The 100,024-nt window shown below is 69.5% G+C and carries 88 protein-coding genes, 10 pseudogenes and 1 CRISPR repeat array; of the genes and pseudogenes, 43 read left to right on the forward strand and 55 right to left on the reverse strand.

Annotated features, from left to right (window positions below):
- Window positions 1-274 precede the first annotated feature (274 nt).
- From AC07C1_RS32145 to AC07C1_RS32170, 6 genes and pseudogenes are all read right to left on the reverse strand, one after another.
- Window positions 275-676 (reverse strand): DUF6009 family protein, encoded by a 402-nt coding sequence (locus tag AC07C1_RS32145; RefSeq protein ID WP_478944747.1) that lies wholly within the window; start codon window positions 674-676, stop codon window positions 275-277.
- A pseudogene (locus AC07C1_RS32150) lies at window positions 673-2,087 on the reverse strand (DNA primase family protein). Before AC07C1_RS32150 ends, AC07C1_RS32145 begins: the two are co-directional and overlap by 4 nt.
- A gap of 138 nt (window positions 2,088-2,225) precedes the next feature.
- Window positions 2,226-3,281 carry an alpha/beta hydrolase gene (locus AC07C1_RS32155; RefSeq protein ID WP_478944749.1) on the reverse strand — a complete coding sequence of 352 codons (1,056 nt, stop codon included), beginning with the start codon at window positions 3,279-3,281 and terminating at the stop codon, window positions 2,226-2,228.
- 928 nt (window positions 3,282-4,209) lie between these two features.
- The gene (locus tag AC07C1_RS32160; protein ID WP_478944751.1) at window positions 4,210-4,413 is read right to left on the reverse strand and encodes a hypothetical protein; all 204 of its coding nucleotides are present in this window, start codon (window positions 4,411-4,413) and stop codon (window positions 4,210-4,212) included.
- 261 nt (window positions 4,414-4,674) lie between these two features.
- Complete coding sequence (locus AC07C1_RS32165) at window positions 4,675-5,043, reverse strand: PIN domain-containing protein (protein ID WP_478944912.1); 369 nt, start codon at window positions 5,041-5,043, stop codon at window positions 4,675-4,677.
- Window positions 5,044-5,051: 8 nt separating this feature from the next.
- The gene (locus tag AC07C1_RS32170; RefSeq protein WP_478944753.1) at window positions 5,052-5,309 is read right to left on the reverse strand and encodes a hypothetical protein; all 258 of its coding nucleotides are present in this window, start codon (window positions 5,307-5,309) and stop codon (window positions 5,052-5,054) included.
- A gap of 360 nt (window positions 5,310-5,669) precedes the next feature.
- On the opposite strand from AC07C1_RS32170, the pseudogene AC07C1_RS32175 reads away from it, so the two are divergent.
- A pseudogene (locus tag AC07C1_RS32175) lies at window positions 5,670-6,042 on the forward strand (VOC family protein).
- Window positions 6,043-6,512: 470 nt separating this feature from the next.
- On the opposite strand, the gene AC07C1_RS32180 reads toward AC07C1_RS32175, so the two are convergent.
- The 4 genes from AC07C1_RS32180 to AC07C1_RS32195 form a co-directional block, all read right to left on the reverse strand.
- A complete protein-coding gene (locus AC07C1_RS32180) occupies window positions 6,513-6,827 on the reverse strand; it encodes a hypothetical protein (protein WP_478944755.1) in 315 nt (104 codons plus the stop codon).
- Window positions 6,828-6,989: 162 nt separating this feature from the next.
- Window positions 6,990-7,301, reverse strand: a complete 312-nt coding sequence (locus AC07C1_RS32185) for a replication initiation protein, RepL2 (protein ID WP_478944756.1) — start codon at window positions 7,299-7,301, stop codon at window positions 6,990-6,992.
- Window positions 7,298-7,735, reverse strand: a complete 438-nt coding sequence (locus tag AC07C1_RS32190; RefSeq protein WP_478944758.1) for a hypothetical protein — start codon at window positions 7,733-7,735, stop codon at window positions 7,298-7,300. Before AC07C1_RS32190 ends, AC07C1_RS32185 begins: the two co-directional genes overlap by 4 nt.
- Window positions 7,736-8,116: 381 nt before the next feature.
- Window positions 8,117-8,569, reverse strand: coding sequence for a hypothetical protein (locus tag AC07C1_RS32195; RefSeq protein WP_478944760.1), 453 nt, complete (start codon window positions 8,567-8,569; stop codon window positions 8,117-8,119).
- Window positions 8,570-8,911: 342 nt separating this feature from the next.
- On the opposite strand from AC07C1_RS32195, the gene AC07C1_RS32200 reads away from it, so the two are divergent.
- Together AC07C1_RS32200 and AC07C1_RS32205 are read left to right on the forward strand one after the other, a co-directional pair.
- The gene (locus tag AC07C1_RS32200; RefSeq protein ID WP_478944761.1) at window positions 8,912-9,346 is read left to right on the forward strand and encodes a PH domain-containing protein; all 435 of its coding nucleotides are present in this window, start codon (window positions 8,912-8,914) and stop codon (window positions 9,344-9,346) included.
- Window positions 9,347-9,798: 452 nt separating this feature from the next.
- On the forward strand, window positions 9,799-10,194 hold the full coding sequence (locus tag AC07C1_RS32205; RefSeq protein WP_478944763.1) for a DUF3307 domain-containing protein: 396 nt from the start codon (window positions 9,799-9,801) through the stop codon (window positions 10,192-10,194).
- Window positions 10,195-10,344: 150 nt separating this feature from the next.
- Here the strand turns inward: AC07C1_RS32205 and AC07C1_RS32210 are convergent.
- A pseudogene (locus tag AC07C1_RS32210) lies at window positions 10,345-11,021 on the reverse strand (dienelactone hydrolase family protein).
- A gap of 516 nt (window positions 11,022-11,537) precedes the next feature.
- Between AC07C1_RS32210 and AC07C1_RS32215 the strand changes: the two are divergent.
- The 10 genes from AC07C1_RS32215 (at window position 11,538) to AC07C1_RS32260 (ending at window position 25,055) form a co-directional block, all read left to right on the forward strand.
- On the forward strand, window positions 11,538-13,124 hold the full coding sequence (locus AC07C1_RS32215; protein WP_478944914.1) for an ISL3 family transposase: 1,587 nt from the start codon (window positions 11,538-11,540) through the stop codon (window positions 13,122-13,124).
- A gap of 585 nt (window positions 13,125-13,709) precedes the next feature.
- On the forward strand, window positions 13,710-13,991 hold the full coding sequence (locus AC07C1_RS32220) for a hypothetical protein (protein WP_478944765.1): 282 nt from the start codon (window positions 13,710-13,712) through the stop codon (window positions 13,989-13,991).
- 4 nt (window positions 13,992-13,995) lie between these two features.
- Window positions 13,996-15,072: a nucleotidyltransferase family protein gene (locus AC07C1_RS32225; RefSeq protein ID WP_478944766.1), complete on the forward strand. Its 1,077-nt coding sequence runs from the start codon at window positions 13,996-13,998 to the stop codon at window positions 15,070-15,072.
- 596 nt (window positions 15,073-15,668) lie between these two features.
- On the forward strand, window positions 15,669-17,213 hold the full coding sequence (locus AC07C1_RS32230) for an isocitrate lyase/phosphoenolpyruvate mutase family protein (protein ID WP_478944768.1): 1,545 nt from the start codon (window positions 15,669-15,671) through the stop codon (window positions 17,211-17,213).
- Window positions 17,210-18,334 (forward strand): phosphonopyruvate decarboxylase, encoded by a 1,125-nt coding sequence (gene aepY, locus AC07C1_RS32235; RefSeq protein WP_478944769.1) that lies wholly within the window; start codon window positions 17,210-17,212, stop codon window positions 18,332-18,334. The genes AC07C1_RS32230 and aepY overlap by 4 nt, the downstream gene beginning before the upstream one ends.
- Window positions 18,331-19,494 carry a pyridoxal-phosphate-dependent aminotransferase family protein gene (locus AC07C1_RS32240; RefSeq protein ID WP_478944771.1) on the forward strand — a complete coding sequence of 388 codons (1,164 nt, stop codon included), beginning with the start codon at window positions 18,331-18,333 and terminating at the stop codon, window positions 19,492-19,494. The genes aepY and AC07C1_RS32240 overlap by 4 nt, the downstream gene beginning before the upstream one ends.
- The gene (locus tag AC07C1_RS32245; protein WP_478944773.1) at window positions 19,491-21,170 is read left to right on the forward strand and encodes an Sden_1168 family B12-binding radical SAM P-methyltransferase; all 1,680 of its coding nucleotides are present in this window, start codon (window positions 19,491-19,493) and stop codon (window positions 21,168-21,170) included. Before AC07C1_RS32240 ends, AC07C1_RS32245 begins: the two co-directional genes overlap by 4 nt.
- Before the next feature lie 95 nt (window positions 21,171-21,265).
- Window positions 21,266-23,545 (forward strand): FAD/NAD(P)-binding protein, encoded by a 2,280-nt coding sequence (locus AC07C1_RS32250; RefSeq protein ID WP_478944775.1) that lies wholly within the window; start codon window positions 21,266-21,268, stop codon window positions 23,543-23,545.
- On the forward strand, window positions 23,545-24,366 hold the full coding sequence (locus AC07C1_RS32255; protein ID WP_478944777.1) for an Sden_1164 family protein: 822 nt from the start codon (window positions 23,545-23,547) through the stop codon (window positions 24,364-24,366). The genes AC07C1_RS32250 and AC07C1_RS32255 overlap by 1 nt, the downstream gene beginning before the upstream one ends.
- 59 nt (window positions 24,367-24,425) lie before the next feature.
- Window positions 24,426-25,055 carry a nucleoside/nucleotide kinase family protein gene (locus AC07C1_RS32260; protein ID WP_478944779.1) on the forward strand — a complete coding sequence of 210 codons (630 nt, stop codon included), beginning with the start codon at window positions 24,426-24,428 and terminating at the stop codon, window positions 25,053-25,055.
- 66 nt (window positions 25,056-25,121) lie between these two features.
- Here AC07C1_RS32260 and AC07C1_RS32265 read toward each other — a convergent pair whose 3' ends face one another.
- The 5 genes and pseudogenes from AC07C1_RS32265 to AC07C1_RS32285 form a co-directional block, all read right to left on the reverse strand.
- Window positions 25,122-26,033 (reverse strand): amino acid kinase family protein, encoded by a 912-nt coding sequence (locus AC07C1_RS32265; protein WP_478944781.1) that lies wholly within the window; start codon window positions 26,031-26,033, stop codon window positions 25,122-25,124.
- Complete coding sequence (locus AC07C1_RS32270; protein WP_478944783.1) at window positions 26,030-27,562, reverse strand: sulfatase-like hydrolase/transferase; 1,533 nt, start codon at window positions 27,560-27,562, stop codon at window positions 26,030-26,032. The genes AC07C1_RS32265 and AC07C1_RS32270 overlap by 4 nt, the downstream gene beginning before the upstream one ends.
- Window positions 27,559-28,254, reverse strand: coding sequence for a pyridoxine/pyridoxamine 5'-phosphate oxidase (locus AC07C1_RS32275; RefSeq protein ID WP_478944785.1), 696 nt, complete (start codon window positions 28,252-28,254; stop codon window positions 27,559-27,561). Before AC07C1_RS32275 ends, AC07C1_RS32270 begins: the two co-directional genes overlap by 4 nt.
- A gap of 251 nt (window positions 28,255-28,505) precedes the next feature.
- A complete protein-coding gene (locus AC07C1_RS32280) occupies window positions 28,506-28,694 on the reverse strand; it encodes a transposase (RefSeq protein WP_478944787.1) in 189 nt (62 codons plus the stop codon).
- Between the two features lie 25 nt (window positions 28,695-28,719).
- Window positions 28,720-29,125, reverse strand: a pseudogene (locus tag AC07C1_RS32285) (transposase); the annotation flags it as partial.
- Window positions 29,126-29,340: 215 nt separating this feature from the next.
- On the opposite strand from AC07C1_RS32285, the gene AC07C1_RS32290 reads away from it, so the two are divergent.
- Window positions 29,341-31,026: an ISAzo13 family transposase gene (locus AC07C1_RS32290; RefSeq protein WP_478944789.1), complete on the forward strand. Its 1,686-nt coding sequence runs from the start codon at window positions 29,341-29,343 to the stop codon at window positions 31,024-31,026.
- 72 nt (window positions 31,027-31,098) lie between these two features.
- Here the strand turns inward: AC07C1_RS32290 and AC07C1_RS32295 are convergent, their stop codons facing one another.
- Complete coding sequence (locus tag AC07C1_RS32295; RefSeq protein ID WP_478944791.1) at window positions 31,099-31,356, reverse strand: transposase; 258 nt, start codon at window positions 31,354-31,356, stop codon at window positions 31,099-31,101.
- Between the two features lie 162 nt (window positions 31,357-31,518).
- Between AC07C1_RS32295 and istA the strand changes: the two genes are divergently transcribed.
- Together istA and istB are read left to right on the forward strand one after the other, a co-directional pair.
- Window positions 31,519-32,871: an IS21 family transposase gene (gene istA, locus AC07C1_RS32300; protein ID WP_478944793.1), complete on the forward strand. Its 1,353-nt coding sequence runs from the start codon at window positions 31,519-31,521 to the stop codon at window positions 32,869-32,871.
- Window positions 32,868-33,552: pseudogene (gene istB, locus AC07C1_RS32305) on the forward strand (IS21-like element helper ATPase IstB); the annotation flags it as partial. The gene istA and the pseudogene istB, both read left to right, overlap by 4 nt.
- A gap of 149 nt (window positions 33,553-33,701) precedes the next feature.
- On the opposite strand, the gene AC07C1_RS32310 reads toward istB, so the two are convergent.
- The 4 genes and pseudogenes from AC07C1_RS32310 to AC07C1_RS32325 form a co-directional block, all read right to left on the reverse strand.
- On the reverse strand, window positions 33,702-34,217 hold the full coding sequence (locus tag AC07C1_RS32310) for an RICIN domain-containing protein (RefSeq protein ID WP_478944795.1): 516 nt from the start codon (window positions 34,215-34,217) through the stop codon (window positions 33,702-33,704).
- Window positions 34,218-34,515: 298 nt separating this feature from the next.
- Complete coding sequence (locus AC07C1_RS32315; protein ID WP_478944916.1) at window positions 34,516-35,430, reverse strand: recombinase family protein; 915 nt, start codon at window positions 35,428-35,430, stop codon at window positions 34,516-34,518.
- A pseudogene (locus tag AC07C1_RS32320) lies at window positions 35,394-35,690 on the reverse strand (zinc finger domain-containing protein); the annotation flags it as partial. The gene AC07C1_RS32315 and the pseudogene AC07C1_RS32320, both read right to left, overlap by 37 nt.
- 40 nt (window positions 35,691-35,730) lie before the next feature.
- On the reverse strand, window positions 35,731-36,612 hold the full coding sequence (locus tag AC07C1_RS32325; protein ID WP_478944797.1) for an AraC family transcriptional regulator: 882 nt from the start codon (window positions 36,610-36,612) through the stop codon (window positions 35,731-35,733).
- Window positions 36,613-36,910: 298 nt separating this feature from the next.
- Here AC07C1_RS32325 and AC07C1_RS32330 point away from each other — a divergent pair, with 298 nt between their 5' ends.
- Window positions 36,911-38,026, forward strand: coding sequence for a serine hydrolase domain-containing protein (locus AC07C1_RS32330; RefSeq protein ID WP_478944799.1), 1,116 nt, complete (start codon window positions 36,911-36,913; stop codon window positions 38,024-38,026).
- Between the two features lie 224 nt (window positions 38,027-38,250).
- On the opposite strand, the gene AC07C1_RS32335 is transcribed toward AC07C1_RS32330, so the two are convergent.
- The 3 genes and pseudogenes from AC07C1_RS32335 to AC07C1_RS32345 form a co-directional block, all read right to left on the reverse strand.
- Window positions 38,251-38,472: a hypothetical protein gene (locus tag AC07C1_RS32335; protein ID WP_478944801.1), complete on the reverse strand. Its 222-nt coding sequence runs from the start codon at window positions 38,470-38,472 to the stop codon at window positions 38,251-38,253.
- A 92-nt stretch (window positions 38,473-38,564) separates the two neighbouring features.
- Entirely contained in the window at window positions 38,565-38,780 is a 216-nt protein-coding gene (locus tag AC07C1_RS32340) for a hypothetical protein (RefSeq protein WP_478944803.1), read from the reverse strand.
- 92 nt (window positions 38,781-38,872) lie between these two features.
- A pseudogene (locus AC07C1_RS32345) lies at window positions 38,873-39,861 on the reverse strand (IS630 family transposase); the annotation flags it as partial.
- Window positions 39,862-39,996: 135 nt separating this feature from the next.
- Here AC07C1_RS32345 and AC07C1_RS32350 point away from each other — a divergent pair.
- Both AC07C1_RS32350 and AC07C1_RS32355 read left to right on the forward strand, forming a co-directional pair.
- Complete coding sequence (locus AC07C1_RS32350) at window positions 39,997-40,971, forward strand: L-threonylcarbamoyladenylate synthase (protein WP_478944805.1); 975 nt, start codon at window positions 39,997-39,999, stop codon at window positions 40,969-40,971.
- Between the two features lie 71 nt (window positions 40,972-41,042).
- Entirely contained in the window at window positions 41,043-41,438 is a 396-nt protein-coding gene (locus tag AC07C1_RS32355) for a hypothetical protein (RefSeq protein WP_478944807.1), read from the forward strand.
- 44 nt (window positions 41,439-41,482) lie between these two features.
- On the opposite strand, the gene AC07C1_RS32360 is transcribed toward AC07C1_RS32355, so the two are convergent.
- From AC07C1_RS32360 to cas2e, 6 genes and pseudogenes are all read right to left on the reverse strand, one after another.
- Window positions 41,483-42,124 carry a carbonic anhydrase gene (locus AC07C1_RS32360; RefSeq protein WP_478944809.1) on the reverse strand — a complete coding sequence of 214 codons (642 nt, stop codon included), beginning with the start codon at window positions 42,122-42,124 and terminating at the stop codon, window positions 41,483-41,485.
- A 645-nt stretch (window positions 42,125-42,769) separates the two neighbouring features.
- Window positions 42,770-43,144, reverse strand: coding sequence for a PIN domain-containing protein (locus AC07C1_RS32365; protein WP_478944812.1), 375 nt, complete (start codon window positions 43,142-43,144; stop codon window positions 42,770-42,772).
- The gene (locus AC07C1_RS32370; RefSeq protein WP_478944814.1) at window positions 43,141-43,395 is read right to left on the reverse strand and encodes a hypothetical protein; all 255 of its coding nucleotides are present in this window, start codon (window positions 43,393-43,395) and stop codon (window positions 43,141-43,143) included. Before AC07C1_RS32370 ends, AC07C1_RS32365 begins: the two co-directional genes overlap by 4 nt.
- Window positions 43,396-43,765: 370 nt before the next feature.
- Window positions 43,766-43,897 (reverse strand): hypothetical protein, encoded by a 132-nt coding sequence (locus AC07C1_RS32375; protein WP_478944816.1) that lies wholly within the window; start codon window positions 43,895-43,897, stop codon window positions 43,766-43,768.
- Between the two features lie 155 nt (window positions 43,898-44,052).
- A pseudogene (locus AC07C1_RS32380) lies at window positions 44,053-44,900 on the reverse strand (IS5 family transposase).
- Window positions 44,901-44,951: 51 nt separating this feature from the next.
- A CRISPR array of direct repeats spans window positions 44,952-45,650; the repeat unit is 27 nt; unit sequence GAGCTACCCCCGCGGGCGCGGGGACGA.
- 22 nt (window positions 45,651-45,672) lie between these two features.
- On the reverse strand, window positions 45,673-45,999 hold the full coding sequence (gene cas2e, locus AC07C1_RS32385) for a type I-E CRISPR-associated endoribonuclease Cas2e (RefSeq protein WP_478944818.1): 327 nt from the start codon (window positions 45,997-45,999) through the stop codon (window positions 45,673-45,675).
- On the opposite strand from cas2e, the gene AC07C1_RS32390 reads away from it, so the two are divergent.
- Window positions 45,986-46,258: a hypothetical protein gene (locus tag AC07C1_RS32390; RefSeq protein ID WP_478944820.1), complete on the forward strand. Its 273-nt coding sequence runs from the start codon at window positions 45,986-45,988 to the stop codon at window positions 46,256-46,258. The genes cas2e and AC07C1_RS32390 overlap by 14 nt on opposite strands.
- On the opposite strand, the gene AC07C1_RS32395 is transcribed toward AC07C1_RS32390, so the two are convergent.
- The 7 genes from AC07C1_RS32395 to AC07C1_RS32425 form a co-directional block, all read right to left on the reverse strand.
- Window positions 46,248-47,528 (reverse strand): MFS transporter, encoded by a 1,281-nt coding sequence (locus tag AC07C1_RS32395; protein ID WP_478944822.1) that lies wholly within the window; start codon window positions 47,526-47,528, stop codon window positions 46,248-46,250. The two genes, AC07C1_RS32390 and AC07C1_RS32395, sit on opposite strands and share 11 nt — an antisense overlap.
- Window positions 47,525-48,064 carry an ArsR/SmtB family transcription factor gene (locus AC07C1_RS32400; protein ID WP_478944824.1) on the reverse strand — a complete coding sequence of 180 codons (540 nt, stop codon included), beginning with the start codon at window positions 48,062-48,064 and terminating at the stop codon, window positions 47,525-47,527. The genes AC07C1_RS32395 and AC07C1_RS32400 overlap by 4 nt, the downstream gene beginning before the upstream one ends.
- Before the next feature lie 500 nt (window positions 48,065-48,564).
- Window positions 48,565-49,734, reverse strand: coding sequence for a hypothetical protein (locus AC07C1_RS32405; protein ID WP_478944826.1), 1,170 nt, complete (start codon window positions 49,732-49,734; stop codon window positions 48,565-48,567).
- The gene (locus tag AC07C1_RS32410; protein WP_478944828.1) at window positions 49,731-50,876 is read right to left on the reverse strand and encodes a hypothetical protein; all 1,146 of its coding nucleotides are present in this window, start codon (window positions 50,874-50,876) and stop codon (window positions 49,731-49,733) included. Before AC07C1_RS32410 ends, AC07C1_RS32405 begins: the two co-directional genes overlap by 4 nt.
- Entirely contained in the window at window positions 50,873-51,418 is a 546-nt protein-coding gene (locus AC07C1_RS32415; protein WP_478944830.1) for an alpha/beta hydrolase, read from the reverse strand. The genes AC07C1_RS32410 and AC07C1_RS32415 overlap by 4 nt, the downstream gene beginning before the upstream one ends.
- 385 nt (window positions 51,419-51,803) lie before the next feature.
- Entirely contained in the window at window positions 51,804-51,983 is a 180-nt protein-coding gene (locus tag AC07C1_RS32420; protein ID WP_478944832.1) for a hypothetical protein, read from the reverse strand.
- Window positions 51,984-52,452: 469 nt separating this feature from the next.
- On the reverse strand, window positions 52,453-53,022 hold the full coding sequence (locus AC07C1_RS32425) for a DUF4232 domain-containing protein (RefSeq protein WP_478944834.1): 570 nt from the start codon (window positions 53,020-53,022) through the stop codon (window positions 52,453-52,455).
- An 808-nt stretch (window positions 53,023-53,830) separates the two neighbouring features.
- On the opposite strand from AC07C1_RS32425, the gene AC07C1_RS32430 reads away from it, so the two are divergent.
- Window positions 53,831-54,055, forward strand: coding sequence for a hypothetical protein (locus AC07C1_RS32430; RefSeq protein ID WP_478944836.1), 225 nt, complete (start codon window positions 53,831-53,833; stop codon window positions 54,053-54,055).
- Window positions 54,056-54,197: 142 nt separating this feature from the next.
- On the opposite strand, the gene trxA is transcribed toward AC07C1_RS32430, so the two are convergent.
- On the reverse strand, window positions 54,198-54,524 hold the full coding sequence (trxA, locus tag AC07C1_RS32435; RefSeq protein ID WP_478944838.1) for a thioredoxin TrxA: 327 nt from the start codon (window positions 54,522-54,524) through the stop codon (window positions 54,198-54,200).
- A 191-nt stretch (window positions 54,525-54,715) separates the two neighbouring features.
- On the reverse strand, window positions 54,716-55,765 hold the full coding sequence (locus tag AC07C1_RS32440) for a hypothetical protein (RefSeq protein WP_478944840.1): 1,050 nt from the start codon (window positions 55,763-55,765) through the stop codon (window positions 54,716-54,718).
- Window positions 55,766-55,904: 139 nt separating this feature from the next.
- On the opposite strand from AC07C1_RS32440, the gene AC07C1_RS32445 reads away from it, so the two are divergent.
- The 4 genes from AC07C1_RS32445 (at window position 55,905) to AC07C1_RS32460 (ending at window position 59,332) form a co-directional block, all read left to right on the forward strand.
- The gene (locus AC07C1_RS32445) at window positions 55,905-56,390 is read left to right on the forward strand and encodes a hypothetical protein (protein WP_478944842.1); all 486 of its coding nucleotides are present in this window, start codon (window positions 55,905-55,907) and stop codon (window positions 56,388-56,390) included.
- Between the two features lie 56 nt (window positions 56,391-56,446).
- Window positions 56,447-56,959 (forward strand): hypothetical protein, encoded by a 513-nt coding sequence (locus AC07C1_RS32450; protein WP_478944844.1) that lies wholly within the window; start codon window positions 56,447-56,449, stop codon window positions 56,957-56,959.
- 222 nt (window positions 56,960-57,181) lie between these two features.
- A complete protein-coding gene (locus AC07C1_RS32455; protein WP_478944846.1) occupies window positions 57,182-57,781 on the forward strand; it encodes a hypothetical protein in 600 nt (199 codons plus the stop codon).
- A 1,083-nt stretch (window positions 57,782-58,864) separates the two neighbouring features.
- Window positions 58,865-59,332 carry a hypothetical protein gene (locus AC07C1_RS32460; RefSeq protein WP_478944848.1) on the forward strand — a complete coding sequence of 156 codons (468 nt, stop codon included), beginning with the start codon at window positions 58,865-58,867 and terminating at the stop codon, window positions 59,330-59,332.
- A 66-nt stretch (window positions 59,333-59,398) separates the two neighbouring features.
- On the opposite strand, the gene AC07C1_RS32465 is transcribed toward AC07C1_RS32460, so the two are convergent.
- The gene (locus tag AC07C1_RS32465) at window positions 59,399-60,448 is read right to left on the reverse strand and encodes a NucA/NucB deoxyribonuclease domain-containing protein (RefSeq protein WP_478944850.1); all 1,050 of its coding nucleotides are present in this window, start codon (window positions 60,446-60,448) and stop codon (window positions 59,399-59,401) included.
- A 768-nt stretch (window positions 60,449-61,216) separates the two neighbouring features.
- A complete protein-coding gene (locus AC07C1_RS32470; RefSeq protein WP_478944852.1) occupies window positions 61,217-61,675 on the reverse strand; it encodes an Lrp/AsnC family transcriptional regulator in 459 nt (152 codons plus the stop codon).
- Window positions 61,676-61,719: 44 nt separating this feature from the next.
- On the opposite strand from AC07C1_RS32470, the gene AC07C1_RS32475 reads away from it, so the two are divergent.
- Complete coding sequence (locus tag AC07C1_RS32475; protein ID WP_478944854.1) at window positions 61,720-62,211, forward strand: Glu/Leu/Phe/Val dehydrogenase dimerization domain-containing protein; 492 nt, start codon at window positions 61,720-61,722, stop codon at window positions 62,209-62,211.
- Here AC07C1_RS32475 and AC07C1_RS32480 read toward each other — a convergent pair.
- Window positions 62,180-62,575 carry a hypothetical protein gene (locus AC07C1_RS32480; RefSeq protein WP_478944856.1) on the reverse strand — a complete coding sequence of 132 codons (396 nt, stop codon included), beginning with the start codon at window positions 62,573-62,575 and terminating at the stop codon, window positions 62,180-62,182. The two genes, AC07C1_RS32475 and AC07C1_RS32480, sit on opposite strands and share 32 nt — an antisense overlap.
- A 520-nt stretch (window positions 62,576-63,095) precedes the next feature.
- Here AC07C1_RS32480 and AC07C1_RS32485 point away from each other — a divergent pair.
- On the forward strand, window positions 63,096-64,217 hold the full coding sequence (locus tag AC07C1_RS32485) for a phosphotransferase enzyme family protein (protein ID WP_478944858.1): 1,122 nt from the start codon (window positions 63,096-63,098) through the stop codon (window positions 64,215-64,217).
- Window positions 64,218-64,331: 114 nt separating this feature from the next.
- On the opposite strand, the gene AC07C1_RS32490 is transcribed toward AC07C1_RS32485, so the two are convergent.
- Window positions 64,332-65,234 carry an SDR family NAD(P)-dependent oxidoreductase gene (locus AC07C1_RS32490; RefSeq protein WP_478944860.1) on the reverse strand — a complete coding sequence of 301 codons (903 nt, stop codon included), beginning with the start codon at window positions 65,232-65,234 and terminating at the stop codon, window positions 64,332-64,334.
- Between the two features lie 679 nt (window positions 65,235-65,913).
- Here AC07C1_RS32490 and AC07C1_RS32495 point away from each other — a divergent pair.
- Both AC07C1_RS32495 and AC07C1_RS32500 read left to right on the forward strand, forming a co-directional pair.
- Window positions 65,914-67,161: a choice-of-anchor Q domain-containing protein gene (locus AC07C1_RS32495; RefSeq protein WP_478944862.1), complete on the forward strand. Its 1,248-nt coding sequence runs from the start codon at window positions 65,914-65,916 to the stop codon at window positions 67,159-67,161.
- 32 nt (window positions 67,162-67,193) lie between these two features.
- On the forward strand, window positions 67,194-68,855 hold the full coding sequence (locus AC07C1_RS32500) for a carboxylesterase/lipase family protein (RefSeq protein WP_478944865.1): 1,662 nt from the start codon (window positions 67,194-67,196) through the stop codon (window positions 68,853-68,855).
- A 154-nt stretch (window positions 68,856-69,009) separates the two neighbouring features.
- Here the strand turns inward: AC07C1_RS32500 and AC07C1_RS32505 are convergent, their stop codons facing one another.
- The gene (locus tag AC07C1_RS32505) at window positions 69,010-69,669 is read right to left on the reverse strand and encodes a TetR/AcrR family transcriptional regulator (protein WP_478944867.1); all 660 of its coding nucleotides are present in this window, start codon (window positions 69,667-69,669) and stop codon (window positions 69,010-69,012) included.
- 248 nt (window positions 69,670-69,917) lie between these two features.
- Between AC07C1_RS32505 and AC07C1_RS32510 the strand changes: the two genes are divergently transcribed.
- From AC07C1_RS32510 to AC07C1_RS32525, 4 genes are all read left to right on the forward strand, one after another.
- Entirely contained in the window at window positions 69,918-72,800 is a 2,883-nt protein-coding gene (locus tag AC07C1_RS32510; protein WP_478944869.1) for a helix-turn-helix transcriptional regulator, read from the forward strand.
- Between the two features lie 803 nt (window positions 72,801-73,603).
- Window positions 73,604-74,383 carry a hypothetical protein gene (locus AC07C1_RS32515; protein ID WP_478944871.1) on the forward strand — a complete coding sequence of 260 codons (780 nt, stop codon included), beginning with the start codon at window positions 73,604-73,606 and terminating at the stop codon, window positions 74,381-74,383.
- A complete protein-coding gene (locus AC07C1_RS32520) occupies window positions 74,383-76,635 on the forward strand; it encodes a bifunctional serine/threonine-protein kinase/ABC transporter substrate-binding protein (protein ID WP_478944873.1) in 2,253 nt (750 codons plus the stop codon). Before AC07C1_RS32515 ends, AC07C1_RS32520 begins: the two co-directional genes overlap by 1 nt.
- On the forward strand, window positions 76,635-78,803 hold the full coding sequence (locus tag AC07C1_RS32525; protein ID WP_478944875.1) for a bifunctional serine/threonine-protein kinase/ABC transporter substrate-binding protein: 2,169 nt from the start codon (window positions 76,635-76,637) through the stop codon (window positions 78,801-78,803). The genes AC07C1_RS32520 and AC07C1_RS32525 overlap by 1 nt, the downstream gene beginning before the upstream one ends.
- A gap of 41 nt (window positions 78,804-78,844) precedes the next feature.
- On the opposite strand, the gene AC07C1_RS32530 is transcribed toward AC07C1_RS32525, so the two are convergent.
- From AC07C1_RS32530 to AC07C1_RS32540, 3 genes are all read right to left on the reverse strand, one after another.
- Window positions 78,845-79,345 (reverse strand): hypothetical protein, encoded by a 501-nt coding sequence (locus AC07C1_RS32530; RefSeq protein ID WP_478944877.1) that lies wholly within the window; start codon window positions 79,343-79,345, stop codon window positions 78,845-78,847.
- 135 nt (window positions 79,346-79,480) lie between these two features.
- The gene (locus tag AC07C1_RS32535; RefSeq protein ID WP_478944879.1) at window positions 79,481-80,077 is read right to left on the reverse strand and encodes a type 1 glutamine amidotransferase domain-containing protein; all 597 of its coding nucleotides are present in this window, start codon (window positions 80,075-80,077) and stop codon (window positions 79,481-79,483) included.
- Window positions 80,078-80,349: 272 nt separating this feature from the next.
- On the reverse strand, window positions 80,350-80,790 hold the full coding sequence (locus tag AC07C1_RS32540; protein ID WP_478944881.1) for a DUF1931 family protein: 441 nt from the start codon (window positions 80,788-80,790) through the stop codon (window positions 80,350-80,352).
- Between the two features lie 295 nt (window positions 80,791-81,085).
- Between AC07C1_RS32540 and AC07C1_RS32545 the strand changes: the two genes are divergently transcribed.
- Window positions 81,086-81,355, forward strand: coding sequence for a hypothetical protein (locus AC07C1_RS32545; RefSeq protein ID WP_478944883.1), 270 nt, complete (start codon window positions 81,086-81,088; stop codon window positions 81,353-81,355).
- A 126-nt stretch (window positions 81,356-81,481) separates the two neighbouring features.
- Here AC07C1_RS32545 and AC07C1_RS32550 read toward each other — a convergent pair whose 3' ends face one another.
- The 3 genes and pseudogenes from AC07C1_RS32550 to AC07C1_RS32560 all read right to left on the reverse strand — a co-directional run.
- Window positions 81,482-82,006 carry a hypothetical protein gene (locus AC07C1_RS32550; RefSeq protein ID WP_478944885.1) on the reverse strand — a complete coding sequence of 175 codons (525 nt, stop codon included), beginning with the start codon at window positions 82,004-82,006 and terminating at the stop codon, window positions 81,482-81,484.
- A gap of 930 nt (window positions 82,007-82,936) precedes the next feature.
- Entirely contained in the window at window positions 82,937-83,218 is a 282-nt protein-coding gene (locus tag AC07C1_RS32555; RefSeq protein WP_478944918.1) for a hypothetical protein, read from the reverse strand.
- A gap of 86 nt (window positions 83,219-83,304) precedes the next feature.
- Window positions 83,305-83,616: pseudogene (locus AC07C1_RS32560) on the reverse strand (AlbA family DNA-binding domain-containing protein); the annotation flags it as partial.
- Between the two features lie 457 nt (window positions 83,617-84,073).
- On the opposite strand from AC07C1_RS32560, the gene AC07C1_RS32565 reads away from it, so the two are divergent.
- Both AC07C1_RS32565 and AC07C1_RS32570 read left to right on the forward strand, forming a co-directional pair.
- On the forward strand, window positions 84,074-84,346 hold the full coding sequence (locus AC07C1_RS32565; RefSeq protein WP_478944887.1) for a hypothetical protein: 273 nt from the start codon (window positions 84,074-84,076) through the stop codon (window positions 84,344-84,346).
- Between the two features lies 1 nt (window position 84,347).
- The gene (locus AC07C1_RS32570) at window positions 84,348-84,683 is read left to right on the forward strand and encodes a helix-turn-helix domain-containing protein (protein WP_478944889.1); all 336 of its coding nucleotides are present in this window, start codon (window positions 84,348-84,350) and stop codon (window positions 84,681-84,683) included.
- 217 nt (window positions 84,684-84,900) lie between these two features.
- Here AC07C1_RS32570 and AC07C1_RS32575 read toward each other — a convergent pair whose 3' ends face one another.
- From AC07C1_RS32575 to AC07C1_RS32590, 4 genes are all read right to left on the reverse strand, one after another.
- Complete coding sequence (locus tag AC07C1_RS32575; RefSeq protein WP_478944891.1) at window positions 84,901-86,106, reverse strand: alpha/beta hydrolase family protein; 1,206 nt, start codon at window positions 86,104-86,106, stop codon at window positions 84,901-84,903.
- A gap of 103 nt (window positions 86,107-86,209) precedes the next feature.
- Window positions 86,210-86,548, reverse strand: coding sequence for a winged helix-turn-helix domain-containing protein (locus tag AC07C1_RS32580; protein WP_478944893.1), 339 nt, complete (start codon window positions 86,546-86,548; stop codon window positions 86,210-86,212).
- Complete coding sequence (locus tag AC07C1_RS32585; protein ID WP_478944895.1) at window positions 86,545-87,228, reverse strand: hypothetical protein; 684 nt, start codon at window positions 87,226-87,228, stop codon at window positions 86,545-86,547. Before AC07C1_RS32585 ends, AC07C1_RS32580 begins: the two co-directional genes overlap by 4 nt.
- A gap of 326 nt (window positions 87,229-87,554) precedes the next feature.
- Complete coding sequence (locus tag AC07C1_RS32590; protein ID WP_478944897.1) at window positions 87,555-87,686, reverse strand: hypothetical protein; 132 nt, start codon at window positions 87,684-87,686, stop codon at window positions 87,555-87,557.
- On the opposite strand from AC07C1_RS32590, the pseudogene AC07C1_RS32595 reads away from it, so the two are divergent.
- The 5 genes and pseudogenes from AC07C1_RS32595 to AC07C1_RS32615 all read left to right on the forward strand — a co-directional run.
- Window positions 87,676-87,875 (forward strand): annotated as a pseudogene (locus AC07C1_RS32595) (ATP/GTP-binding protein); the annotation flags it as partial. The gene AC07C1_RS32590 and the pseudogene AC07C1_RS32595 sit on opposite strands and share 11 nt — an antisense overlap.
- A 549-nt stretch (window positions 87,876-88,424) precedes the next feature.
- Window positions 88,425-88,829: a CU044_2847 family protein gene (locus tag AC07C1_RS32600; RefSeq protein ID WP_359556435.1), complete on the forward strand. Its 405-nt coding sequence runs from the start codon at window positions 88,425-88,427 to the stop codon at window positions 88,827-88,829.
- Window positions 88,830-88,858: 29 nt separating this feature from the next.
- Window positions 88,859-93,175, forward strand: a complete 4,317-nt coding sequence (locus AC07C1_RS32605; protein ID WP_478944900.1) for an nSTAND1 domain-containing NTPase — start codon at window positions 88,859-88,861, stop codon at window positions 93,173-93,175.
- A 53-nt stretch (window positions 93,176-93,228) separates the two neighbouring features.
- Complete coding sequence (locus tag AC07C1_RS32610; protein ID WP_478944902.1) at window positions 93,229-93,402, forward strand: hypothetical protein; 174 nt, start codon at window positions 93,229-93,231, stop codon at window positions 93,400-93,402.
- On the forward strand, window positions 93,399-97,796 hold the full coding sequence (locus AC07C1_RS32615; protein WP_478944904.1) for an nSTAND1 domain-containing NTPase: 4,398 nt from the start codon (window positions 93,399-93,401) through the stop codon (window positions 97,794-97,796). Before AC07C1_RS32610 ends, AC07C1_RS32615 begins: the two co-directional genes overlap by 4 nt.
- Before the next feature lie 338 nt (window positions 97,797-98,134).
- On the opposite strand, the gene AC07C1_RS32620 is transcribed toward AC07C1_RS32615, so the two are convergent.
- Window positions 98,135-98,416: a hypothetical protein gene (locus tag AC07C1_RS32620; RefSeq protein ID WP_478944906.1), complete on the reverse strand. Its 282-nt coding sequence runs from the start codon at window positions 98,414-98,416 to the stop codon at window positions 98,135-98,137.
- A gap of 147 nt (window positions 98,417-98,563) precedes the next feature.
- On the opposite strand from AC07C1_RS32620, the gene AC07C1_RS32625 reads away from it, so the two are divergent.
- Both AC07C1_RS32625 and AC07C1_RS32630 read left to right on the forward strand, forming a co-directional pair.
- Window positions 98,564-99,340: a replication-relaxation family protein gene (locus tag AC07C1_RS32625; protein WP_478944908.1), complete on the forward strand. Its 777-nt coding sequence runs from the start codon at window positions 98,564-98,566 to the stop codon at window positions 99,338-99,340.
- A gap of 330 nt (window positions 99,341-99,670) precedes the next feature.
- Window positions 99,671-100,024, forward strand: a 354-nt coding sequence (locus tag AC07C1_RS32630) for a transposase family protein (protein ID WP_478944910.1), incomplete at its 3' end; no start/stop codon positions are given.

The raw sequence follows: 100,024 nt of genomic DNA on the forward strand, positions 1-100,024 counted from the left end.
GCATCAACCACAACCCACAACTGCCATGGTCCTTCCTCGCCCACACCGGACTCACCATCCACCCACCACACCCACTGAACTTACGAAAAGATCAGTAGGAGCTCTCTTACGGATCACTTTGGTAGAGGTCCGGTCTCAGGGCCTGCTGGCGTCGGCGGAGCTGCTGCCTGCGACGATGCGCTTGTGAGCTATGACCTTGCTGTGTGGGACGGCGAGGTGCTGGGACGTCCCTCGTTTTCGGTCGTGCGGTGGGCGGACCCCTTGTGCAGCGTGGTCAAAGAGGCAGCGTTATGCCGAGTTCCTGCATGGCGCTGGAGGGAGGTCCGCCTTCGGAGCGTTCGGTCTTGTATCCCTTGATTTGCGGCTCGAGGGTGCGAGGGTCGACGGCTTCCGCAGGGGCGCCGGTGGCGTACAGGCCTTCGGGCGCGCTGTCGCGATCGTGGGGCAAGAGCCAGAAGACGCGGCGGCGGAAGGTGCCGGAGGCGCGGGAGGGTTTGGCGGTGGGGCCCAGGAGGGCGTAGCCGACCATGCGGCCGTCGCGGTGGTAGGCCGGCTTGCCCTTGCGTGTGGGGAGCCGGTCTAGGCTCTGGCGTACGTAGTCGAGGTCGGTGATGTCCTCCAGCCAGACTAGTTCGGTTTCGTGGCTGATCTCGTCCTCGGTAATCAGGGAGCTCATGCGGTGGCTTCCCTCTCCTGGTCGGCGAGCAGTCCGATGCCCGGGTAGTACTTGCGCTGGTTGGACGTCATCATCTGTTTCGGTGAGGCCAGTCCCACGAGTTCCCGTGTGCGGGCGGCGAACGCTCGTGAGGACAGGGCGGGTGCTCCTTCATTTTGGCACCACGTCTTGTAGGCGCTGTAGAGACCGGCCTGCTCGGCGCGCAGTTCGGGGCTGAGGGTGCAGCACTCTTCGTAGAAGCGGCCGGTGTGGTCTTCGGTCTCGGCGTAAGCGGTGGTGGCGATGCGGACGCGTTCGGGTCCGGTCAGGTCGCGGTCGCCGGCGAGGTAACGGCGGGCGCCGTCGATCAGCCAGGCCAGGATGCCGGGGCCTTCCTCGGTGACGAGGATGTCGGCGAGGTTGTCGATCTTGCGGTGGTCGGGGACGGTGTTCGCAAAGGGGATGAGGCGCATGCGGCGCCAGAAGGCGAAGCCGCCGGTGCCGACTTCGGGCCGGTGGTTGCCGACCAGCAGCAGCTTGTGAGTGGGGTCGAAGCTGAAGAAGTCCTGTCGCATGCGTCGGGCCTTGATGCGGTCGCCGCCGGTCAGGAGTTTGACGCGGGCCTCGTCGAACTTGTCGCCGGGGTTGACCTCGGAACAGACGATGACGCGTCGGCCGTGGAGCTCCGCGAGGTCGGTGGGGTGGCCTTCGTAGGGACGCGCCATGAGGAAGCCAGGCGGGGCGGCGTCGGCGTAGTCGCCCAGGAGCTTCATCAGGACGTCCAGGAGGACGGACTTGCCGTTCTTGCCGGCGCCGAAGAGGAAGGGCAGGACCTGGGCGCCGACGTCGCCGGTTACGGCGTAGCCCAGCAGCAGCTGCAGGTAGCCGATCATTTCTGTGCCTTCGGTGTCGGTGCCGAAGGTGTCGGTGAGGAAGACGTTCCAGCGTGGGGTGGGCAGGGGTTGTGGGCCGACGGTGGTGGAGCGGGAGTGGAAGTCCTTGTTGGGGTCGGGGATCTTCACCAGGCCGGTGCGCAGGTCGACGATGCCGTCCGGGGTGCACAGGGCGTAGGGGTCGGCGTCCAGGCGGGTGGCATTGAGGACATGCCGGGCGCGGATCTGGCCTGGGTGAGCATGGCGTTGATGCCGGCCGTCGATAGGGCGCGCCGACGGTGGCGGTTCAGGGCTTGCATAGTGAACCGGCCGAGCGGGTCCTGGGTGGCAATGTTCTCTGCGAGGTCGCCGGCCGCCCATAGGACGGTGTCGTCTTCGTCGATCTGCCAGCGGGTGGTGTCCCAGCGGTACCAGCCGATGCCTGGGACATGGCGGAAGTCCTGGGCGTACAGCTTCACGAACAGCTTGGCGTTGCCGCGGTCAGTAAGGGATGCGAAGGAGGGCCGCCCCTCGGGTGGTGGGCTGGGCGCGCCTGGGATCGCGGTACCGACAGAGTGTTGGTGCGCGCCGGTTACCGCGTCGTCGGTGTGGCAGAGCCGGTCGGTCGCTGCCAGGACGCGGCTCTGCACCCGGCGTCGGCAATGGGGAGCCCGCTGGGCGCGTGCCTGCTCGGCCTGCTACGCCGTCGGCGAGTCCTGGGCGGCATCCGCCAGGAGGAGGCCGGTGTCAGGGTTCTGCAACTGCTGGGCGAGCCAGGGCAGGGCCTGCGGCAGTTCCCGACTCCAGGTAGTGAAGTTGTGTCCGCCGGACGGCAGGATGATTGACGCTGTCCTCAGCGGCGGCCTGGCGGCGGCCAGGAACTCTCGCGTCGCCTGGTAGTTGGACTCGCCGTGGCGGCTACTGGTGACCAGGACCGACACCTGCGGCACGGGGAGGTGCCTCAGTCGCCAGATGAGGTCGTTCTCCCGTTGGAGTTTCGCGCTCCCCCCGAACAGTTCGCCGGTCGTGACGTCCACTTCCGGCTTGTAGGAACCGGACAGCGAGACCGCGGCCGAGTAGACGCGGGGATGGCGCAGGGCGAACTTCAGCGCACAGTAGCCGCCGGTGGAGTCACCGATGACGCCGCGGTAGGTGGCGTGGTCGCCGATGCGGTAGGCCCCGGCGAGGGCCTTGGGGAGGTCCTGGGTGAAGAAGGTCTCCACCTGCGGACCGCCGGGGACGTCCATGCACTCCGTGTCCCGCGGCGGAGCGAGAGTCGGTCGCATCAGGACCAGGATCGCGGGCTGCATCTGCTTGGCGGCGATCGTTTTCGCTGCCAATTCCGGGTACTTCAGCCGGGTGATGAGGTTCTCCGTCGCGCCGGGGTAACCGGTGAGCACAACGATGACGGGGAACTTGGCACCGGCGTACCGCTGTTCGGTGTACTGCGGTGGGAGATACACGTAGGCCGGTGTGGCCAGGTGGGACTTGGCCCCGCTGATCTGCACCGTCTCCAGGCTTCCGCCCGATCCCGTCGTGTCGGCGGGAGCGCTCACCGGTGCGCGGCTCAGGACCCGCACGGCATTGGTGTCGCTGACGGCCTGGGTGCTGTCGGCGATGGCGGGAGCGGTGTCCTGGCTGGTGCCCAGCAGATCGTCCCAGGAACCGTAGAAACCGAAGTAGTTGTTGACCGCCAGGGCGATCAGCGACAGACAGGCGAGCTGGGTACCCAGCAGGACGCCGAGCCGGCCCAAGACTGCTCCCCAGCTTCGCCGGCTCAGCCGCGGCCAGCACCACACGCCTGCGACGAACGCCGCGGCCGTGACGGCGAGAGCCAGTCGGAGTAGGGCCTGGCTGGTGAGTCCCATAATCTGCTGATACTTCCTGTGCGTACGCGCCGGGCCGTGTGCCGTACGACGGGTGGTGTGTCGACAGCCCTTTGCCGCAGCCAAGTACCGAACTCCACGGTGAACGCGTGGTGAAGGCGCTGGTCCATCGGGTGAACACCCTAGCCGTCGCGTGCGCTTCGGCGGGAACCGGGCCTCGTACGGTGACTATTCGAGCCGTCGGCGGCATCCGGCTGAGCCGGGAAGTGCACCATGCACTGGTTGTTCTCGTCCATCGCTCGCCGGCGCGCCGTCCCTGACGTGCGGAGACGTATTCCGCCAAGCGGCCGAGACCGGCTTGCCGTGTGATCATGACGTCAGGGGAACTGAGGCCGCACTCCCCGAGCAGGTGATGGCGGTGGTCCTTGCGGCTGGCGGTTTCGGCCGGTGATCGCCCCGGTGAGCGGGTGCCGAGACCCGGTAACCCACACGCGTCTCAGTCGGATGACGTCTCGCCGTGCCGCTCCGGTAGCTGCGGAGCCTCCGGAGAAGGCCGGACTGCGCCGTCCGGGCGCTCGCTGACCCGGGAGGCCCACCGACGGCGGGCCAGCACCACTGAGACGGGATGGCCCACCAGGGTGCTCAGGCCGTGTTCAACAGCACTTGGCGCTCTCGGAACAGATCGCCGCCGCAGACCTGACAGGTGACCCAGACGTCTCCGATGGCCGCCCGAACCGGCTTGCGCGCCATAGCCGATGCCCTTCCGCCTCCGTGGCCTGGTCAGCTGTACGTGGCGTCCTGGGTCTCCCGCCGACTGAGCAGACGCTCATGCTCGTCCACTCGTTCCCCACGTGGATCACGATCTCTGCCCCGCGGAACGTGCCGGGTCACCACTCCATCGATGGGAACAGCTCGAGCAGGCGCTCCCTCTGCCGGTGACCCAAACCCTGGACGCGGCGGCGATAGGAGAGCCGAGGTCCTTCATGATCTGCTCGGCGCAGACCTTGCCGATACTGGGCAGGGACTCCAGCAAGCGCCTGACGCGCGTCCGGCCGACCACTTCGTCATCACGCTCCAGCAGTTCCCTTCAACGAGACAGTGCCGGCCTTCAGCTGAGCCATGAGCTCACCGCGCTCCTTCGGACGGCGACGGCCTTCTTCGCAGCCTCGGCACGTGCCTTGGTGGTCAGTGGGGGCAGAGCCACGGGGTGCATCCCTTCGTCGTACGGTCGCCACGCCATCATCACCCCGACACGCGCACTCCTCGGTGACGCATCTGTGGCCCCGCCCGAGTGCGGGGCCACGAGGTGGTTCTGCTGCATTCAGGGCGTGAGGTCCAGTACGCGGACCGGCTTGCCTGCCCACCGGTGGGGGGCGGTGGTGGCGATGATCGCGCCGTCGGGACGGTCCGGGGTGGGCTGGGCCGTGTACTGGCTGTGCGCGGCGGCCCAGGTCTCCTGGCACGCGACGGCCAGGGCGGCAGCCAGATCCAGATCGAGGACGGTAATACCGGGCAGGGAGGCCAGATGCTCGGCCGTGCCGGGCCGGGCACGATCGGCTTCTACTAATGCGCACGCTGGTGCGTACAGGAACCAGCCCGCTTCTGCATGGGCGCGGTGGATCAGGCGGGAAGCAAGGACGTTGCCCTGGCCAGCTGCGGCCATCGCGGTGTCGTCCAGGACGATATGCATGACGTCGCTCACCGGGCGATCACCTGGGCCAGGCGCCGGTCCAGCTCGTTGTCCAGGTCCTGCTCCTGGGCAGCGGTCGGGGCGTAGCCGTTCCACTCCTTCAGTGCAGCCAGGGCCTTCTCCGCCCGCTCGGCACGCTCCGCCGGCGTCAGCAGCGTTTCAGCGAGACGTGCAAGGTAAGCGCGCAGCGACAGCCCTTCAGCGGCAGCTATGGCAGCCAGCCGGTCCTTGGCTTCCTCGGGGATACGGACATTGGCATCAGACATCGTTCTTTGCTCCTTCCCACTCCAGGGTACGGGTACGTACCCGTACCCGTCACGCCCTGTTGCCTGGCCGAATCCAGTGCCATGCTGTGGCTGCGGTGATCCTCTTCCTTCGCCCAGGCGGAGCGGCCCCTGGCCCCGCCCGTGTGCTGTCTCCTGGGCGGGGCCGCGCCGTTCCTCGCGGCCTTCAACGGAAGGTGGCCCCGGTCAGGTCGGTGAGCCCGGCCGCGTGCAGAGGGCGGGGTGAGGCCGGCGTCGCCGACGTGCAAGGGTAGGTGGTCGCGGCGGAGGTGTTGTACGCCTTGGCGCCCACACCGGAGGTGTCGCTCGGCGCCGTCCAAGCGAAGGACGCCCTCCGTTCGGATATGTGGACCCGCTGAGCGGGTGGGTGCTGGACTCGCTTGCCCTGATCCGCTGGCTTTGGCGGCGTTCCCTCAGCAGGCCACCGGCCTCGAACCTCACCCGAAGTCGGACGCCGACTTCGCTGGTCTCAACCGTGAGGACGGACTTTTCATCGGCTTTCAAGGGGGTCGACAACTACCGAGCTGAGCTGGCCTGACCGGACCGTTCCCCAGCAGCTTCACATCTGCTTCAACGTCGGGGACGACCTTGACGAGGCCGAGGTCCAGCTGCTGGAGCTGGGTGCGGGCAAGTCGGAGTACGACCTCATGATGAGGCCAGGGCGCGGGTCCTCACTGATCCTGCTGGGCATCCCTTCTGCCTGGTCAAACGTTGAGAGCCTGTGGTGCACTCGGGTGCACTGGGCGGCCGCCGGCCTGCTTCATCGGTTCTCCTTTGCACTCCGGTCGGACAGGCGGCAGCGAGTGCAGAGGGTTTCCGTACCAGTCGAGAAGAATGCCTGGTCGCACCGGGTCACAACGGAGGCGCGCCACGGTGTGATGCCGGTGCGGCTCCAGCTCGGCCCGCAGGCGCTGCATGCGGCGAGTAGGCAGATGTCCGGTCCGTCGAAGGTCGCTGCGCAGCGGAAACACAGGTTGACCGACACGCGAGGTGCGGCCGCGGTGGCGTCGCGGTAGACCAGCGTCTCGGTTGCGCAGTCCGGGCATCGGCTACAGCGCAACGACTTGGGCGCGCCTTGTAGCCCGTCTCGCGGGTCCTCGTTGAGGTAGCGATCGAGGGCATAGCGACGAATTGCTGGATGCGGCCGAGTCTGATGCGAATGTGCTGCATGTCCTGTTTTGTCCGTTACCGGTCGTCCTCGGTGAGCGCGGGCAGCAGTTGCTCGTCCAGGAAGCGGACGAGGAAGTCCAGGACCTCGGCGGCGCGGGCTTCGAGGGCGCGGGCACGGCCGGTGAGCCCGTAGTGCTGCAGTGCGTTGCGGGTCTTGGCCAGCTTGGTGAGCGCGGCAACGTCCTTGTCCGCGATGGGCAGGCCGACGATGCGCCGCAGCCGGTCCACTGTCTGGGCCGGGGTGCAGCTTGTCAGGGACCCGGCGGCCAGATCTTCCTTCCTGGCTTTGCCTGCCTCGGCGAAGACCAGGGTCCACGAGGCTACCTTCATCAGGCAAAGCGCTCGATGTCGTCGGAGAAGGGCTGACCAGGGCCTGGCTGGCTTCGTCCGTGCCGGAGGACGGGAAGCTCATGTACGTGAGGTCAATGAGCACCGATGCTGGGATCGGTGCTCATTGACCTCACGTACATGAGTTCCAATTCTCGGAACCGTTCAGGTTGCGCGGCGCAGAGGGACGACAACGTCCTCGCCGGTGCTCTTCGCGCTGAGCCGGTAGTAGCTGATGTGTGCCAGCCGCTCGGATTCCTCGAGCCATCCAGCCTCCACGACCTGGCGCCGGGTGCGCGAAAAGACGGTCGGGGACATGCCGACGAGCTTGGCAAGGTTGGCGCCGGTCTCAACGACGGCACCGGCGCGGTCGGTGGGGTGCATCGCGTAGAGCATGACCAACAGGCGCTGGTTGGCGGTCATGCCAGCCGTGCGGTGGAGAACGTCCAGGAGCTTTCGCTTGTCGTCGTTGTTCACTGGGCCTCCCACCACGAAGTGGACGTGTTGTCGAAGCCGGGGATGTCCGGCGGGTTGCACGTCTTGATCGCTTCCCGTTGCTCGATCCCGGTCCCGTGAATCGCTTCCCGTTGCTCGATCCCGGTCCCGTGAAAGGCAATGTACGGGCTGATCCGGTAGAGCCTGTAGTTGCCGATCCGGCCGCGCTCGAGCCCACCGTGCGCGCGGTGGGCTGCCAGGCCGTCCGCGACATTCGCACCGCTCCGCCTTCGCCGCCCGCCGATCCGCCGGCGGATCCCGCGCTCGCAGCGCTGCGCGCCGTCGTCAATGAGGTCGCCGCCCACACCCACCAGCTGGGAGCTGATGCTCGAAGTCGCCCTGGCCCTCCTCTCCAACACCGACGTGGCCAACGTCGTGGCGCCGCTGGCCACGCGAACGGCAAGGACCTCGGACATGGGCTCGCTGCCCCCCGCTACGCCCTGCCGGGGACCACCGCGCTGTATCAGGCGGGTGGTGGGCGGTATGAGGGCCGTGCCGCGCAGCATTTGCACAAGGCTGGGCGGAGCCCGGCGCGGCTCTTCGCGCCTACGGGTTGGCACATCCTCGGCCCCGGGGGGCCTCCGATGTACCGACGGGGCCTGCAGGCAATCGGGCGGCTGCGGCTTGCTGAGACGCATTGTGGCAGCGTGGCTGAGGTTGGTGGGGGTTGACAGAGGCACACGTGGCGGGTTTCTCCAGGTGGGCGACTGCGTCCTTGATCCGGCGGAGGCTGTTCTCGGTCCGCTGCTGGCGGGCCCTGAGCGCTTGTGCTGTGCGCGGGGCGGGAAGGGCCTGGGTCATTGGGAGTCCTCCAGTTGCTGGCCCGGGTTGTTGTCTTGTTCTCCTGCGGCGGCGATGTCGGAAGCGCGGAACGCGATGCTGCAGAGCCGCTGGAAGTAGTCCTGTGGGCGCCGCAGGTCCATGGCGAGCGCTTGGTCGAGAAGGCCGAGCGCTGCGAGCGCCTTCTCCAGGCTGTCGATGGCCTGGGACGTCGGCTCGAAGACCTGGTGCAGGTAGTCGGCGGTGGCGTCGTCCGGGGCCCACTCTGCGAGCGATCTCCATTGGGAGCGAGCGACATCCAGCAGCCAGTACGTCTGCGCGCGGCTGATGCCGAACACCGCGTTGCAGTACGACCGACCCCAGCTGCTGTGACCGAGCGGGAGCCGCACCTGGGCGGCGTGCGCGGCGCGGACCGGGGCGGCGAACACTTCGATCCGTGGTCGCCCTCGCCAGGCACCGCCGTTGGTCATCGCATTTCCGTGTCTCGGGTGTTGCGACGACGATCAGTAGAACCCAAGCTCCGGCGGGGGCTCTCGCGTTCTCCGAGTGCGACGTGTCGCAATGCTCACACTGGTCGCACCTCTCGCACCAGTTCCAAGAGGGGCTCACCAGCCCATGTTGGGCTGGACCACCTTTGGGACCTACGGCGCGCAGCCAGACCAGGGCAACACTGGCATGTGGGTCGGGTTCGGCAAGGATTTCAGCAGAACACCGGCCCCTGGTCGCTGTCATTTCGTACCTCGAACCGGTCCCGGCAGTCTCTCGCCCAATTCCACTGACCCCCTGCGTCCGACGAACGCTGATGGGAGTATGTGGCCCGCACCGAGCTGACGTGCTGTCCCGACGAGAGGCACCCCATGAAGCCCCTGGACGTACGACCCGACATCGACGCAGCGACTGCCCGTCTGCCAAGTGCGCTCGGCGCCAAGCGGGAGATCCGCAAACTCCCCGAGGCGCTGTGGGAGGACGAGACCGTGGAGATGCTGGCCGCCGGGAAGTACGGCGGTGGCCAGGGCCTGGCCGTCCTGACGGATAAGCGACTGTTGTTCTTCAAGCACGGGTTCTTGTTTCAGAAGGTGGAGGACTTCCCGTACAAAAAGATCAACTCTGTGCAGTGGAACGCCGGCCCGCTGCTGGGCACGCTCACCGTATTCACCTCGGGCAACCGGGCTGAGATCGGATCCATGCCGAAGGATCCGGGTAAGGCGTTCGCGGACAACCTGCGCGCCCGGATCGCCGGTCTCTGACCGCTCTTTACCGCCTACACCTCGTCACTGTCTGATAGGAGCAGTCCGTGTACCTCGTTCCGTTCGGGTAGCGGATGATCCTGCAGGTGCGCGTCTTGATCTTCTGGCAGTTCCTATTGCCCCTGTTGCCGGACCGGTTGCTGTTCCCGTCCCGGTCCCTGTTGCCGGACCGGTTGCTGTTCGCCGACAGGTTGTTGTTCCCGGACTGGTCGTTGGTCCCGGACCCGCCGGATCCCCTCGCCCGGCGCTCGTCCCAGCCCGCCCCCGGCCACCAAGGAGAAGACCACCCACGGCACCGCCGACGGCCGCAAGGCGTGCCTGCACCAATGCCTTTCTCTCGGGGTTGCTCGGAGTCCGAGCCCGGGAAGCACGATGACCGTGCAGCTCAGGGGCGTGTGTCCGCGGTCGTTGGGTGAGCGACAGGTGTCGCGGACCGAGGCGGTGGCCACCTGATGTTGTTCTTCGAGAGCCTGCTGGCGCATCTGGCCGGCGACTACCTCATCCAGTCGGACTGGATGGCGACGGAGAAGGTCAAGCGGTGGTGGCCCGTGATCGTGCATGGGACCACGTATGGGCTGCCGTTCCTGCTGATCACGCACTCCCCGCTCGCACGTGCGGTGATCGTGGCGACGCACGTTGCCCTGGACCGCTATCGGGCCGTGAAGTACCTGGTCTGTGCGCGGAACCTGCTGGCGCCTGCCTCGCGGCGGGTCGCTTGGGCCGACGTGCAGAAGAACCAGGGCTCGCCCGTGGCTGTGTCGTCCGGCCTGGCGAACGCCCTGGTCATCGTTGCTGACAGCACTGTGCACCTGGCGATTAACGCCGCCGCCCTGGCGTGTTGGGGGTGATGGCGATGACCTGGGCAGGGGGCAGGACCGGAATGCGCCAGAAACCTGCCGTGGTGACCGGTAAGCACCCGGCGGTGGGTGGCCTAGCTTGATAAGTGGTGGCGGTTGACCGGCTTGGTTTGCGGTCCGGAATCGCGGTGGCCGACCGGATCACTCCGTTATGGGCAGGCACTCGGCGAGCAGGTCGACGACGTCGCGCCAGGCTCGCTGCGCGTGCCGTGGGTGGTAGCCGACCGCCGGGGACCACGGTGTGGTCGACCGGTGGGTGGTGGAAGGCGTGCAAGGCGCCGCCATAGACCGCGAGGCGCCAGTCGACGCCCGCGGCCTGCATCTCAGCGGTGAACGCGTTTCGTTGCGCGGGCGGCATGATCGAGTCTTCCGATCCGACCCCGGCCCACACCGGGCAGCGGATGCGCGCTGCCTCGCCCGGTCGGCCCGTGGTAGTTGCGTTGACTGTCCCGATCGCGCGCAGGTTGACGCCGCCTCGCCCGAGTTCCAGCGCGATGGCGCCCCCGGTGCCGTAGCCGATGGCGGCGATCCGGTCGGGGTCGGTCCGGGGCTCCGTGCGCAACACATCGAGCGCCGCATGGCCGATCCCCCGCATCCGGTCGGGATCAGCGAGCAGTGGCATGCAACGGGCCAGCATCTCCTCGCGGTCACCCCAAATAGCGCCCGCCGTGAAGGTCGAAGGCCAGCGCTACATATCCCAGCTCGGCGAGAGCATCGGCCCGGCGGCGCTCGACGTCGCTGAGCCCCATACCCTCTGGTCCGAGCAGCACCGCGGGCCGGCGGTCGACACCGGCCGGGAGCGCGAGGTGCCCGATCACCTCATACCCTCACAGCTCACCCCGTCTACCTGGGGAAACGGGCTGTGAGACTCACAATGTCGTCAGGCAGGTCCAGGCGCTGGCGTGGCCGAGGGAGCAACACGTCCGGGCTGCCGGGCGGCAGGCCCCTGTTGCGTAGGAGCTTGACGCGGCCGCGGCACCAGGAGGAACAGAACTCCCGGGGCCGGCGCCCGCACCCCGGGTGTGATACTGGTGGGCTCGCGTAATCAACTGTCGCCAGTTCTCGGCCGCGAAGCCCTTGTTGGCAACCGTGTGTGATCTCCGGTGTGGCGACCACGGCCGGAGGGTAAACCAATAGGCTAGGGTGCGATCGCGATGTTGGATTCGGCGTTCCCGTGTCGGCGTCTCTTTCTGTCCGCGTACAAGTGAACGTGGCTCTGGCAAGATTTTCGTAGCCGGAGATCATCTCGGTGACACGGTCGGCCGGTCCGCACAGTGGGCAGCCTGTGGCTGTGCTCTATTGAACTGGCAAGTCTGTTACCACAGTTGGCCAATGTGCTGGTGGTCGGGGCCGATGTCTCCGATGCTGTCGTGGCGGTCCGCGCCCGCACGAGGTCCGGTGTTCCAGCGGGATGTACCGGGTGCGACAAGACCAGCGCGTGGTGCCACAGCCGCTATGTACGGCGCCTCGCCGACGTCATTCTCGGAGGCCGTCCTCTGCGCATCGACTTGTCCGTACGCCGCCTGTACTGCGAAAACCCCGATTGCCCAAAAGTGACCTTCGCCGAGCAAGTGCCGGGGCTGACCGTGCGTTACCAGCGGCGCACACCACAGTTGCAGCGCCTGATAGAGGCCGTCGGTGTGGTGCTGGCCGGCCGCGGCGGTGCCCGGATGCTGCGGATCCTGAACGTCGCGCTCTCGCGGTGCACCGTTCTGTCCCAGCTGATGCGGGTGCCGCTTCCGCCACTGGAAACACCTCGGGTGCTGGGGGTTGACGACTTCGCGCTCTACGGCGACACCTACGGCACCCTCCTGGTCGACGCAACCACCCGGCTCCCGCTCACGCTCTGGAAGGGACGCGACGCGGAACAGCTCGCCCAGTGGCTCCGCGAGCACCCAGGCGTCGAGGTCGCGTGCCGCGACGGATCCCTCACCTACCGGCAGGGCATTACCGCCGGCGCCCCCGATGCAGTGCAGGTCAGCGACCGTTTCCACCTCTGGCAGGGGCTCTCCCGCCGTGTCCAGGACGTTGCCTCCGCCCACCGCGGCTGCCTGCCGGCAGCACTGCCCCCGGTCAGCGAAACCGATGCCGCACCGATCGAGGAGACCGCCGATAACGCTGCGGCGGACACCCGGGCTGGGCGCCATGCCCGAAGGCTGTTCGAGGCCGTACACGCCTTGACCCGCACCGGCCGGAGCCACAGCTCCGTGGCCCGGGAACTCGGCCTGGACCGCCGCACCGTGAGCAAGTACGCCCGGGCCTGCACCTGGCAGGAAGTGATGCGCCGCCCGCCCCGCAAGCCCTCCACCCTGGATCCCTACCTCGACTACCTGCAACAACGCTGGGACGAGGGACAGCACAGCGCGAAGATCCTGCACGAGGAACTCCAGGCCAAGGGATACCTCGGCCACTACCAGCGCGTCAAAATGGCCGTCGCACCCCTACGACGGGCCCTGCCCCTGGACGCGCCTCGCGAGCGACCGCCTTCCCCACGCGAAGCCGCCCGCTGGATCACCACCCATCCGGCCCGCCGCAGCCTGCACATCAACGACCGCCTGCCCCGGCTCCTCGACCACTGCCCTGAACTAAGGCTCACACAGGATCTGGTCCGTCGGTTCGCCAACATGCTCGACAACCGCGACGCCACACCCCTCCCGGGCTGGCTCGATGACCTCGCGCACAGCGGACTGGCCCCTCTCGCCGGCCTCGCCGGAGCCCTGCGCGAAGACCGGCATGCCGTCGCCCAGGGCGTCACCACCCTCTACAGCTCCGGGGTCAACGAAGGCCGCATCACCGATGTCAAGCTGCAAAAACGCCTGATGGCCGGCCGCGCTGGCGTTCCACTTCTCCGCCACCGCGTCGTTCTGATCGCGCACCTCCGCCGGCGCTGTGCGGACCGGCCGACCGTGTCACCGAGATGATCTCCGGCTACGAAAATCTTGCCAGAGCCACGTTCACGTGTACGCGGACAACTGCCGGTGGTCTCCCTCCGCGGGGAACTACGAGCCTTGGCATGGCCAGACCATCTCACTCATGTCGCCGAGCTCATGTCACCGAAACTGCAGGGTCAACGAAGGGACTGTCGCCCGTGAACACGCCCAGCGGCCTCCTGCCCGCCCCCGTTCACCCCGCAATGGATTCAGCGCGCCCGGGATGCGCGGGCCTGCTGCTGGCCACGCGAGGCCGACGCAGCGCCAACCGAGTCGGCCGAACAGTCTCCGCCCGTTCAACCCATCGAGTTACTTGGCACCCAGGACTGAGAAGGTTCAGGCGCGTCGCGTTGCGCGTCATGAATCGCTGATGTGGACTGTCTACCAACGGTCTGTCGCGATGAGTTGCCGATAAGCCATTGGCTGGAAACTCCAAGCCTGCTGCATACGCCTGTCAGCTGCAGTGGCAGATGGCGCGAGGACCGCATGTCGATGACAGGATCCCGTGGCGACGCGGACAGAGTGCAAGCGTGGCGCATCGCGCGCGCTAGCTTTTGTCTGTGTCAAGGGTTTCCCATGGTACAGCTTGAGTACGAGGAGAGGTCTGCAGTGAACAATAAAGCGGAAATTCGATCTGATGCACCGGTCTCCGTCGTCCTGGCACTCAGAGACCCTGCCACAGCCTCCGAATTTGTGTCGAACACAGAGGGCACCATCGTCGAGTCGGCGGCTTCGGTCGTCGTTTCGGTCAGGGGCTCCAAGTCGATGGTCACCGATTTCCTGTCAGAGCTCGGTGACCGGGCCGGGGACGTCTCCGCTCAAATTTCACTGAGGGGGAACGGATCTGCCAAGCGATAGGCGAATGTCGAACGCTGAGGCAGCGATCCGCCTGCTGCGGTGGTGCGCCGATCGCTCAAAGGCGCCGGGGCTCGATCTGGCCGACGCCCCGGCCAGTGACCAAGTTCGGTCGTATCTGAGGTCGAGGAACATCGACTCCATTCTCGCGCTGGAGTCGGGGAGCATCGATGCTCGGCAGACGGCCTATGACGCCGTGTGGCATTGCCAGCTCACGGCTCTGCTCCAGGTACTCGAAGCCTTGGTGGCCGCCCAAGTGCGGACGCTCACCTTCAAGGGAGGCGAGCTGATCCCACGGCATTTCCCCGGTCACTCGCTCGGATTTGTCGGTGACACCGACGTGCTCGTGCGACGTGACCAGATCGAAACCGTCAAGTCGATCATGTACGCCCTCGGGTTTCGCCACGCCTTCTTCGATACGGCTCATGGCGTTATGAGAGACCGTGACCTGCGAGATGTGGCGGACATCGAGCTACGTCATTACGAACTTGCCCCCTTTGTGAGGACTGTCGAGCTGACGGACCCCGTCGTCGCGCAGGTGGCAAAGACCTACAACGCTCACCCCCTCCGATTCATCTCGGGTCGGGCCGTCGCTGTCATCGCGATTGACGTTCACCACAACGTCGCGTCGGATGCCGATCCGTCGATGCTCTTCGACCGCGCAGTACCGAGCTCGCTCGGGGTCGGCGAGACGCTCTCACCGGCCGATCACGTCTGGCTGAATCTCAGCAGATACTACAACGAAGTGGCGCTTCACGACGGGTGCTCGTTGCGGCCATTCGCCTATACGATCCCAGAGGTGGCTGCCGGCAACGTGGATTGGGGCGTCGTTGAGCAGGTGGCCCTCGATCTCTCACTGGGCCCGACGTTGTCGTACTTCCTGCGGTTCTGCGATCAGCTCACTCCGGGCCGGATTCCTGCTGCCACACTCCGATCCGTCCATGACTCGACTAGCAGCCGTGTGCGCGATTGGGGTTGGCAACTCGCCAAATTGTTAGACTTCCAAGAGCGGTTCCCTTCCTACGCGTTCGAACCCTCCGGCGCCCGGACGGCATCTGAAATTCCAGCACTTCAGACGTCCTGACAAGCTCGCGGCTGTCGTCGCCTCGTTCCCACCGGATACGCAGGCGGCGACGGCCGTACAGCCGTGCGATGGTGTGCTCGACGACGGGCGCGCTTTGCCGGCACCGGCGTGCCATTTCCAGCCAAAGCGAGACCGACCCACACACGCATCATCAGCAATCAAAGATCACAGAAGGATGTCACCTGGTCGCTCCTCGGCCACATCGTTTTAGATTTGGTCAGAGTTTGACATCCATCCACGGGCGATCGAACTCTGACTGCGACCCAAGAGACGTCTCAATATATTCGATCAGCCAGGCGGTGCCCTACCGGTGGATATGACAGATGCCTACTCTTCAGAAGACCGGGAATCATCCACTGGCTTCTGAGATCGGACACGGTGGAGATGTAGGAGCAGACCCGGGCGAAGTGTCCGTCCCGGGAGCACGGATAAATTGCTGAACGTTTGAGATCGCGGGGGTTCTCTTAGCGATGCCTGCCAACAACATCTTCGTTCGATCCACCGATGTTCCCGTCGTCGCTTCCCCTTCTCAGACCGCTCTTTCCGGGGCCAGAGGCCAACTGCATGGATCTCAGGGAGCAGCACGACTGAGGGAGTTGTTCGAACGACCCGGACCTGTCCGGATCGTCGGCGCCCACAACCCCCTCGGAGCCCGCCTCGCCGAACGGGCGGGCTTCGACGGTGTCTGGTCGAGCGGCCTCGAGGTTTCCGCCTCGCGCGGCCTCCCCGACGCGGACCTCCTGACGATGAGCGAGTTCCTTGATGTCGCACGCTCGATGGTCGAGGCCGTGGCCATACCGGTGATCGCCGACTGCGATGCCGGCTACGGCAACGCCAGCAACGTGATGCACATGACCCGTCGCTACGAGGCTGCCGGCGTCGCAGCGGTCGCCATCGAGGACAAACGGTTCCCGAAGATGAACAGCTTCATCCCGGGCCGTCAGGACCTGGCTACGCTCGGCGAGTTCGTGGGCAAGATCGCCGCGGCGAAGAGCGCCCAGCGCGGCTCCGACCTCGTGGTGATCGCCAGAGTCGAAGCCCTGATCGCCGGATGGGGACTCGACGAGGCCATGCGCCGGGCCGAGGCGTACGCGGAAGCCGGCGCGGACGCCGTCCTCATCCATGCGAAGGGCGACTCACCCGATCCGGTGCTGGACTTCCTCCGCAACTGGCGCCTCCCGCACCCCGTCGTCGTGGTACCCACGACCTATCACACAGTGACCGCGCAGGAGTTGGCCGCTGCGGGAGCCAAGATGGTGATCTACGCCAACCACGGTCTGCGCGCCATGATCTCCGCGGTAACTGAAACCTTTGCCACCATCCTCCGCGACGGCCGGACCACCGCCGTGGAGGAGCGGATCGCACCGCTGGCAACTGTCTTCGACCTGCAGGGCATGGCAGCCCTGGAGCAGGCGGAGCAGCGTTTCCTCACCCGCGCCGGAAAGCGCCTAAGGGCCGTGCTGCAAGCCGACCGAGACCTGCCGCTCAGGGCTGCCGGCGGGGCCGTGGAACACCAAGTCGGCGCGCTGCGGCGAGCTGGAATCGACGACATCACTGCGGTGGTCGGCCAGCGGACCGTTGACGTGCGCCTAGCCGGTGTCACCGCCATGCAGGATCCCGAGGGCCCGCAGCCGGACTTCGGAGACGTCGTGACGCGCGCGTCGATCGACTTCGACGGCTACACCCTGCTGGCCCGCCCCGATGTGCTCTTCGACGCCGAGCCGGTCTCACGCCTGATGGCCGACGAGCATGACATCACCGTGCTGGTCGACGTCTCCGACGTGGACGCCCGGGTCCTGGGTCCGCTCCGTACCGTGACGCTCTCCGAAACAGCCGTCCGAGGGCGGAGGCTGCGCGGCACGCGCCGCAATCTGGTCACCGCATTCGGCTCCGACCGGGTGGACGGGGTGTTCGCAGGCCTCGCCCTCCTCTCCCCTGCGGCCTTCGCGGCGCTGCACAACAAGGCCGTGGCGCGACGCAGGTCCGGCGGAGAGCCCATCGGGCTAGAACACCTCCTCAACGACCTGATCGCGGAAGGCTGGGCCGTCCATGCGGTGGAGACCGCCTCCGGATGGGCGGAGTTCCGTACCGAGGCCGACGCCCGGAGGACAGACCTACTCCTCGCCGGCCAGGAGCGGTGACCACCGCTCCCGGTGGCGCGCTGGATGCAGTCGCCGTCACCGACACGCTCATCGCGGCTGGCTTCGGCCCCTTTGCAGGGGTGCCCTGTTCCTATCTCGGTCCGCTGATCAGCGTCCTGCAGGACAAGTACCCCAGGTCCTACCTGGCGGCGGCCAACGAGGGCGAGGCCGTGGCTGTCTCCGCCGGAGCACAGCTCGCCGGCCGCCGACCGGTCGTCATCCTGCAGAACTCCGGACTGGGCAACGCCGTCAATCCGCTGACCTCGCTGTGCCACACCCTGCGGCTGCCGGTGCTGCTCCTGGTGACCTGGCGCGGGGAGCCGGGCCGGCAGGACGAACCCCAGCACCACCTCATGGGACGCATCACCCCCGATTTGCTCACCGCCATGGAGATCCACCATGAGAGGTTCCCGCGGCACCTCTCCGACCTCGGCCCCGCCCTGGCACAGGCCACCGCACACATGGACACGACCGGCCTGCCCTACGCCCTGGTCCTCCCCAAGGGCGCGCTCGCGCCGTACGACCGGCCGGAACCTCCGCTCGCCCACTCCGCCCGGATGCTCCGAGAAGAGGCCATCGCCGAGGGTGTGCGGGCAGCCGGCAGCGGCGCCCTCCTCGTCGCGACGACCGGAAAGACGGCCCGCGAGCTGGAACGCGACTGGGACCGGCCCGGCAACCTTTACGTGGTCGGCTCGATGGGCTGCGCCTCCAGCATCGGCCTCGGCGTCGCCATCAACGTCCCCGACCGCCCGGTCGTGGTCCTGGACGGCGATGGAGCGGCCCTGATGCGCCTGGAGGCCATGGCCACCATCGGCAGCCGGGCCCCCGCGAACCTGCTGCACGTGATCCTGGACAACGAGGCGTATGAGTCGACTGGTGTCCAGCCCACCATCTCCACCGGGGTGAACTTCTGTGCCGTGGCGGCGGCGTGCGGGTACCGCACGACTGCGGACGTGGCCTCCGGAGCGTTCCTGCGCGCCGCCGTGGCCCGCGCCCTGTCGGTGGACGGGCCCCACCTCATCCGCGTCCGCATCCGGCCAGGGTCGGAACCCGCGCTCGGCCGGCCCGCTCTGGCCCCGCCCGAAGCAGCCGCCCGATTCCGTGCGGCGGTGTCCTCATGACGCCGACGCCGCCGCCCGACCGCTCGGCGGCGCGGCGCGTCGTCCTGATGAACCCCGGTCCGGTGCTCATCGACGAGCGGGTACGCTCCGCGCTGACCGGCCCGGACCTGTGCCACCGGGAACCGGAGTTCGCCACGCTGATGAACCGGGTCCGGTCCAGGGTCACGCGCGTCTGTGGCGGAACCGACGACTTCACGTCCGTCGTGCTGACCGGGTCCGGCACCTCGGCCGTCGAGGCCGTCATCGGGTCCGCACCGCCCGCCGACGCGGCCGTGCTTGCCATCGACAACGGGCATTACGGCCGCCGCATGCGCGACATCGCCGAGGTGCACGGTATCCGTGTCACGCCGCTCGATTTCGGATGGGGCAAGCGGGTGGACCTGGACCACCTCGAGCGTGCGCTCGCGGCGGATCGGTCCGTCAGCCATGTGACCGTCGTCCACCACGAGACCAGCACGGGGATGCTCAACGACGTGGCGGCTGTGACCCGCGTGGCCCACCGCCACCGGCGACAGGTGATCGTCGACGCCGTCAGCAGTGTCGGGTCTGAGAGGCTCGACATCGCCGCGGACGGCCTCGACTGGGTCGCCGGATCGGCGAACAAGAGCCTGGAGGGAATGCCCGGACTCGCATTCGTCTGCGCCCGGAGAGAAGCCTTCGCCGCCCTGGAGGGCGGCCTCCGCCGGTCCTACTCGTTGGACCTCGGCCGCCACTTCCGGGCCCAGGACCAGGCCGGAGCGCCGGCCTTCACACCTGGTGTCCCGGCCTTCTACGCGTTCGACGCCGCGCTCGCGCTCGCCCTCGAGGAAGGCGTGGCCGCACGGAGCAAGCGCTACCTCGCGCTTGCCGAGCGGCTCCGCCGGGGGATGGAGGCCGCGGGGCTGCAACTTCTGCTGCCCGCCGAGGAGCGGGCAGTGAGCCTGACCGCGGTACGGCTGCCCGAAGGGGCGTCGTACCGGCAGTTGCACGACGCGTTCAAGGAGGAAGGGTTCGTCGTCTACGCGGGCCAGGAGGAACTCGCCCAGGGCTATTTCCGGGTCTCCACGATGGGTCAGATGGATGACCGGGACATCGACGCCTTTCTCACGACACTGGACTGCTTCTTGACGTCCCACCGAGCCAGGAGATCCGGCACAGCAGAGCAAGGGTGCGGCACATGAGCGAATCGACGGGGCCCCAGGACCTACGGGTGCGGCAGAACAAGCTGAACGACAATCTGCCGCAGGACAGCGCACTGCGGCTGTACCTGGCCGAGAAGGATGAGACCGCCCGGACGCGCAGGCCGCGCCCGAAGTCCGAACTGATGGACTTCGGCACGCCGCTGGGACGCATTCCGCGCACGCTGCTGGTGATGCCGCCGATGTGCGTCTACGAGGGGGCGGTCAAGCGGGTCGTCCCTCCCCTGGGGCTCTGCTACATCGCCAGCGCGCTTGAGCAGGAGGGGATCGACGTCGCCATCCTCGACTGCATCGTCGAGGGGATCGACGAGGAGGTCCCGGTCTCCGATGGCGTCTGCAACCTCGGAATGTCCGAGGACCGTTTCCGGGCGTACCTCGCCGACAACGACTTCGATGTGGTCGGCTTCACCATGATCTACTCCTCCGACCTGTGGAACCTCTACCGGTACGCGCAGATCGTCAAGGAGGTCAGGCCGGAGACCACCGTCATCGCCGGGGGCCTGCATGCCAGCATCTACGCGAGGCGCTTCCTTCAGGACGCGGTGGTCGACGGGGTGCCCTTCATCGACTTCGTGCTCCGGGGAGAGGGCGAGATCCGGCTCGGGGCGTTCCTCAGAAACCTCGGCGAAGGCAAGCTGGACATCCACGCGGACGGCCTGGCCGGCTGGTACGACGGCCGGTTGTTCGCCAACGCCCAGCTGGCCCGCGTCACCGACCTGGATGCGCTGCCGTTCCCGGCCTACCACAAGGTCCCGATGGAACGGTACTTCGAGCACAACGTCCCGTTCTCGCCATACCCCCGTGGCAAGCGGGTCATGCAGGTGTACACCTCCCGCGGCTGCCCAGTGGGCTGCACGTTCTGCGCGAGCACCAACTTCTCGAAGCAGTACGTCGCACGCTCGGTCGACAACGTCGTCGCCGAGATCGAGTACTACAAGGACGCCTACGGCGCGGACGAGGTCCAGTTCGCGGACGACAATCTGACCTTCGACCGTAGACGGGCCATAGACCTGTTCGAGCGCATGACGCCGCTCGGACTCCCCTGGTGCACACCCAACGGGATCATGGTCAACACGCTCAGCCCGCCGATGGTCGACCGGATGGTGGAGTCCGGGCTCTACCAGATCACCCTGTCGCTGGACAGCGGGAGCGCGGAAACGCTGAAGGAACATCACCGCAAGCCCGTCGACCTGACCCGAGTCCCGGACCTGATGACCTATCTCGATGGTCTGGGCGTGCTGATGCACGGCACGCTCGTCGTCGGAATGCCCGGTGAGACCGAGGAGCAAATCAAGGACGGCTTCGCCTACGTCGAGCGGTTGCCGTTCCACTCCATCAATGTCTTCCTCGCTCAGGCCATTCCAGGCTCCGAGCTTTTCGAACGGTCCGTCAGCAATGGCACGATCACCTACGAGGGCGCTCTGCACATCGACACCGCGCGCTCGACACTGCGGCTCGCCGACCTCGACCCGAAGCGGCTGGAAAACCTCGTCGAGGACTTCCTCAGGCGCTACAACAACAGCATCTACCAGCGCGATCCGGAAGCCTGGGAGCGCAAGTACCGCGACCACAAGGAGCGGATGTCCCGCATCTGCGTCGGCGCCGCCTCCGCGATCACCGCCACGATCATCGACGCCGGCAAGGGTGTGCCGAGCTGAGGCGCTTCACCGGGCCGGTCGGGGGCGGCTCGGTTCCATCGGCCCGAGCATCGGAGACGGTGGTCGGGCAGGCGACAAAGAGGTGGACATTGGACATGCCCTCACCAGAGCATGCGGACAAGGGGCGGAGCGGACCGGCCCACGGTCAGGAGCCGATCGCACCGGAGGCCCTCCCCTACCGGTTGGTACTGGTCGGCGGAGGACCCAGCGCGACCTACGTGATGGAGCGGCTGTCCGCCGAGGCCTCGCACATCGACGGCGCTCCGCTGGAAGTCCGCGTCTTCGAGTGCTCCGGCGAGTTCGGCGCCGGTGTGGTGCACAGCTGGTCTCAGCCGACCACCAGCTACCTCAACCGGATCACGGCGCAGATCGGCTTCGCCGCCGACGAGAGCGTCACGGACGCCGGGCCGCTACGGCCGGCCCGGCTGCGTCCCACGCTCTACGACTGGTGCCGGGCGCTCTTCGCAGAAACCGGTGACCCGGATCTCGACCTCGGCCCGACGGACTGGCCCAAACGCTATGTGCACGGCCGGGCACTGCAGGACGTGTTCTCCGGCTATGTTGCGGACCTGCGCGGACGTCAGCACACGCAGGTTCACCTGCACCGGGCCGAGGTGGTGGACGTCCGGGAGGACGCCTCGCGGCTGTACGTGCGCACCTCGGACGGTGAGGAGTATCCCTGCGACGAGGTGCTGTTGCTCACCGGCCACTCGCGGAGCGATCCTGCCCGGTGCGAACGCTCGACGGTCATGGCCAACTTCGCCCGCACTTCGGGCGCCCATTACGTCCCTTACGCGTACCCACTGGACACAGCCCTTCCCGAGGAGATCTCAGGACCGGGAACCGTGGTGGCTTGTGCGGGCATGGGCCTGACCGCGATCGATGAAATCCTGTACTTGACGGAAGGCCGCGGCGGCCGGTTCGAGACCGGTCCCGAGGGCGGACTCGTCTACCGCCCCAGCGGCGTCGAGCCGGCCTCGATCATCGCGTTCAGTCCCACCGGAGTCTTCACCTACGCCCGCCCGTACAACGGCAAGGAACGCGACCCGGCTCGGCTCGAGCACCGCGGCCGCTTTCTCACCGAACAGGCCGTGGACCGGCTCAGAGCCGCTGTGGGCGAGCACGTCACCCAGAGGGTAAGGACCTGCGCGCAGCTCGATTTCGAGCGCCACGTGCTGCCCGTCGTCCTGCTGGAGATGGCGCACGTCCACTACACGACTATGTTCGGGCCCGCCACCGGGGACTTCTTGGCGCAGCGTGCGGAACCCTCCTACCGCGCCTTCCTCCAGGGCGGGTCGCACATCGGCGCCGAGGGCCTGCTCATCCCGCTGGAGGAGGCGGTGGACGAGGTCGCCGGTGTCCTCGACACCGTTCTGCGGGAGTCGACGACACTCGCCCAGGCAGCCGAGGCGGCACCCGGGTGGCCCATCGAGGCGGCACTGGCCCGCTGGATCGAGGTAGTCTTCGGGCCGCAGTACGCCCACCAGGTGCGCGATGCCGAGAAAACACCGCAGCGGCTTCCCGAGCTGGTAGCCTCGCTGCGCTCGCCCTGGCAGTTGGACGAGTCGGTCTTCGGTAACCGCTTCGACTGGGGACGGCTGACGGAGCCGATTCCCCCGGGCTCCTTTGCCACGGTGCAGGAGTTCCGGGAGCGATTCACGGAGTTCATGGAGCGGGACCACCTCTGGGCCGCGCAGGGGAACCTCGACAATCCGGCGAAGGCGGCGGCCGACGGCGTCTGGCGGGATCTACGGCCAGTGCTCGCCCATGCTGTGGACGATGCCGGACTGACCGCGGGCTCCCACCGACTGTTCCTGCACCGCTACATGCGTCACCACAACAAGCTGGCCAACGGGGCGGCGCTTGAGGTGATGGAGAAGGTCCTCGCACTCGTCCGACACGGCCTGCTGGAGGTGGGCGCGGGCCCGAAAGCGCGGGTTGACGTTGATTCAGGTACCGACCGGTTCGTGGTCACGGGACCGTCGACCGGCTTCCGCCGCCAGGTCGACACCTTGGTCGACGCCCGGGTCCACGCATTCGACCCCCGCACCGACGTCCGCCCCTTGTATCGCAACCTGATCGACCGCGGCCTGGTGCGGATCTGGCGGAACACCTCGGCAGACGGGAGCAGCTTCGAGCCGGGCGGCCTGGACCTGACCCGCGCGTTCCATCCCGTACGGGCGGACGGGGTGGCCGAAGAGCGGATCACAGTCCTCGGGCCGCCCTCCGAGGGAGTCATGTTCTTCCAGCTCGGTGCGCTGAGGCCGGGCCAGAACCATCACGTGATGCGGGACGTCCTGACGTGGCTGCGCGGGTTCCGGCAGCGTCTTGGGGCCAGGACCGCTCTCGCCGAATCGGAAGGAGTGCTGTCCTGATGGAGAGCGTCATCGTCCTTGCTGCAGGGGACAGTCGGCGGATGGCCCTGGGAGGTGGTCCCAAGGCGTTGCTTCCGCTCGTGCCTGGTGTACCGTCTAGCCCCTCCTTTCTCAGCCGAAATCTGGAGCTCTTCCGCGCCCGCGGCGTCCTACGGGTGTTCCTGGTGGTCAGTCAGGCCCACCGGGCAACGTTCGAACCGCATGCGGACGAGCTGGTCCATATCGTCCCCGTGGACTCCAACGGCCGACCCACCGGGTCGACCGTCAGCCTGCTGGCCGGGCTGCGGGCCCTTCTGCAGTGGCGGCCGGAGGGCAGGCGGACCCTTGTCACCGATGCGGACGTGGTCTACGAGAGGTCCCTGCTGCACTCTCCCGCAGTGCTGGCGGGATCGCGGTTGCTGACGGTGGATCGGGTCAGCGGTGACGGCGAGGAGGTGAGGGTCTACGGACGCTCCGCAGAGCGGCCGGTGGTCATCGGAAAGGGACTGGGGCAACCCATGACCCAGGGGCTGGATCTGCTCGGTGAGAGCCTGGGGCTGATTTTGCTGGATGCCGCCGAAGTCCCGGCTGCAGCCGGGGTGGCCGAGTGGATCGTCGGCGACCCGCCGACGTCCCGGCCTTACGGCTTCAGTGGACGGCTGTCGGAGCACGAGGAGGTGTGGCAGTACCTGTTCACGCTCGGCCGGCTTGCGGTGGCCCGGCTGCCCGCCGCGCTGCTCTTCTCCGAATGCGACTTCCCGGACGACTATCGGCGTGTCCAGGAGTTCCTGTACCCGGCCATCGTGAAGCGTGACGCGACGTTCGCCTCGGAAGACAGCTAACTCGCCACGTCCTGAGTCGCTGGATCACCGGCACCTGCCGGGTCGAAGGGAAGGACACCATGCTGCTGGCACTGGCGGGGACCGACGGAGTGGGCAAGTCGACCCTCACCCGCGAGGTGGTCGCACATCTGGAACGGCGCGGGCACCGGGTCCGGACCGTCGACCGCTGGGACATCGTGGGCAGTCCGCACTATCCCGCAGCCCGTTTCCTCGACCACGACCTCAGGGACATCCGTCGCTGCGTGGCCGAGATGCCCGCCGCGCCCCGTCTCTTCTTTCTGATGTGGTCGATGGGCATGGCACTGGAGGCGCACCGGGAACCCCGCGGCGACCTGGTGATCGTGGACGGCCACTGGATGAAGCACGCCGCCTGCGAAATCGCCTACGGCCTCGACCCGAACTGGGTCGAATCCGTCGTCGCCGGACTACCGAAGGCCGACCTCACGATCCGGCTGGAACTCGACCCCGAACTGGCGTGGGAGCGGAAGCAGGGCGATCTCGTCCCCTACGAGTGCGGCATGGATCCTGACTGCTCCCGCAACTCCTTTCTCACCCACCAGCACGCCCTCGCCGATCGGCTCGACCTCTGGGCGGAGCGCGACGGCTGGCTGAGCCTGGACGCCGAGCGGCCGGTCGAGCAGGTTGTCGCCGACTTGGTCGCCCTCATCGGGGCATACCTGAACCCTTGATCCCGGAGCGGCGAGCATTCCCTGGTCCCTGGCGCCGGTCGGCGGGCAGCGCCACAGAACTAAAGGTCAGGAAATTGCGTCGGCGCTCCTGGCTCCGCTCGGTGTGCTGCCGGGCATCACGGCAGGCGTGCCCGCACCGGGTGCGGTGCCGGAGGGGGCGTCAATAAAGCTGCTGCGGCGGGCGATTCGCGTGTAAAGCCGGTCGGCCGGCCACCGGCTGGTGGGCAGCAGCAGGTGCCGCAGGTGGGTGGCGGTGGGGTCGCCGCGGAGGATAAGGCATTCCGCGCCGAGCTTCGCACAGTCAAGCAAGCCTCGGATTTTGCCGCTCATCGCGCCGGTGGTGTCCCACTCGGGTGCTGCCTGTAGCACTTCTCGCACCGGGTCCGCGCGGTCCGGGTCGATCCACGGGACCGGGCGCCCGTTGTCCAGGACACCGTCGACGTCGGTGAGTATGGCGATCCGCACTGAGCCGCGGGCGAGGGGCAGCAACGCGGCAGGGACGTGGTCGCTGCCGACGACGGCGAGCGAACCCTCGGCGGTGGGAAGGCAGTCCCCGGTGAGGACGGGGACTGCGCCGATGTCCAGGACCCGCCGCACGGACTCGCCGGAGAGGACGGGCCGTCCGTCCGGGTGAAGGACGACCACCGCGGCGAACTGGACGGGGAATGCCTTGGCACCGGCGTTGCGCAGGGCCGTGGACCACACCCAGCGAAGTTCGGCGTTGGCGTTGGTGAGCGAGAGTGCCTCCCATGGTGCGCCCGGATCGACTCCGCGCACGGCGCCGTGTCCGTACGACCCTCCTCCCGAGATCAGGATCAGCCTGCCTGGTGCCCTGGCCGCCAGGTCCGCCACGAGGCGGGCGAAGCCGGCCACGGCGTCGAGGTCGACGTGGCGGTCACGGCGCTTGTCGGAGAACAGGCCGCCACCGACCTTGAGGATCAGCAGGCCGGGCTCGCCGGGGCAGAGGTCAGGGTTCACGGTCGGCTCCCGAGTTCAGTCGTGCCGGGTGGACCGGACGTCACGTGCGGCACGGTCTCCCAGGGCTTGGCCGTCGCGACCGAGCGGCTCTGCTCGGCGCACCTCATCCGGTGGTCGAGAAGCCGGCGGGCACAGTCGGAGACGACGGAACTGTATTCCGGCTTCGCAGCCAGGTCCCGGCTTTCCCCAGGATCGTTCAACCGGTCGAAGAGCAGCGGGCGCTGCCCCGGGAAGTACACGTAGGTGAACCGGGGGCCGCGCAGCACGACGAGGTTGCAATCCGACGCCGGTGCGACGGACTGGACGGAGTCCTCGTCGTCGATGCGGCGCAAGTCGAACTCGCACACGGTCTCGGTTCGCAGCCAGCCGGTCCGGAGGCCGTCGCCGGCCATCAAAGGGAGCAGGGAGTGGCCACTGCTCCAGGGCAGTTCGGGTGCTCCGGCCCAGTCGAGCACGGTGGGTGCGATGTCCACCGACTCGGTGGGGAGGGTGCTGGTCACCGGGGCCGACCGCTCCGGCGTCGCGATGATGAGCGGGACGCGATAGGCGGTCTCGCGGAACCCTCCGGTGCCCAGGCCCCAGTGGTCGCCGAGCGCGTCCCCATGATCCGAGGTGAAGACGATCAGGGTGTCCTCCGCCCGCCCGAGGTCATCCAGCGCAGCCAGGACGCGACCGACCTGGTGGTCCAGTTCGGTGACCAGTCCGGCATAGGTGGCCCGATGGGCGGCCACGGCCTCGCGGGTGAGGTCTTCGGAGGCGGTGTCGGGCACGCGGCGCCCGAGCCAGCTGCGCAGGAACGGATGGCGAGCCGCTTCCAGCTCCCGGGTCGGAGCCCGCAGCGGGGGTGCGCTACGCGCTGGGTCGTACATCCTGTGGTACGGGTCGGGCGCCACCCAGGGCGGGTGGGGCCGCAAAAACGCCGCAAGGATGAACCACGGTTCGTCCTTCAGATCCGCCATGCAGTCGATGGTGCGGTCGGCGATGAACGTGGTGTCGCTCAACTCGGCAGGGTAACGAGCCACGTTGGCGGTGCCGGGGACCGGCCGGAAGATGTCCATCGGATCGTCGGGCACGGCGCACCCGTTCCGGTCCAGATGCTCGATCCAGGAAGCCAGCCCGCGACGGTTGAGATTGAAGTGGGTATGCCAGCTGAAGCCTGGGGGAACCGTCTCGAAGCCGCCTTCCGGGCCGCTCCGCAGAGTGTCGGTGTAGCCCACGACGTGGGAGGAGATGCCGGAGGCCGCGAGTTGGGTGGCGAGAGTGGGCCGCACGTCATCGGCCACCGTCCAGTTGTCCACGACGCGGTGCACCGACTGGTGGACCCCGGTGAGGAGCGAGGCACGCGCCGGTCCACATGGCGCGGTGACGGAGAAATGCTCGTCGAAGCGGGTGCCCCTGGCGGCGAGGGCCTCCAGGTGGGGTGTGCGGGCGATCGGATTTCCGTAGCAGGCGAGCGCGTCTGCGCGGAGCTGGTCGGCGACGATGAGTAGGACGTTGCGGCGGCCGGCGGCGGGATGACGCGGCGTCATGGCCAGAGGTAATCCTTCTGCCAGGTGCCCCTGGTGCGGGTGTAGTGGACCCGCTGATGGATGCGGTCGGGGCTGGCCTGCCAGAACTCGGCTTCGTCGGGGGTGACACCGTACAGTGTCCAGCTTTCCGGGCAGGGGACGACGTCCGGGTAGGTGTCCGAGAGGCGGACGTACTCAGCGAGGATCTCGTCGCGCCCGGTGGGCGGCGTGGCCCGGTGCAAGTGGGCCGAGAGCTGGGAGCCCCGTCCGCGCTCGGCGAAGTCCCGCTTCGAGGCGTCCCGCCCTGCGGACTCCGCCCGGCCGACGACCCGGACCTGGCGGCCGCTGATCGGCCAGTAGAAGTGCACCGACACCCGGAAGTTGGCAGCGATCTCGGCGCCCTTGCGGCTATCCGCGTGCGTCGCGAAGTAGAGCTGGTGAGCATCGATGTCTTTGCAGAGCAGGACACGGCTAGACGGGGTGCCGTCCGCTGCGACGGTGCACAGGCTCATGGCGTGCGGCTCCGGCTGGCCATCGGCCAGAGCCGCGAGGATCCAGTCCGTCAAAGCAGGCAGCGGTTCGTCGGGGAGATCCGCAGCCGAAAGGGCACTGTGGGTCACGTTCTGGAATACCGGAATCGCCCGGAACACGTCTCGAGTCGGCTTGCTCACCGTCGTCACGTTACCGCGCAACTGCCAACGGGCCACGCTCATACACTCGTTTCGGCGATGCCTCGTGCGGCTTGCGGAGCGGTCGGCCTGCATCCCGAGGCGGAAAGGGGCTTCCCCAAGGCCGGGTGGTTAGCCTTGATCTTTCGTGACGGTCCGTCGGTTCATCCGGCGGGCCGTTTCGGCTGTTCGAGCCGGTCGCGGGCATGGTGGTGGCTCGGCTGTCGCGTCGGGTGGGGGCCGGGTTCCACTGCTCCGGTGGTGTGATGTTCGGCGGGACAGGACGCTGTCGTTGGTCAGCCGGGGTTCGGCAAGGCTTGGAGACGTTCCAACGCGGTGGTGACCACCTCGGTCCAGGGCCAGTGGCGGGCCAGGCGGAGCCAGCGGCGGCGGCTGGTGGTCAGGAGCTCTGCTGCGGCGGAGAACAGCCGCAGCCGTAGGCGTTTGGGTTCCCAACGGCGGGCGTCGCCGGTCAGGGTGGGCATGGGCATCCAGGCAAGCAGGTCGAGCGCCGTCGATGTCCACGACCACCTCGCCGCCCGCGTCCGGGGCTGTCCGACCGGCCAAGGGCCAGACCCGAGCGCCGGCATCGGCCCGAGCACGACGGAGCGTGGCAAGGACGCGCGGCCCGGCGCCCGCCAGGGTGTCGACCAGCCGGGAGACGGTCGGATCGGAGGCACGGGTCCGAACACGGCGGGCTCGGCCCGCAGCACCGCGACATCGGCTAGGGAGTCCCCGCCAGCGCCACGGAGAGCGCGACGTCCAGCAGGATCTTGCCCGGATCGTGCGCTGCCCTGGGCTTGCGCCACGGCGCGAGCGCCGCCGACAGCGCGTCCGTCGGCACGGTCCGGCGAGCCGTCTCCACGAGCAGCACCCCGCCGGCCTGCGAGACCCCTCCGCTGCCGCCACCCGACATCCGCACACGCGGGTAGGACCCGATAACGCCTACTCACCTGGGAAGTGCCTCCGACGGCGCGGGGACAAGGGCCTAGACAATCCTCATTCTCGCTGGTTAGAGGCACTTTTCGCTTATCTGATCACCTGTCGGACGGACCACCCATGAAAGCCCAAGGCTAAGGGCTCGCAGAGAATCAAGCTGTTGCTTCCCGTGATGTGGCTCGTTGTTGTGGTATGAGCGTCTCCGACGAGGTCCGTGGCCAACTCGCTGTGAAGTTTCGGGTGTTGTTCCCGCATCTGGACGAGCGGCAGCGGCGGCTGCTGATGGGGGCCGAGGCCAGGATCCTGGGGCACGGCGGTATCCGGGCGGTCGCACGGGCGGCCCAGGTCAGCGAGACGACGGTCCGCAAGGGCGTGGACGAGCTGGAAGCCGGCGAGGAGCCTCTGGGCCGGGTCCGCAAGGCCGGTGGTGGCCGCAAGAAGGCCGTGGACCTTGATCCGGATCTGGGGCCCGCGCTGCTCGCGCTCGTGGAACCTGACGAGCGGGGTGATCCGATGTCACCGCTGCGCTGGACGGTGAAGTCGACCAGGAGCCTCGCGGCCGAGCTGACCCGTCAGGGGCACAGGGTGAGCGCGGACACGGTCGGGGACCTGCTGCGTGAGGAGGGCTTCAGCCTGCAGGCCGGCTCCAAGAGCATCGAGGGCAAGCAGCACCCGGACCGTGATGCCCAGTTCCGTTACATCAACGAGCGGGCCAGACAGCACATCGATGCCGGACAGCCGGTGATCAGTGTGGACACGAAGAAGAAGGAGCTCGTCGGCGACTACAAGAACGCTGGCCGCCAGTGGCGGCCGGCCGGTGAGCCGGCACAGGTCAGGACGCACGATTTCCTGGACAGGCAGGGACCTGGCAAGGCGATCCCGTACGGGATCTATGACATCGCCGCGGACACCGGCTGGGTCAGCGTCGGCACCGATCACGACACCGCCGCGTTCGCCGTCGCCTCCATCCGCCGCTGGTGGCAGGCCCGAGGCCGGTACGACTATCCGGCCGCCGCCCGCCTGCTGATCACTGCAGACGCAGGCGGGTCCAACGGCTACCGCACCCGCGCCTGGAAGACCGAACTCGCAGCCCTGGCCGCCGAGACGGGCCTGGACATCACTGTCTGCCACATGCCGCCCGGCACCTCGAAGTGGAACAAGATCGAGCACCGGCTGTTCTCCCACATCTCCATGAACTGGCGGGGCCGCCCGCTGACCAGCCACGACGTCATCGTGAACAGCATCGCGGCGACCACCACCCTCACCGGGCTGAAAGTCCACGCCGAACTCGACCCGGGCACCTACGAGACCGGCATCAAGATCACCGACAGCGATATCGACGCCCTGCCCATGCACCGGCACCGCTTCCACGGCGACTGGAACTACACCCTTCACCCCCAACCTCGCGACACCACCAGCTCAGCCAGGAGCCCGCGGCCGGCCGACCGCACGTCCCCGCAGCCCTGCATCGAGTCTCTGCGCAACCCGGAGCTGACCGGCATGCCCGAACCGGCGCTGGACGAACTCATCAACCAACTGACCCAGGATCTGGACGAGTTACGCGAGCAAGGACGGCTCCGGCAGCGAGGAGGCGAGCGCATCCGTGCTCGTGGCGCCGGGGCCAAGGACAAGCTGACCACCGCCGACAGAGTCCTGGCCACCGTGCTCTACCAGCGCAAACTCGGCACCCGAGACCTGCTCGCCCAGCTCTTCGGAGTCAACGCCAGCACCCTCACCAGGGCCGTTCACCAAGTCCAGCCCCTCCTGGCCGAGCGTGGCTACACCATTCCACCCTCCACAGCCAGGTTCCGGACGCCCGCCGATGTCGCCGCGTTCCTCGCTAGCAGCAGCCCCACCGAGATCAAATCAGCATGTTGATTCTCTGCGAGCCCTAACGAGCTCGTGCACGGTAGGCAGGGAGACGTCGAGGATGGCGGCGGGGCTCGGTGTTCACATCTGCCGCGCCGACGTCAGGTCCGCGGTCTGCTGGTGGGACAGCAGGCCGGCGACGGCCTGGACGGTGTCGCTCATGTGCTCGCGGCGGCCGAGGTGGCGGGTCAAAGCTCGCCAGTTCTTCAGATGGGCGATGCCGTGCTCGACGCGGCGTCGTGAGGAATGTGCCTTCCGCTGCCGCTCGTACATCTCCTCGTACCAGTCCGGAGCGTTCTTCTTGAACTTGCTGTCGGCGTACACGTGAACGTGCACCACCTCGTACGGATGAGAGTGCACCGTTCTTGATGCGGTGAGGGGCAAGGGCCGCGAGTCTGCTGCTGTCGGTTCGGGGTGGCAGAGGGGCGGCTGACGGTGGTCTTGGATCCGCATCGCTGGCTGGAGCTTCGGCGGTTTCGCGGTTTGTATGAGTCCGGCGCGATGAGCCTGCGGGAGATCGCGAAGGAGACCGGGCTGAACCGCCGCACGGTTGCGAAGTACCTGTCGGGTGAGGTGTCGGCTGCGCCGCCGCAGCGGGAGCCGAGCGGGCGGCCGCGGCAGCGGGTGGTGGACGAGGTTGCCCCGTTGATCGACGCGATGCTCAGGGCGGAGATCCTGCTCAAGGGGGCGGTGATCCACGAGCGCCTGGTCCAGGAGTACGGGGTCGCGATCAACTACCAGCGGGTGAAGCTCTACCTGCAGGAGGCCAGGCCCCGGATCGCCGAGGAACTCGGGATCAGCCCTGGTGAACTGGCCGGTTTGCACCGCCGGTTCGAGGTGGTCCCTGGGGCTCAGGCCCAGGTGGACTGGGGTGATGAGGGCAAGGTCCTCGCTCATGTCGGCATTCCGAAGGTCTACTCGTTCCACATGACGTTGTCGTACTCGCGCGACCCGTTCTGCTGCTTCACCACCAGCCAGGACCTGGCGACCTTCTTCGACTGCCACCGGCAGGCGTTCGCGCACTTCGGCGGGGTGCCGATGACGATCGTCTACGACCGCACCAAGACCGTCGTGCGCCGGCACGTCGCCCCGGGCGAGGCGGTCCCGCTGCCTCCGGAGGCGGTCGCCTTCGCCGGGCACTACGACTTCGATATCGATGTGCTGGCCGCCTACCGGCCGCAGGGCAAGGGCCGCGTCGAGCGGCAGGTCGGCATCGTCCGCGATCACGTGCTGGCCGGACGGGCCTTCTCGTCCATCGAGGAGATGAACGCCGCTTTCGCAGCCTGGGTGCCGCTGCGGCGGGCGAAGGTGCATGGCACTCATGGCGAGGTCATCGGCCATCGGGCGGTGCGCGACCACATGGCCCTGCGCCCGTTGCCCGAGACTCCGTATGTGGTCGCCCAACGGCATCTGCGGCACGTCGGCAAGGACTGCCTGGTCGCTTTCGACGCGAACCTCTACTCGGTGCCCGCCCGCAGGGTCCGCCCCCGCCAGCTGGTCGAGATTCGCGCCACGAAGTCCCAAGTCACGCTGCACTCCACGGTCCCCGGCTCGGACGGCGAGACTCTCCTGGCCGCCCATCCGCGGGCTGTGGGCCGCGGCGCCCGCATCGTCGACGACAGGCACTGGGACGGTCTGCCCACCGGCGCCGGCCGCCGCGTCACCACCGGCGACAGCCCGCCTTCGCCCCGCCGGGAGCCCTCACCCGGGCCGGAGGCCGGCCCGCTGCAGGCCCTGCTGAACCGGGCCGCTGCTGCCCGCGTCGAGGTCGGCCGCTGTCCGTTGTCGGTCTATGACGAGCTGACCGGCACCCGCCCCTTCACCTCCAACACTCCGAGAAAGGAAGCCCGTTGAGCGAGCTGACCGGCACCCGCATCCGCACCACGGCCGGCAAGCTCGGCCTGCCCCACCTGGCCGATGCCCTGAACCAGTACATCCAGCGGGGCTGACGAGGCCAAGATGGGCTATCTCCACTTCCTCGACCTGGTGCTGTCCGAGGAACTCGCCGTCAAGGACGACCGGCGCTTTCGGCAGGGCCTGCGACTGTCGAAGCTGCCGCACCACAAGACGCTGGACGACTACGACTTCTCCTTCCAGCCCGAGCTCGACCCCCGCAAGGTCAAGGACCTCGCCAGCCTCTCCTTCGTCGAGGAGAAGGCCAACGTTGCCCTGCTCGGCCCGCCCGGCGTCGGCAAGACGCACATCGCCGTCGCCCTGGCCGTCGCGGCTTGCCGGGCCGGCTACTCGATCTACTTCACCAGCCTCGACGACATGGTCCGCAACCTCAAAGCCGCCGAAGCGGCAGGTCGACTGACCAGCAAGCTCGGCACCTATCTGCGGCCGGGCGTTCTCGTGGTCGATGAGGTGGGATACCAGCCCCTCGAGCGAGCCGAGGCGAATCTGGTCTTCCAGGTGATCTCCAAGCGTTACGAGAAGGGCTCGATCATCCTGACTTCGAACAAGACCTTCAGCGAGTGGGGTCAGGTCTTCGGTGACGAAGTCCTCGCCACCGCCATCCTCGACCGCCTCCTGCACCTCCAAGACACAGCCTTCCGAACGCCGATCTTCATGGTGGCCGGATAGCCCGGCCCTGGAACAGTGGAAGGTGTCCGTCGTCGAGCAAACGCTTCCTGGACGCCCCGTCGGCCAGGTCGGACCAAGACCGCCGGACTTTTGAGAAGCCGTCAGAAGTGCCACTGCTGGACAAGGGTAGAATTGCAGCGGTATAGATGAACGGCTGGATCGCCGAACGGCATATTTCCGTCGAGGCAGTGGCTGCTGCTACCGGACACCCTTGAGACCAGAGGGAGGCTGCCACCGAAGGGTCCGGGAAGAGGCAGCGGTGCGTGGCCGCTGTCCCATATCTCATTGCTGATGCTGTTACAGATCCACTGCTGGACTGGCGTTCCATTGGCGGCACCGCCCCGGGCGTCCAGGCACATGCCGCTAAGTTGATTCCGGAACTGAAATTTCGTACCGCCAAGGGAAACAAACACCCAGCGCTGTCCGCTGTAGTTGCTGTCACAAACTTGCTGCACGATCGCTGCACCTTGGTCCAGCGACCCCTGATCCGGCTGAAGACATAGCCCAGTTGCCAGATTAGGGATGGGGTAGGAGGGAGGGCTGCTTGCGCCAGCCGGCGAACCGACCGCCAGATTCATGGCAGATGCCAACGCGCCAGCCAACATCAGCGAAACCATACCGTGTCGATTCATGGCGGCAATGGCCCTTCATAGTTCATCGAATGTTCCGAAGGCCCACCGGCTCTTGGGCGTGTGTCCCGCCTGCTGCTCGGGCTGGCGATAGACAGCCTGGACGCCAGCAGGCCACCTGTCGCGACCTGTTTCAGCCAACTGGTCGAACCCACAAATCGGCGGTTGCGGACCTGATCACCCGCCGCCTGGCAGCCATGCCCCAGAGCGGCGGGCAGGACTTGCGGGGCCGTTAACGGCCCTGTTCTCCCGAAGCTACGACGAAGTGACAAGTAGCTTCCTGTAATCAGAGTGACGCTCGGTCAGGGATAGCGAGGCGGGGTCCGGGGACTTCGCCGACCTGGAGGGCGGCGAAGTCGGCGTGGGCCTGTTCGACGGCTTCGGAGTATGCCTCGCGCTTGGCGTGCTCGGCGAGCGCCCGGTAGATGCTCGCCACCGAGGGGTTCTGCCCCTTGCGCTTGCCGGTGGGGATGATCAGGTCGGGCTGGATCTGCTCGACGGACTCGCCGCCTGCGCGGCGCCGCAGCACGGTGTGGAGCATGTCGTCGGTGATGACCGGTGGCCGGCCGCCGTGTTTGCCCTTGCGTGCCGCGTGGTCGAGCCCCTCCAGCGTCGACTCGCGGATGTTCTCCCGCTCGGTCTCCGCCATCGCCGCGAAGAACGCGAACAGCAGCTTGCCGGGGCCGGTGGGGTCGTAGATGCCGGGCAGGGGCCCGGCGAGCATCTCCAGGACCAGGCCGTGGGCGGCGAGGTGGTCGGCGAGCGCGGTGAGTTCGGCGGCGTCGCGGCCGAGCCGCTTCATCTCGTACACGGTGAAGAAGACCCGGCAGTGGGGGGCGTGGGCCTTGACCTCCCGCGCCCTACGGAGGGCTTCCTCGAAGCGGGGGCGGACCCGGACGCGGGTGCTGATCTTCTCGCTGAAGATCTTGTCGCGGGGGATGCCGTGCTTGCTGAGCGCGTCGAGCTGGGAGCCGAGTTCCTGGCCGAGGGTCGAGCAGCGGGCGTAGCCGATGCGGATGTCCGCACTCGGCAGGTCCGGGTCGATCGGCGCCGGCGGCGGGGTGCCGGGCCGCCACGGCCTGCCTGGGCCGCGGTCGGCTGGGTCGGCACCCGCAGCGCCTTCTTCAGCCGGGGCACCATGGTGAAGCGGCGGGTGTGGTAGGCGGAGGCGACCGCGCCGCCGCGCGAGCGGCAGGGTGATCCGGGCTCGGCGTCACACTTCGGACAGGCGTGCTGTTCGACGTCGTTGGCGTCCGACCGGTCGGTCGGGAGGGCTGGTGAGGGTCCGTCATGGGCCCGGTTTTCGCACAATGCAAGTCTCAGAAGGAGGTCCGTCCCGCTTTTAAGTGAGAACGGGTTCCGCGAACGATTCCGGGTGCGGCGAGGGTCCGGTGGCCTGCGATTGATCTTGCTCGCGCAAAGGAACGTTTGTGAAAGCTGCTGTGAGCTGCGTCTCATCATTGTCCGTAGGTCGTCGGTGGGCAACGTACGGTGCCGGTGTTCACGCCTCGGCGCTCTCGCTGCTCCGCTCGACCGGGATCCACAGCTGGGAGTCGGTTTCGGCGCGAATATCCACCGGCTGTGTCCGCAGGAGCTCCGGACCTGTCCGGCTCGTGTACGGGTTCGAGGGGAACCACTGCGTGAACACGTCTCGCCACAGCTCCTGGAGGCCGCTCGGGTAGGGTCCGTGGTTGTCGAAGACCGCCCAGGTCCCGGCCGGCACGTCGAGGGCGTCGAGGTTTTCGGCGGCCGCCTCGGGGCCGGTCACCACGCCGATCCAGTAGTCCGCCTCGGCGCCCTCCTCCCGGCTGTCGGTCAGGTACACCACCGCCGACAAGATCCCGGCCGGCTCCTGACCGGCCAGCTCCTTCATCCGCACGATCGCCAACTCGTCCAGGCTCTCCAGGTGCGCCACAGCCGCCCTGTTGAGACCCTCCGGCACGAGTGGGAGCCGGGCCTTCTTGCCGACGACCCGAAACGACTCCTTCTCCACGATTCGGTAGCGCATGGTCGTACTGCCTTCGACGACCACGCGGAAGGACATGCGCGGCTGCGCGGTGAGCACCGCACCCGTGCGCCGGGCCTCGCCCGGCCCGATGCCATGCACCGACCGGAATGCCCGGGCGAACGCCTCGCCCGAGCTGTACCCGTACCGCACAGCGACATCGAGCAGCGTCAGGTCCCCGGCCAGCACCTCGGCCCCGGCGAGTGTCATCCGCCGGCGCCGCAGGTAGACCGGGAGCGGCATCCCGGCGAGCGCGGAGAACAGCCGCCGGAAGTGGTACTCCGACACCGCGGCGATCCGGGCCACCTCCGCCATGTCGACCTCCCGGTCGAGGCATGCCTCCAGGTGGTTCAACGCCTGATTCAGCCGCTCCAGCACGCCTATCCGCCCTTCCCTCTCGCGTCCGTCTCCACCGTAAGAACATCCGCCCCGCCAGGCAGCCGTTCGCCGCGTGCGGCGCCTTGATGGTCATCGGCGCTGTGCTCTGCGGCGCCGACCGGGCATCGGCCGACCGCGAGGCGAAACAGGAGTGGTCGACCGAGCGGTCCGGTGGGCTGACCGCGCGGCCGTCAGGCCGCCTTGCTGGAGTAGAGAGGATGTGGTCGCGCCCCGCCCGACAAAACTAGTGCGGCAATTGTCGGGCAGGAAAGGACGGCGTGACCTGAGGCTTACGCCTATGACTGATGTTAAGGGGTTTTGCGAGCCGCGGTTCGAGGTAGTCCGGGCGGCTCTTGCAGCTTTGCTCAGCAAGGACGACGTGGGTGCCTCGGCGGCCGTCTACATCGACGGCGAGCCGGTGGTCGACATCTGGGGCGGGTACGCCGATGCGGACCGCTCTGTCAGCTGGGAGCGCGACACCATCGTCGGCGTGAACTCGACGACCAAGAACATGACCGCCCTCTGCGCGCTGATCCTGGCCGACCGGGGCGAGCTCGATCTGTCCGCGCCGGTCGCCGCCTACTGGCCCGAGTTCGCCTTGGTCGGTAAGAAGAACGTGCTGGTACGGCACGTGCTGTCGCACACCGCGGGACTGCCGGATTTGTCCGGGCCGACGACGGTCGAGGAGCTCTACGACTGCGAGAGCGTGACGGCAGGGCTGGCCGCGCAGGCGCCCGAATGGGAGCCGGGAACGGCCGCCGGCTATCACGCGCTCACCTTCGGGTTCCTTATAGGTGAGATCGTCCGCCGCATCACCGGCCGCAGTCTCGGCGAGTTCTTCGCCGAAGAGGTGGCCAAACCGCTGGGCGCGGACTTCCACATCGGACTCTCTACCGAACATGACCACCGCGTCGCACCGCTCATCCCGCCGCCGTCATTGACCGACGAGTACGCCGCCAGCGCACCGCTCGGACCGGATGGCACACGCCGGGAAAGTACCGGTGTGGCGATCCGGGTCAAGGACGCCAACTCCAAGGCCTGGCGCCGTGCGCAGATCCCTGCGGTAAACGGCTTCGGCAACGCTCGCTCTGTCGCCCTGGCTCAGTCGGTATTGGCGAACCAGGGTTCGGCCAGCGGCGTGCGACTGCTGTCCCCCCAGGGTTGCGAGCCCGCGTGGCAGGAAGTGTTCCGCGGCGAGGACCGCGTACTGGGAACGCCGATGTGCTGGACGGTGGGTTTCGGTAAGTTCGGCAACACCTTCGGCTGGGGCGGCTGGGGCGGCTCGCTGGTCGCGAACGACCCCGACTCACGCATGACCGTGGCCTACGTCATGAACCAGATGATCGACCGGGATCGGCAGGAGGACAACCGTGGCATGGAAATCATCGTGGCCGCCTACAGCGGACTGCACTGACAGGCAGCGGGGCGGCTTGAGCCCGCACAGGCTGCCCTTCTCCTCTCCCGCTCGAAAACGTTCCGTACGCCTCGGCCTGCTCATCAGTCAGAAACTCCACCGGCACGGCCGGACCGTAGCCAGCGCCAACGGCCGCCCGGCGACCTTTCCGCGAACCCCAGCGGCACCTGTATCCGTGTGCTAGCCGACCATGATCAACTTCAGTGGCACTTTCTGCACCGCAACTACTCACACTCGCACCCGGGGCAGGGCTGGATGCACACCAGGCACTGGCCTGGGGCGGCGACGGGCGCCAGGCGCTTCAGGAGCTCGCGGACCCGGTCTTCCTCCTCCTGCTCGTACGGTTCGACGTCAGCCGTGCAGCCTTCAAGCAGCTCGGTAAACGCGGCGCGGAAGGCGGGGATCTCGCGGCGGCAGGCTCCGAGCAGGTCCAGGTACTCCTCCACCGGCCAGCTGGCCAGCGTGCCCGAGCGCGAGAGGTACAGGCCGACGGTGTCGATCCGGTACCGGTCGTCCCTGTCGAGCAGCAGGTAGCCGGTCAGCTGCCACGCTTCCGCTTGGGCAGAGTGCGGGTGGACCGGGTGCTCTTGAAGTCGAGCAGCAGTCCGTCGACGGCCAGGTCGGCGTCCGCGGCGATGCGGTCGGTCGGGAACGTGGGCGCTGGCGTGCAGTCCTCCGACCGTGTGCGGTTCCGCAGGTCGTTCAGCGGGCCGTCGGCGGCCTTGTAGATCTGGGCGACGACGTCGGCCACCATGTCGCGGTGCGGCAGCTGGAGCAGCCGGTCCAGGTTGAATGCGCCGGGATCTTGTCGGGCGGCAATGGCCAGCGGGGTGAAGGCGAACCCGGGTTGCGTACGAGGCCTTCGAGTCGGTCCAGGGCGAGTACGGCGAGGTTGGCCAGACTGCGTTTGACGTGCGCCCATACCCCCTCGACGGGGTTGAGGTCGGGCGAGTACGCGGGCAGCAGGAACACCGTCAGCCATTCACGCTCGGCGATCAGCTCACTCATGGCGTGGGAGACATGGGTGTTCAGCCGGTCCCACACCAGCACGATCGGCGCCTTGACGAGCTGGTGGACGCCGTCGACCAGCGCGATGAAGTCCCGCTCACCCATGCTGCGGCGCTTGCCCTTGCCTGCGGGGTGGGTGCGCAGACGGTGGCACAGCCGGGTGCGGGAGCCTGGCCGTATCGCGATCAGCCCGGCCACTGACAGGCGCCCCGAGCGGCGGCCGCTGACGGTCACGACCGGCGTGTGGCCGCGCCGGCCCCAGGTTCGTCCTTTGGGCGGCCGTCGGGTGAACCCGGCTTCGTCCTCGAAGCAGATGTAGCCTCCGCAGGCCGCCCGGGCCCTTTTACCTCAGCCCAAGTCGCCTCCTTCCACGCGGTCACGGCCTGCTCGTCGCGTTCGGCGACCCGCCGCCCGGGGACCTGTGGGCTGAAGCCGAGCCGGTGCATCAGCCGGGTGGCACCCGAGACGCTGTAGGAGACGTGGAACTTCCTGCCGATCAGAGTGGCCACCCTCGCCGCGGTCCACACCTGGCCCTCCACCCATCCATGCGCGGCAGGCCCCTGCTCGAGATACCCGGCGAGCTTCTCCAAGCAGCGCGGCGACAGACGGCATCGCGACCCGCTCGGGCCACGCGAGGCCAGAGCCTCACGACCGCCGTCCCGCCACAGCAGGTGCCACTGGTAGGCCGATTTCAGGCTCACCCGCAGACGCCTTGCAACCTCCGGCGGCTTGATCTTCTGCTCGAACAGCTCGGCTGCCTGCATCCGTACCGTTTCCCGGCGCTGCCGCCCCGCAGCGGTCAGCCCGCCCCCATCCGCATACCTCACACAGCACGGGATACAGCCACCGCTCCAGGCCCTTCAGGGACTTCGCAAAGATTCACCCTGACGAGCCGAAGTCAGTATGCGCCGACGAGACCGCGGAACGTGGGAGAGCGGAACGGTGAGAGGATTTCGAGGGTGATGGCAAGAACCAGTGACATCGAGAAGGCGGCCGGTGTGCTGCGCGCCGGCGGCCTGCTGGCCCTCCCAACCGAAACCGTCTACGGACTGGGCGCCAACGCCGAAGACCCCGCTGCCGTCTCGCGCATCTTCCAGGTCAAGGGGCGTCCACACTCCCATCCGCTGATCGTCCACATCGGCGGCGCGCAGCATCTGGACGATTGGGTCCAGGACGTGCCCGCGACGGCGCGCCTGCTGGCCGAGCACTTCTGGCCGGGGCCGCTCACGCTGGTCCTGCGGCGTGGTCGGCGGGTGTCCCCGGAAGCCACGGGTGGCCTGGAGACGGTGGCCGTGCGTGTGCCCGATCACCCCGTTGCCCTCGCGCTGCTGTCGGCCTTCGGCGGCGGTGTCACGGCCCCGTCCGCCAATCGCTTCGGCTCGGTGAGTCCCACCACGGCCGGCCACGTCCGGGCGGAGCTCGGGGATGCCGTCGACTTCGTCCTGGACGGCGGTCCCTGCGGGGTCGGCGTCGAGTCGACCATCGTCGACGTCATGGGCGAAACCCCGGCCATCCTCCGGCCCGGCGGGGTGACTCGCGAGGACCTCGAAGCGGTGCTGGGGTATCCGATCGAGGTCCCGTCCACGAGCCATGTCCGGGTGCCGGGTCAGCACCCGTCGCACTACGCGCCGTCTGCGCGGGTCGTCCTGGTCGAGCCGGAGAAGGTCGTCGACGAGGCGCGGCTCGCGCAGGAGCAGGGGCACCAGGTCGGCGTCCTTCTTCCCCCGTCCCTCGCCGACACCCCGGTGAAGGCGCACGCCGTGGTGGATGTCCCAGCGTCCCTGGCCGGCTACGCGCGCGAGCTGTACGGGTTCCTGCGCGAACTCGACCAGCGGGGGTGCGACCTCATCCTCGCCTCCTTGCCGGTGGAGGAGGGGCTGGGACTGGCGATCGCCAACCGGCTGCGCCGCGCCGCGGGGCCCCGGCCCACCGCGTGACCAGCATCGACGGTGGACCTCTCGCGTCACCGGACGCGGTTGATCAGCTCCTCTGTGCACAAAATGCCCACGTGCAGCTGCTGCCCATTCCTTGCCCCGCCCACCTCATTCCGGACGCCACCGGCACCGACGCCTTCCACGACGTGTACCGGACGGCCATGGCGCAGCAGGCCGTGTTCGTCGCCATCGAATCCGAAAGACGGCAGTGGTGGACCGTGAAGGCGGACACGCTCACTGCCGGCTCCGGCCACGCTGTCGACGATGCCGTGAACGACGCGGTCCGGGCCGCGATCACCTGCCTGGTCGAAAACCGTGAGGTCGACCTGGACGCCTACGCAGGACCGATCTACTTCATGATGCACGGCGTGCGGAGCGAAGACCGAGCCCGCGAACTCGCGGCTGCACTCCACGCCGCCCTATACGGAGACCTGGGACCCCTGGCCCGCGCTGTGCCTCCTGTCTCCTGACGGCCGACCGCGGCAGATCACGCTGAGGGGCCGCGCCGCGGCGGTCAGGACGCCGTGGACACAGCCGCGTCGAGGCCGCGAGCGGCGACGAGTTGGGCACTGCCGTCGGCCAGGCGGTAGCGCAGGCCCACCACGGCGGTCTGGCCGGCGGCGACCTTATCGGCGAGGACCCGGGAGCGGTCCAGCAGCAGGTCGGCGGTGTGCCTTATGTGCTCGGCGAGGATCTCCTCCGGCTCAACCCGTCCGGCGGCCCGGGCGGCCAGCACGCTGGGGGTCACCCGCTCGACGACGTCCCGGACGTACCCGGCCGGCGTCACGCCGTCCTCCAGCGCGGCGCACGCCGCGCCGACCGCGCCGCACGAGTCGTGCCCGAGGATCACGACCAGCGGGCAGCCCAGCACCTCCACGCCGAACTCGATGCTGCCCAGCACCTCCAGGCCCATGACGTGGCCAGCGGTGCGTACCACGAACAGGTCGCCCAGACCTCGGTCGAAGATGATCTCGGCGGCCAGCCGGGAGTCGGAACACCCGAACAGCACGGCGAAGGGCTGCTGGGACGGTGCGGTCTCGGCGCGGCGAGTGGCGTCCTGGTTCGGGTGCTCTGGGGTGCCGGTCACGAAGCGCTGGTTACCGGCCAGCAGCAGCTCGAAGGCGTCGCGGGGCGTCGGGGTCTTGATCTCGCTCATGTCGGCAGCCTACGAGTCGGCACCAACCGTCGCACCGCCTGGTCTCCTCGGTCACCGCCGGGTCGGCCGATGCTGACGGCTTGGGCATCCCCAGGCGCCGGGCCAGGGCGGCCTCGATGCGGTTCCTCAGCGCACGACGCAGTTGCTCGGCCGCATGCGGCCGGCCGACGACACACGCCGCCCGGCCACGATCGTCCGGAGCCCTCCGCTCGTCCTCCACACCTCACAACGAGCAAGGTATGGCGCGCGCTGTTCGGCCGAACGAGGGGCCGATCCCCGGCCACCGAGCCCAGAGAGAGTGGAGTTGGTGGAACAAGCAGTCCGGGGGCTGGTCGGGCGGTGAGTGCGGTCACTGTGCGGGGTCGGCGTCCGCTTCCTTGGGGGTCCGGCTGCTGAGATACGGGAACTACGCCTACTACGTCGACATCGTCCACTACATGGCCGACCTGCCCCTGTCACAGGTGTCCGGTGCTCGATGGCTCGACGGCGAACCAGCCATCCGTCAGCGGTGGCGCGCCCTGGTCGCCGCCCGCCGCAACCACCTGGGGCATCGACCAGCCGTGAGCCGCGCGTCGCCGTCTCGTTTTCCATACCCGCCCTGACAACCGTCTGCGGTCGGCGCCGGGAGACCCGCCAGGCCGAAGGTCAGGTCGGGTTCAGTGGAGTAATGCCGGTGCCCGCGTACAGCTCTGGTTCCAGCGACAGGACAGTGAGCGGTTCCCCCGCCTTCACCGCATGCCAGGCGATCGCTGCCGCATGCGCCACCGGCCAGTCGACATTTGTCCAGACCATCGCATCCACCGCGTGCGCCGCAGTGAACGGCACGCTCTCCGCGAACCGCAGGGACGCCGCGTGCTTGCCGGCACCGGCGACCTGCCGTTCGGCGGCCAGCATGGACAGCGACGGGATGATGACCCGGCCAGTACCGCGCGAGGCCTCGATGTAGAGGCCGGTAAAGAAGGGATCCGCGCGATACAGGGCGGCCAGAGCGGTGTGGTCGAGGACGGCCGTCAGGTTCATGCGGCGACGCCGCCCTGGTGGGCGCGGATCTTCGCCCAGGCGTCCTGGCCGGCCCGTTGGACCTGCTCGGTGTACTCGATGCCGAGCTCCTGTGCAGCCTCCCGGGCGCGCTGCTCCCGCTCTGCAGCCGTGAGCTCCCGGGTAGCAAGGTCCTCCAGCAGCTCCGTGATGGTGGTGCCGCGCTCCTCCGCGAGGATGCGCAGCCGGTCACGCACTTCCTCGCTGGTTTTGATGCTCGTCGGCTTGCTCATGGAGCCGATTCTACCGCCGGTAGACATGATGGGTTCATGTTTTGGAGTGCGCCGTCGGCGCGTCTGGCGGCCCATCGCAAGCGGCCCCGGATGGCGGGGCGGCCTCAAACCGGCATGGCTCCCCCACCGGCCCAGGCTCGGATGCCAAAGGCTGACCCCGCCATGCGGCCGATTCCAGTCACAACCCTGTTGCTTGGCCGAATCCAGTGTCATCCTGTGACCGCGGTGATCCTCTTCCTCCCCCAGGCGGAGGCCCCCGCCCCCTGGCCCCGTCCGTGCGCGCTGTCACCTGGGCGGGGCCGCGCCGTCCCTCCCGGCCTCCCCACGGGAGGGCCGACGGCTGCGCAGACCCCGCACCATGGGCGCCCCTCTACACGCCTGCCGCGCCGATGCGGCGTCTGGCCCGCTCGATCTGGCGCAGCAGCAGGTCCGCGAACTGGGTGATCTCTGCTGCCTCGAGCGGGTCATCGAAATCGACGGTGCGGTGGCTGGCGGGGTTCATTCTTGTAGGCGCCCATGGCGTCGGCGAACAGGTTGGTGGTGGCCGCCTGCTTCCCGCCCTCGGCTTGAGCGTCGGTCAGCGCGCCGCCGACCTTGCCGTTCTCATGAGCTCGGAACACCTCTCCCGGTGTTTCATCCCGGAATCGGATGTTTGTTCTATGGTGTCGGGTCGCGCCAGGAGATGGTGTTCTCGCCGGTGAGGCGGCGGGCCAGGAGGTTGGTCGAGGCGAGGTGGATCATTGCTTCGGAGCGTTCGGGGAGGGTCTCGTAGTGGCGGGCCAGGCGGCGGTGGAGCATGAGCCAGACGTAGGTCCGCTCGACCGCCCACCGCTTCGGAATCGGGGTGAAGCCCCCTGGTCCCGGGCTTGCGGGCGGTGATCTCCATGTCGATGCCGAGTGCGGCGGCGTGATCGGCGACGTGTTGTCGGTAGCCGCCGTCCACCCATACTTTGCGGACGCCGGGGTGGTCGGCGGCGACCTGGTCCCAAGAGCCGGGTGCCAACCACGGAGTCCTGCACACTTACCGCACCGACCAGCACCGCCATCAGGAGCCCGATCGTGTCGGTGACGATGCTCCGCTTCCTGCCCACGATCTTCTTTCCTGCGTCGACGCCCTGGCCGGAGGCGTGGACGCTGGTGGAGGTCTTGACGCTCTGGGCGTCGATCATGCAGGCCGACGGCTCGGCGTCACGCCCTTCCTTCTGCCGTAGCAGTCTCCTGAGCAGGCCGTTGAGCTGGGCGCACATGCCCTCGTCGGCCCATTTGGCGAAGTAGCCGTAGACCGTGTTCCAGTGCGGGAAGTCATGCGGGAGGTATCGCCACTGCACCCCGGTGCGGCCCACGTGCAAGATTGCGTTCATGATCTCGCGCAGGTCGTGCTCGGGCGGCCGGTCGAAGTCCAGGGCCCGGCCGCGGCGCTCGAACCGCCAGGCCGAGAGCACAGGCTCGATCAACTCCCAGCGGGCATCGGACAGGTCACTCGGATAAGGCCGTCGCGTCGGCATGCTTGCGGCGTACCGCCGCAGAGCGAGTGCGCCTCTACAGCGGTCACGCGGGAGCTACCCCCGCGGGCGCAGGGACGACGCCTCCATGTCGCTCTTGGCATAGGGGATCAGGGAGCTACCCCCGCGGACGCGGGGACGACTAGGCGTGGCGGGGGTCGATACCGGTGTCGGGCGAGCTACCCCCGCGGGCGCGGGGACGACCTGACGGCGGTCTGGACGTTGCGGCCCACCCGGGAGCTACCCCCGCGGGCGCGGGGACGATCCCGCAACCGCCCCTGACCTGCGGCGTTGCAGGGAGCTACCCCCGCGGGCGCGGGGACGACACGCGTGCGCGCGCGAGGGAGCGCTAATCGATCGAGCTACCCGCGCGGGCGCGGGGACGACCTTTTCCTCCTGCCGGATGTACAGCCAGTGCCACGAGCTACCCCCGCGGGCGCGGGGACGACTTGAGGCTCACCCACGGTGGCCGGATGATCGGGGAGCTACCCCCGCGGGCGCGGGGACGACTTGCGCACCGAGTTCTGGCGGGCCAGTTTGCCCGAGCTACCCCCGCGGGCGCGGGGACGACCTGCCCCCGCCCGAGGTCTTGGGGGCCGCGGTCGAGCTACCCTCGCGGGCGCGGGGACGACGAGGAGATCCGTCTCGCTGAGGTGGATCAGGAGGAGCTACCCCCGCGGGCGCGGGGACGACTGAACGTCTAGCCACGGGCTCCTCCGGAGGGTGGAGCTACCCCCGCGGGCGCGGGGACGACACTTCGTGACCTGCAGGGTTGTCAGCGGCTCACGCTATTTTGCTTTACCTCATTCGCGAGCCGCCACGGTTGTCCGCTCTGTCGTGGACGGGCTATGAGGGTCAGGCCGTCGAAGTCGACGGGGGTCCAGCGTTCGCGGCCAGCGGTGCGGGCTGACCATCCCTGTTCCGTGGCCGCGGGTTCGATCATGACGGCTTGCCCGTCGTGGATGCGTTCGGCGAGGAGGTTCCACAGGCGGTCGCGGATGCGGGGGTTGGGGTTCCCGACATAGACGCCTGCTGCCACTTCGACGAACCAGCGGGTGAGGTGTCCGCGGAGCCCGGGTGGGGCCGCGATGAGCACGACCACGGTCGTCCCTGCACTCACGGGGCAACCCCTCAGGAGTGGGGTCGGTGGGTTCCGGGATGACGTCGAGGTGATGGACGGCGCTCCAGTTACGGCCGCCGCTGACGACGGTGTCGCCATCATCCCAGAGGGCGCCAAGGTCCTCGTCCCGGAGGTCGCCGCCGTCGGGGACCAGGAGTTGCTTGATCTCAGCGACCATGCGAGGCAGGAGTTTGCCTCGCACGGCTGCGTCCCGCAGAGCCGTACGCGCGTCACGCTCTGAGGTGAGGTTCTGCGTGCAGAGGTCGAAGGCGAGGGGGATGGTGAACGGCGGCACGCAGCGCCGCTTCGACCCGGCGGTTGTTGGTCATGGATGCCGTGACGGCCGTCATCGCCAGGAGGAGGACGGCGGCGGCGTAGAGCGGGGTGCGGATGTCGTAGGTGGTGGCCAGCCAGCCGCCGAGGAAGGCCCCGATGGGGGCGGCGCACATCGCCAGCATGCGGGAGGTGGCGGCGACCCGGCCCATGAGGTGGGCCGGGACGATCGTCTGCCGGAGGGAGGGCCCGAGCACCATCGTGGCGCCCATGCCGGCCCCGCAGACGGCGAGCGCCAGCCCGGCCACGTACGGGTTCGGGGCAGCGGCAAGGCCCAGGATGGCAAGCCCTTCGACTGCGGCCGTGCAGGTCAGTGCGGTGCCGGTGCCGAGTCGTCGGCCAAGGTAGGAGGCGATGCCCGCACCGAGCAGGCCGCCGGTGGCCTCCGCCGTGAGGAGCAGGCCGAAGCCGTAGGTGTCGATGCCGAGGCGGTCGTGCGCGAAGAGGGCGAGTACGGTCTCCACAGCGAGGAAGGCGATGTTCCCGACCGCCGGGCGGAGCGCGAGCCCGAGCAGCAATCGGTCCCGGAAGACGTACGAGGCCCCGGCCCGCGCCTGCCGAAGCAGCGACTCGCGGATCTCCGGCACGGGCCGGGGCATGGCGGGAAGCGACCGTACGAGCAGTGCGGAGAGCATGAACGACACCGCGTCGGCGAGCAGCGGAACCGCCCGCCCGAGAGCGAGCAGCGCACTGCCCGCAGGCGGCCCCGCGAAGCCGGACATGGCGGTCTGGGCTCCGCGCAAGCGAGAGTTGGCCCGCTCCAGGAGTGCGGGGTCGCGGCCGAGCAGATCCGGCAGATAGGCCGTGGCGGCCGTGTCGAAGAAGAGTCCACCGAGGCCGAGCAGGAAGGCGACGGCCGCGAGTAGCGGAATGCTCAGCACGTCGAGCGCGGCCGCTGCCGCCGGTATCGCGAGCAGCACCGCACGCACCGCGTCCATGCCCCACATCGTGCGCCGGCGGTCCCAGCGGTCCACCAGCGCACCGCCGAGTACCCCGAAGAGCAGCCACGGCAGCGTCCCGGCGGCCGTGACGACGGCGAGCGCCATCGGATCCCGCGTCAACGTCAACGCGAGCAGCGGCAGCGCGGCATGCGACACACCGTCACCGAGCGAGGACACCGTCTGCGCAGTCCACAGCCGTCCGAACCCCGTCGGCAACTTCCGAACAGCTGAGGTCACTTGGCGCCCCCCTCGGCCTGCTCGCGCGGTGCCGGGTGGAAAAGTGCGAAGACGAGTGACGCGTCCGGCAGCGACGGATCGGACAGCTCCCGGTACTCGTCCGCCAGTGCCTGCAGCCGCGCCCCCAGCTGCGCGAACTGCTCCTCGGTGAGCCGCAGATGCGCCATCCGTACGTGCCGCTCGCCATCCACCGGCGACGCCTCCAGGTCCGCCACCGCATGCCGCATCAGCACATCCGGCCCTCCCTCGCCCGGATCCGGCAGCACGATCGCCCGCGCGGCCATCGCGTAGTACCGCTCGGTGACACCCCGCACCTTCCGCGTCCGTACCACCTTCACCAAGCCGGCCCGCTCCAGCAACCGCACGTGATAGCTGGAACTCCCCTTCGCAAGGCCCACCCGCTCGGCGATCTGCGTAATCGTCGCCGGCTCGAAGCGGAGCACGGCCATGATCCGGTGGCGCGTGAAATTGGAGACGGCGCGCAGCTGCTCGTCCGTGGTGACGTGAAACGTCTCGGGAAGATCATCGGTAGGCATGCGAGCAATGGTCAACGATTCTTGACCATTGAGCAAGGGGATTTCGCGCGGACCTCCGGAATCTGCTGTCCGGCGCGCGAGACCTTCTGTCAAAGCCCCCACCCGCTGCCGATCCGGGCACTGTGGCAGATCAGACCGAGATCAATCTCAGCGGCACTTCAGTTCCTTGACATGTCTCGGCAGAAATCGAACGACCGCTGGCCGTCGTGCCTCCCGAAGTGGTGACCATCTGCTGTCGGTTCTCGTGAACAAGGCCAGGGCCAGTGCCTGACACATATCAGCGGGTTGTTCAGGCACGTACGGCATGTTCGTGACGTAGGTGTCGACCCAGGCAGGCCTGGGACTTCCAACGCTTCACGGTGTGTTAATCGGCGGCATTTGACGTGGTCAATGTGGTCTGCGGTACGGCTTGCACGGTGAAGCACCGTCGCCCCCCCGCCACCGCCTCGCCTTGGCCGACAGGATCTGCGGCGACTTACGGCACGGCGGCCGGGCGGGAGTCAGCGACCCTCGCCCGGCCGTGGCAGTTTCAGCTTCAGCGGGCCGCAGCCGAGGCGGGCGGCTTCGGCCTCGACATAGCGGGGGAAGAGGGTGCGCAGGTCCGCGCTCGTCCCGTCCCCATTGGACTGTACGACGAATACCGTCTCGCCCGCCTGGCAACGGGCCTGGAAGATGCCGAGGTTTGGGCTGAGGCCGCCGTAGCCGGCGGCGGAGCGCACCCGGTCGCCCTCGTATAGCGCCATTCTTGTGAAGATCCCGGCCAGCCTCGGGTCCTCGACGGTCATCAGGCGCTGCTTCGGCTGTGAGCCGGTGATGTCCCGGTCGCAGGTGCGCACCGGGCCGGGCCCGTCGGTGATCATGGGGTACTGGTGCAGCTGGCGCTTCTTGCCCAGGGTCAGCCCTTTGATGCCGCAGAGCGCGTTCGGCTTCTCTGTGCGGGTGTAGCGGGCGGCCTTCGGCAGGCGGTCGACCGGATCGGCGATCGTGCCGGTGCAGCCCAGGTCCGCGCTGACCTTGTTGGCGAGCTTCACGACCATGTGGGCCATCCCGTCCCGCTCCTTGGTACGCGGCTCCATGTCGTTGATCCAGCTGCCCTGGGCGATGTCCACGACGGTCGGCCCGTCGAAGTCGCCGGGGCGCCCCAGGCAGCCGTCCGGAATGGCGAGCCAGGCGCGGCTGTCCGAGGCCATGCCCAGCAGGCCGCCGCCGAGCGGGGTGAGACGAGCGGAGAGGAACTCCTCGGCCCACTTGCCGTCGTCGCCATTGCGGTCGTCCAGCCGGTGCACCCGGGCGGTGAGCGCCCATGCGTCGCCGTCGCTGTTCGTCAACTGGCAACTGCCGGTCGGGCCGTCCATGGATCGCCCACCGTGCAGCACGGGAGCCTCGACCGACTTGACGTCCTCCGGCTTGCGGAAGGTTGCGGCGAGGTCGTCGCGGGACAGGGCGCCCCAGCACACCTCGTCCGGCGCGAACGGCCCGGCCTGCGTCTGCCAGGCCATGCCGCCGGCGCCGAGCAGCATCCCGGCGAGACCCGCGGCCAGCAGCGGCCGGACCCGGCCGCGCAGCGGCCTGCGCCAGTGCCACCGGCGCAGGCGCCGTTCGCTGAACAATTCCCGCTCGGCGGACAGGGGCTGCTCGCATCGGTTCGGCTCATCCGCAGTGCTGCTCACCGGCCGGCTCCCTTGGGGGCGATGGGGGCGCAGCCCAGGCGGGCCGCGACCGCGTTGGCGAAGACGGCGAGGTGGCCGGGGTCGGTGGACGCGCCCATCAAGAAGATGACGGGCCGGCCAGCGCAGTCGGCCCGTACGATCGCGTGCTCCTTGCCTAGGGTGCCCGTGCCGCGCCAGCCACGGGCCGCGGGCCGCTCGCCCGCGATGCCGTCGAACACCGCGGCCAGCCGGGGCTGCGCAACCATCGCCAGGTCCAGGTATGGCACGCCGTCGCGATCGCCACGGACACTGCACGTCTGCAGGTCGCGGGTGACCGCGCCGATCTGGTCCTCGATATCCTCCGTGTCGAGGCGCAGGCCGCGGATGCCGCAGACGTCGTCAGAGGTGCTGAAGACGCGCTCCTGCTTGCCCGGCAGGTCGTAGAGCGGCGAGCTGACCCTCAGCGGCTCGTGCGGCGCGCAACCGGCCGCCGCCATCCCTCGGTTGGCCGCCGCGACGAGCAGCACCGCCGCCTGCCGGGCGCCGCCCAGGTCGGCCGGATCGTTCTGGGTGTACGAGGGGCCGTTGGCATACGTGCCGGACGCGTGCATGGTGACGACGGTCGGCCGGCCGTCCTGCGTATCGCAGGACTTCGGGAGCACCAGCAGGCCACCGCGCCCGTTCACCGTGCCCGGCAGGCCGTCCGGGAGCGGGACCATGTCACCGCCCAGGAAACCGTCCTGGACCATCGCGAGCCGGGCCTCCGCGGCCTTGGGGACCGGGCCGTACTCGACGGACACCTTCTGGTCGGTGGTGACCTTGTCGCCGTCGTAACTGCTCTTGTAGTCGCTGGCGATGGCGACCTCGCAGCTGCCGGTCGGACGCTCGCGGGTAGGTGCCGTCTCCCTTCCGGTGCGTGACCCGTCGTCATCATCGCCGAAGGCCTCGTCGCCGAGGAAGTCCGGACCGCTGTCCTCTTCCCAGGCGCCCCAGCAGTAGCGGTCCTTCGGCCACGGCCACGTATCCGCCGCCCACGTACCGAGCCCGGTACCCGCAAGCACGAGCACCAGCGCGGACATCAGCAGTAACGGGCCGCGCCTGCTGTGCGACAGCGCCCGGCGCAACCAACCAGGCTCCGCGGGCGCCTCGTCTATCTCACTCACTCCGTGATCCCCTCCGGCGCAGAAGTGTATCCACCGTCATCACTCAGGAGCAGCCCGCTCCCGTACATGGGGATCTTGCCGTTCAGCAGGTAGTCGTCCGCGGCAGGCGCAACGCAGCTGGGGTGGTCGTACGGGCCGTGATCCTGGCCCATGTACGTCAGCTTCACCGTGGTCTTGCCGCCCAGTTGTTCCGCCGTGCCCGCAACCCCCTCGTACGGGGTCTCTCCGGGGCGCCGCGGATAACACGCCGTGAAGCGTTGAAAGTCGCAGGCAGGCGGCATCCCCGCAGACAGGTACGCGGCGGCACTGCCCACTCGGCTCGCCAGTTGCTGCTGGCCTTTCAACTCCGGCCTCTGCTGCCACCGCGCTCGGCAGCGGCGGCTCACACGGTAGAGGCGGCTGCCGGCGCCATCGAAGCCAGCCCCGGGCCAGCCGGCGCTCTCCAGGCAGCCCTCCTCGCCCAGCGCCTCGCCGACGGACTCCAGCGCCCACTTCCCGCCGCGGCCTGAACAGGCCCAGCCGGGCACCGGGCCGATGGCCATCGACTTGCCTCATGAGAGGGCTTTCCGGGCATCCCTCCACGCACCGGCATGGTTCATCCAGCGTTTCGAAGAAAGGAAAGTTCTACCTACCAGGCAGTAGGCCTCTAGGGTTCCGCCTAGCACACCAACTTGGTGGTCCCGGGTACTGGTCATGGTGTCCCCTCCCCCGTCGCGGCCGGCGACGGCATTCACCCTATTGCCCTGGTCAGGGCCGGTACAGACCTGCTCAGTGCCCGCCGCCACACCACTGTGGTTGCGTGCGGCCGCCAAGGAGACGAGAAAGGGACGTCGTTCGGCCAGGCGGGACACCGCGCCGGCCGGCAACAGCCGCTGTGCCACCGTGTGACACGTGGGGGGCACCGGCCGCAGGGCCAGCGGTCTGGGGTTACTGGATGCTGGACAGCGCCTCGCGGGCCGCGGCGGTGAACTTCTCCAGCCGACGGTGGAACTCGGCCTCCGCCACCTCGTACGCGGCCTGAGCGCCCTCGCCCGCTTGTTCCAGGGGGTGGAGCGCCCGGTTGGCGGTGATCACCGACTGGCTGAGCGCCTCGGCGGCCTCGGCCACACGCGCCGGACGTCGAGGTGTGGCAGACGTACCGCTGCGAGGTGCCGTTCGCGCTGCCGTACCGGCGGTACCGGCCGGAGACGATGGGCGACTCCTCCGGGTCGCCGCGCTCACCGTTCCGCTCCGATGGCTGCACCCCATGGACACGCCCGTCTCCGGCGGTCACCACGACGCCTCACTCCGGGGCTTCTGACCTGCCGAGCACCGGTCGGACTTCGGTGAGACAAACCCCCGGGTGGGAGCGGAGCGTGATGACCCGTGTCCCGTGCCACTGGATCTTGACCGTTTGCCATCGGACTTTGACGGACGCGAGTTTGTGTCATCGGAGTTTGATCACCGCAGGTGAGCGACTCAGCGCACCGAAGGTGCGCTGAGTCGCTCACCTGCACTTATGTGCAGTTCCTCGTAAACGTGTAGGTCAGAGCCTTGCGATCGTCATCCAGGCTGCTCGATTTGTGGGGACGGGGGGTCAGGAAGGCTTGACCGCCGAGACCGGGGTGACGGTCACCTTGTTGTCGCACTCGGCCCACACCCCGTCGTTCAGGGCGACCTGGTGCTTCCCGGAGTGCGGCAGCCCGATGACCATCGTCGGATACGTCACCGGGTCCTTGCCCGACACGCAGTAGCCGTCGGCCTCCCCCTGGACCTGGACGAAGGTCAGCTTCACCCACGCCTTGCCGTGCGGCCGGACTGTCACGGTGGCCGCCCCGCCGGTGGGGGTGACCTTGAGCGGGGTGTTGTGGGCGGGGGAGCCGTTGCCGGCGCCCGCGACCGTCGGATGGCCCTTCAGGACGCACGTCCTCCGGGAGACGTTGGTGAACTGCACGACCGCCGCCCCGGTCCCGGTCCCGACGGGCCGGTGGACGGCCTGCCAGGCGCTGACCTGGAGGGCGGAGGCCGGGCAGGCGGGCGGCGGGGTGGAGGTGGTGGTGCTCGCCGCCATGGCGGTGCCGGGCAGGATGCCGGTCACCGCCGCCGCGACGGCCGTGACCGCCGTCGTCGCCAGAGCCGCCCTGCGAATGCCGTTGCTGTGACGCATGCTGTCGTCCCCCTGAGTCGTCTCGTCCGCGGGTTTCGGTCGTCGGTTGTTGCCCCGCGGTACGCGTGGTCGTGGTACGTGAGTGCAGACAGGGCGGGAGAGCGGCAGGGTTCCGCGCGGCGACTACTCGTGACGGAACGGTGACGACAGGCTGCACCCGTGGAGATGGCCGTCAGGGCAGACCGAAGCACCTCCAGCGCGCCACGGGTTTTAACACGCCCCCGGCGCGCACCGAAGGTGCGCTGAGTCGCTGACCTGCGGTGATCAAACTCCGGTGACACAAACTCGCGTCCGTCAAAGTCCGATGGCAAACGGTCAAGATCCAGTGGCACGGGACAACCCGCGCCCGCCGCGAGCCTTCCTGTCACGCGTCACGCTGTCAGGCCGAACCGGCCTTGGAAGGGGGTGCAGGCCCGATCCACGCCCCAAGAAAGACATTAGCGGGCATTATTGCGGCTGCTGTCACGCTCTAACCGGTGGGGGTGACAGCACAGCCGGGGGTGCGTGGCAGCTCAGCCCGTCACGTTCGGTGAGCGTGGGAGGGGTCTGGCGCTGAGTGTCCTCTGCTACTGAACCCGGACCGATTGCCAGGGAAGTTGGACAACCACTACGTTCCTGCCACTGATGTTGGACCGAGGGGGCTGGGGGCAGGGCGGGGGCACCGGCTCTTGCGTACGGAGATGCCGCGCTATCGGCCTTTGAGCTGGACTTTTTTGAGTGGGACGTCGTCGACAACAGCCCTTGGGCCAGGGGTGGAGCACGCCGTTCGAGGCCGTGGAGCCGGTCCGGGACTTCCGCTGGGCCATGGGTGTCGAGAGGCGCGGGTTGGTACTACTGCGCCACGGCTCGGGACCACGTCGGCTACGAGTCGTGGCTGGAGCGGGAGCATCTGATCCTGCTGGACCGCGATCCGCAGGTGGTGGGGATCGCCTCGCAGCCGTTCTGGCTGCACTGGCACGACGGCACCCGAAAGCGCCGACGCACACCACGGCAACGTCACCGCCTGCGGCACCATCAAGATCGGGTGAACTGATACGGAGGCCCGTCACCACGGCCGTCTCCGGCAGGAAGAGGAGCAAGACCCGCCCTGACGGAAAGGATCCCGCCAGGGCATCGGCACAACAGCCTTCCCGACCGCTGTCACCCAGGGCCGCCGGGTGCTCGACCTGCATCGGTCAGATGTGAGAGTCGAGAAACGCGGTGAGCTGCACTTTCGACAGCGCTCCGACCTTCGTCCCCGCCGCAGCACCATTCTTGAAGAGGATCAGAGTAGGGACGCCTCGGACGGAGAGCTTCGCCGGCGTTTCCGGGTTTTGGTCCACGTCAAGCCTTGCGACCTGGAGCTTGTCACCGTAGTCCGCAGCCACCTCGTCGAGAAGCGGCGCGATCGTCTTGGAGGGCCCACTCCACTCTGCCCAGAAGTCCAGCAACACGGGCCGGTCCGCCTTGAGTACATCCTGGTCGAACGACACATCGGTCACATGCAAAACCTGCCCGGCCATCGGGTCTCCTCAGTGGCTGTCTACGGGATGCACAACGCCCAAGTACTGCTTTCAGTAGCGGCTTCTTCCTCAACGTTCCCGAAGGGACCGACCTCTTCGACTTCCGTAAGCGCCCCTCAGCATCGCGCCAGCTCTCCGAGGAGCTGGGGCGGGCCCATCCAGTTTCACTGGCAATCGATCCAACTTTGTTGTCAGAGGACACTGCGGTCGCCCTCGGTGGTCATGCCCGGAGCGGCGGCCAGACGTGCGGGCCTGTGCACTGCCCGCAGGCGGCGCAGTCGGCGCAGTCGGCGCACTCCATGCAGAACTGCTTCGGGACGCGCGGGCAGCCGCAGATCGGGTCGGGGTCGTCGTCGCCCTCGAACCAGGGCTCCCCGAGCGGCGGCGTGTAGTCGACGTGGACCTGGCCGTCGGCCGTCAGCTCTTCGTACCGGGTGCCGCAGCCCGTCGACTGCACCCATGTGGCGACCACGGGGCCGTCGGCGCTCACCGGGTGCTCCGGCCGCGGGCCTCGATCCACGCGGCGAGTGCGAGGACGGCGTCCGGGTCGGCCTGCGCCAGGCGCACCGCGTGGCCCGCGTCGAAGCCCTCCAGCGTCCCGGACCGCGCCCCATGGCCCGCAACAGCGCGCTGTGCGCCCGCACCGACGCGGGGACGGCGTTCGGGTCCCTCGGAGGGGTCATGCCGTGGCCCTCCAGGATGCGGAACATGTCGGAGAACTCGCCGTACTCGTTCAGGTAGTCGAGGGCGTTGCAGTCCTCAGGCTCGTGCAGCACGAGCGGGCCTTCGGCGCCGTAGTGCGCGCCGGTCGTACCGAGCAGGCCAGCCTTCTCCAGGGCCATCAGCATGTGGGCGCGTTCGGGCAGCCCGTTGGAGTGCAGCCACTCCTGCCGCTCCTGCTCCAGCTCCGGGTCCCGGAGTTCGGCTTCGGCTTCGGCGGCCGCCGCGGCTTCGGCGGCGGGCTCGTCCTGGACGACGGCGTCGGCCTTCGGGTCGTACATCCCGCCGGTGGTGGCGAGCAGCTGCGCGATGCGTTCCCACTCCGCGACTTCGGCGGGGCCGCGTTCGTCGTCGGCCAGGTCCTCGCGGTCGCGGTCGATGTGCTGCTGCAGCCGGGCTTCCTCGACCGCGGCCGCGGCCTCGATGGCGGTCATGCCGGTGGCGCGCCGGCGGACCCAGCTGCGGCCGACCTTCGCCCGGTCGACCGGCTGGCGGGGCGCGGCCGCGCCGGGCGCGGACACGCGGGGACGGCGGCGGGAGCGGGGCACTGATCACCGGTTGCCCATCACATCCACCCCTGCGGGTGACGCGCCCTGGTGGGTGCCGGCGCCCGGCCGCTACGTTCCCCAGGACCTGTTGATCGAGGGGGAGGGCCAAGGGATGAGCGAGCGCGGCGCGTTACGGGGTCTGCGGGTCTTGATGTGGGTGGTGATCGCCATCGAGGTGCCGGTGTACCTGGTGTGGCTGGTCCAGGTCGGCTACCTGACCGGGCAGGAGCTGCCCCGCGGTGACGTCGCGCGGTGGGCGCCGCCCGTGCTGCTGCCGCCGGCGGCTGTGCTGTTCTGCGTGATGGCGGGCTGGACGTGGTGGCTGAGCGTGGTGGCCCGCACCCGTTCCCCGCTGCGGGAGGGGTGGATCGTCGCCTCGTTGGTGTTCGTCGCGGTCAGCTCGGTGTTCTGCGGGGTGGTCTCGGTCGACGACCCGTCGGTGTCGGTGGGCCTGTTGAGTGTCGCCGTGACCGGGCTCGGCATGATTGGGCTGTTCTTCATCCCGGCCGCCGCCTCCCGCCAGCTGCCGGACGTCATCCGCCGGCGCGCAGCCGAGCGGCGTGCCGGTGCGGGCCCGGCCGGGCTGGACGACGCCTGATTGCCCGGACCGGCGCGCGCGGGGGATGCTGCGCGTCCGACAGCGAAGGGGCGAGCGTGTCCGAGTACGACGAAGAGGCTGCTGGCGAAGCGCTCAGGAAGGCTGCTGAGCTGTTGCCGGACGACGGCACGGGCGACGGAGCCGAGGCGGCGCAGCAGGCTGTCCAGGAGGCTCTCCACGCGCTTCCCGGCACGCCGGAGCCGGGCTGGACGCCCGAGCAGGAGAAGCAGATCCAGGCGATGGTGCACGAGCTGCGCACGGTCCGGCAGATGGACCGGCCCGGCGCCGGCCTGCTTCGTCGGCGCCGCCAGGAGCAGGCGCGCAAGCGCTACGTCGCTCTGGCCATGTTCAGCGACCCGCAGCTGGTGGACGAGGCCGAGCTGCGCATGTGGAAGCAGAACATGACGGTGGCCGTCCTGCTGGAGTTCGCGGTCAGCGACATGCGCCGCGACGACGTGCAGTCGGCGGTGACCCGTCTGGAGATCGTGCACGCCGCCACCTACGCGGACCTCACGGAGTTCAAGCAGAAGATGGCCGACGGGGAGCAGGACGACCCCGCCAGCCCGTGACCGCACAGCGGTTCGCCGCGTTGGACACGGCAGCGCGTGCATGAACATCCGACCCCCCGCGGATACGCGTGTGAGGCCCCGCACCGGCGCAGCAGCGCAGGGCGGGGCTTCACGGCGTCCAGGCGCGGCCCCTGCTCTTGATCGGCAACGGGAGGGTGCGGGTTGTGCGTCAGGTGCGCAACGGCCCGGACGCCCGGGCCAGCGTGCGGTCAGCCTGCGGGCATGGACAAGTTGATCGAGCTGGCCAGCACGCTCGTCTCCGGGGCGGTCATCGCCGTTCTTGCGGCGTGGCTGACCAACCGCGCCCGCAACCACCAGGAGCAGCAGGCCGAGATCGGGGCACTGCGGGTGCAGGCGGATGCGATGACGGTGGCGGTGATGGAACTGCAGGGCGCGGCCGCCGCCAACCGGCTGCTGTGGGAGGGGCCGGCCGAGCGCGGCCGGACGTTCCTGCTGACAGCGCTCGCCTTCGCCGGTGGCGCCGCCCGCGCCCGGATCGCCGGCGGCACCGACGTGCAGAGCGGGCTCGTGGGCTTCGGGCGTGCAGCCGAGCTGCTGAGCCGGGAGCGGGTGGCGAGCAAGCAGACCGTGGCCGCCGTGCGCGAGCCACTCACCCGGGCCGCCACCGCCGCCGCCCCGCTCATGCGCTGCTCCCACCCGACCGTCGTCACCACCACCGAGCAGCTGCTGAATGCCCTGTCCGACGTGGAGGACACCGCGCGCCTGGAGGCCGCCCTCGAGGCGTTCGGCCGGGCCGTCAACGCCGTCACTGCGCCACGGCTGTCCTGGTGGGCACGGCGGCGTGCCGGCCGGGCTGGGTGACCTCTGCTGGTAGGCCGTCCAGCACCGGTAGGTCGGCCAGCTTCACGGCGGCGGGACTGCGCACCAGCGGCACCCACGGCCCTGCCTGACAGCGGACAGGCGGAACCGGCCGACCAGGCCGCAGGTCACACACTGAGCCGCCCATGGTGCGGTGGCAGAGGAAGGTCACGAAGTGGATCACGACCGTGATGATGACGGCCTCGGGGAGGTTCGGTCGCGGCCTCGGGCCGACGACGGTGCTCAACATGTAAGGCTCCTGCACTATTTGTTCGTGGCCGTTCATGACGGCAGGGTGGTTCGGGTTCCAACAAGGTTGTGCCGCTGGGCGGTTGATCGCCGGTCGCGGTGACGGAAATGCTGCCACCCCGTGACCACACGTCACGACCGATCGTGTGTTTTCATTCAGACTCATCTCACCCACGGATTTGGTGGCCCATCGGCATATGCGCGGGCCTTAGGTCGAATCGGATAGGATCCTTGGCCAAAGGATCGGAACGCTCCGTGACGAAGAAGGCGCCGACCAGGGTGGTTACAGGTTCGCTCGCCAGTACTAATCCGGGAGCGCGCCACAGTTGTGCGGATGATCATGTAAACACCCAGACGTAAACCAGTTTGGGTTGCCCGGAAGCTTCAACGCTGCGAGCATCCCGCTACGCCCCTGCACCACGTGGTTCCAACAAGGTTGATCAGGGACATCGTGCGGGCCCTGGTTGGCTCCGGGTCCGCAGCAACGAGCCGACAGCACATGCTGTCGGCTCGTCCGCGTTCTCCGGCCCCCGGCTGTGCCGGCCGGTCAGCCCAGCTGAGCGCAGCGGCCCTTCCTCGTCCCCCCGGCGGCTTCGCTGCTGTGCGGAAGCGCGATGGGGGTGGCCAAGGTCGGTCACTGCCCTGTCAGTTACGCAGCGTCGAAGCAGGCTGTTTGGCACCACGTCGGCGCGCTACCTGACGCCGACGGCCAGTTCAGCGCGCGCTCCGAAATTCCCGTCCGACAGGTGGCGCAGCGATCGGACGGGCTCAGCAGACGCGAGACGGGACTACGATCACTGGCGATGTCCAGTCACGTATGACGTTGAAGGGACGCTCATGGCAGAGCTCGTACATAAGCAACACATCGATGCGGATGTGGGATACAACGCCTTTGGGCTGCAGGAGTCCGACGACGCGGACCTGCCGGTCCCGTTTCCTGACGGCTTTGACTACGACACCTTCCTCAGCACTCATCCTGGACGGCTGGACATCACCAGCGGCGGCCACACGCACACCGCCGCCGTCACCGTTGAAGTGTGGAACGACCCGCCGCCCGCACAGGACCGGTCCGGATGGGATGAACAGGCCGAGGCCGCCTTCGAATCGGCCAGCGGCCAGGTGGCGGTGTGGTCCATGAGCCTGGGCCGCACCGACGACCTCATCACGCTGGCTGATTCAGGGGGCAGGTGGCGTGTCCGGGTCAGCTGTGCGGGCCGGGCTGAGGCCGCAGCCCTGTCTGAGGGCGAGGGCAGCGGCACAGGAGTCGAGCGGTATCTGATCCAGTTCTGGCCCAGCGGATCCTGACCAGGCCGCGGCGGGGGCAGGGCAGGGCCAAGTTCCGGCTGCACTCCCGCCGCGGCATGCGTCGGGTCAGGTTACGATCTTCACGAGGAAGGCATCGTTATCGTTGGATCCGTCGATGATGCGGTTGTTGGCGTAGAAGCCCTGCAGGAGGTTCCCGCCAGCCCGGTTGTCGTCCTTTGGGATCGGCTTCACGGAGAAGTTGAATTTCCTGACGTCCGAATCGTAGTCGGCTTCCGCGGCCCCCTCATAGGTGGTCGCGAACGGGTACTCGTCGCATTCCTTTCCCCCGGTTGTGTAGTCAGCACCCCAGTACCGCTTGCACTGCTTGACCGCCGCCTTGCGGTTGTTGTCCCTGCGGCTGGCACTTACCGTCCGGTGCAGCGGGTCGTTCACTTTCAGGCCGGACACCTTCTTCGCCGACATGTACGGTTTCGTACTCTCCGGGTGGAAGAACGCATCCCTGATGTGCGCGGCCTCGGCCCGCTCCTCGGCCCCCTGCTTTGCGCTCAGAACAAGCGTCGTGACGTAGCTGAAGGTTGCCGCGCCCTTCTTCGCTGGATTGCCGCCTCCCGTGGAGTTAGCCAGGTACGACGCGGCATCCCATCGCGGCGCGAGCATGAAGAGCTTTCCGCCCGTGTCCCCGCTCAACGTCCACGGGGCCGGAGGCGTGTAGCTGATGGTCGGCTCGTAGACTGCGAAGAGCAGGTCGGTGGTGCCGTTGCTGCCCTGCCCGGGCTTGGCGTTCACCGTCTGGTGGAACGTGCGCAGCGCCTTCAGTTCCGTGAAGGTCTTCGTGCCCGGCAGGTTCCCGCCGCGGGTGTAGCGCGCGCCGGCGGGCCAGCTCTGCGGGATGTTGCCCTTTGTTGTGATCGGCATGGTGGCGGCGCCTGTCGTGCCGGTCGTCGCGAAGTCGGTGAAGTAGTACTGAAAGTCGATCGTGCGGCTGTTCTTCGCGATCGTGCCGACCACACGGACGTTGAACTTGCTCTCGCCGACAACCTGCCTTTGACGCACCCAGGTCTGTAAGAACGACGCCCCATCGCACACCGCGAACCGGGACTTCACGAAAAACTTATTGTCGCTGCCCAGCCCCTTCTTGCACTCCTCGAATGTCATCGTCCGAGCCGGCTGCGGGGCCGTGGCCCCGGCACCTACCGACGCCCCCGCGTTCAAGGACGGTGCCGTGTCCGAGGTCCTGCGGGAGACCGGTGTGTACGAGGCGGCCGGGCCCACCGTCTCCCGCGCAAGCCCCACCCCCGGCTCCGCTTGTGCGGCCAAATCCCTCAGCCGTTGTACGCCCTGTCCGCTCTGCAACTCCTTCAAGGACGGCGTGGCAGCACCGACCGGAAGGACATACGACTCCACTTTCAGATCATCTCGGCCGTCCGCATTTGCCAATGACGGCGCACACCGCCGCCGCCACAGCGATCATGGGCTGGAGGGCGGCGCCCTCTTCGGGCGGTGACCGGCATCGCGGATGGCTCGCTCCTGGAGCACGGCACGGCGTCGGTGGCGGCGCCGCAGTGCTCCGGGGGCATGCCAGCCTCGGCAAGGGTGGCGAGCAGCCGTTCCATCAGCGAGAGCGCGCCGGGGCTGAGGGTTTTCGGGTTGCCGGCGAGCAATTCATGATCAATCTCAGCGCCCAACGGCTGTACAAGGCGAGATCGCCGACACGCCAAGCGACGCGTCACCCGCTCTCATGGCCCGACCTCATCCAAGCCCGCGAAAGCCATCCGTACGCAGAATGCACGCTAAACGCACGCTTCGGGGGCTCATGCGCTCACCCTTGATGGCCGCATCGAGTTGGACCCCAGACCGCGGCCACCCGGCACGGATCATCAGCACCGTGGGCTGGCGGACGGGCGCAGGAGCACGCTTTGCGGGTCAAGGTGTGAGGGGGTCGAGTACCTGTTTGTGGGTGTGTTGGTAGATCACAGAGGTACGGAACCCGACGACTTCGCGGCGTTCGGTGAACTTGTCCATGAGGAAGCCGTGGAGGTAGTCCACGCTCGGCACGGAGACGTGCACGATCATGTCGTCGCCGCCGGTGACGACATAGACCGTGCTGACCTCGGGCAGGCCGGCCGCATAGATCTTGAACGCCTCGATGACCGCCCGGCTGAGGGGGCGGATCTGGAAGTGGACGAGCGCTTGGACGTGGCGGTTCAGGGCGGCCGAATCGACGGCGGCGTGGTAGCCGGTGATGACTCCGCGGGCGCGCAGTTGACGGATGCGTTCGAGGCAGGTCGACGGGGCTATGCCGAGGGTGCGGGCGAGGTCGCGGTTGGTCTGCCGCTCATCGCGCTCCAGATGCCGGACGATCGCCGAATCAAGTTCGTCCATTCGGCAGGGGACGCAAGCATTGTCGAAACAGCTAGCTTCACGCCATGACAGGCGCACTTCAGGAAGCTCTGCCCCTCCACATCCCGTACCCCGTGCACGAGTTGGTGCAGGTGGTGCGCGGTCGCCGAAGTGGTCTGGCGATCACCATCGCAATCCACTCGACCGCTCTCGGCCCGGCCGTCGGCGGGTGCCGGATCGCTCACTACCCCGACCTCGCCGCCGCGATCGCGGACGCGCTTCGCTTGGCGGTAGCGATGACCGAGAAGAACGCGCTGGCCGGCCTCGGCCACGGCGGCGCAAAGGCGGTCGTCGCCCTCCCCACCACGACGCCGCCGACCGGCGCGGAGCGTACGGCGTTGCTCCACGACCTCGGCGACGCGATCGAATCGCTCGGTGGCCGCTACATCGCAGGACCGGACGTGGGAAGCGGACCGCCTTCACCGCCAAACCACCCGCTATATGACCAATTCCAAGGGGTGCCTGCGGAGGGTTGGGGGTGGGCGCTCAGGCGTCGGGGTCGACTTCGGGGTGCGTGAACCGCACGGGCTTGCCCAGTGACCGGGCGTAGGCGATTTCGGCTCGGGTGCTGTCTCCGATGTAGTCGCCGACTACGAGCACCTCATCAGCGAGCAGGATCTTCGACCGGTGCAATTCGTCGAGTTGAACCTTCAGGGCCTCAGTCTCGACAGGATCGGACCAAAGTTCGTGCGGCGACTTCAGATCGCAAGCCGGCTTGACGACAATCTTTCCGGGCCGAGCGGTGGTCTCCCGCAACTCGGCCTCGGCCATCTCGGCCATGAAACGGGTGGAGCCACAGATCACGACGATAGGCGGGAAGCTCAGCTGCTTCTTCGCCTCGGCGAGTTTCTCCTCGGGGGTGATCACTTGCGGGGATGACACTGGTTCCTCCTGGTGGTGCGGCCCGAGGGATGCCTGCGGAGACGAGTACGAAGGTATCCAAGATCATCTTTCGGCGAATGACGTGGAACCCAGCGCGCCCGCACTCTATGCGACGGTCATCCCTACCTGGTGCCGCGGCGCCCGCCGGCCGGCCCTACGCCCCGCCTGTGCGCTGCCGAACTGTCACCCCCGCTACGAAAAGCCGGTGCCGGTTACCGCGTTCACCGCCTCGATCTGCTGAGCCACGCGGCAGGAGGCCGCGGTGTCGGCTTGGTCGGCCGGCCCCCTGCCGGCAGCTGGTGGCGGTGCCGGTTCGGGCTCGGGTACTGCGACAACCCGAACGAGGGAGGCGCAATCAGATGACCGCACTGACGGAGCGTTGTCCGTCGGCGATCTTGCGGCCCCGCTGCACCCGGCGCGGCCCGCCGCAGCTCGCTGAGCACCTGGCGGCAACGGTCCGTGGCCGCGTCTTGATCGACCCGACCACCTGCCGCCGGCTCATCATCTGACCACTATCGCTGTGCGCTTCGACGAGGAGACCATGTCCACCGCATCTCACCAGCCCGCCACCAAGCCTGTCGTCGCGCCTTCCACACCCGGTCGCACCGCGGAGGGGGAGCAGATCATGGCGGTCGCCGACACGCTGGTGCTCGCGTACGGACTGCACCCGGCAGAAATACCGCGAATCCCGGAGGGCACCTCGACGGACAACTACGCCATCGTGGACCAGACGGGCCGTCGGCACTTCGTCAAGGTCTATCGCACTCGAGATCGTCTGGACCTGGAGCGGGCATCGGTCGAACTGTCCGAGTACGCCGCCGACGGAGGTGTCGCGACCGCGCGGGCAACCCGCACGCGCGAGCACGAACTCATCGAGACCCGCGGCCGCCTGCCAATGTCCCTATGGTCGTACGTGCCACACACCGACACTGCCGAGGGCACCCTGACTGGTGCACGGTGGGCAGCGGTCGGCACAGCGATGGGCCGTCTTCACAGCCGACTCGCCGCTCACCCCGCCGCCGCACCCACCCTGGAACCTGGTGCCGCGGTGTGCGACGTGGCCGCCGCACGTAACCGCTTCGAGAGACTGATTCTCGCGTACCAGCACATGCCCAGGCTTGGGGAGTTCGAGACATGGGCTCTGCAGGCGGCGCGTGAGCGACAAGCCGTCTTGGGGGACGTCGAGCGCATCCTCGCTTCACTTCCACGGCTGACGGTCCAGGTCATGCACGGCGACCTGGCCGGTCCCAACGTCCTGTTTCAGAACGACGATGTCGCCGCGATCGTGGACTTCGGACCACCCACACCTGGGTACCTCGCCTGGGAAATCGTGCGTCTTGGCTGTGACCCCAAGAGCGTCCTGTCCAACGGTGTTGAGAGGTGGCTCAAGGGATACACCGATCTCGTCCTGGCCTATCGAGACGCCAACCCCAAGGCGCCCGCGGACGACCTCTTGTACTCGCTTCGTGTCGGCTGTGCAGCCAAGCTCTGCTCGACCTTTCCGTTGTCGGCACCAGTGGAACGACCGCACATCGTCGACGCCGCACTCGAGTCGTACGCGCGGGCACGGCACGAGGCAGCTCTGCTGCTACTGGACCGGCTACCTGTCTTGGAGGACGCCCTGCGTGACACTCTTCGCTGAGTTCATGACCCTCATGGCCGGCGTAACCGGTCATCGAACCCGTCCCGGACCCGCCCCGCCGGTGAGCTGCGGTGTTGGTAGGTCACAGGCCGGTGAGGATGCGCGCCAACTCGTTCAACGAGCGCAATGAGTAGAGCACGTTCGGCTCCCCGGCGGAACCCGCGCCGGCGGCCGCCATAGGCGGCCTGGACCGCACTGAGCTGCGCCCCCGCCGTGCGCGCTACCCGTGCTCAACCCCGTCGTCGTGAAGTCCGACCTGCTGTTCAGCCTGCGGGAGCTCGACGTGCCCGCGGCCCCCGGCCGGCGAGATGTGTGCCGCAGTCGTACGCCCGGTCGCCCGAGTTCCAGATGCTCGACCTCTACGCTGCCGGCGAGGACTTCGACGTCCTTCTGGCGCTCGCCGAGAGGCTGATCGGGCCGCACCTCCCGTACGTCCTGCAGCGCTTCTCCGTCGCTGGCCATGTCCGCCACCGAGGAGGCGTAGTTCACGTGCCCCGACCACGGGACGATCTGGTGGACCGAACTCATACAGATGATCTTTCCCGCCGAACGGGAGACCTCCTCCACCACGCCGCGTCGGATGAACTCCTTGGCGGCCTCCCGCGCACACAGGAACTGGCCGGTCAGGTTGACGTCGATGACCTTCTGCCACTGGGCGAGCGTCATCTCCGTCACGGCCGCGTCCCGCTGCAGGCCCGCATTGGCCACCATGATGTCGATGGTGCCGAACTCCTCGACCATCCGCGCGACCATGGCGGTCACCTGGTCCTCGTCGGACACATCGGCCTCGTGGGCATAGGCGCGGACTCCCAAGCCCTCGATCTCCTTCACCACGTTCTCGGCCTCGTACGCACCGACGACGTAGTTCACCACGACGTCCGCGCCGGCCCGGCCCAGAGCGATGGCGGTCGCCAGGCCGATGCCCGAGTTGGCACCGGTCACCAGCGCCTTCTGGCCTCGGAGAAGCTGCGCGGACGACCCCACCCCGCGGCTGTCATCGACGTTTCCTGACACCACGATCTCTCCTTCTGAGTTGCGGACGGAACGCCCGCAGCAACCGGACGACGCGCAGGAGAAGGGTTGGACGTCGGCCGGCCCGCCGGGACAGACACAGGAGCCGTCGCATACCTGCCCCCAGACGAAAGCACCCCGCGCCGCGAGTGAGACATGCCGACGCGCAACGCAGCCGCACTTCGGCCCGGAGCCTCATACGGTCGGGCTACCGGGGCCGCCTTGCCCGGCCACACCACGCCGACGCTTGACGCCCATCGGTTCGTCGAGCGTCCGATGCCGGCAAGAACGCCGCCGCGTCGGACCCGCATCGGGCGTACCGCGGCATCGGTCGCGCAATGCGCACCACGCCTACGGACCACTTCCGCCAGCGGTGACCGATACGGCCCCGCCCGTTCGACGAGCGGGGCGCAGCCGCTTCCACCCCGTACAAGAGATGCCGTCTCTATCCGGTCATTCCCCTGCCGATCAGTAGACACGGGAGTCAGTGAATGGAACGCTCCCTACAGACCACGGACGGTTCACCTGCCGTTCGCAGCCCACCAGCCCCTGCTCCGGCCCGCCCCGCCGCTCGAGCGCCACACCCGAAGGCGCCCGGCCGCGTTTCTCGCACGAGCCGCATCCGAACCAGCAGGTAGTCATCGCTCAGCCGAGTCCTCCCCTTCTCGCCGAGAGGAGTGCACTGATGAACGTCCGAACCAGCCCGGCCGCACTCGCCGTCGTCCTCACCACGGCCGTAGCACTCGCCGCACCCACGTCCAGGGCTGCCGCGACACCCGCAGCCGTCGGACCGACGGAGTTCACTGTGGACACCACGTCCGACGCGGTCGATGCCGACCCGTCGGACGGGCTCTGCCGCACCGCGTCGGGCGCCTGCAGCCTGCGCGCCGCGGTGATGGCCGCCAACGCCCGCCAGGGCAGCACCATCACACTGCCTCCGGGCCGTTACCAACTGACCATCCCACCCGATCCCCGTCTGGTCATCGGAGACCACCCCGACCCGACCACAGGTGACCTGAACGTCACCGCGCCCATCACGATCCGCGGCTCCGGCGCACGGACCACCGTCATCGACGCCAACCACCTGGACCGCGCCTTCCGCATGCAGGCGGACACCCGGCTTTCCGATCTGACGGTCACCGGTGGTGTGGCCAAGGAGCGCGAACTGCCCATCACCGACACCGGTGGTGGCGGCATCGCGAACGGACACCGCATGACGCTGCGCCGGGTCGCCGTGACCGGGAACTCCGCGGGATACGGCGGTGGCATCTTCAACATCCCCGGTTCGCACCTGGATCTGGTCGACAGCACCGTCAGCGGGAACGTCGCGGGAGAGGCCGGGGGCATCAGGTTCGACGACACCGGCACCGTGACCAACTCGACGGTCGCCGACAACCGCGTGACGAACCCGGGCGACCGGCCCGGCAGTCTCGCCGGCTACGGCGGCGGGATCGACATCCGTGGTCTTGGACCCGTGGAGATCCTCAACTCGACCGTTTTCGGCAACAGTTCGAGCGACGGCGGAGGCGGAATCAACATCGCCCCCGCCTACCTCGACAGCCTGCCCTCCCCGATCCCCGACGTCGTCGACCTGCCGCTGGGGCGACTGACGTTGCGCAACTCCGTCGTCGCCGGCAACACGGTCGACGGCAAGGCCGCCAACTGCAAGAAGGCCTTCGCCACCATCGCCTCGGAGGGCCACAACATCGACGGTGACGGCAGTTGCCGGCTCACCGCCGCGGGCGACCTGCCCAGCCGTGCGCCGCTGATCGGCCCGCTCGCCGACAACGGCGGTCCCACGGACACCGCCGCGCTGCTGCCGGGAAGCCCCGCCATGGACGCGGCGGCCGACTGCCCGGCCACCGACCAGCGCGGTGTCGCGCGCCCCCAGGGCGCCGCCTGCGACATCGGCGCCTACGAGCACACGCCATGACGACACCGCTCGCACCGGCATCAGGAGATGCGATGAGATCGCCGAACCTGTGCACCACCCTGGCCCGCACCATGATCGCGATTCTGGCCCTGCTGCTGTCCTCTCTCGCCGTTCCCCCGCCCGCGGCCCGGGCCGATGCCGCTCACGACTCCCTGGTCGTGCACACCGACCGCGGCTGGGTGCGCGGCGCCGCCCAGCGCGACGGCGGCCGGGTCTTCCAGGGCATCCCCTTCGCCACCCCGCCGACGGGCGAACTGCGCTGGCGTCCCCCACGGCCGGCCGAGCGTTGGCCCGGCGTGCGGGATGCCACCGTACCCGCCCGGCCCTGCCCCCAACTGCCGCTGACGCTGCTCCCCGACGGCGGTCCCGTCCTGCCCGGCGAGTCCAACCGCACCGGCAGCACGACGGAGGACTGCCTGTACCTGAATGTGTGGACACCCGCACGCACCGGCGGCTGGCCCCTCCCGGTGCTGGTGTGGCTGCACGGCGGCGGCAACGCCTACGGCGCCGGCAGCGACTACGACGGCTCGACGCTGAGCGCGCGCGGCGTGATCGTGGTGACCGTCAACTACCGCCTGGGAGCGCTGGGGTTCCTCGCCCACCCCGCCCTGTCGGCGGAGAGCGAGGACCACGCCTCCGGCGACTACGGCTTGATGGATCAGCAGGCCGCGCTGCGCTGGGTCCGGCACAACATCGGCGCCTTCGGGGGCGACCACGACCGAGTGACCCTGGGCGGCCAGTCCGCCGGATCGGCGGACACCTGCGCCCACATCGCCTCCCCGACCGCCGAAGGCCTGTTCCAGCGGGCGATCCAGCAGAGCGGGAGCTGCGCCTCGGACGGCGCCCTGACACCGCTCACGCTCGGCGCGGCCGAGCGGGGAGGCAGCGACTTCGCGGCCTCGGTCGGGTGCGCGGACCCGGCGACCGCGGCGACCTGTCTGCGCGCCCTGACCACCACCGAGCTCCTTCGCGGCGCCGGGACCGGGGCAGCCTCCCTGTGGGGCCCGAACACCGGGACACGTCTCCTCCCGCGTGCTCCGCGCAGGGCATGGGCCGAGGGACGAGTGAACGCCGTCCCGACCCTGAACGGCAACACCCATGACGAATACCGGTACTTCACCGCGCTGTACCTGGATCTGCTCGGCGGCGGCCCCCTGACCACGGCCTCGTACGCCGCCCTGATCGGGCTCCAGAACGGCGGCCGCGCAGCGGCGGTCCTGCACATGTATCCGGCCTCGGCGTATCCCTCCCCGAACCTGGCCTACTCCGCCGTCAACACCGACCAGCGGTTCGCCTGCCCGGCACGGGCCGACAGCCGGCTGTACGGCACCCGGGCGCCCGTCTACGCCTACGAGTTCCACGACCCCCAGGCACCACCGTTCATCCCGGCGCCGCACACGCCGCAGGGCGCGTTCCACGCCTCCGAACTGGCCTATCTCTTTCCCATGGACTCCCTGCACCTGACGCCCGCCCAGCGGCGGCTGTCCGCCACGATGACCGCCTACTGGGCACGGTTCGTGGCCACCGGCGACCCCAACGGCTCCCGTGTCCCCGCCTGGTCCCGCTACACGGCCGAAGGGGACCGCGTCCAGGTGCTGGCGCCGGACCGGGTCGCATCCACCACCGGCTTCGCGACCGACCACCACTGCGCGTTCTGGCTCCCCTCCCCCACTTCCCGGGGAGCCGTGCGATGACGTCGACGCACCTGCGGCCGCAACAAGCCCTCGCCCGGGGACCGGCTGCCTGCGCGAATGGACCTGCGGTCAGGATCCGTCGCCTTGCGGCCCGGCCCGCTGCGGGGCGAACGCGCCTGTGAACCGCTCGATCCGGGGGCGGCGCGCCCAGTCGTCATTCCCTGTCCGTGACGTCGTGGGAGAGGGCGTCCTCGCCCGAGGTTCCGCGCACCGGAACGTTGTGGTGAGCCGCGAGCGCCAGCAAGGCGACGTGCAACGGCCCGGTCTCCAGCACGGCGCCCGGTTCGAACCAGCGGGCGACTGCGGTGCCACTCGCCATTCTGAGTGTGAAGCGCGCCAGTTCGTCCGCCACCTCGGGGCGGTCACTCAGCCCGAAGACGGCGCTCAGCGCATCCTGAGCCCAGGCCACCAGCGCGTCGCGGTAGTGGTGCACCTCGGCCACGGCCGCAGCGCTGGCGTCCTCCTGGACCATGCCCAGCCCCAGCAGCAGTTTCAGACCGTGCGGGTGGCGCCGGAAGGCGCCCTCGACCTCAGCGAGGAAGGCGTCCAGGCGCTGTGCGACGTCGGTGCCCGGCACCTCGGCCGGGGGCAGGGCTGCCAGCAGCGCGGTCCTGGCGCGCTCCAGCACCGCGACATAGATCCCGTCCTTGCTGCCGAAGTGCCAGTAGATGGAGCTGGCCGGCAGACCGCAGTCGGCGGAGATCATGGAAATGGACGTGGCGGCGTAGCCGTACCGCGACATCAGTGTGCCGGCGGTGTCGAGAATCGCGTCTCGGGACCGCGCGCCGCGGTCCTGGGCCGATGCCTCCGTCATACGCCGACTCTAGGCGAGAAGCCGGGGTGTGCTCAGCCTCGTACCGCTTCTCGGCACTGCATCCGGCCACGTCCGGCCGCCGCAGCAGATTTCGTCAGGGTCGACGGCTCCCGGCGCACCCTTCCTGCTCCGCCCTGCCACGACCTGTCCCCAGGCACCTGGTGCCGGCTGTGCGGCCCCTTAAGGTGAGCTGTGGGGAACGAAGATCGACGCGGGTGCGCAGGTCACCGGCCGGGGGGGACGTAGGCGTGGCAGGACTGGTGGGCAGATCGACGGAACTGGCGCGGCTGGACACGCTGTTGGCAGGCCTGGGCCGGTCCGGCCTGCCGGAGGTCGTCGACATCGTCGGTGAACCCGGCATCGGAAAGAGCAGGTTGCTCGACGAGCTGTGCGCGCGGGCCCGCAGGGCCGGGTTCACCGTACTGCGCGGCCGGGCCACGGAGTACGAACAGCACGTCCCCTACCAGCTGTTCACCGACGCGCTCGCCGACACCGACCCCGGCACCCGGGACGCCGACCCCGCTCTCATTGACATGCGCTCGGTGCTGCACGGCATCCGGAGGTCACCGGGCGACGTTTCCCCGGAAGGTGCCGCCGCCCGGTTCGAGCTGCATCGTGAGATCGCCGCGTTCCTGACGCACCTGGGTGAGCGGGGTCTGGTGCTGGCACTGGACGACCTGCACTGGGCGGATCCCGCCTCACGCGAACTCGTGGACCACCTGATCCGGCACCCCGCGCGCGGACGCGCCCTCCTGGCGGTGGCCCGGCGGGTCCGGCAGACGCCGACGTCCCTGACCGCGGCGCTGACGCGCGGCGCATCCGGCGGAACCGTGCTCCAGTTCGCCCTGGAGCCGCTCTCCGAGCAGGAATCCGTCCTGGCGCTGGCTCCCGACGTGCCCGAGGACCGGGCCAGACAGCTGCACACCGCCAGCGAGGGCAACCCCTTGTACCTGTTCGCCCTGGTGCACGCGTACCGCACAGGGGTGTCACCGCACGGCCTCACGCCCGACGCGCACGGCGACGCCATGGTCCCGGCAGGCCTGCCCGGTGGGCTCGCGGCGCTGCTGCTCGACGAGTTGGCCACGCTCACCGGCCCGCAGCGCCGGCTTGTCGAGGCGGTGGCGGCGCTCGGCGACCACGCGACGCCCGGCATGCTGACCGTGACGACCGGGCTGTCCCCCCAGGACGTGGAGAACGAGACCGGTGCCCTGGTGGTGCGGGATCTGCTGCGCGCCGGACCGGGCGGCCGGTGGACGCTGCGCCATCCCCTGGTCCGGGCCCTGGTCTACGAGGGAACCGCGCCCGGGCGGCGGGCCGAGGTCCACCGCCGTGCCGCGCGCGAACTGGCCCGTGGCGGTGCTCCCGCCACCGAGCGGGCCCGCCACGTCGAACGGTCGCTGACCGGCTGGGACCCCCGGGCCGCGGAGGTGCTCATCGAGGCCGCCGCACGGTTCGCGTCAACCGCGCCGGCCACGGCCGCCCATCTGCTGGATGTCGTCCTCACCCATATGCCGGACAGTCCCGACCGCTTCAGGCAACGCGGCGAACTGGTCCTGGCACGCGCCCGCGCGCTCGGCGTCAGCGGGAGCCTCCGGGAGAGCCGGGACCTGCTGCACACCCTGATCGAGACGGCCGGCAAGGACCATCCCGAACTGCGTACGCAGGCCGTCGCCCAGTGCGCCGTGATGGAGCGGCACCTCGGCCACTCCCCCGAGGCCACCGCGCTGCTGCGCCGGGAGCTGTCCCGCGCTCCGGGTCCGTCCCCCGCCCAGGCGGTCTCCCTGCGACTGGCCCTCGGCATGTCCGCTCTGCTGACCGCGTCCTATCCGGAGGCACGCGAGGACGTCGCGCAGGCCGTCGCCGTGGCACGTGCCGACGACGACCCCACCGGTGAGGCGGCGGCGTTGGCCCTGGCAGCCCTGGGCGAGGCGTACGAGGGGGAGACGGAGGCGGCGGCCCGTTTCACCGACGCCGCTGGTTCACTCGCCGACGCGCTGACCGATCCCGGTCTCGCGGATCTGTGCGAGGCGCTGGTCTGGCTCGCCTGGGCGGAAACCCTGCTGGAGCGCTACGACGACGCCGAGCGGCACGTCACCCGAGGGCTCCGCATCGCCCGCCGGACCGGACAACTCCACGTCCTGCCGCACCTCCTGACGAGCAGGGCTTTCGTCCATCTCACCACCTGCCGTCTGCCGTCCGCGCTGGAGGCGGCCGAGGAGGCGGAGTTGATCGCCCGGGCCGCGGGCAGCGAGGACCTTCTGGGTTTCACCCTGGCCATCAAGACGCTGGTGCTGCTGCTGGTGCGTCCGCTGGGGGACGGCAGCGCCCTGTCCACGGGTGAGGAGGCCACCGCCGCGGTGGGCCGGAGCAGGGGCTGGTGGTCGTCCCTGGCCTGGTGCATGCTCGGGCACGCGACGTACGTGAGCGGTGACCCCCACCGCGCGCAGGAGGCCATCACGGCGGCAGGCGGCGGTCCTGAACTGCCCCTGCTGCAACCCTCGATCCGCCCAGGCCAGCTCGACACCCTCGCGGCCGCGGCCCTCGCCGCAGGTGACGTCGACGCGGCCAGCCGCTGGGTCGCCCAGGCGACGCGCGAGGCCGACCGGCTCGGCCTCGACGGTCAGCGCGCGGCCGCCCTGCGTGCTCAGGCCACGCTGGCCGAGCACCAGGGCGAAACCGGCAGGGCCGTACGGCTCCTCGACGCGACGGCGCAGGAGTACGTCTGCTGCGGCCAATCCCTGTGGGAGGCGTACTCCCTGCTGCGGGCGGCGCCCTTGGTGCAGCGCACGGGGCAGGGAGCGCGCGCCGCCGCGATGTGGCACCGGGCCCACCGGATCGCCGTCGGCGGCGGCGCACGCCTGCTGGTGGACCTCGCCGAACTGATCCGCCCCCAGGTGATGGCGCAGACCCCGACGGTTCCGGCGCAGCTCGCGGAGCTGACGGCCCGTGAGCTGGAGGTGGCGGGGCTGGTGGCGCAGGGCCTGAGCAACCAGGGCATCGCCGCTCGGCTCCACCTCAGCCGACGCACCGTCGAGACCCACCTGTCCTCCATCTACCGGAAGGCGTCGGTGCCGTCCCGCGCGGCCCTGGCCGGACTCATGACCCGCGTCGGGCTGGGACCAGGCTCGTGAGCCGGGTCCGGTGATCGGTTGTGGGCGCAGGTCTGGGCCGCCTGAAGCCGCGGCGCCAGGATCACCACGGCGGCGACCGCGACTGTGGCGAGCCACATCGCGTACAGCATGGCCAGGTGCGCCCGGCGACGCGAGGCCGGCCACGTGATCCGCGACCGCTGACCCCACGGCCGGCGCGGCCACGACGGACGCGGCCCGCGCATGACCCGCGAGCGGATGCTCGGTCAGCTGCGCCGTGCAGTGGTCGCCGTCAGTCATGAGCGCGGTGGTCAGGCACAGCGCCGGGGCGCGAGCACCGAGGCCACCCGGGCCAGTGCGGTCTGCAGCCCGTACGGCACCCCGCGCAGGCCCGGCAGTGCGCCGGGCAGCGCTGCACATCAGCAGGATCGGCACCGGCACGGCGGTCACGACCACCAGAACGGCCAGTGCGTGCGCCGGGGCCCTGGCGCGGGACGCGCCCGGGAAGGACGCGGGCCAGCGGGCTCCCCGCGCCTCTTCGCCGGTCATCGGCTTCACGGATGCTCACCTTTCGTCGTGTGCGGTCCGGCGGGGTCCCCTGCCCGCCGCCGGCTCGCACCCCGCGTCAGTGTGCCGGGGCCGCGTGCGCGGGCACATCCGTGAAACCACGCACTCCTCCCCGCCTTCGGGCCGTACACCGGGGACGTGGCAGAACACGTAGGGGGTTACGTGTTTCCACTGAGGCCGCTCCTCCCACGGCCGTCTACATTCGGCAGTCGGACGACTCGAGCGGGTGCAGAGGGGACTGCGTGAACGGCAACACCCGAGGTGTGCGGCGAAGTTGGATGACGCTCGTGGTGGCGGGAACTCTGCTGGCCGGGTGTTCGGCACAGGGGGCGGACAACGGACCCCGGCGGACCGGGTCGTCCGCGCACACCGCCTCGCCCGAAGCTGCGGTGTCCCCGTCGGGCGCCTCGACCGCCCCTCCCGTCTTCACGCCGGACGCCGCCCTCGTCCCGAGGACCTCGAAGGACGGGGAACGCCTGGTGGACTCGGTGGTGTTCGCTCCGGGCGACTGGGGCCGGGGCTTCGTCGCGCAGGACCCGGCCGAGAGCCCCCGGGGCACCTGGGCCGTGCTGGACGACAGCTGCCGCTGGGCACGCGAAAAAGCCCCTCGGGGGGTACTGGCCGGCCTGTCCCGGTACAGCCTGCTGCCGGCAGGCGGCGGCAAGGGTGCCGTCAAGGTGACGGCCGCGGCCACCGCGCACTCTTCGGTCCTCGGCGCCGACGAGCAGCTGAGCACAACCCTGGAGGAAGTCCTGCGCTGCCCGGAGCAACAGCCGCGGGCCCACGAGCGGATCACGGGTCTGAACTCGCTCGGCACGCCCTTCGGCACCCGCGAGCAGGACTACGCCGACGACTCCGTCCTGGAGGCCGGTCAGTACGTCGAGAAGGGCGGCGCCGCCCAGCCGTACGAGTGGATGGTCGCCCGGCTGGGCACGGTCGTCGTGGCCGTCTCCGTGACGGGCTGGAAGGGGCACACCGAGAAGGAACTCCAACAACTTGGTGCCACCGCCCTGGGCCGGATGCTGGGCCGCGTTCAGCAGCGCTTGAAGGAGAAGTGATGGAGCCGCTGCGTAATTCCGATCCGTCCAGGCTGGCGGGTCATCGGCTGCTCGGACGGCTCGGCGCGGGCGGGATGGGCGTGGTGTACCTGGCCCGCTCGGCCGGCGGTTCACTGGTCGCGCTGAAGGTAATCCAGGCCGAGTACGCCGAGGACGCCGGCTTCCGGGAGCGGTTCCGGCGGGAGGCGGAGACGGCCCGCCGGATGACGAGCCCTTGGGTGGCGTCCCTGGTCGACGCCGACCCGGAGGCGCCGCAGCCCTGGCTGGCCACGGACTTCGTGCCGGGGCCCTCGCTCGGTGAGGCCGTCGCGGCGCACGGACCGTTGCCCGTGCGGAGCCTGCGCGTGCTGGGGGCGCGGCTCGCCCAGGCGCTGCGGGACCTCCACGGGGTCGGTCTCGTGCACCGGGACGTCAAGCCGGGCAATGTGCTGCTGGCTCTCGACGGACCACGGCTGATCGACTTCGGTGTGGCCCGCGATCCGCAGGACACCGCGCTCACGTCGACCGGTGTCGTGGTGGGCACACCCGGCTTCCTGGCACCGGAACAAGCCGGGGGCGGGCGCGAGCTGGGTCCGGCCGGCGACGTCTTCTCGCTGGGCTGCGTGCTGGCCCACGCGGCCACCGGCCGCCCTCCCTTCGGTACCGGCTCACTCGACGCGCTGCTGTACCGCACGGTGCATGACGCCCCGGACCTGGAAGGTGTTCCGCAGGAGCTCGCCGAGGTGGTACGCGGTTGCCTGGAGAAGAGCCCGCAACTGCGGCCCACCGCCGAGGAGTTGTCGGAGGCCCTCACGGCCACCGCGCCTGCTGCCCCGCCCGACCCGCGAGAGGCTCTGCGGGCGGGACCCCGGCCGGCGCCCGAGGAGCAGGAACCCGGCGACCAGGCCTGGTTGCCCGAGCCGTTGATCCGGCTGATCGCCGAACGGTCGACCGCCGGGATCGGGTTGCCCGCCATCGACGACACCGAGGTCGACTCCGCGGCCGCCGACACCACCGCGGAGGACGACACCTCCGGACAGCCATCGAGCCGTGCCGTCGGCAGGCGCCGTTTCCTCGCCCTGACCGGTGGCGCGGTGGCCGTCGCAGCCGGCGGCGGTGTGGCCGCCTGGGCCGCGCTCTCCGGTGACGGCAAGGAAAACGGCTCCACCGGCGCCCCGACGGCGAGCGGGCCCGTACACACCATCGGCCTGCACGCCGATCTGAGCGGTGACCACCAAGCGGTGGGCCGGGCTCAGGAGCGGGGGCTGCGGCTCGCCGTCGACGAGTTCAACTCCCGTGAGGACAGGCCCTTCACGCTCGCCGTGCGGGCCGTGGACGACGGTGGCGATCCGGCCAGGGCGCCCGCCGTGGCCAAGCAACTCATCGCCGACCGTAACGTGCTGGCCGTGATCGGCCCCACCACGGACGACACCGCCCTGGCCGCGCTGGCCAGGTACGACGCCGCCTCGCTTCCCCTGATCGCGGTGTCGCCCGGCGCCACGGTGCTGGTGGTGACGGGCAGCCGGTCCTTCCTCCACGCCCGCGTGCCGGACACGATCCTGCCGTTCTACCTCAGCGCCTATCTGCGCGGCACCGCGAAGTCGCGCACGGTCGGCATCGTCGACGACCGGGCGGCGGACGCGTACGCCTGGGAGATCAGCAGTTCACTCAGCCGGGTCCTTCGGGACGCCCGGCAGCCGGCCGTCCCGAAGGTGGTCAGCGCGTTGCGGACGGACTTCGGGCCGACCCTCGACGCCCTGCTCGACGGCGGCGCGGACTCCGTGGTCTTCGCCGGCTACCACGACCGGGCCGCGCTGCTGGCCCGGGAACTGAAGAACCGTGGATTCCCGGGCGCACGGGCCGCCGCCCAGGGGGTGCTCGACACCCGGTTCCTGTCCGCCGCCGGGGACGCGGCTGACGGCTGGGTGATCGTCGCCCCCGTCATGGACGCCTCCGTGGCACCCGAGGCCAAGGCGTTCGCGGCCGCGTACCGCAAGCGTTTCGGCGCCGAGCCGGAACGGTATGCCGTCGAGGCGTACGACGTCGCCCGGTTGACGGTGCGGAGTCTGAGCTCGCTGGCCGCCGGGCGCGTCACCCGGCAGAACCTGACGACAGCGCTGCGGGCGACCTCGTACAAGGGGATCACGAAGAACTTCGCCTTCGACAAGAAGACCGGGGCCCTGGTCGTCGACGGGGGCGGGGTCTACCTGTGGAAGGCCGACGCCGGCCGGTTCCGGTACCAGGGTGTGGCGTCGTTCCGGGTGTCGACCTGATGGAGCCGTTGCGCGGCGCCGACCCGGCCAGGATCGCGGGCTACCGGCTGCTGCGCCGGCTGGGCGCGGGCGGCATGGGCGTGGTGTACCTGGCGCGTTCCGGCGGGGGTTCGCTGGCCGCGGTGAAGGTCATCCGCGCCGCGCACGCGGACGACCCGGGCTTCCGGGCCCGTTTCCGCCGTGAGGTGGAGACGGCGGGCCGGGTCGCGAGCCCCTGGGTCGTACCGCTGCTCGACGCGGACCCGGACGCGGAGTCCCCTTGGCTCGCCACGGCGTTCGTGCCGGGCCCCTCGCTGGCGGAGGCGATCGAGGAGTGCGGGCCGCTGCCGTACGGCTCGGTGCGGTTCCTGGGGGCCCGCCTCGCGGACGCGCTGGCGGCCGTGCACGCGGCGGGTCTGGTGCACCGGGACGTGAAGCCGGGCAATGTGCTGCTCGCGGTCGACGGGCCCCGGATGATCGATTTCGGTATCGCCCGTATGCCGGAGGACACCGCGCTCACTGCCAGCGGGATGGTGGTCGGCTCGCCCGGGTTCCTCTCCCCCGAACAGGCCCAGGGGCGGGGCCGGGAGATCGGACCGGCCAGCGACGTCTTCTCGCTCGGCTGTCTGCTGGCGTTCGCGGTGACGGGCGAACGCCCCTTCGGCCGGGGTTCCGCGGCCGAGGTGCTGGTGCGTACCGTCCACGGCGATCCGGACCTGGATGGCGTACCGGCGCCGTTGCTGCCGCTGCTACGGGAGTGCCTGGGGAAGGAGCACGTCGCCCGCCCCACCGTGACCGAGGTGCGGGAGGCTCTGGATGGTGGGAGCGAGGCCGGGGGGTGGTTGCCGGAGTCGCTCACCGGGCTGATCGCGCGCCGTTCGGCCGCCGCGCTCGCGCTGCCCGCGGTTGAGGCGACGCAGGTGTCCGGCGCTCCGGCAGACGTCGTCACGGTGCCGGCCGCGGAGGGAAGGCCGAGGGGCGCCACACGACGCCGATTCCTGGTGCTGGGCTCGGCCGCCGGGGTCGTGGCGGCGGGTGCCACGGCGGCCTGGTGGACGGCGGATCCACCCGGCCGCTCCTCGACCGGAGGTGCCGGCACACGGCTGCCGCGGCTGGTGGTCGCCCTGCACGCCGATCTGACGGGAGATCAGAAGGCAGCCGGACTGGCGCAGAGGAACGGTGTCCGGCTGGCCGTCGACCACGTCAACTCCCGTGCCGGACGCGGCTTCGACCTCGCACTCCAGGTGCACGACGACGCGGGCAGCACGACCCGGGCGCGACAGGTCGCGCGGCAGCTGGCGGCCGACGACCGGGTCCGCGCCGTGATCGGGCCGACCACCGACGCCTGCGCCAAGGCCGTCCTCAAGGAGTATCACCATGCGCTGCTCCCCATGGTCTCCGTGTCGGTCGGGCTCGACGAGCTGTCCGCCCTCACGTACCCGACGTACGCGGCCACCCGGCCCCCCGATCGCAACCTGGCCGCACCGCTGGTCGCCTACCTGGTCCGCTCCGTCCGGGCACGCCGGACGGTGCTGATCGACGACGCGGCCGAGGGCGACTTCAGCTGGGAGATCTGTGCGGGCGTCGCCGAGGCGGTCGGATCGGGACAGCCCACCACGACCCGGCGCACCCTCGCCGCCAGGGACGACGGGGCCGACGCCTTCCGTGCCCTCGCCGAGTCGGTGACCGCCGCGGACGCGGACGCGGTGCTGTTCGCCGGAGGGCCCGCACGCGCGGCGCAACTGGCCCGTGCGCTGCGTGCCGCCGGCTACTCCGGTGCACGGCTGGCCACCCAACGCGCCCTCGATCCACGCTTTCTCACCTCGGCGGGCGACGCCGGTGAGGGGTGGGTCTTCGCCACCGCATTCCTCGATCCGACCCGTGTGACGTCCGCGAAGTCCTTCGCCACCGCCTACCGCGAACGCTTCGGCGCCGCCCCGCCCTGGTACTCCGCGGAGGCCTACGACGCGACGCTCTTCGTGGCCCGGGCGATGACAACGCTGGGCAGCTCCCGGGCGGAACGGGGCGCGATCGTGGGGCGGCTGCGCGAGACGGACTACCGGGGGATCACCAAGCGGCTGAGCTACACGTCGTCGAGCAGGAGGTACACCATGAAGGCGCTGTACCTCTTCCAGGCGTCGGGCGGCCGCTTCCGCTTTCTCGGCCAGTACGAGGATGCCACGGCTTGAGCCGGTGCGGTGACGGGAGCCGACGGGACCGCCCGACCGCGTCACGCATCCTCGGCCGCCTGCACGTAGGTCCAGCTGTGCCGTACGCTTCCGGGTTCCCGGCAGTCGACGCGAGTGACGTCAGGTCCTCCGTTGCTGCGCGAGAGCAATCCGCTGATCAGCGTGCGGTACCCGAAGAACAGCGTCGCGGCCACGGTCACGGCGAAGGCGATGCCAGGCCCGTATCCCGCGCCCGTGGCGGTGCGGGTCACGTGGAGGAGACCGTAGCCGCTGAGGACCGTCGCCAGGGCGCACACCTTCCACCACAACCCGTGCCTGCGGCGCTCACTGCGCACTTCGGCGAACGACGGGAGGGCCACCAGGAGTCGAGCGCCGCAGTGGTCGCACGTCGCGTGGGTCTCGTTCCTGCATTGCTCGAACCGTTCCAGACGGCCCGCGTCGTCGTTGGTGAGGGCGATCGTCCGCGTGTCATTGTGACCGGCCTCCTGGCTGACGATGTGCGTGATCCTGTACTCGAAGGTCCCCAACACCTTTGCCGCCACGGCTCCCGCCCCTTCCCCCTGGTCCGGTACACCCTCGATTCTCAGGCCGCCGCGGCGGCGTACGTCCGGGATCGCACCACCTGGAACAACCCTGTGACGCCACGGGGAAGTACCGCAGGCGAGCCTGACCGTGTTTCAGCTGGGAGCACCGGGGCCGGACTGCCTTGAAATCGCGCAGCTCCGAGATGTCCGGTTCAACGGTGCGTAGTCAGCACGGGAATCAGCACCGCGCCGCCAAGGCGGCGTGCTGGTGACCAGCTGCCCGTCGACGACCACCTCCTGGTCGGCGACGACCTTCGCGCCGGCGTTGCGCAGGTCGGTGCGGATGCTGGGCCAGGACGTCAGGCGGCGGCCGCGCACGGCGTCGGCTTCCGCCAGGGTCCACGGGCCGTGGCAGATCGATGCGACCGGTTTCCCGCTGGCCATGAAGTCCTTGACGAACCGCACCGCGTCGCGGTCCATGCGCAGCTGGTCAGGGTTCATGGTGCCGCCGGGCAGGAGCAGGGCGTGGTAGTCGTCGACGGAGGCGTCGGCGACCAGGCGGTCCACGGGGAAGGTTCCGGCAGCGTTGAGGTCGAACTGGCGGGCCTGGATCTCGCCGGGGTGGAGCGAGACGATCTCGGTCTTCGCCCCTGCGCCCTGCAGCGCACCGCGCGGCTGGTCGAGTTCCACGCGCTCGACGCCGTCGGTGGCCAGAATCCCCACCCGCATCCCCTGGAGTTCCTGTGTCATGGTAAGGCTCCCTTCACGAGTCGCTGGTTGTACGATGCGAGCGGCAGGGACACCCGGCAGGGCCCGTCCGGATCCCGTTCCGGACCGGGGACGGCAAGGCCCGGCCGAGGGTGCGCCGAGGGCACGTCTGCGCGCGATCAGCGGTAGCTGCCGCCCGGCTGGAGGGCGACCTTGGTCTTCCCGGCCTGGTCTCGGTGAGGCTCCCAGTCTCCGCCTTCCGACCCCGGTCCGGCATATCAGTCAGACCGGCGACATGCACCGGGGCGCAACTGCTACAGCAGCCGGTCGAACACCGCGGTCACCCCCTCCCAGTGGCCGGTCTGCGGGTTCTTGACGTCCGTGTAGATGGTCTTGAACGTCTCGGCGAGGGCGACGCTGAGACCGCCGATGATCTCGGGGTAGCGCTCTTCGGTCTCCTGGGTGGGCGTCCTGTCGAGGGGAGGGTGCGCGGCGAGCCGTTCCAGGATCGGCTTCAGCTCGACCTCCTCGTCGAGCCGCCGGAACCGGTGGATGCTCTCCTGGAGGCCCTTGGTGATCGGTAGGTCCCACGGTTCGACGGTGTCCCGGCCGTTGGCCTTGGCCGACGCCTGGCCGACGACCAGGAGGTCGTAGAGCTTGGCGTCGACGAAGTCGCTGTACCGCTTCAGGTCGTTCTTGTCCACGTCGAGGCCTGCGGCGGCGCGGAAGAACCTCTCGAACTTCGACACACCCATGACGGTCTGCCGTCTTCCTCGGCCGACTCGTCGCGGACAGGGGAGTCCACCTGTCCATTGACGCAGTCCGCCAGGCGGACATGCCGATCGTCATCGCCGGCGCGTGCAACGACCCGGCGGAGCGTCCCTATGTCGACGCAGAGGTCCGGCCCCGGCTGGGCGAGGACGCCCGATGGATCGGCGAAGCCGATCACTCCACCAAACTGCACCTGCTCGCCTACGCCCGGTGCCTTGTCTTCCCCATCCGCTGGGAGGAGACAAGATCAGCCCCAGGTTCAGGAACCTGCTCGACTCCATGTCCGCTGGCAACGTCGAGACCGCCCTCACCATCGGCCTCACCTATGTTGTCGCTGAACGCGTCCGGCGCGACGGCGTCGCCCTGCCCGCGGGCGTGGATCCCGTCTCGTTCTCCTCCAGCCTGCTCTTCGCCGACGACGACGAGTTCCTCACCCGCTTCCCCGACGGCGACGCGGGACTCTTCCAGCGTCGACGCCCGCCCGAGGTTGCCCTGCACGCCCGCGTCCCCGAACCGCCACCCCCAGCACCCGCGCATCGCGCCGCCTGACCGCCGGCCGACGGCACCCGCCCAGGCGCTCCGGGCCCCATCCCCGAGCGAACATCTCGCGTACCAACCGCGGGCAACAGGGAATCCCTCGCCCGGAACAAGCCTGGGCGTGCTGCCGGTCCGGCGTCAGCTGCCGTCGCGGGCGACATGCCGGCCGACGGAGGTCCAGACCGGCTCGGCCGGGTCCTCGGGCACGGCGCCCGTGAGGCCGTCGAGGTGCTGGACGGCCTCACGGGTGATGTAGCGATCGGGGTCGGGGGACTGCTGGTAGCGGCGCAGCAGGTCGGCGTCGAGGTCCTGGCGCTGGAGGTAGGCGGCGAGGGTGCCGACCAGGAGATGGATGTGGGCGAGGGCGTCGGTCAGGGCGTACAGGGCCAGGCGCTGCCACTGCTTCATGTCATCCCCGTGCACGGTCTGCAGGTGCTGGGCGCGGGCGAGGTAGGCGTTGATGCGGCGACAGTGGTGGGTCACCAGCGCCAGGAGTTCCGATGGCACCTCGTCGCCCACCGGGCGCGGGGCGGGCTTGACCGTGCAGGGGGCGGGCGCGGGCGGCAGGGTGTCGCGGATCTGCTGCAGGCCGGTGTCCTGCTGCGGGCCGTGGGGGATCTCGCTGCGCCGCTGCGGTCGCTTGCGCGGGTGGGTGGAGGTCATGGCCGTGCCGTCCTTGCGGCCGGTCCCACGATCCGGCGCCTGCTGGGTGGCGTGGCCACACGGGCGGGGCGCTGTGAGTGACGCGGCGCGTCTGGGGCCTACCTGTCCGCGTCAGTCGTGGGCTGACGCGGCACTCGGCCGGGCACCGTCACAGCGCGGGCAAGGGGCGGCACCAGCCGGGACAACGACGGTCGTCGTGCCGGAGTCACGGCGCGGCGGCCGGCCTGCCGGATCCCGGTGCCGGGGCGGCGTGCGAAAGCCCCGGGCTGGGCCGCCGCGCGGTGCGGGGCGGGGACGTCGCCGTGCTCGGCGTGGGACGGGCGTTCGGGGGCCTTAGAGCTGCGGGTCGAGGCCGAACTGGTTCATCACGTCGGTGAACAGCTCCTGTGCGGTCTCCGCAAGGGCTTCGGCCTCGTCGAGCGGGGCAGTGTGGCGGTGACGGGCTGGATCCGGCGGGGGTGGCGGGCGTGGTTGGGAACGTCGGTGAAGCCGCCGAAACCGCTAACGACGGAGACCAGGGCGGGGGCGTAGTGGGAGAGGAGGTGACGACGGTGAGGGTTGCGGTCAGCTGCAGCGCGCTGTCCATCCGCAGCCGGCGGGCCAGTTCCCAGGCGGTGTTGGTCAGGTCGCGGCAGCAAGCGCCGATGAAGTCCTCGGACACCGCGACGCCCGCGTCGGGCAACTCATCGGCAGCCAGGTTGCGTGCGGCATGCCAGGAGACGCTGGCGGCCAGCAGCACGGTTCCGTCGTGGTGCAGTTGGGCATGGACCTCGCGGGCGCCAGGCAGGAGGAGAGTGCTCAGGACCCAGCGGCGCAGGCCGGGCCGCGGGTTGCCCGTGACGGTCTCCAGACTGGCCAGAGGGCCGGGCCTCATCGGATCACCGCCCCGGCGGCGGGCGGCCCGGGCCACGGCGGTCATCTCTTCGCGGGTCAGGCGCGGAGCGGTGCGCGGCAGCGGGCGCTCGGGGCGGGCCAGGGCGACGAAGTAGGTGGCCGGCTCGATGTGCTGGGCGGCACGGTCTCCTGAGCGTGGGCGAGCAGGTGGCGTGCTTCGTCCTCGGCGCGCTGAGCGCGGGTGAAGCGGTCGCGGTAGGCGCGTTCGAGTTGGTGTTCGGCCATCCAGGCGGTGTGGTCGCGGTCGCGGTAGGGGGCGACGGCGGCCTGCTGGTCCTTGTCCCGGGCGGCGGTGCCGTAGACGAGGTGGGGTGCCATGGGGCTGGCCGGGACGTCGGCGATGAGGACGCTGGTGGTCCGTCGGCCGAGGTGAGGACGGTGAAGGTGAGGTCGGGCAGGTAGGGCTGGACGTGGTTGCGGACCCACTGGGCGTACTGCTCGATGTTCACCTCGTCCGGGTCGATGCCGACCAGTTCGCACGTGGTGTCCCGCACGCCGAAGATGATCAGGCCGCCGCGGGTGTTGGCCATCGCGGTGATGTCCTTGGCCAGTTCATTCCAGCGGCCCTCGCGCGAGGGCTGGGGAAGCTGTTCCTTCCAGGCCAGGTCGTCGGACTCCGCCAGCCGGGCGGCGGCCGCCTTGGCGACCATGCCGAAGTCCAGGGGGCCGGGCGCAGCCCCGAGGTGCTCATGCAGTCGTGTCCAGGAGCGGGCCATGTCCGGCACCCTACGGCGTGGCACTGACAACGCCGGCCGGCCGAGGGGAAGGTGCGTCCCCGGCTCGCCGCCGGTCGTGGGCTGCTGCAGACCGGCGGCCCGCAGGAAGGTGGCGAGTTGTCCGTGTTCTTGATCCGCGGTGACCGGCAGGGCGTGGGGGGCGGACCGGGCGGTCTCGAGGGGGGTGGCTGAGGGGCTACCGCTTCGGGCCTGCCGAATTGGACAAAGAGACGGAATGCCGTGTCCGCACCGCCGCTGACCTGCGGTGGGGCGAGTTGAAGGCCTCGCGTGACGACGGCACGTCCGTGTGGACGCAGGTGCCGGAATGCGGGTGATCGGCCTGGCCCGCCGGGCCGGTCAGGTGCCACGATCGAGGCCTCGCCAAGGCCGCGGGCGCTTCGCCCCCAACAACCGCACGGCGGGGTGCATCTGTTTCGTCATCAGTTCGAGGAGCACCATGTTCGTCTTCTCCGCCCGCCTGGCCACGGCCGGTGCGGTCGTCGCGGTGGCTGCCGAGTGCGGCATCGCGTACCCGCTCGCCGGCCGTCTCCCGGCCGGTGACGCCGTCGTCATCGTCATCGTCGTCCTGGCCGTCACCGCGTTGGCCGCGACCGGTCACGAAGTGCCCGCCGTGCTGGGGGCGCTGGCGGCCGCGGCCGCCGGCCGGCTCGCGCGTGCCCGGCCGGGGCTGCGCCTGGACGTGCGCCGCGCCTTCGGCAGGACGCTCTGAGATGGCCGGCCGACCGCTCAGCCCCATCCCGGCCAGCACGCCCCCCTTGCTGCGGACCCTCATCCAGCGACTGCGCAACGCCAAGGACGCCTCGGGCAAAACCTTCGAGGTGCTCGCCAAGGACAGCGGCATCTCGGTGGACGTCGTACGCCGCGCCCTCGCAGGAGAGACGGTACCCACTCTCAGGACCGTGAAGGCCATCACCGGGGAGCGCTGGGACGCAGCTGAACAATGGATCATCCCCGCGGGCGCGAGGACATCTACCTGGCGGTCAAGGCGCTCGGCGCGATTGGACCATCCCCGCGGGCGCGGGGAGCATGGCCGCGGCCAGGGGTAGAAGATCGGCCGCTACGCGTTTTTCCGCCCGCAGGAGGCCGGCCGCAGGCCGCTACGTGAACCCTCGACCGGCGGGGAGGACGACGGCGAGCGGTAGGAGCGTCGATCGCGCGATGGAAGGGCTGCGCGGATAGCCGGCCTTGCGAAGGCCGTGTCCGGATGGCGACGGCATTCCTGGCGGTCTTGGTCGGGCCGTGCATTGCGCGGTCCGACGCTTCTCACGGGATGAACTTCACCTCTGGGAAGGCCGCGCTCGGGCCGTCGGGCAGATGTCCCCGGCGGTGTCGCAGGTGTAGGTCGAAGAACGCGAGCGGGTATTCCTGCTGGATCCGGACCGCCCGAGCCGGATCGAGGGTGCCGATCATGTCCTGGATCTGCTGGTTAGTCATGCCGAGGACCTTGCCCGCTTGCGGGATCAGTGTCGCGTCGTCGCCGTACGTCTTGTGGATGGCCCCGTCGGCCTGGATGTTCAGCCGCCAACCGCAAAGGTGTGTCCAGAACTCGGCGACGTCCGGCATGGCGGCCCGGGTAAACGAAGCGGTCATCATCATGAACGGCCGGTCCAGGTCGGTGGCGATGGTCGGCTGCATCGGACCGTCGATACTGAGCCCGGCGCCAACGCGCTGGTCGGTGAGCATAGTGAGCGCGGTGGCGGTGCCACCCTTGGACCAGCCGAACGCGCCGATGCACCTCGGGTCGAGGGCGCCGAGCAGTCCCTGGGGCAGTGGCCTGCCGTCGACGTCGGGGTTGTGCCCGGCGGCAAGGCCCTCGACGACGTCGAGCACGAACCGGATGTCCGTGGCGAAGTCCCGGGGCCCCAGGAACGGCGGGACCTCTGCCGGAACGGTGAGTCGGCCGTCGGGAAACTCGCTGAACGCGTCGTACGTGTGGTCGACGGTGACCACGGCGTAGCCGTGGCTGGCGAGTTCCTGGACCATGATGGTGTGGTCGCCGCGATGGCTGCCCGCGCCGTGCGAGTACACGAGGACGGGCAGGCGATGGCCCGTTTGGTGCACGGGTGCGCCCACGTGTCCGGCGGTGAGTGGGCCGAGGGCGGGATCGAGGGGGAAGCCGACGTCCGCCAGAAACGCCCGCAGCGCAGCCTGGGTCATCCAGGGAGCACGCGGCAGGTCCTTCGTCTTGCAAGCGGGGTACCAGACGCTGGCCATCAACTCGCGGTGATGCCCCGGGCCGGCCACAGGATCCGGACGCGAGGTGTCGACGAGGTGGAGCGGCACCGTGCCCACCGGGTGCGGCCCGGTGGGCCTGGGCAGCGTGAGCTGCGACAGACCGGGGGCGGTCGCAGCCGCCCACGCCTGGCGCGCTGAGCTGATCGGCACGGCGGCCCCGATCCCCGTCACCAGCGCGGCTGCGAGCAAGCGACGGCGCGTCACGTCCGTCGTGGTGACCGGTGTGATGGTCACGTGTCCTCCCTGGGTTCCTTGGACGGTGTTCGGCGTGCTCTCCGGGTCCGTCGGACGTCGGCGGGAGCCGCTCACGGCTCACCACGGTTCGCCGGGGTCCAGATCAGGACTCCGGGGCTGAGCTGCCCTGCTCGATCTGGTGGATGAGGCGCTTGAGCTGGGCGACCTCGTCCCGCAGGGCGCGGTCGCCCTCGGGTGTGAGGGAGAGCCAGGTGCGGGCCCGTTTGCCCTCGTAGCCCTTCTCGATATCGACCAGTCCGGCCTTCTCCAGGACGGCGAGGTGCTGGCTGAGGTTTCCGGCGGTGAGGCCGAGTGCCGTGCGCAGGAAGCCGAACTCGACCCGGCGCGCCTGGTGGGCGACGGTGAGGATGCCGAGGCGGACGCGCTGGTGGACCACGTCGTCCAGACCGGTGACGGGGTGCTGCTCGGGCTGATCGGTCATGACGCGTTGCGCCTCCGGGGGAGCTCGGCCAGGCCAAAGCCGAGGGCGCCGAGCAGGAGGAGCACGCCGGGAACGGCGTAGCGGGGCAGGAAGAACCAAGGCGAGGTGAAGGGGATCCCCGACCAACCGGTGGACAGCGGCACCAATTCGATGGCCAGATACACCGCGGTGAGCAGCAGCAGGACGCGGCTGCGTTCCACCCAGGACAGCACCAACAGCGGCAGCCCAACGGCCGTGGCGTTCCCCACGAGCCGCTCGAGGAACCCCGTCATCTCGGAGCTGGGGTCGAGGTGCAGGCCCCAGAAGTCGAGTGGTTCACCGGGCCGCGGGATCCCGTGGCGGGTGCTCCAAAAGGAGGTGGCGGCCACCACACCGAGCAGGGCGATGCCGGTGAGGATGTAGGGCCGGACCGGGGTGCCGATGCCGCGGTTGCGGGAGCGGCGGATGTAGAAGAACGCCGTCGCCGCATAGGCGAGGCAAATCCCGCTGGGCCAGTAGAGCGGCGACCCCTGCTTGACGACGGTGCAGCCCATGCCTGCAGCGGGGGCGGTCGCCGGGCAGGGAACGGTCAGGACCTGGAACGTGAAGCGGCTGATCAGGATTCCCCCCAAAATGAGCACGCCGAGCAGCAGGAGAGGAAACCAGGTGCCGCGCTGAGCGGCTCGGACCTTGCGGGTCAATTCACCGAGACCGGCGAGGACTTCGTGAGGCGTGCCTTGCGAGGGCATCGAAGCGTCTGTCACCCAGTCAGCTTTGCATCACAAACCAGTTATGGCAAGAAATCTGTGTGCACTCCATCGGATCCGGGACCCTCCCTCATCCTCAACTCCAGCCAGGGCATGGTCGAAGGGGGTCGCAACGGGGATGTCAGCGGGCGGACCACAGCGAAACCGCGTGGCGACCTGCGCGGACACGGGACGCTCCTGCGGGGCGCGCAACCTCCAGCGCAACCGATAGGCGCAACCCTTGGCGCAACCTCGTGCTCCTGGTCGACCGCGACGCCCGGTCACGCCAGCTGGACGGCTCCCCTGGCACGGGCCAGCAACCGCAGCTCCGAACGGGCCGCCGGCGCCGAGGGGGCGATCTCCCAGTAGGGATGCCACCACAGCTGTACGGACAGGCGCAGCAGGCGGCGCACCCTCCCCCGCCACGCCGCTTACCTCCACCAGCGCACCGCCGGCCGCATCGGATATCTCACAAGGCTTATCCCCAAGCAGCCATCACCGCCATCCACGACGGCACCGAACGCATCACCAAAACTGCCCTCGACGCGGTACAGCTCGACCACCTCGCCGAACAACACAGGCGCCCCACCCGCCACCGCTAACCCCACCCCACCGACCAGCCAAAATAACGCTGACCAGCACAAACACCAACCGAGCCTTTACGCGCTGACGAAACCCCCAATTGAACCCGGTCCCAACTCAGCGCACACAACACAACCCCAGCTCACACCCCGAACTGCCCCCTGGAACGGTGCACCCGGCCTCTCTCAACGAACCCACAACACACCAGGCCAGCAAGCCCGTGATACACCAACAAGCCCCCCTCCGAGCGTCACCAGTGGTCGTCAAGCTGGGCGTATGGACATCGAACACCCGTGCCAGGCGGGACAAGCTCACCGAAGAACAGCTGGACGCGCTACGGAAACTGGGCATCGACTGGACGTGAGCACGCCTGCTGGATGTTGGAGCGCGGTGCTGGTCTCTGGTCCTGCGGGGTGAGGTTCTGCGCTCATCCGAATTGCCGGGGGTGTGATTTCAGTTCCTACTGACGTGCCGTCAAATCCGCAGCGCTTCGAGACGATTCGGTCCCGACAGGCCGTCGAATCGGTAGTGTACGGAGCCGGCGTGGCAGGTGTCGCGAAGGGGGAAGCATGGCGTACCTGGTCGAGTTGCCCGTTTCCGGGGCGGGCGGCGCGGGAGCGGGTGGCGAGGGGGCGGGATCCGCTCCGTCGGATGCGACCGGCATCATCAAGGTCCAGATCGACGAGGTCGCGGACGGGCTGGTGCAGGTCGCCCGTCCCGGGCAGGTCGTGGCGCGGGCGACCCGGTCGCTGAACGACATGCTCGCCGGGATCCGGCCGGTCGCGGAGAACTTCGTCGACGGATTCCGCGACATGGCACGGCAACCCGACGAGATCGGCGTCGAGTTCGGCCTGTCCCTGTCGGCCGAGGCGGACGTGGTGATCTCCCGGACGACCGGACAGGCCAACTTCAAGGTCACCCTGACCTGGCGCAATGAGTCGTCCGGCGAACCGGCAGCGGACGCCGCGGGATGACAGTGCCCGCGTTACCGTCCGAGCGTACGGTGAGTACGGGCCCGCAGTCCCTGGACGCGGCCGTACTGCGTGTCCTCGACGGCCGTGGGCAGCCCGTCGGCGTCGCCTTCCTGGTCTCCGACACGCTCGCCCTGACCTGCGCGCACGTGGTTCATGCGGCCCTGGGCACGACGGGGGACGCGGCGCCTCCCGCTTCCGCCCGGATCCAGGTCGACCTTCCCCTCGTGCCCGCCCCGCAGCCCGACGGCGGCACGCCTGCGACGACGGCCGGTGTCGAGCACTGGGTGCCGCCGCGGACACCCAACGGGGGATCCTCGGTGCCCTCCGCGCGCGACGATGTCGTCGAGCCCGCCGACGTGGCCGTGCTCCGGCTGCAGACGCCGATTCCGGGAGCGGCACCGGTGCGTTTGGTGCACGCGGACGAGTTGTGGGGGCACCCGATGCGGGCGTTCGGGCTGCCCGTCGGCCGTCCCGGCGGGGTCTGGCACGCGGGGGTGTTGCGGGGTCGGCAGGCCGACGGCTGGGTGCAGGCCGATCTCGCCGGCAACGGGTATCCGGTGTCCCGGGGCTTCAGCGGCGGCCCCGTATGGGACGACCGGCTGTCAGGTGTCGTCGGCATGGTCACGGTGGCCGAGTCCGGACAACCGCCTGTCAGTTACCTGATACCCACCGGCGGACTGTTGGCCGCCCGGCCCGAGCTGCGCGCGGTCACGCTGCCGCCGTCGCCGTTCCGGGCTCTCTCGGCATTCCAGGAAACGGACGCGGCGATCTTCCACGGCAGGCGGGCCGAAAGCGACGACGTGGCGCGGGCACTGGCCGCCGAGCGCCTGGTCACCGTCGTGGGGCCGTCGGGATCCGGCAAATCGTCGCTGGCCCTGGCCGGCGTGGTGCCCCGGCTGCGCGCGGAAGGCGCCCAGGTGGCGGTGGTGAGGCCGACTCCCGGCAGCAGCCCGCTCACTGCCTTCGCGGCGGCGGTGCTGCCGCTGCTGGAGCCCGGCTTGCCCGAGGCCGAGCGCCCCCAGCGGATCACGGAACTCGTCGAAGTGCTGCGCCGCCACGGCCCGGCGGACCTCGTGGCCCGGCTGCTCCAGCTGAGGCGCGGCAGCCGACTGCTCCTCGTGGTCGACCAATTCGAGGAGGTCCTCGGCCTGGAACCGGACGCTGTCGACGAGCTGGCCGACCTGCTCACGGGCGACACGCTGCCCGGCACTGTCCGCGTACTGATCACGTTGCGCGCCGACTTCCTGGAGCAGGTGCTGGCCCATCCGCGGTTCGGCCCGGAGATCGGCGGACACCTGCACGCGCTCGCCCCGCCGACCCCGGAATGCCTGCGCGAGATCGTGACCGTGCCGGTGGAGGCCGTCCCGGGTGTGTCCTACGAACCCCATCTCGCCGAGCGCATCCTCGCCGACACCGACCCGGGGCCGGGTCGGCTGCCGCTCCTCGGCCTCACTCTCGACCTGCTGTGGCAGCGGCAGCAGGGCGGCCTGCTGACGCACCGGGCGTACGAGGAGCTTGGCGGTGTGACCGGCGCGTTGGGCGAACACGCCGACCGGGTCTGGGAAGCGTGCGTGCCGCCCGGGGACGAAGAAGCGGCCAGGCGGCTGTTCACCCGGCTCGTCCGGGTCCCGGTCGGCACGCCCGCGCCCATCCGGCGGATGGCGTTGCGCACCGAACTGCGCGCCGAGGAGTGGAGGGTCGCGCAACGGCTCGCGGGGACGAGGCTGTTGGTGACCGGCCGCGACGTCGAGGGCACCGAGACCGTGGAACTCGCGCACGAGGCGCTGATCAGCGACTGGGGCAAACTGGCCGACTGGACCACCGGGGACCGTGCCTTCCTGGAGTGGCGGGCCGCTCTGCAGCAGGACATGGACCGCTGGGAGCACGCCGAGCGTCCCTCGCAGTTGCTTCCGACGCCCCTGCAGCTCGCCCGGTCCGAACAGTGGCTGAGCGAACGCGGCGAAGAACTGACGGATACCGAACGGCGCTACCTGGACGCCGGCCGCGCCCACCGCCGCGCGAGGGTCCGTCGGCGGCGGACGGTGCTCTCGGCCGTCGGTCTCGTCGTGGCACTGGTCCTGGTGGCACTGTCGTCGCTCTATGCCACGCGGGAGGAGAGCCGGGGACGCGCGGCGGAAGCCGCCTCCCGCGCTCTCGCGGTGGCTGCGGAGGACGACGTACGCACGGAACCCGTCCTCAGCGTGCTGAAGGCACTTGCCGCCTACCGCACGGCGCCGACGCCGGAGGCCCGCAACGCGCTCCTGCGGCAGTACCTGCGCTTCAAGGACTACGACCGGGTACTGTCCGGTGTGCTGGGCACGGTCTGGGAGGTCACCACCAGTGCGACCGGCGACGTCGTGCTGGCCACCTCGAAACTGGGCCGGGCCGTCCTGTACGTCGGCGCCACCTCCGGTCCGGTGCGCAGCGCCCAGGTGCCCTCAACCGGGCAGGTCCAGGGAGTTGCGGTGTCCGCGGACGGCAGGCGCGGCGCCTACGTCCAGGCGGACGGCAGGGCCGTGTGGTTCGAGGTGGACACCGGCGCCGCAGGCCTGCTCGGCCCGATGCACCGGCTGCCCGACGCGCCGGGCGGCAGCGACGTCAGCTGGGAATCCTCGGTGCGCCCCGCGATGTCGGCGGACGGCCGTGTCCTCGCTGCGCGCGTCCGGGGCCGCCTGGTGTGGTGGAACCTGGACCGTGGCACCCTCGCCGGTGAGGTGCCCGCACCCCACGACATGAACACCGCCCTGTGGCTCGGCCCGGACGGGCGGACGCTGCTGACGAAGGTCTACACGGCGTCGGGCGCGCAGGCGCTGAAGTCCGTGGACATGGGCACCGGCCGCGTCACGCAACTCCTCTCCGAGGCCAAGGAGATCCTCGTGTCCGGTGACCGCCGCACCGCGGTCGTGTGCCGAGCGGAGGGCAAGCACACCGTCGTCAGCCGTCACCGGACCTCCGACGGCGCCGGGATCGGCCGCCCCTACCGCGAGCAGGACAAGGCGTATGTCACTGACATATGTACGGTGGACGCCGTCGACGCGACCGGGCGGCGCGTCTCGCTCCCCTGGGGTGAAGGACTGCGCGTCGTGGACCTGAACAGGAGCGAGACGATCTCCTGGTCGCCGCTGCCGCGATCCGGCGCACAGTCCATGCCCGCGGACCTCCTTGCGGAGTCGCACGGCAGGCTCTACTACGTGAGCCAACAGGAGTCGATGATCACCTTCCTGGGACTGACACCGGGCAGACGACTGCCCGAGGTCGCTCAGCAGCGGCTCACCGCCGACGGGAAGCGGACGATCACCGTCCTGGAGGACGGCTCCCGCATGGAACTGCGCCCGGCCGACCCGAGGCGGAGAGGACAGGTCCTCGCGGAGGCGTCCCGGGCGAAGCCGTACTGGGTGCCCGACCAGCCCGACCTGCCCGTCTTCGACGGCACCGGCAGGCTCGTCGCCGACCGCGAGTCCGCCGACACGGTGGTCGTCCGGGACACGTCGACGCCGCGGAAGGTGGCCACCGTGACCGCCGTCCGGCCGCCGAAGACCCGGCCCGGCGCCCATTGGGTCCGGGACCTGGACGTCAGTGGGGCGCTCAGCTGGCACTTCCAGCAGTACGAGTTCCGCTACTTCTTCGACCACACCGGCCGCCTGCTGACGGTCTCCGGCACCGTCGTCCAGCAGTGGGATCCGCGAACGGGCCGGCAGACCGCCCGCTTCGACGCCGGCGCGCTGCGCCCCGGCGATCACCCGGACGCGCTCGTGACGATCGCCCCGTATCCGGACCGGAACCAGGTCTCCGTGATCGTGCGGGGGCAGCGCGGCATCCGCGTCGTCGACATCACGGACGGACGCGTCACAGCCCGCGTGCCCACCGAGGGGGATGTCCTCTCCGCCGAATTTAGTCCCGACGGACGGTACTTCGCGGTCATGCGCCGTGAGACGGGACTCGAGGTGTGGCAGCGCGGCGACCCCGGACGCAAGGTGATCGGCCCGCTGAGCACCGTCGGCGAGAGCAGCGCCGACGCGTACCGCGCCGTCTTCCTCGACGACGGCCGCTTCCTGATCGCCGCGGACAACGCCGTACGCACCTACCGGATCGGCGAGCGGAGCTACGGCGACGCGTACCTGTTCGCCGATTCGACCCTCAGGACGGGGGACTACTCGTTCCCGGACGTGTCCGAGGACGGCAGGACCGTGCTCCACGCCGCCTTTGACAAGACTGCCAGCGCCCTCGTCCTCGACCCGGAGCTGTGGAAGCGGGAGTTGTGCCGCATCGTCGGAGACCGCGCGTTCACGGCGGACGAACGCGACAACCTCCCGGCGGAGGCGAAGACATGGCAACTGTGCCCGTAGCGCCGGGTGTTGCCCGGCGAGCATGGACGACGAGGTCCGAGCGAGGGGGACGCATGGCGTATCCGGTCGAACCACCCGTGTGCGCGCCCGGTGGCGCCGGGGATGTCGCACCGCGCGGCCCGGCCCTCGCCGCCGGCGCGGACCTGGGGATCTCCCGGACCACCGCGCAGGCCGGCTTCACGGTGCCCCTGACCTGGAGTCGTCCGTCGGACCGGGCGGCGCGATGAAGTCGGCGCGGGGACCGGAACGGCAGTCGGCGGCCATGGGCCCGAAGGTCCTGGACAGAGCGCTGCTACGTATCCTGAACGCACGGCGGCAACCCGTCGGCGTGGGCTTCCTGGTGTCCGACACGGTCGCCCTGACCTGCGCGCACGTGGTCTGCGCCGCCCTCGGCACGTCGGCCGACGCACCACCGGAACCCGGCGCGCGCCTGTCGGTCGACCTGCCTCTCGTGCCCACCGTGCCGCGTGCGGACGCAACCGTCGAACTGTGGGTGCCGCCGTGGGGGCCGGGCGGTGCGGCTTCCGGTACCGCCGATGTCGCCGTGCTGCGGTTCGCGGCTCCGTTGCCCGGTGCGGGACCCGTGCGGTTGGTCGACGCGGACGAGTCGGCCGACGCCTCCTCCGACGATGCCGTGGACGGGCTTTGGGGGCACCGGGTGCGGGCCTTCGGACTGCCGGCCGGGCGCCCCGGCGGGGTGTGGCACGCGGGTGTGCTGAGGGGGCGGCAGGCCGACGGCTGGATGCAGGCCGATCTCGCCGGTGACGGTTACCCGGTGTCGCGGGGCTTCAGCGGTGGGCCGGTGTGGGACGACGGTCTGTCGGGTGTGGTCGGCATGGTCGCGGTGGCGGAGTCCGGTCAGCCGCCCGTCAGTTACCTGAATCCCACCAGGGGTCTGGTGGCCGCCTGGCCCGAACTGGGCCCACTCGTGCGGCCGCCCGCGCCGTTCCGCGGACTCGCCGCCTTCGAGGAGGCCGACGCGGCGGTCTTCCACGGCAGGCGGAACGAGAGCGACGGGATCGCCCGGGCGCTCGACGACCGGCAATGGGTCACCGTCGTGGGCCCATCGGGTTCCGGCAAGTCGTCGCTGGCGCTCGCCGGTGTGGCGCCACGGCTGCGAGCGCGTGACGCCTGCGTCGTCGTCCTGCGGCCCGCGTCCGGGAGCAGCCCCCTCGCGGCCCTCGCCTCCGCACTGCTGCCGCTGCTGGAACCCGACCTGCCCGAGACCCGACGACTGGCACGCCTGCCCGAACTGTCCGGCCAACTGCGCCACCACGGCCTCGCGGACACGATCGACCGCCTGCTCGAAGTCCAGGGTGGCAGTCGACTGCTCGTGATCGTCGATCAGTTGGAAGAGCTGCTGTCGCAGCCCCCGGACGCCGTGCGCGACCTGGCCGACGTGCTGTTCGCCGAAGACGCCCTGCCGCCCGCCGTCCGCGTACTCGCCACCCTGCGCGCCGACTTCCTCGAACCCGTCCTCGGTCACACACACCTCGGACCCGTCACCGGTCGGCACCTGCACGCTCTCGGGCCGCTCGGCGAGGACGGACTGCGCGACATTGTCACCACCCCCGTCGAACGCCTCCCCGGCGTCTCCTACGAGCCCCATCTCGCCGAGCGCATCCTCGCCGACACTGGCACCGAACCAGGCGCGCTGCCGCTCCTCGCCCTCACCCTCGACCTGCTCTGGCAGGGGCAGGAGGACGGCGTGCTCACCCACCGCGCGTACGATGAACTCGGCGGTGTCACCGGCGCGCTCGGCAACCACGCCGACCGGGTCTGGGCCGAACACGTGCCGCCGGACGACGAGGCAACCGCCCGCCGGCTGTTCACCCAGCTCGTCCGGTTGCCGCTCGGTGCCGCTGCGGCCACCCGGCGCCTCGCTCGGCGCGGCGACCTCGGCGAGGACCAGTGGCGCATCGCCCAGCGCATCGCCGCGCACACCCGGCTGCTCGTCACCGACCGCAGCGCCGAAGGCACCGAGACCGTGGAGCTCACGCACGAGGCGCTGATCGGCGAGTGGGACAAGCTCGCCGCGTGGGTGGCCGAGGACAGGTCCTTCCTCGGCTGGCGGGAGACCGTGCAGCACGAAATGGAGCGCTGGCAGGAGGCGGACCGTGCCCCCGAACACCTGCCGACCTCCGCGGCGGTGGCCGGCGCCGAACAGTGGCTCCCGGAGCGTGCCGCGGTCCTGAGCGAGGCGGAGCGGGACTACCTGAGGGCCGGCCGGACCCACCGCCGTGCCCGCGCCCGCCGGCGGCGAGCCCTGTTCTCCGGTCTGGCCACGGCCCTGGCGTTCGCTCTGGTGCTCGGCATGCTCTATGTCGTCGAACGCCGCAGCAGCCAGGAACGCGCCGCCCTCGGTGCCTCCCGTGCCCTCGCCCAGGCCGCGTCGGAGTCGACTGTCACCGACCCGGCCCGCGCCGCGTTGCTCTCCCTCGCCGCCTACGACATGTCCCCCACACAGGAGGCCAAGAACGAACTGCTGCGCCAGTACCTTCAGTACAAGGACTACGACCGGGTGCTCTCCGGCGAGCTCGGCGACACCGTCTTCGACAAGAGCCGTGACGGCGACGTGGTCCTCGGGGCGGCCAAGCGCTCCGGCGCTACCCTGTTCGTGCACTCCCTGACCGGACCGCTGCGCACCGTGCGGGTGCCATCCACCGACAAGGTCCAGTACGTCATGGTGTCCGCCGACGGGAGACGCGCCGCCTACGTTCAGTACGACGGCAAGGCCGTGTGGTTCGAGGTGCACCCCGACGCGAAGCAGCCCGTCGGGCCGCTGCACCGGCTCCCCGACGCCCCCGGCATCGGCACGAACTGGAGCGACACCGTAACCCCCGCGATGTCCCTCGACGGCACGATCATGGTCGCCCACGTGCGCAAACGCATCATCTGGTGGAACCTGGACAGCGGCCCGCACGGCATCCTCGCCGGGAACCTTCCGGCGCCCAAGGGCCTCGAGTTCAAGATGTGGCCGGCCCCCGACGACCGGACGTTGCTGGTCCCCGTCTACAAGCGGTTCCGCGACTTCGGGCAGGGCGAGAAGGGCAGCCTGCTCGCCCTCGACCTCAAGACCGGCAGGAGCTGGCTCGTGGTACGCGCCGACGCCGACCAGATCCGCATCTCCGGCGACCGGACCCGAGTCGTCCTGTGCCACGTGCGGGGCGAGACCACCGAGGTCACCGTCCACCGGGTCCGCGACGGCTCGCGAGAGGGCTACGCCTACAGGGAGAAGAACAAGGACTTCGCATCCACCATCTGCTCCGTGCAGTCCCTCGACAGCTCCGGCCTCCGTGTCGCTCTCAGCTCCCTCAAGGGCCTCACCGTCGTCGACATGCGCGACGGCAAGGTCCTCTCCCGCAACAGCCTGCCCGACTCGACCTCCTCGCTCGCCAAGAGCAGCCCATGGCTCGCGGAGTCCGGCGGCAGGCTCTACTACGTCCGCCACAACGAGTCGATGATCGGTTTCGTCCAACTGCGCCCCGGAAACTGGTTCGTCGAGGTCGCCCAGGAACTCCTCACGCACGACGGCAAGTACACGATCACCGTCCTGGCGGACGGCTCGCGCATGCAACGGCACCACGCACGCGAGGACAGCGCCCGCGTGCTCGCCGACGTACCGCGCCGCAAGCCCTACTGGGTACCCGAAGCCTCCGAACCCCTCGCCCTCGACCGCACCGGACGGCTCGTCGCCGACCGCGAGGGCGCGAACATCGTCACCGTTCGCGACGCCACCACGCTGCGCCGCACCACCACCGTCACCACCGCCGAACCTCCCCGACTCGATGACTCCACCCCGTCGATCGGGGACATCGAGATCGACGACAACAAGGGCAGCAGCAAGCACCCGAACTACGATTTCGGCTACTTCTTCGACCGCGGCGGGAAGCTGATCACGGCTTCGGGAAACATCGTCGAGCAATGGGATCCGCGCACCGGCCGGCGACTCGCGCGCTTCGACGCCGCGACGGTCCGCTCCCGAGCCGGAGGAGCCAAGGACGCGGAGGTGATGATCGGCCCCTACCCGGTGGCGAACCGGGTCGCCGTCATCGTCCTGGACCGACCCGGCATCCATGTCGTCGACATCACCACCGGGCGCATCACCGAGACGGTGAAGACCGGCGACGACATCCTTGCCACCCAGTTCGACGCCAAGGGCGAGTACTTCGCGATCCTGCGCAGGGGCTCGGTGTTGGAACTGTGGCGGCGTGGCGACCCGCCGCACAAGGAGATCGGCCCCCTGCGCAGCCTCGCCGAGTCGGCGGGCACGCCGTTCGCCGTCGAATTCCTGGAGGGCGAGGGCCGCTACCTCGTCGCCGCGAACAACACCGTACGCGTCTACCGGATCGGCGAGCCCGGCTACGAGTCGTTCTACTCGTTCACCGGCCCGCGCGACAGCGCACTCGACGGGCAGCACTCGTTCCTGGCCGCCTCGGCGGACGGCAGCACCGTGCTCCACGTCGGCCCCGACGGCACCGGCGGACCTCTCCAACTGGCGCCAGGTCGGTGGTACCGCGAGCTGTGCGACATCATCGGCGACCGGGAACTCACCCGCGGCGAGGTGGATCTGCTCCCTGCAGATCCGAAGTCCCGGAAACCCTGTACCCGGGATGGCTGAGCGACGTCAGACTCACTCTGACCTCTGCCTCGATCAGTTTTTGGACCTGGAATCCGCGCTGATCTGGATCCTTGCGGACGATCTCCACCTCGCGGCTGAGGGTCTGCGCGGCCCAGTCGACCAGGCGGCCGGCCGAAGCCCTGGTCTGCCCAGATCTTCCGGATTTTCGGGTGGTCGAGGCGGGTCCGTCGAGGCGGGTCCCCAGCAGCGGGCGCCTGGCCCTGGCTGTGCTGTTCGAGGGCGACGACCTGGGCAAGTGGCTGGAGCGGCAGAAGAACCCAGGCGCCTGGGCACAGCTGTCCACCGAGCAGCGGGATTCCGGGCCACCAGAAGGCCGCTCAGCACCCCTTGACCAGGTCGGGCGCGGCTCCGGCTCGGGCTGCCGGGCGCTGCTGGTGTACGTCTAGGTCGTCGAAGGCGTGCTGTGCGTCCAGGGCGCCGTCCCACAACTTCCCCGACGCTTTGTCGGCCAGGGCGGACACCAGCCGCAGCCACGCTGGGGCTCCGGCGGCGGTGCGAGCCGGGGCTCCCAGGGTGCGCCCGGCCCACCCCCAGAACTCCCCGCCCGGCTCGGTCTGGACGTCCAGGGCCTTGGCGGCGCGGGCGTGGTGGGCGCGCATGCGCTGTTCGACTGCGCGAGTCTCCGGGGTGTGCCCGGGAGGCTCATCGTGTGGCGGTCTCACCCATCTGCTCGGGAACCCACGGCACGGTGCGAGCGGTGCTGCGTCGCTTGCGGGGGCCGCGTTTCGAGGCGGGTGGGTCGGTCAATGGGGTTGCTGGGCTGGCTGGCAGCGGTGGTCTGCCGACGGCCGTGGCTGCCGCAGGCCGGACGGACCCGAGTGTGGTTCCCGACCCCGTACGGCGTGCAGCTCGCCTCCGAGTGGCCCGAGATGCGCGGACACCGGCCCTCCAGGACCGTGTCCGATCCGACCGCCGTACGGCTGAAGGCCGGCCACACCCTGACCGTGACCGAGACCGCCCTCGCCTTCCTCGAGGACGCCCGCCGCCACGGCGAGCTGTGTCGGCCGCTGGACTGGATCCCCGAGGTCCACCACCCGATCGGGAGCGGCGAGGCCGTCATCCCCGACGCCCTCCTGTATTACCGGCGCACGCCCGTCGACGGGGACAACGGGTCGATGTTGCGGGCGTTCGTGGAAGTCGACCGGGCCACCATGGGCCCCGAACGCCTCGCCGCCAAGCTGACCGCGTACGAGCGCCTCCACCGCTACGTGCCCGCGGTCCCGGGACGCCGGCCGACCCTCCAGGAACCGGTCCTGGAGGAGTGGCGGCGGCGCTACCCGCTCTTCCCCCGCGTCCTGTTCGTCCTGGACGGCACCGGCCCCGCCGGTGTCGACAACCGGATCAGCGTCCTGCGCGCGGGGGCCGGGCTGCTGACACCGTCCCGCTTCCTGCACGACGTCCCCGTCCTCGCGGCGCCGCTGGCCGACCTGCTCCAGCACGGCCCATCCGCACCCGTGTGGCGCCCCGTCCACGACCCCGACCAGCGAGTCCCATGGACCGGTCGGGCGAACCGGCAGTCGTAGCACGCCGACCAGCCATGGTCGGGGATGAGCGCAGACACGGCCGGACCCATGGTCGGGGTCGCACACCAAACGTCGCGGGAACCAGGCCCGAGGGGATGACGAGCGGTGCGACGTCCGAGCGATGAGAGCGATGGCTCCGGGGTTCATGGCTATGTACCCAGGAGCCACCGCTCTGCGTGGCATGCGGACTCAGCGCTTGCCGAGGCTTGGGGCAGTGAGCCTTTTCCAAGCTGGCGCTGTTGACCGCGAGTTGGACAGTCCTGCGCAACGACGAAGCTCCTGGTAGACGGGTTCTCGACCAAGATCGCCCGTGTCTGCCAGGAGCTTCGCGTGCTTGTCTACCCGTCCTCGATCGATCTGTCCAGCCGCACCTTGCGGTTCCTGACCGGTCAGCTGACAGCCAGGCGGCGGGAGCTCGGGACGCGCTGGCGGCGCCTTTCCACCGCACGTCAGGCCCTGCTCGCCCTGGCCCACCTGCGGTGCGGTGACACCTACGCCCAGCTTGCAGCCGGATTCGGCATCGGGATCGCGACCGTCTACCGGTACATACATGAAGCCGTAGAGGCCCTGTCCGTCCTCGCTCCGTCCGTGGCCGAGGCAATGAGGACGATCCGGACGAAGGCGTTCGTCATCCTCGACGGCACCCTGCTGCCGATCGACCGCGTCGCCGCCGACACCCCGTAC

Source organism: Streptomyces sp. NPDC045022 (assembly GCF_056432605.1).

Bases quoted from the DNA above. Each gene is read 5' to 3' on its own strand.
- AC07C1_RS32145 (WP_478944747.1), bottom strand. From the start codon at position 676: ATGAGCTCCCTGATTACCGAGGACGAGATCAGCCACGAAACCGAACTA.
- AC07C1_RS32165 (WP_478944912.1), bottom strand. From the start codon at position 5,043: ATGCATATCGTCCTGGACGACACCGCGATGGCCGCAGCTGGCCAGGGC.
- AC07C1_RS32170 (WP_478944753.1), bottom strand. From the start codon at position 5,309: ATGTCTGATGCCAATGTCCGTATCCCCGAGGAAGCCAAGGACCGGCTG.
- AC07C1_RS32180 (WP_478944755.1), bottom strand. From the start codon at position 6,827: ATGAAGGTAGCCTCGTGGACCCTGGTCTTCGCCGAGGCAGGCAAAGCC.
- AC07C1_RS32190 (WP_478944758.1), bottom strand. From the start codon at position 7,735: ATGTCCGAGGTCCTTGCCGTTCGCGTGGCCAGCGGCGCCACGACGTTG.
- AC07C1_RS32195 (WP_478944760.1), bottom strand. From the start codon at position 8,569: ATGACCAACGGCGGTGCCTGGCGAGGGCGACCACGGATCGAAGTGTTC.
- AC07C1_RS32205 (WP_478944763.1), top strand. From the start codon at position 9,799: ATGTTGTTCTTCGAGAGCCTGCTGGCGCATCTGGCCGGCGACTACCTC.
- AC07C1_RS32220 (WP_478944765.1), top strand. From the start codon at position 13,710: ATGGTACAGCTTGAGTACGAGGAGAGGTCTGCAGTGAACAATAAAGCG.
- AC07C1_RS32225 (WP_478944766.1), top strand. From the start codon at position 13,996: ATGTCGAACGCTGAGGCAGCGATCCGCCTGCTGCGGTGGTGCGCCGAT.
- AC07C1_RS32240 (WP_478944771.1), top strand. From the start codon at position 18,331: ATGACGCCGACGCCGCCGCCCGACCGCTCGGCGGCGCGGCGCGTCGTC.
- AC07C1_RS32245 (WP_478944773.1), top strand. From the start codon at position 19,491: ATGAGCGAATCGACGGGGCCCCAGGACCTACGGGTGCGGCAGAACAAG.
- AC07C1_RS32250 (WP_478944775.1), top strand. From the start codon at position 21,266: ATGCCCTCACCAGAGCATGCGGACAAGGGGCGGAGCGGACCGGCCCAC.
- AC07C1_RS32255 (WP_478944777.1), top strand. From the start codon at position 23,545: ATGGAGAGCGTCATCGTCCTTGCTGCAGGGGACAGTCGGCGGATGGCC.
- AC07C1_RS32260 (WP_478944779.1), top strand. From the start codon at position 24,426: ATGCTGCTGGCACTGGCGGGGACCGACGGAGTGGGCAAGTCGACCCTC.
- AC07C1_RS32270 (WP_478944783.1), bottom strand. From the start codon at position 27,562: ATGACGCCGCGTCATCCCGCCGCCGGCCGCCGCAACGTCCTACTCATC.
- AC07C1_RS32275 (WP_478944785.1), bottom strand. From the start codon at position 28,254: ATGAGCGTGGCCCGTTGGCAGTTGCGCGGTAACGTGACGACGGTGAGC.
- AC07C1_RS32280 (WP_478944787.1), bottom strand. From the start codon at position 28,694: ATGCCCACCCTGACCGGCGACGCCCGCCGTTGGGAACCCAAACGCCTA.
- AC07C1_RS32290 (WP_478944789.1), top strand. From the start codon at position 29,341: ATGAGCGTCTCCGACGAGGTCCGTGGCCAACTCGCTGTGAAGTTTCGG.
- istA (WP_478944793.1), top strand. From the start codon at position 31,519: ATGAGCCTGCGGGAGATCGCGAAGGAGACCGGGCTGAACCGCCGCACG.
- AC07C1_RS32310 (WP_478944795.1), bottom strand. From the start codon at position 34,217: ATGGTTTCGCTGATGTTGGCTGGCGCGTTGGCATCTGCCATGAATCTG.
- AC07C1_RS32330 (WP_478944799.1), top strand. From the start codon at position 36,911: ATGACTGATGTTAAGGGGTTTTGCGAGCCGCGGTTCGAGGTAGTCCGG.
- AC07C1_RS32340 (WP_478944803.1), bottom strand. From the start codon at position 38,780: ATGGTGGCCGACGTCGTCGCCCAGATCTACAAGGCCGCCGACGGCCCG.
- AC07C1_RS32350 (WP_478944805.1), top strand. From the start codon at position 39,997: ATGGCAAGAACCAGTGACATCGAGAAGGCGGCCGGTGTGCTGCGCGCC.
- AC07C1_RS32360 (WP_478944809.1), bottom strand. From the start codon at position 42,124: ATGAGCGAGATCAAGACCCCGACGCCCCGCGACGCCTTCGAGCTGCTG.
- AC07C1_RS32365 (WP_478944812.1), bottom strand. From the start codon at position 43,144: ATGAACCTGACGGCCGTCCTCGACCACACCGCTCTGGCCGCCCTGTAT.
- AC07C1_RS32370 (WP_478944814.1), bottom strand. From the start codon at position 43,395: ATGAGCAAGCCGACGAGCATCAAAACCAGCGAGGAAGTGCGTGACCGG.
- AC07C1_RS32375 (WP_478944816.1), bottom strand. From the start codon at position 43,897: ATGAACCCCGCCAGCCACCGCACCGTCGATTTCGATGACCCGCTCGAG.
- AC07C1_RS32390 (WP_478944820.1), top strand. From the start codon at position 45,986: ATGAGCACGACCACGGTCGTCCCTGCACTCACGGGGCAACCCCTCAGG.
- AC07C1_RS32400 (WP_478944824.1), bottom strand. From the start codon at position 48,064: ATGCCTACCGATGATCTTCCCGAGACGTTTCACGTCACCACGGACGAG.
- AC07C1_RS32415 (WP_478944830.1), bottom strand. From the start codon at position 51,418: ATGGCCATCGGCCCGGTGCCCGGCTGGGCCTGTTCAGGCCGCGGCGGG.
- AC07C1_RS32425 (WP_478944834.1), bottom strand. From the start codon at position 53,022: ATGCGTCACAGCAACGGCATTCGCAGGGCGGCTCTGGCGACGACGGCG.
- trxA (WP_478944838.1), bottom strand. From the start codon at position 54,524: ATGGCCGGGCAGGTTTTGCATGTGACCGATGTGTCGTTCGACCAGGAT.
- AC07C1_RS32445 (WP_478944842.1), top strand. From the start codon at position 55,905: ATGAGCGAGCGCGGCGCGTTACGGGGTCTGCGGGTCTTGATGTGGGTG.
- AC07C1_RS32455 (WP_478944846.1), top strand. From the start codon at position 57,182: ATGGACAAGTTGATCGAGCTGGCCAGCACGCTCGTCTCCGGGGCGGTC.
- AC07C1_RS32460 (WP_478944848.1), top strand. From the start codon at position 58,865: ATGGCAGAGCTCGTACATAAGCAACACATCGATGCGGATGTGGGATAC.
- AC07C1_RS32465 (WP_478944850.1), bottom strand. From the start codon at position 60,448: ATGACATTCGAGGAGTGCAAGAAGGGGCTGGGCAGCGACAATAAGTTT.
- AC07C1_RS32470 (WP_478944852.1), bottom strand. From the start codon at position 61,675: ATGGACGAACTTGATTCGGCGATCGTCCGGCATCTGGAGCGCGATGAG.
- AC07C1_RS32475 (WP_478944854.1), top strand. From the start codon at position 61,720: ATGACAGGCGCACTTCAGGAAGCTCTGCCCCTCCACATCCCGTACCCC.
- AC07C1_RS32495 (WP_478944862.1), top strand. From the start codon at position 65,914: ATGAACGTCCGAACCAGCCCGGCCGCACTCGCCGTCGTCCTCACCACG.
- AC07C1_RS32500 (WP_478944865.1), top strand. From the start codon at position 67,194: ATGAGATCGCCGAACCTGTGCACCACCCTGGCCCGCACCATGATCGCG.
- AC07C1_RS32505 (WP_478944867.1), bottom strand. From the start codon at position 69,669: ATGACGGAGGCATCGGCCCAGGACCGCGGCGCGCGGTCCCGAGACGCG.
- AC07C1_RS32515 (WP_478944871.1), top strand. From the start codon at position 73,604: ATGACGCTCGTGGTGGCGGGAACTCTGCTGGCCGGGTGTTCGGCACAG.
- AC07C1_RS32520 (WP_478944873.1), top strand. From the start codon at position 74,383: ATGGAGCCGCTGCGTAATTCCGATCCGTCCAGGCTGGCGGGTCATCGG.
- AC07C1_RS32525 (WP_478944875.1), top strand. From the start codon at position 76,635: ATGGAGCCGTTGCGCGGCGCCGACCCGGCCAGGATCGCGGGCTACCGG.
- AC07C1_RS32535 (WP_478944879.1), bottom strand. From the start codon at position 80,077: ATGACACAGGAACTCCAGGGGATGCGGGTGGGGATTCTGGCCACCGAC.
- AC07C1_RS32540 (WP_478944881.1), bottom strand. From the start codon at position 80,790: ATGGGTGTGTCGAAGTTCGAGAGGTTCTTCCGCGCCGCCGCAGGCCTC.
- AC07C1_RS32545 (WP_478944883.1), top strand. From the start codon at position 81,086: ATGTCCGCTGGCAACGTCGAGACCGCCCTCACCATCGGCCTCACCTAT.
- AC07C1_RS32550 (WP_478944885.1), bottom strand. From the start codon at position 82,006: ATGACCTCCACCCACCCGCGCAAGCGACCGCAGCGGCGCAGCGAGATC.
- AC07C1_RS32555 (WP_478944918.1), bottom strand. From the start codon at position 83,218: ATGGCACCCCACCTCGTCTACGGCACCGCCGCCCGGGACAAGGACCAG.
- AC07C1_RS32565 (WP_478944887.1), top strand. From the start codon at position 84,074: ATGTTCGTCTTCTCCGCCCGCCTGGCCACGGCCGGTGCGGTCGTCGCG.
- AC07C1_RS32570 (WP_478944889.1), top strand. From the start codon at position 84,348: ATGGCCGGCCGACCGCTCAGCCCCATCCCGGCCAGCACGCCCCCCTTG.
- AC07C1_RS32580 (WP_478944893.1), bottom strand. From the start codon at position 86,548: ATGACCGATCAGCCCGAGCAGCACCCCGTCACCGGTCTGGACGACGTG.
- AC07C1_RS32600 (WP_359556435.1), top strand. From the start codon at position 88,425: ATGGCGTACCTGGTCGAGTTGCCCGTTTCCGGGGCGGGCGGCGCGGGA.
- AC07C1_RS32610 (WP_478944902.1), top strand. From the start codon at position 93,229: ATGGCGTATCCGGTCGAACCACCCGTGTGCGCGCCCGGTGGCGCCGGG.
- AC07C1_RS32615 (WP_478944904.1), top strand. From the start codon at position 93,399: ATGAAGTCGGCGCGGGGACCGGAACGGCAGTCGGCGGCCATGGGCCCG.
- AC07C1_RS32620 (WP_478944906.1), bottom strand. From the start codon at position 98,416: ATGCGCGCCCACCACGCCCGCGCCGCCAAGGCCCTGGACGTCCAGACC.
- AC07C1_RS32625 (WP_478944908.1), top strand. From the start codon at position 98,564: ATGGGGTTGCTGGGCTGGCTGGCAGCGGTGGTCTGCCGACGGCCGTGG.